Origin of the sequence: Vibrio sp. 1F279, assembly GCF_041439815.1 — a bacterium.
Lineage (GTDB): Bacteria > Pseudomonadota > Gammaproteobacteria > Enterobacterales > Vibrionaceae > Vibrio > Vibrio tasmaniensis_A.
Genome location: NZ_JBGOOU010000021.1, coordinates 1 through 92,868, shown reverse-complemented (window position 1 = coordinate 92,868; position 92,868 = coordinate 1). Strand labels below are relative to the sequence as shown.

The following is a 92,868-nucleotide window of genomic DNA, read 5'->3' as shown; positions in this document are numbered from 1 at the left end:
GTTATCGGCTTCTCATGTAGGCTAGCTACACATCAAAGCCTCTGCCTTGTATAAATACCCAGCAACTCGCTGCAAAAACCAGCTCGAAAGATCAACACGCCCTAATTTCAAACCAAAAACTTTTTGTAATGACTGATGGCGTGATAAATAACGGTGTAATAGATGGATGATCGTGTAATAACAACAGAAACTTTACCTCTAAGACTTGGGTTAACAATGTGGTCTCATTCCGAGTGGCAAAGTCAGTTTTATGGTAAAGGAACAAAACCCGCTGAGCGCTTAGAAAAATACTCCCAAGTTTTTCATACCGTTGAAGGCAACACGACTTTCTATGCGACACCCAGTGTCTCAACGGTCAATAACTGGAAAGCCGCGAGTCACGATGATTTCAAGTTTACTTTTAAGCTGCCTAAGTTCATCACCCACCAGCAGCACTTAAAACATTGCCAAGCCGAACTCAAAGAATTTCTGCTCACCATGTCGCCCCTACATAGGCGCATTGGTCAGTGGACGATTCAATTGCCCCATAGCTTCGAACCCAGCATGCTTCCTGCCCTGCAAAAGTTTTGTACCTTGTTTCCAAAAGACATGCAGCTCGGCGTTGAAGTTCGTCACCTTGGTTTCTTTGATAAAGGCGATGCCGAAAAACGTTTCAATCATTGGTTAATAGAAGAAGGGATCAACCGCATCATTATGGATAGCCGTCCTGTTTTCTCCGCACCACCAACCACAGAAGCGGTGATCGACGCGCATCAAAAAAAACCACGTGTTCCGGTTCATGCCATTGCGACGGCAAACAATCCGATGGTTCGCTTTATTGGTCATCCAGATCAGGAACCCAATCTGGCTTTCTTTAAACCTTGGTTCGCGAAATTACCGACTTGGTTAAACGAAGGAAAACAACCTTATTTAATGATCCACACCCCAGACAATAATCACGCCCCTGAGTTGGCGATTGCTATCTATAAGCAATTACAGACGCAAGTTGCTGAACACACAAAGATAACCTTGCCTAATTTGGCGGAGTTTCCTGCTCAAAAAGGCGACCATCAAATCTCGATGTTTTGATAGTAAACAACTACTAACACACGTTCACTTTCATCAATCTCAGTTTTCGTGACACAAGCCATTTTTTTACGTAAAATACGTCCCCTTTTATTTGGTATGAATTTTGTGCCAATTACGCTGACTGTCGAGAGAAAATGCCATGAGCAACACAGACAATATCTTTTCCGCTCCTATTGATAAAATTGGAGACTTCACCTTTGATGCAAGGGTTGCTGAAGTATTTCCGGATATGATTCAACGCTCGGTGCCTGGTTATAGCAATATCATCTCTGCAATCGGCATGCTGGCTGAACGCTTTGTAAAGCCACATTCAAATATTTACGATCTTGGCTGCTCGCTTGGTGCTGCGACACTTTCTATGCGTCGTCACATTCAGCAAGAAGGCTGCACGATTTTCGCTATCGATAATTCAGAAGCCATGGTTGAACGCTGTAAGCTGCATGTAAACGCCTACCGCAGTGACACACCGGTAGAAGTGATTGAAGCCGACATCCGTGAAGTGGAAATCAAAGACGCCTCTGTTGTGGTGCTTAACTTTACACTGCAATTTCTGTCTCCTGACGACCGATACGCTCTGCTTGAAAAAATTCATGCAGGCTTACGCCCGGGCGGAATCTTAATCCTTTCTGAAAAGTACGTATTCGAAGACGAAAGTTCAAATGAACTGCTTATCGACCTGCACCATGACTTCAAGCGTGCAAACGGATACAGCGAGCTTGAAGTCAGCCAGAAACGCAGCGCAATTGAAAACGTGATGCGTCCTGACTCGATTACAGTTCACAAGCAACGTTTTGAAAAGATTGGCTTCTCAAGTAGCGAAGTGTGGTTCCAATGCTTCAACTTCGGTTCAATGTTCGCGATTAAATAGCGCACATACCCAGTCAGCTCGTACTAAAATGTCATCCTCAAGAGCGAGGAAGGAGCGTGTTGGGGGTCTCTATCAAGTACGATAAACCGAGACTCCCTATCATGTTCGTCCCTCACTGTAGGGAATGACAAATTTAATTTCTATTTTAGGGTTTATTGACCCTATTAACTCAGTGAAAAACTATGTTTAATTTTGCCAATTTTTATCAACTCATTGCCCAAGACACTCGCCTTCAGCCGTGGCTTAATGTTCTTCCTCAACAGCTGACGGATTGGCAAAATGCAGAACACGGCGACTTCGACCGTTGGTTGCGTGCACTGAATAAAATCCCGCAAGGTGTGCCTGACCAAGTTGATCTGAAAAACTCAGTGACGATTGGCAGCTCTACACCGTTCCACACGGGTGAACTTAAAAAGTTAGAAAGCTTACTGAAGACTTTCCACCCTTGGAGAAAAGGCCCTTACACAGTTCACGACATTCATATCGATACAGAATGGCGCAGTGACTGGAAATGGGATCGTGTGCTTCCACATATCTCTCCATTGAAAAACCGTTCGGTTCTCGATGTAGGTTGTGGCAACGGCTACCACATGTGGCGCATGCTAGGTGAAGGCGCTCGCTTGACGGTGGGTATCGACCCTTCTCACTTATTCTTGGTTCAGTTTGAAGCCATTCGTAAATTGATGGGCGACGACCAACGTGCTCACCTATTACCTCTAGGTATTGAGCAACTGCCAAAACTGGAAGCTTACGACACTGTATTCAGCATGGGCGTGCTTTACCACCGCCGTTCACCACTTGATCATTTGATTCAACTAAAAGACCAATTGGTATCTGGTGGCGAACTGGTACTTGAAACGTTAGTGATTGAAGGTGACGAAAACGCTGTTCTTGTGCCTGTGGATCGCTACGCTCAAATGAGAAACGTTTACTTCTTCCCATCTGCACGCGCACTGAAACGCTGGCTTGAACAGGTAGGCTTTGAAGACGTGCGTATCGTTGATGAAAATGTTACAACGATTGGCGAACAACGCACAACGGAGTGGATGACACACAACTCTCTACCGGATTACTTAGACCCTAATGATCCAAGTAAAACCGTAGAAGGTCACCCAGCACCAAGGCGTGCGATTCTAGTAGCGACAAAACCTTAAGCTCTGTTACACAAAACCATAAGCTCTGTCGTCATACAGCCACCGTTATTTATATGTGGGGATTTTGATAAAAAAGAGAACTAATTGTACAAAAGTTGCGCTCATGTTTAATAAGTGAGCGCCCTTAAGTGACAATAATTTTCGTAGCGCTCACATTGCGATTCAATATGACCAGACTCTTACAATAGGATGCTTCACGCATCCTTTTTTGTGGGATAAACTTCTAAATAGTCTGAACTATTCTCTAATTTCCAAAGGTTTTTATATGTTTAAGCGATTATCGCCTATCGTGGCGGTTGGTTTGCTCTCTGGTTGCACCCTCACGAGCGGTGCTACCTACCATCAAGAAACTCTCGACGCTATTTCCCGCTCAGAGACAAACATCGCAAACAAGGTTCAAAATCTTGAACTGCAGCTAAGTAATCAAAGTGATTATATTGAAAGCTTGGAAGACGAAATTACCACTCTTTCTAGTCAATTAGATGTTCACCTGACCAGTATGGAACACAGGGTCATTGAAGAGCTAAAAGAAGCCGAGCCTGTTGCCGTTGCAGCTGCACCTACCGCTCCTACATCACAGCCGACTATTCTAGGCGGTATTGAAAAAGTATCGATCGACTCTATCAAACAAAGCTTCGATGCTCGTGTTGATACTGGCGCAACCACCTCTTCTTTAAATGCCGTCGACATCAAAGAATTCGAACGCAACGGTAAAGATTGGGTTAAGTTCCATTTGGCAGATAAAGCACAAGCAAAAGAAGACCAAAAATGGATCGAAGCGCCCGTTGTACGTTATGTGAAAATCCGTCAGTCAACCAATGATCAGACAGAACGTCGAGCTGTGATCGAATTATGGGTAAAAGTCGGAAAAATCCATGAAAAAGCGCAATTTACATTGGCGGATCGCTCTCAAATGAGTCACCCTGTATTACTAGGGCGCGAATTTATCAAAGACATAGCGCTAGTAGATGTAAGTAAAAAGTACGTACAAACGGAAGTTAAATAACAATAGTAGGGTAAGCTATGACGTCAAGAATTCCATTTTATATCTCTATTTTCCTGCTCATCGTGGCAGGTATAACCCTGAGTATGTTCAGACATACAACCTACGGTGTACCCTGGACTCCAGGCGAGACTAATCAGGTTTGGGACATTGAAGCTCGTATCGAATTCAATGCAGTGGGCAAAGAAGCAAAAGTTTCACTAGCCGCACCTCACACACAGTCTAACTTTACACTTATCGGCGAGTCAGCTTCATCACCAGGCTATGGCATTTCGTACTTGAATACAGATTCAGGTCGCCGTGCTGAGTGGTCAATTCGTCACGCAGATGGTCCGCAGACTATCTACTACAAAACACAGTTCTTAGTCGATAGCCAAGCGAACGTTACCTCAACACCTCCTGAAGGTGATGTGGCTCAACCAAGCTTTGATGGTCCTGAAGAAGCCGCGGCCCTTGCTTTGATTGACAGAGCAACCAAGCGCTCAGCAGACAACATCACCTTTACTCGTGAGTTAATCAAAACGCTTAACGATCCAGACAGCCAAAACTCAGCGCTGATTCTGAATAACATGACCAAAGTGGAAGCGACACACAAGCTACTTTCTGCCGCTAAAATCCACAACAAAGTCGTCGGTGTTATTGAACTGGAAGACGGACGTCGTCGCCAATCAATCCAACACATGAACCAAATTTGGGATAATAACCAGTGGGTTCTATTCTCTCCTGAATCGAGCGAGCAGCAAGTTCAACCAAACCTGTTAATTTGGGATGAATCAAATGTATCTCTATTAGACGTGGTTGGCGGTCAGAACAGTAAAGTTCACTTCTCTATGATTGCTCAGGAAGTTACTCCAACTGAAGCAACCAACAGTAAAGTATCAGCGGATCAACTGTTAAACCTTTCCATTCATAGTCTACCGCTAGAAGAGCAAGCGATGTTTAAAACCATCATGCTGATTCCTATCGGTGCTCTGATTGTTGTGTTCCTACGTGTCATCATAGGTCTTAAGACTTCTGGTACGTTCATGCCCGTTCTGATTGCTGTGGCATTCGTTCAAACACAGTTGGTTACCGGTATTGTTGGCTTCCTACTGATTGTCGGTACCGGTCTTGTAATACGAAGTTACTTATCCAAACTCAACCTATTGCTCGTGGCCAGGATATCCGCTGTAATTATTACAGTAATTATGATTATTTCGATATTTACTGTAGTCGCGTTTAAAATCGGACTTACAGAAGGCCTATCAATTACGTTCTTCCCAATGATTATCTTGTCTTGGACTATCGAACGTATGTCTATCCTTTGGGAAGAAGAAGGCGCGAAAGAAGTTGTACTTCAAGGTGGCGGCTCTCTATTTACCGCGGTGCTTGTTTACTTAGGTATGACTAACCCGTTCATTCAGCACTTAACGTTTAACTTTATTGGTTTACAGCTTGTTATTCTAGCGACCATCTTGTTACTAGGTAACTACACAGGCTACCGTCTAACCGAGCTTCGTCGCTTTAAACCGCTAGCGGAGGACTAAGTTATGTTTGATCAATTTACTTCACCGTTTAAGTTGAAAGACAAAGGCATAATGGGAATGAACAAGCGTAACCATAGTTATATTGGCCGCTACAATGATCGTTCCAAGTACCCACTCGTTGATGACAAGCTTAAGACTAAAATCATTGCTGAACAGGCTGGCGCCACCGTGCCAAAGCTTATTGGCGTTATTAGTCACCAAGCTGAAGTAAAAACAATCCACAAGATGGTTAAAGAGTGGCCGGGCTTTGTAATCAAGCCCGCTCAAGGCAGTGGTGGTAAAGGCATCCTTGTTGTGATCTCTCATAAAGATGGGGTTTACACCAAACCATCGGGTTCTACTATCAATGAAGAAGATGTAGAGCGCCATATCAGTAACGCGCTCGCGGGCCTTTTCTCGCTGGGTGGCAAGAACGATGTGGCCGTAGTTGAAAACCTCATCAAGTTTGATGAGTGTTTTGAAGGCTTCAGCTACGAAGGTGTGCCAGACGTACGAATCATCGTATTCAAAGGCTACCCTGTGATGGCGATGATGCGTCTGTCCACTTCAGATTCAGATGGTAAGGCTAACTTGCACCAAGGTGCTGTTGGTGTGGGTATAGACATTGCGACAGGTAAAGCGGTTCGAGCGGTTCAGTTCGATCAGCCTGTTACACACCATCCAGATACGGGTAAAGAACTCGCGTTATTACAAGTTCCTCACTGGGAAAAGCTGTTAACTCTAGCATCAAGTGCTTGGGAAATGACGGGCTTAGGCTATATGGGTACTGACATGGTATTAGACCAAGAAGAAGGCCCTATGGTACTAGAACTTAATGCTCGACCTGGTTTAGCTATCCAAATCGCGAACGGCGCGGGGCTACTTCCTAGACTGCATCATATTGAAAACCTTGGCACGCCTGCTGAATATCCAAAACCTGCGGAGCGTGTTGCTTACGCTGCAAAACAGTTCGGTCACAACTAGTCAAAATTTTGTCACTTAAATTTTAGGCCAAAATTTGGGGTGTTTGGGGTTATCTCCCCTTGCATCCCAATCCTTTCTATACGCTTACTTCAGCAACACATTCACACCAAAAATAGATTAAAAGGTACTTATTTGTGCTAATTCCGCCTAGGAAGTAGAAAAATACGCACCATCAAAATCAATTAAAACCCATCAAATTTGTGTAGATACCCTATTCACTGTAAATCCCACGCATAAGTATTCACACTGCTTGTTTGTAACGACGTTCCCTTACAAAACGACCAACAAATAAATTGTAACCCTATGTTAGCATACAGATAATTTAGTCAATAAAATAAGCAACAACTGTTAAGGAAATGCTATGATGACCGTCAAAAATAAGATTATGCTAACAATTAGCGGCCTAATCTGTTTAACGATTTTAGTTATATCTACGATAGGATATTTCGAATTTAAGTCTGCCACCACGGATGACTACCGTCATAACTTGTCTACGAAATCGTTTCTTGTAGCCAAAGCTGTCGAAGGGAAAATGGAAGCGTATTTCGGCGCTTTGGAAAGCATTTCAACCAGTATCCATACTGATAGATCCGGTAACATCATGATCAACCCGATGCTGTTGAAAATGATGACGAACAGTAAAGAATCTCTTGGTGTTCTTAATATTTACATCGGTCTTCCTGATGGCAAAACTTACGACGTTAAAAATCAAGGTATCATTCCTAATTTTAATGCTAAGCAAAAACAACGCGAATGGTTCAACCTTGGGTTTTCAGGTGCAAAACGATACAGTAACTAACCCTTACCTAGCAACAACAGGGCATTTAACTATGTCAGTTGTTATTCCATTTAAAGCCAGGGGCGAAACGAAAGCAGTGATTGGCCTTAGTCTTAAAATGAGTGATATTACAGACTATATAAACGAGCTATCTGAAGAGCCAAACTTATTTGTCTCTCGCCAAGATGGTTTCCTTGTTGCCGCTAGCTATGAAGATTTTATTGGTAAAAATATCTACGATCTTCGACCATCATACCGTGAACACGGTAGTAAGATGACCAGTGAGCACTCTTACAATGTTCCAGATAAAGGCGACTTTTATGTCGTTTCATCTCAAATTGAGTCATTAGGTTGGAATACCTGGGCTTGGGCAAGTTGGGACGACATTGAAGCGCCTTCAAATGCGATGGTGAAAATAAATACTGTAGTTGGTCTAATTTTCGCGGTTATGGCAACCGGAATAACATTCTTATTAGTCACCCGATTAATGTATCGTCCTATTGGCGGAGAGCCACAATACATCGAAGCTCTTGTGAGTCGAATCTCGGCAGGAGACCTGACCAATATCCCTAAATTAAATGGTGACGAAACAGGGATCTATCGTTCAACTCTTGAAATGGCAGGTAACCTCCAAGGCATTATTGGCAATATTGAGCAGTCTTCAAACTCTCTCTCATCACAATCTTCATCTCTTGAGACCTCTTCAAATCAGTTAAGCACCTCATCAGAAGAACAAATGATGCAGCTAGAGCAAGTTGCAACCGCGATGAATCAGATGACCGCGACTGTTGCGGAAGTGGCTCAAAATGCGATGCAGGCATCATCATCATCCAATGAGGCAAGCCTTTCATCTCAGTCAGGTCTTGAGACTGTGGGTGACATGAACCAGCAAATCAGCTTACTTGTAACGAATATTGAGCAGGTTCAAGATTCGATTCTTGGTGTAGAAAAAGAAACTCAAAATGTAGGTAGCATACTTGATGTTATCCGAGGTATTGCTGAGCAAACAAACTTGCTGGCACTAAACGCAGCAATTGAAGCAGCTCGAGCGGGTGAGCAAGGTCGCGGCTTCGCCGTCGTGGCTGACGAGGTGCGTAACCTCGCTAACAAGACACAAGAAAGCACGAACGAAATACAAACCATGATTTCATCACTTCAAACTCAAGCAAAACAATCTGTTGAGCTTATGGTTGAAAATGCAGAAACAGCTAAAGTAACTCGTGAAAAGTCAGATCAAGCGAGTCAAATGCTGAATACTATTCAGCATGAGATTGGGACAATTCAAGACATGAACAACCAGATTGCAGCGGAAGAACAATCGCAAGTAGCCGTTGAAATCAACGAAAATGTAGTGAATGTAAATGATTTGGCGCGAGCGACTGTCGATGACGTCCAGCAAAATGTTCAAACAGCGCAAAATGTTAATAATGTTTCGGACGAACTGCATCAAACGATAAAGATGTTTAAGATCTAATCTTAGATAAGCTAAACGTACCGACAACCTATACGTTAAAGCCTAAGTATCAAAATCTTCGGCTTAAAAAAAGATAACGTAATTAAAACCGCCTTCTCTTCTGAGAAGGCGGTTTTTTATATGGTAATAAGTTCAGGCTGAGTCATGCCAATCACAGTCAGTCATTATAAATAGCTCAGGAATACCACCCTCACCCTCACCCTCACCCTCACCCTCACCCTCACCCTCACCCTCACCCTCACCAAAAGAATACGAGACCCGTGAAGCTGCCAAACAAAAAAAGCCCCGAAGTGTATACTTCGAGGCCATTAATTTACGGTAGATAGATTACGCTTCTAAGGTAGTTCGATAAGCTCTTGAACAGGAGATACCGGTTTATTTTGAGCAAAACCACGCAGACCAACAACGTGTACGTGTTCGTGATCTTTGAAAACCTTACGAACCAGTTTGTAGGTTGTACCTTTCTCTGGGCTAATGTTCTCTGGCGCAGCAATCAGGAGTTGCATACCTAAACGGTCACACAGTTCAAACAGCGTAGAGATCGACTTAGAATCCAGACGAGCGGCTTCATCAAGGAACAACAAACGACATGGAACGATGTCTTTACTACGAAGTCGACGTGACTCTTCTTCCCAGCTCTGAATAACCATCAATAGGATTGACTGACCCGTACCGATCGCCTCACCCGTAGACAATGCACCCGATTCCGCTTGTAACCAACCGTCTGAACCACGGTTAACTTCAACACTTAACTCTAGATAGTTACGGTAATCCAGTAACTCTTCACCAAGAACTTGTGGAGAACGTTGACCCATATCGATATGCGGATTGACACGTTGGAACAACTTCGCCATTGCTTCTGAGAAGGTAAAGCGCGTTGATTCAAACAAGTCTTTGTGTTGCTCTTGTTGAGTCGCTAGCCCTGATAGCAAAATCTCGTGGCTTTCACGGATCTTAACGTTCAGACGCACGCCCTTAACCTGACCAAAATAGATATTCGACAGACCTTGGTTGAGCATACGAATACGGTTCTGCTCGCGCTGAATCGTTTTCTTTATGATACTTGCTACCGACTCAGAGCTGATCGCTAAGCGGTTTTCACGCTGCGTCAGTTCTTCTGTTAGTCGAGCTAGCTCTACTTCCATCTCTTCGATTGCTTCAACCGGATCATCGGTATGAATGATGTCTTGACGAATGCGCTCTCGAAGGTGTTGGTAAACCGCAATGTAAAACAGAACCTTACGCTCTGGATGTGCGTTGTCTTCAGAGAGACGCAGCGAATCACGCAGGTCGTCATTGTCGGCTACAGCCAGACGTAGCGCACCCAGTGATTTATCCGACATAGAGCGAAGTTCGCCCGCCGTTAAATAAGCCAGTTCACGCTTATGGAGACGACGTTCAACATCATTTTCACGAGCTAAGCGAAGTACTGAACACCAGCCGGCTTTTGCTGCAACAACGAAGGTACGAAGCTCGGTGTACTCTTTCTGAACTTTCTTAAGACGCTTAGCCAGCGCTTTCATCTCAAGTTCAGTTGAGGTAATCGTGCGTTCGTATTCACTCTTACGGCTACGAGAAGTATGCAAACGCTCTTGAAGCTCGTCACGACGACGAACCGCGCGCTCTTCAGCACCTTCATCAGCGTTAACACCGAACTCTTGTAGCTCTTGCTTGAACTCTTGAACCGTCTCTTGCTTCGCTTGGTGCGAGCTCTTCAGTGCTGCCAATACTTGGTTGTACTGGTTCATCTGTTCGCGAGCTTGCTTCAAGCCATCGCGGCCTTTAGCTCGTGCTTGTTCTGCTTGAACCAACTTCGCTTTCAGTTGTTCGCTCAGTTCGCTGCTCTTGTTAAGCAGGTCAACAGAATCTGCGTAAGCAAAGTAGTGACGACGTTCGATTAAGTCAGAAAGAGCAAACACTTTACCTTTTAGAGTTTGTAACGCGCTGTCTGCCTGACGATACTCGGCTTCCAAAGCTTCGAATTGCTCAGGGTCAGCATCGAGTGCAGAAACGATTTGCTCTAATGAAGTAAGCGCTTTGCCATGAGTGTTCAAGTAAGACTTAGCTTCGCTTAGACGCTCTAGTTGTGCTTCTAATTCAGCGAGACGCTCAGCTAATGTTTCGTCTTCAAGAATACGAACCATTGGTGCCAATTTGTCCAGTGCACCAAGTGCTTGCTTGCTTTGTAGAAGCTGACTGCGTTGTTGTTGCTCTTTAGAGTCAAGCTCAGCCAGAGAACGAACAATTTGATGACGCTTATCACGAATAGACGCGAGCGCCTGTTCGGGATCTGCGTTGAACGCAACGTGCAGATGCTTAGCAACAAAGCTGTTAAATGCTTGGTATAGGCGATTCAGTTTCTGAGAGTCAAACGCAGCTTTGGCATGGTTTTCTACCACAACGTCACGCTCTTCACGCAATTTCTCTAGGCGTTGCTCACGAGCCGCACGGCCAAACAATGGAATCTCAGGGAAGCGCGAGTAACGCATTTGGCGATCGTTCAGCTGAACACACACCGCACCTTCAAGCTCATCGGCATTGAACGAGCTGTCATCAAACGCGTCTACATCGCCTTCTAGGATGTAAAGATCTTCTGGACAATCATCAAGATCCACCAGCTTCTCTTTAATGCCATCAAGGTCCGAAACCACAATTGCGTGACGAGCCGGGCCGTACATCGCACTGAAGTACGGTGCATCGCCAATCGTGATGTCATCGTAGATCTCAGAAAGCAGCACGCCACCAAGCGTATCCGCCAGACCTTTCAGGCGAGGATCGTTAGAGCCACCCGGAGAAGCTAAACGCTCTATCTCTTGTTCAAGTTCAGAACGGCGCGTCGCCAATTGATCTTTCGCTACCGCTTGAGATTTTTCGTCTTCAAGCACTTGCTGCATTTGAGTCATTACTGCTTGGCTATCTTCTAGCTCAGCTTCTGTTTGATCTCTTAGGGCTTCAAGTGCGTCGTTCGCCGTGATCCACGTTGGAGCAATAGACTCAAGTTTTTGAATCTCTTGGTCGTGGTTTTGTTGCACACGACGTTGCTCACTCTTCGCTTCACGCAGCTCTTCTTGAGCGTACTCAAGAGAATCGATCTGCATTGCATGGCGTTCACGTTCTTCATCGAAAACCGCTTCGTCAGTCAGTGAGATGTTGTGTTGCTTTTGGTATTCAGTCGCAAGCTCTTTTGCTTGACGCTGCTGCGCCACATCACGAGCCATGTCACGGTGCTGAGCACGCCACTGTTGTTCGTTTTCAACAACGTGTTTTGCGTTACGGCCTTTTTCTAACGCTTGCTTAGCACTGTTAGACGCTTCTTTACGCTCAACGTCACCAACGATGCTTTTAACAAGAGCGAGCGCTTTGTCGAACTGCGCAGACGCAGCAGAAGACATGTCTAGTTTATGCTTAGTCGACAGTAACGTTTGAGTGCTTGATTCTTCTTGTGCTTTTAGCTCAGAAACCAGAGTTAATGCGCTTTCTGCCGTAATAGACTCATCATCAAGTAGCTGCTTAGTTTTCTCTAATGCTTGAACCGCTTGTTGGTATTGAAGCGCACGAGTCTGCTGAACATCCAACGCTTGTTGGTAGTCAGCAAGCTGAGTTTTCAGGCTATCCACTTCTTCTTCAGTAATGGTTGCCTGTTCTTCAGCAAGAAGTACTCGTTCTTGAGCTTCTTCAACTACCATCATCTGTTCTTCTAGACGCTCATTAAGCTCTTCTAGATCTTCACTGTAGCGAGCAATTTTCTCTTGCTGACGAAGTGCAGTTTGAACCAATTGAAGATGATCCGAAGCCGCTTGATAATCTTGTTCTAGTGCCGATTCTTGATCGACCAACAGCTCAAGCTCTTCTTGAACGCGGTTCAACAAGTTGTTTTGATCAAGCAAGGTTTCACGAGAACCAAACAGTTCACCACGGAACTTCATAGTTTGATCAAGCTTGTTGCGACGATCGTTGGCATGGCGCATGTAATCTGCTGCCACGTAGTTCGTAGATTCAGTGATCAAGTGCTTGAACAAGTCACGATCCGACTGAGTCGTTTTGATCGCTTCTAGCGTCATGCGGTTTTCGCGTAGTGCTGATTCCATGTCTTGGAATGCTTTCTTCACACCGCCATTTTGCGGTAGAAGGTAATCACGCAGAGAACGCGTAATCGCACTTGAGATACCGCCGTAAAGTGATGCTTCAATCAAACGGTAGAACTTAGAACGGTCACTGCTGTTACGCAGTTTCTTAGGAACAACACCGTACTCAAACATCTGTGAGTGGTAATCAACAATAGAAGAGAAAGCTTTAAAGTGCGCCCCTTCATATTGCGCTACCGCTGCTTTCACGTCGTTCAGTTGACACACACGAGCGTGGCTGTCTGAAACGTTCTGGATCAATACATCCGTTGGCTTCACATTGCTTGGAAGGCCTTGGATTACAAACGGTTTGATGTCGACCTTCTTATCACGACCCGCAACTTGCTGCAGTTTTACTGCAAACAATAGGCGTTGATTACGTGAGTTCACGACATCTAGCGCGGCATAACATGCGCCAGGCTGAAGCTTACCGTAAAGACCTTTATCGCGTGACGACTGTGAGCTACCCGCTTCCGTTGTGTTACGGAAATGCAGAAGGCTTTGGTCAGGGATCAGTGCAGTGATGAATGCCGCCATCGTGGTCGACTTACCCGCACCGTTACCGCCAGAAAGCGTTGTAACCAATCCATCAATATCAAAAGTACGCGCAAAGAAGCCGTTCCAGTTGATCATGGTTAATGATTGATACTTACCTCTTTCAATCATGCTTCACCTTCTACTTTTGTTTGTTCGCCATCGTTTGACTCAAGGTCAAAGTCAGCTTGATCGTTAAAAATGTCTTGTTGACCGTTTTCGTCCACGTTTAGTTCAACTTCTGATACGGCTTCCGTTTGCTCTTCATTCAACAAGCTACCTTGGTTAGGTTCTTGAGTATGAACAACAGCTTCACCATCACGAATAAGTCGTAATTGCGCTTCTTTCATATCATCGCCAACACGAACATCCGCACCAAAACGGAACACCGCTTCGCTGATACGGAATTTACCTGTTTCACCAATCACGATCAGCATGCCGATACGACGTAAACGGCGTAAAGAAGTACGTACTTTTTCAAACAGCTTTTCTTTGTCTAAGTCAGAACCAGACGCACGGTTGGTTGCTAGCTTCATGAGTTTTTTCTCATCCGCTAACGACATCAGTTCATCAAACAACTCTTGATTGGTGAAGATGCCTTCATGAGCCAAACGCTCTGGGCTTAGGTATAAGAAACACAATACTTTGCCAACCAGCATGTCGAGCTCAGACAACACACTACGACCAATTAAAGACGTAGAACGCGGGCGCAGATAGAAGAAACCTTCAGGCGCTTTTACCAGTTCCGTATTGTAGCGTTGATAAAAATGCTGAAGCTCAACTTCAAAATCAGAAAGCAACGCATGGTTATCGAGGTCTTCTGTTGAAACATGCTTGCCTGAACGCAACATGCTATCTAGCGCAGGAAACAACGGGTTCGCTATCGCTTTTACCAGTTTCTCTGGCATGTAATCATCAGTACTTGTTAATGACATTTGCTTGTACCTTTGCACCGAAATCGTTGATTGCCTGCCAATCCGGCTGAATAGCCTGATAGTCAGACTCTGAGTAACCTAAGCGCACGGCTTGGTCGACAACAATTCTGGCTAAATCAAAATGGTGTGTGCGAGGGTGCGCTGCGAGGTAATCACGCAGCACAAGGCCAAGATCAATTGGCGCACCTTGCTGTTTGTGAGCTTTCAACATATCTGCGATTCGTTCTGAAAGTAGATCGTTCACTTGCTCAAATTCTTCGTATTCTACGTCGATTGGGGCTTGCCCCATCACTTCGTCATCACGGATCACAAGTGCTTCATCGCGAAGATCCGTGAGTTTTTCTGCGTCTGCGTAGGTCAATAACCAAGGCGCATCAAAGTAGTCAGTGACTGACTGACGCAAGCGTTGGCTAAAGGCACGGTTTTTATCCATATCGATCGCGGTACGGATAAATTTATGCACGTGGCGATCGTAGCCGATCCACAAATCAATCGCTTGTTGGCCCCAACTGGTGATTCGGTCTAGCTTCATTTGCAAACCAAATAGGGTTTCGCCAACGAACTCGAGCTCATCGTCACCATAAACAATTTCTTGAATATCAAGAATCTGGGTTTGCAGTTCATCACCCGCCGCTTGCAAGGTGTCTTGCAACTCTTTTAGCGTGGCTGAGGTTTCTGATAGCAAAGACTCACAGTTGTTGATTGCTTCTCGCCAATCTTTATTTAACAGATCCGCAATTTGCTGCTTGACGGTTTGTTGCTGTTCATCCATAACCCGCTGGTTGAGATCGATCTGATCAAAAATTTCGCCAACAGAATACTTGAGCACGCCGTACACATTCCTTCTCCAATGTCCCGGAGTTCCACCTTTCTGGGCGGCTTCAATGGCTTTTGCCATCTCATCGGCAACCATAGAAAGCTGGATAGACAGTTTTAATTTAGAAAACTGGCGGTGACGTAAGTAATAATCTGAGATACCAATCGCCAATGGCGATAAGCGATAAATGCTTGCACCATCTGTGATTTCGCTGGTAAAGCGGCTGATCAACTTCTGTTTAACCAACTCATTGATAGCGTTGTTGGCACGAAACGCAGACGCTTCGCCAGTATCTTCAAACAGTCGAGTGACAATAGTGAATGCATCGTGCAGTTCACCCTCGCCCAACTCTTCATCGAACCTTTCATTGCTTAATACGGCGATAGCAATCAAAAATGCTAAGCGCTCTGGTGGCAAGTTTAATGAAAAATCATGCTGCTTGACCCAGCCCACCAACTCATCAATTGGCTGCTCTTCGGCAGTTTGAGTCATTTCACTCATTGTGGTTCCTGTTACTGTTGTTCGTCATATCGAACGTATTAGATATGACGCCTATTTCTTTATGACGCGGCTTCTTACGATGGCATAGCGCATGTTGTGGCTTCTTTTACCACATTCACCGCTGTTATTGCGCAGGTTTTTGAGCCCAAACGTGAATATAACGGCCTAGCGACAGATATGGCTCTTGGCGACATAGCTGTTTCTCTAGTTCCAACACATCTTCAAATTGGTAATCACCCATGTACTCCATATTACCTATGTAGTCACTGAAAGAGCGAATGCCTGATTTACCACAGATATCTAGACCAGCGTCTTCTATCCATTGATAAACCTCTTCAGGCTTCAAGCCTTTTTGTGGTTGCAGCTTAAACCTTTTTCGATGTGGCATCCCATTCAATACATGAGGAATGTTGCCACAAATCACATTTTTCAGGACTAAACCATGGTGGTTGTAAAACATTATCGAGGCAATACCACCGGGTTTTACTTGTTCCAACAATAAATCAAGTGCCTGTTTGGGGTCTGCTAGCCATTCCATTACGGCATGAAACATCACAAAATCGACTTTCTCTTCGAGATGCTCTGCCACTTTTTGTACCGGAGAATGAATAAATCGATATTGCTCGAGCAAACCCGCTTCGCTGATACTTTCTTCTGCGAGCTTCAACATTTCAGAGGAGAGGTCGCACAGAGAAACGTTGTGGCCTAGTGTCGCAATTTTTTGTGACATCTGTGCAAGTCCACCGCCTGCATCAAGGACATGCAGCGGCGAAGCGGATTGATCAAACTTGCTCAAAGCTTGTTCTAAATCTTCCCATACGATGCACTGACGGATCTCTCCTTTGTCAGAGCCGTATATGTTTTTTGCAAATTTGTGGGCAATATCGTCGAAATTACGGTCTTCAGTCACGGCTACTTGAGTTATTATGTCCTATCGTGCCTGCTATTCTGTCACAGGAATTTCAGGAATAAAGAGGCGATGTCTCTTTTTACTACTAAGTGATGTTTTTTCGGACTATTCGGATATGTTTGAGCTGAAAAAAGTAGTGTCTTCGTTACTGATGCCACTGCCAGCAATGTTAATTCTCGCTTTTCTGGGTTTAGCCCTAGTGATGTTTACTGCAAAAAGGAAGACAGGTTGCCTAATTACCCTTTCAGCCCTCTGTGGTATTTTCCTAATCGCTTTCCAGCCTGTTTCTAGTCAACTTTTAATGCCAATGGAAAGGCAACACACCGCTTTTTTACCTATCGATGATACCGTCGATTACATTATGGTTCTTGGAAGTGGTCACGTTGTTGATGACCAAATCCCACCAACATCAGAACTTAGCCGCACCGGTCTGATGCGCTTAAGTGAAGGGATTCGTATCTTACGTCTTTACCCTGGAGCTAAACTCATTTTGTCTGGTTATGGCGCAGGCACTGAGGTGAGCAACGCCAAAATGATGGCTAAAGTAGCGCTAGCACTCGGCGTGGCAAAACCCGATATCATTCTGCTTGAAACTGCGAAAGATACGTGGGAAGAAGCTCGCCAAGCCGCTGCATTCGTTAAGAATAAGAAAATGGTGCTCGTGACATCAGCTAGCCATATGACTCGCGCACTTAATGAATTCAATGCCGCGGGCATGAAACCATTACCAGCTCCAACCAACTACCTTGCACAAGAAGGGATTGTTGAACCATGGAATAAGTATATGCCTAAGGCTATCTATCTCGAGCAGACTGAGCGCTATTGGCATGAGACGATGGGATTAGTTTGGCAAAGCTTGCGAGATTGGCTAGACACAAGTAATGACCCTGTCGAGAGCAGTACTCCGACGGTAAACAATTAAAAAGTTCAGTAACAAAAAAACCGAGGCATCATCGATGTCTCGGTTTTTTTACGTTCAAGTATCGTTACTGAAATCAGCTTTCCACGGAAATTAGTCACCAGCAAACATGTAACCTTCACCGTGAACCGTCACAAAAATTTGTGGATTCTTAGGGTCAAACTCCATTTTTGCACGCATACGACGGATTAACACGTCGATAGTGCGGTCATTCGGCGCGTCTACTCGATGGCTGATCATATTCAAAATACGTTCACGGCTTAATACTTGGTTAGGGTAAGAAGAGAGTGCAACCAATAGTTCATATTCAGCTTTGGTCAATTTCACCGGCTCGCTGTTCTTGCTTAGCGCACGGCGAGGTATATCAAACGTCCATTCACCAAAACGAACCACAGATTCGTCTTCTGTTTGTTCTACCGCAACCGCTGCAGTTTTACGAGCAGCCGAAATACGCCACAAGAGGTTTTTAACTCGAACCAACAACTCGCGAAGTTCGAAGGGTTTAGTAACGTAATCGTCTGCGCCCATTTCAAGGCCAACGATCTTGTCAATGCTATCCGTGCGTCCAGTAACTAAAATTATTCCAATGTCTGATTGACTGCGTAATTCGCGAGTTAGCATCAATCCATCTTCGCCTGGCAAGTTGATGTCTAACATAATGAGGTCAACGTTATTTTCTTCTAACATTTTTCTCATTTGAGCCCCGCTTTCAGCTTCGCTCACTGTGTAACCTTCATTCTGGAAATATCCAACCAGTTTACTTCGGGTTACCACATCATCTTCTACGACTAATACGTGATAGCTCATCTACACCACTTTTCTTATTTAATAGTTTCAGTGACCATTCTATTCATAACTCGTAACAATTCTAGTACTACAGAAGATAAAAGCCAGAAACATGATTTTTTTTTGATACAAGACAATCTTAAACCTTGCTATTTGTCCCCCATCGCAATTCAATATAGGCATTACTACTAACGAGTAACTTTGCGTTTCGCAAATAACCTTGTTATTCAGCCTTGGTGTGTCTATACATAAATCACTCGACGATGCTAGGTACACACACACCACAAGACTAAATCAGGATCTAAGAAATGAAAGATACGAAAGCATTCAACGAACAACGAGCAGAAATATACTGGTGGCTATCAAGCTTGTTCGCTAAAGAGCTCACTCAAGAAGAACTCGATCACTACCACTCTGTTGAAATTCGTTCTTTCCTAACTGGTTTAGGTGAAAATGAAACACTAAAGCCGGCGATTGATAGCTTAGTGGATGCGCTAAACCGTCTACAAACACGTGAAGATGCTCAATTAGAATTGTCTGCTGACTTCTGTGACTTATTCTTAAAGACTGATAAACATGGCGCACTTCCTTACGCTTCTATGTATATCGGCCAGACTGGCCTTTTGAACGATAAGCCAGCAAAAGATATGGAAGAGATCATGGCTAAACACAACTTGGTGGTTAACCAAGACCTAAAAGAGCCAGCTGACCACATTGCTATCGAACTCGATTTCCTAGGTAATCTAATCATTCGTTCGAACGAAACTGAACTTGAAGAAGAACTAGAGAAATCCTTCGCTGTTCAACAGCAATTTATCGAACAGCAACTGCTTACTTGGGTACCAAAGTTCAACGTTAAATGTCATGACATTGACACATTCGGTTTCTACGCTTCAGTCTCATCCCTGCTATTGGCATTCTGCAAATTAGACACTCAATACCTAGCTGGCGAATAAGCTTTTTTTGACGACTCGATAAATAAATTCAATAGAATTGTGACCATTCACCCGGATTTCTGGGTGAATTTTATTGCGAGTAATTTCTAGTCAGTCTAAAATTGTGACCGCAAACGATAAAATATGAAACATTCACGAAATGCTACACTTATTGAAGTTCAGAGCATTTCGGTGTTAAGACAAGCCGCTCAATAGCGGTTTTTTGTTTTTTAGCACTTTAGTACCCAAAGAGCCCTACAAATTTAAGCTCTTAGTTAGGTAGCTTAACGGCTACTTCATTCCGTACTTTGGGAAAGTAGCTTCTAATAGGATAAAAACATGGCCACTATAAAAGATGTCGCACGCTTAGCCGGCGTATCAACAACAACCGTTTCTCACGTAATCAACAAAACTCGCTTTGTTGCTGAAGCGACTCAAGAAAAAGTAAACAAAGCCGTAGACGAACTGAACTATGCGCCAAGTGCCGTTGCTCGTAGTTTGAAGTGCAATACAACCCGCACCATCGGTATGCTAGTGACTCAATCAACTAACCTATTCTTCTCTGAAGTTATCGATGGTGTTGAGAGCTACTGCTACCGTCAAGGTTACACTTTGATCCTATGTAATACGGGCGGTATCTACGAAAAGCAACGTGACTACATTCGAATGCTTGCTGAGAAACGTGTAGATGGCATCTTAGTTATGTGTTCTGACCTGACTGAAGAACTAAGAGAGATGTTAGACCGTCACGCAGACATCCCTAAAGTTATCATGGACTGGGGCCCTGAAAGCTCTCAGGCTGATAAGATCATCGATAACTCTGAAGAAGGTGGCTACCTAGCAACCAAATATCTCATTGAGCGCGGTCACTCCAAGATTGCATGTTTAAGTGGCCACTTAGACAAAGCAGCGTGTGTTGAACGTATTGCCGGTTACAAGCGCGCACTTAACGAAGCAAAGATTTCTGCCGATGAAAATATGATCATCGAAGGCAACTTTGAATGTGACACAGCTGTGATTGCTGCTGACCAAATCATTGAGATGGAAGAGCGCCCAACCGCAGTATTCTGTTTTAACGACACGATGGCATTAGGACTGATGAGCCGATTACAAGAAAAAGGCATTCGTATTCCTGAAGATATCTCAGTGATCGGTTACGACAACATAGAATTGGCTGAATACTTCTCTCCACCGTTAACGACGGTTCACCAACCTAAGCGCCGTGTTGGTAAAAATGCATTCGAAATACTACTAGAGCGTATAAAAGACAAAGACCACGAAAAACGCGTCTTCGAAATGCACCCTGAAATTGTTGAGCGAAGTACAGTTAAAACGTTAAATTAATTGATGTAATGAGTTTAGTTTAATCAAGCGCACCTTTAGGTGCGTTTTTTTTTTAACAAACAAGGTGCACTTGAGTGCATAATTCAAAGATCATTAATTGAAGCAATATCACATTTTGAAATAAGAAGTGTGAGCCTAATTCAACAAAAACTTTATTCTAATAACCCAGTCACGCACAGGGCAAACCACTTGAAAAAGTGGGACGCAAAGCTTCCGGCCTAAACCACTCGTTGGTATGGTAGCGGGGTTACCGATGGCAAAATGCAGTAACTGCTAATACTTTAGTAATTTACAGCCTATTGACAATTTAATTGCAACATTTTGCTAATCTCTCGGACCTGCTTATTTGGTGGCGTAGTTCAAATACACCGAGATAAATAACATGGATAAACCGATACTAAAGGACTCAATGAAATTATTTGAGCCCCTAGGAAAAATTAAGTCACGCTCAATGTTTGGTGGATTCGGGCTTTTTGCTGATGACACTATGTTTGCCCTGGTTGTGAATGACCAGTTGCATATACGAGCTGACAAATGCACAACACAACAATTCGAACAACAAGGATTTCAACCATACGTCTACAAAAAACGTGGTTTTCCTGTCGTTACTAAATATTTCGCTTTACCTGAAGGCTTATGGCAAGACCAAGAGAAAATCTTGCAGCTTGCGACTACGTCTCTAGGTTTTGCTAAAGAAGAGAAAGCTGAACAATCTTCTGCTAAACCAACTAGACTCAAAGATCTGCCTAACCTTCGACTCGCCACCGAGCGGATGTTGAAAAAGGCAGGGATCGATTCTGTAGAACGTTTATATGAATCTGGCTCTGTAAACGCATTTAACGCCATCAAAGAATCGCATGCGTCTTCTGTCAGTATTGAACTGTTATGGGCGCTAGAAGGCGCGATCAATGGTACACATTGGTCTGTTATACCGCAGCAACGTCGTGAAGAGCTTATCAATCACGTCAATTAACATTGTCAGTTCAAACTATATAGATAACTAAGCCGCATTTTTGCGGCTTTTTTTATATCTGGTGAAAGTTATTCTATGCTTTGCCTGTCTATCTATACTAATGGTATACATTGAAAAACTAATGGTATGCATTGAAAATTTAGAGGAAGTATCAATGAGTAAAAAAATGATATTGGGTATTGTGTTGGTCATAACCATCGTCTTGTTAGGCGTCAATTTCGGCCAGTACTTAACGCTTGAAAATGCAAAAGCCCAGCAAGCTGTTTTGAATGACTACATTGAGAGCAATTTCATTGCCGCTGCCGCTATCTACTTTGTCGCGTATGTCATGATTACGGCTTTCTCAATTCCTGGCGCTGCCGTTGTTACGCTGTTAGGCGCTGCGCTGTTTGGGTTTTGGAACAGTTTACTGCTGGTGTCTTTCGCGAGCGCTATTGGTGCAACCCTCGCCTTCTTAAGTAGTCGTTACTTGTTACGTGACTGGATCCAAACCAAGTTTGGCGACAAGTTAGCTACCATAAATAAGGGCGTTGAAAAAGACGGTGCATTTTACTTATTCTCGCTACGTCTAATTCCTGTTTTCCCGTTTTTCCTTATCAATCTATTGATGGGTCTAACACCGATGTCGGTGAGTCGTTACTATATTACTAGCCAAATCGGTATGTTGCCGGGTACCGCCGTTTTCTTGAATGCCGGAACTCAACTCGCAGAAATTGATTCACTTTCGGGCATCGTGTCTCCCTCAGTACTGTTGTCATTTGCCTTACTGGGTGTATTCCCAATTATTGCTAAATGGTTAATGAACAAATTTCGCTCAGCACCTGTCGCTGAGTAACGTATATAGCTAAATAGCTAAATAGCTAAATAGCTAAATAGCTTAGTAACGCATGCAGCCAAATAAGGTTCTATTTCAATGAAAATCTTCAGTGCATCGAATCCAACAGAAGCTCATATCATCTGTGGATTGTTAGAAAGTGAGAATATTGCGTGTGAAGTCCGTGGTGAGGGTTTGTTTGGTTTAAAAGGTGAAACCCCATTTACCGAAGATACAGACCCTTACGTATGGTTACATGAGCCAGAACTCGCTAGTAAAGCCCGCACGATCGTCAATGACTACCAAAAACAGCAAGATTCGATCATCTATGAAGAGTGGCGTTGTGGTGAGTGTCATGAAATCAATGAAGCACAATTCGGGTCTTGTTGGCAGTGCGGCGCTGCTTCGCCTGAATAGCAGAGTTTCAGTTGTTATCAAATACCTCCTCCAAATAAAAACGGGAAGCTAAATTAGCTTCCCGTTTTTATTTTAATTCTATTGGATCATCGAGTCTGATAACCAACCCAGAGAATCACTGAATTTGCTTTTGGATAAAAGCGATAGATTGTTGATTGAATTCTTCAGGATTTTCTACATTACATACATGCCCACAGTTGGCAATTTCTACCAACTCGCTCGACTCGTGCGCTTCGACCATTTCTTTAACGGGTTTGATGAACATGTAATCGCGCTCGCCCATCAAATACAAAGTCGGAATCGGCAACTCCCTGTCTTTAAAGTATTTCATCAATGGGTTCACATCAGCCGTGAGGATAAACCAGCGCTTGAACTCTTTTTGGCACAGCTTTTTCGCTTCGCGGATAAACAGGTGACGTGATTCTTTCTGACTTTTTTGCGGCATCACAACATAAGCAAAAAGGCTGTATAGCCACATATAAGGAATGATGTGCTTACTCAGGTTTCCTAATTTGATTAAGACTTGAGATCGAGTGTTGAGTTTAGTGACAGCACCACCAAGCACCATCGAACGTACTCTGCTTGCCGCCAGTTCGGCCACGTTACGAACGATAATTGTACCCAAAGACATACCAACAAAGTGTGCGGATCGGATTTTTAGATGATCTAACACTTTAAGAATATCGAGCGTTACTGATTTGAACGTATAACGGTTCGAAATCAGATCTTTAAGTATGTTGTCTGATTTACCGTGCCCTCTCAAGTCAATGAGAAGCAAGTTGAAATGCTGTTTATACGCTTTGATCTGCTTAAACCAAATGGAGGAACTGCCCCCTGCGCCATGCACAAACACAACCCACTCATCACTCGTAGGGTGAGTAAATGTTTTATGAAATAATAAACTCTCAGACATACCTATCGCTTAATTTATTTATGGAGCTAAGCCTCATCACAAGGCGATGACTAAAGATATCACGCAATTAAGAATTTTAAGTGATAATAGTGTCAAACCCAACACTAGTCATGTGAATACCTGACCACCTTTTCTACCTGACTAAAATGAGTTTGCAAGCTTTGTCTTTGGAAACGTGATGTGATCTGACCAGAAAAAAAAAGGCACTCTATCAGCAGAGCGCCTTCTTTTATTATGAACAGTTGTTATTCAACAACTGTATTTTAAAGCTAAGTCAACAAGTTAAAATGCAGAATGGTACATCGCAAGATATTCTTCTGCCGCATCTTCCCAACTAAAATCTTGTTGCATCGCGTAAAGTTGAACGCGCTTAATTTCAGATGGATTTTGAGCATAAAGTAGTAATGAGCGATGTAATACCGCTAGTAATGCTTGCGGTGTTGGTTCTTCAAAAGCAAAGCCTGTTGCTATCTCGGGATCCTGATCGTAATCATTCACACTGTCCTTTAAACCACCAACAGAGCGCACAATAGGCAAAGTGCCGTAAGCCATGCTGTAGATTTGGTTCAAGCCACAAGGCTCAAATTCAGAAGGCATCAAGAAAAAATCAGAGCCCGCTTCAACCAAATGCGCTAGTTCATTATTGTAGGCTTCTACGAATGAGAACTTGTCTGAATGAAGTGCTGATAACTCTTTCAATTGACTCGCCAAAACCGGATCACCAGTACCGACAATCACGATCTGCAATTCGTTTTTCAAGAACTGCTCGATGACAGGCAGTAAGTAATGAACGCCTTTTTGGTTGGTCAGACGACAAACCATACCATAAACCGCACAATCGGTAACGGGTAAACCAACATCTTGTTGCAGTTTTTGCTTACAAGCAGATTTTCCACGAGTCATGCTGTGTTTCGTTGCTTTGAATTTACGAGGAAGGGAAGCGTCTGTTTCCGGGTTCCAAGCTCCATAATCACAACCGTTGAGAATACCAAATAAGTCGGCCGAACGATGTTGGAACTCTGCTGCCATGCCATGGCTACCTAACTCCGTTTTCAGCTCTTCCGCATACGTTGGGCTTACTGCATTGACCTTATCGGCACACATCACCCCTGCTTTTAGCATGGTGACATGCGTGTCACTTACAGATGCTTCAGGCACATTGTAACTGTGCATCTCTGGCAGACATTGCAGTTCATCGTATGCGAACACCCCTTTGAAAACTGCATTGTGAATCGAGATAACACTGCGCGTATTTTCAAAGAATTCGTGTTGTTGATAACGTGATTTAAGCAAGAAAGGCACAAAGCCTGTGTGCCAGTCATTTGCATGAATGATATCAGGTTGGAACGCGAGCTTAGGAAGCATATCCAAACAAGCCGTACTGAAGAACGAAAAGCGCTCTCCGTTATCAGCATACGCTTGATTGTTCTCTGCGTACATTTCAGGACGGTCAAAATACTTGTCACATTCAATAGCGAAGATTTGAACACCTTCGACACTCAACTTTTTGACTTGATAAGCAGTATGAGGCCAATGATCGAGCTCGGTCGACAAAATCACTTCAGCTGAATCAATGTTTGGAATGTTTCTATAAGCAGGGATGGTCACTCGAACATCTTGTTCGAGTGTTTGTAACGCTTTTGGCAGTGCCTTGGCTACATCAGCCAAGCCACCACTTTTAATCAAGCCTTCAACTTCAGACGCTACAAAAAGTACCGAGAGAGTCTTAGTAACCAACTCGAGCTCCTTTGGAAATAACTACTACACCATCGTCAGAGACATGGTAATGCTTTTTATCTTCTTTCAGATTTACGCCAATCTGTGTTCCAGGTGCGATATCTGCATCTTTATCGACGATGACACGACGAAGTACGCAACCTTCACCCACTTTCACATCACCGAGTAAGATACTCTCACTAATATCACACGCTGATGCGATATTACTGCGGAAACCCAATACACACTTCTCAATGCGAGAGCCACGTACATAGCTGCCGTTACACACTAAGCTATCGATGATCTGAACACGGCCGTTTGCCGAATCAGTAAACGTAGCCGGCGGTAGTGGCGGATAGTATGTATGTAGTGGCCACTTGCGGTTGTATAGCGAGAATGGCGCATCTTTCTCAAGAAGATCCATATGAGCTTGCCAGTACGCGTCAATCGTACCTACATCGCGCCAATAAACTTCTTCTTTCTCACCAGTAATACGGTTAGTACTGAAGTCATAAACAAACACATCACCACGCGGAACCAGGTTTGGAATGATGTCTTTTCCGAAATCATGTGTCGAGTCTTCTCTATCTGCATCTTCAACAAGTTCTGCGAACAACTCGTTAGCTTCAAATACGTAGTTACCCATAGACACAAGCGCAGACTCCGGGTCACCTGGAATTGGTTTCGGGTTAGCCGGTTTCTCTTCAAAACCAATCATACGTCCTTCAGCATCCACTTCGATAACGCCGAATTCAGATGCTTCAGCAAGCGGCATACGCAATGCAGAAACGGTTAAAGCCGCTTTCTTCTCTTTATGGAAATCAAGCATCTGCTTAATGTCCATTTTGTAAATATGATCTGATCCAAAAATACAAACTTGATCAGGTTCTTCCAACTGCATGAAGCGAAGGTTTTGATAAATAGCATCTGCAGTACCTTCATACCAACGCTTACCTGTACGCATTTGCGCAGGGATTGGGTCGATAAAACGGTCGGTTATACCACTGATATTCCAACCTTTTTTCATGTGATGGAACAGTGATTGTGACTTAAACTGTGTTAATACGTAGATCTTCATTAGATCAGCATTAACGAAGTTATTCAGAGCAAAATCAATTAAGCGGTAACTACCACCGAAAGGAACCGAGGGTTTGCTGCGAGATTCAGTTAAAGGTCTTAAGCGAGAGCCTTCACCACCAGCAAGAATCATTCCTAATACACCAGCCATTTTATTCTCCATATATTTATAGCTTGTCGATGTTAGTGCTCTAAGAGGTATCTTCCTCTGGGGGATGAGCACCAACACTTATTTCGGTACTTAACGAATATCCATTCACATGCAGTGAAAATATCCTAAGCCAAACGTTGTTAAGTGTGCACTATTGTTTGCACTTGGTTTTATATACGTTATCGACTTTCCGGTCGATTTCAATTTTTAATACGCCATTCTGTGTTATGTAAGCCGATTGCTTTCCTAAGACTTAAAGCAGCTCACATTACACTGTTTTTATGAAACATTAAGTTAACACTCGGAATACATCAGGTATACAACTAAAACCTGATCTGTGACTTACAATATTTTAATTAAGTTACAATCACGTTAAGGTTGCATAATTAAAGATTATTATCCATTTCATTTATTTCATGACCTGAATTTAACAAATAGACACAGGTAAGGCCGACGATCGAGAGACAGCATAATTAGTCATATTCAGATCAAAAAAAAAGCAGCCTAATGGCTGCTTTTTTCATCAATAAAATGTCAACCCATATCAGATCGGGTCACACATTCAGTTACTTCTCTTTAGGCTTTTTACGTTTATCCGTAACTTCCCACTTACCGTCGATGTACAAAGCGGTCCAACCTGAAGGTTTACCGTCCACTTCGGTACGAACGTAGTTTTCTTTTGTCTTACGACTAAAACGAACTACTGTCGGCTTGCCATCAGGATCAGCAACCGGTGCTGATGCCAGATACTGGAATTTAGGTGAGATACGGTCTTTAAAACGAACCAGCTCTTCCACTAATGGTGCACGTGTTTCACGTGATTTAGGGAAATTACTCGCGGCCATAAACAAACCAGAAGCCCCATCACGAAGTACGAAGTATGCATCTGAATTTTCACATGGGAGTTCAGGGAAATGCACTGGGTCTTCTTTAGGTGGCGCTACTTCGCCATTCTTCAGAATCTTACGAGTGTTCTTACAATCTTCACTCGTACAGTCCATGTATTTACCGAAACGACCATTCTTCAAAACCATGTCAGAACTACATTTGTCACACTCAACAAGCGGACCATCATAGCCTTTCACTTTGAATTCGCCGTGTTCAACCACATAACCTTCACAGTTAGGGTTGTTACCACACACATGCATCTTACGCTTATCATCGATCAGATAAGCATCCATTGCCGTTTCACAAATCGGACAACGCTTTTTCGCTCGAAGTGCTGCGGTTTCAACGTCTTCTTCAAGAACGTTGATAATACCGTCTTCATCACCAAGGTTAATGGTTGTCTTACAGCGCTCTTTTGGTGGAAGTGCATAACCAGAACAACCTAGGAATACGCCAGTCGAAGCTGTACGAATACCCATTTTACGGCTACAAGTTGGACACTCAATATCGGTTTCAACGATATGATTTGGCTTCATGCCACCAGCGTCTTCATCTAAATCGGCTTTTTCCAAATCGCCTGTAAAGTCTTCGAAGAAGTTATCTAGCACGCCTTTCCAGCTTGCTTCGCCTTCTGCAATTTGGTCTAACTTCTGCTCCATACGAGCCGTAAAGTCATAGTTCATTAGGTCATTGAAACTGCCATCTAGACGGTCAGTAACAATTTCACCCATCTTCTCAGCATAGAAACGACGCTGTTCAACTTTTACATAACCACGGTCTTGAATCGTAGAGATGATTGATGCGTACGTTGAAGGACGACCAATACCACGCTTCTCAAGCTCTTTAACTAGCGCCGCTTCAGTAAAACGGGCTGGCGGCTTAGTGAAATGCTGTTTAGGGTCTAATGCGATTAGGTCTAGCTTTTCACCAACCTGTACAGCAGGAAGAATCGTATCTTCATTTTTACCCATTGGACGTTGAACGCGAGTCCAACCATCAAACTTAAGAATACGGCCTTTCGCTTTTAACGTGTACTCATCAGCTTTAACGCTTACCGTCGTTGAATCGTATTGCGCAGGTGTCATTTGACATGCAACAAATTGATTCCAAATCAGCGAGTAAAGCTTGTGTGCGTCCGCGTCTACGCCGTTTAGGTCTTCAGACTTAACATCGACACTCGAAGGACGAATCGCTTCGTGAGCCTCTTGTGCGCCCTCTTTGCTGCCGTATACAAGCGCTTTCGGTGGAAGATATTGTGCACCAAACTCAGAACCAATGTATTCACGTGCGGCTTCTACAGCTTCTGAACTCAAGTTGGTCGAGTCAGTACGCATATAAGTGATGTAACCCGCTTCATACAAACGTTGAGCCAACATCATGGTTTTCTTTACGCCGTAACCAAGACGTGTGCTCGCCGCTTGTTGCAGAGTCGACGTGATGTAAGGTGCAGACGGCTTACTCTTAGTTGGGCGGTCTTCACGTTTACATACTTCGTATTGCGCTTTTTCTAAAACGCTTACTGCAGCTTGTGTTTGCGCTTCATTATCAGGTTTAAACGCAACACCGTCTTTTTGAGCGACTTGCAGTCTGAAATCTGTTTTCTCTGCCGTTTTGGTATCAGCATGCACATCCCAGAACTCTTCAGGGATAAAAGCGTTGATCTCGCGCTCACGTTCAACCAGTAGTTTTACAGCTACAGATTGAACACGGCCAGCGGATAGGCCTCGTGCTACTTTTTTCCAAAGCAGTGGTGACACCATAAAGCCAACAACACGGTCCATAAAACGTCGTGCTTGTTGTGCGTTTACGCCGTCGATATTTAGCTCGCCTGGAGTTTCGAAAGCTTGCTGAATAGCATTTTTAGTGATTTCGTTAAAAACCACTCGTTTGTATCGCGTTTCATCACCACCGATGATCTCACGAAGGTGCCATGCGATAGCTTCTCCTTCGCGGTCCAAATCGGTTGCGAGATAAACATGGTCTGCGTTCTCAGCCAGTTTTTGCAATTCAGCAACGACTTTTTCTTTGCCCGGTAAGATTTGGTAATTCGCTTCCCACTCTTGATAAGGGTTGATACCCATCTTTTTAATAAGCGCTTTGCGATCTTTTTCTTTCTTGATACGAGCTTTATCTTCTGGGCTCATACCCTTGGTTGAAACTGCAGCAGCCTTTTGACCTGTACTTTGACCCGCCGTTGGTAAATCACGAACGTGACCTACACTCGACTTAACGACAAAGTCTTTGCCAAGATATTTATTGATAGTTTTAGCCTTGGCTGGCGACTCCACTATAACGAGCGATTTACCCATATTGACTCTAACGTCCTTAATCACGATGCTTCAACACCAACAATTTTACTTGTGGGCTTTTACGCATGATATTCTAAATTCATTGCTTCTTTTTTTACTATTGTGCGAGATTACTAGAAGATCAACCGCTTTTTTCAAAATTGGATCTGATCGCTCGACAATTCGACGACTCATAGAGAAAAGAGTCACAATACAAAGAAGCTATAAAGTACTCACTAAGAATACTTGCAAGAGCCTATTCATCAGGCATTACGTCTAAACGCGCTCATACTAAGCTTGTCGGCGAATCTAACGCGAGCCCCATTCAATTATTTTTGTCATAAATCACAAAATAAATTGTGGATGTTTGAAAAGACTCTCTTAATCGGTTGTGAAATCATTGAATTTCTAGTTCGACACCATAAACTCAACGTTATATTCAGTTATCAGAGATAAACTCATGACAAAGAAAGTAATAGCAGAATTTGATTTACTGCTTATCGCAAACCAAATTATCCAATCACATGATGACTACATTGAAGGCATGCGCGCAAACAGCGTAGTAGAAAAAGACGATGTACTCATTTTCAAAGGTGAATACTTCTTAGACAACAACGGAATGCCGACAGAAAATACAACCGCGGTATTTAACATGTTTAAGTACTTGGCGCATCACCTTTCGAAAGAATTTACAATTCAGCAATAATTAAAAAGCTTGCCATCTAGGCAAGCTTTTTTGTTCCTGGACCTTTATATACTTATCATTTTTATAGACTTAGTATTTTTATAGACTCAGCATTTTCAGCTTATCGAAGTAGTCAGGGAATGTCTTGGATGTACAACCTGGATCATTGATCGTCACCGGGGTGTCACTCAAAGCAACCAATGAGAAACACATCGCCATGCGGTGATCATCGTAAGTATCAATCGCCGCGTGCGTCAGTTCAGCCACAGGGTTAACAATGATGTAGTCTTCACCCTCTTCCACCTCAGCGCCTACTTTACGTAGTTCTGTTGCCATTGCCGCTAAGCGATCCGTCTCTTTCACACGCCAGTTGTAAACATTGCGGATTGCGGTTGTTCCTTTAGCAAACAGAGCCGTTGTCGCAATTGTCATCGCCGCATCTGGAATATGGTTATAGTCCATATCAATGCCTTTTAGCTCACCACAACGAGAGATAACGTAGTCATCACCCCACTCGATTTCAGCACCCATTTTCTCAAGTGCATCAGCGAATTGGATATCACCTTGGATACTGTTTTTGCCAATACCTGTCACTTTAATCTCGCCACCTTTGATAGCAGCGGCTGCAAGGAAATATGACGCAGATGATGCATCACCTTCAACCAAGAAATCACCGGGTGCTATGTAAGATTGCCCAGTTGGAATCACAAATTCTTGGTAGTCATTGTTGATAACATCCACACCAAATTGCTTCATGATATGCAGCGTAATATCGATGTAAGGCTTAGAAACCAATTCACCTTCGATTTTGATGGTCACTTCGCCTTCAGCTAAAGGTGCAGCCATCAAAAATGCCGTCAAGAATTGACTAGAGATAGAACCATCGATAGAAACTGTACCACTCTTTAGCCCAGTACCCGTGATCTTCAGCGGTGGGTAATTTTCGTTCTCTAAGTATTCGACGTTGGCGCCGGCCTCTTGCAGAGCAGTCACTAAGTGACCAATTGGACGCTCTTTCATACGTGGCTCACCAGTAAGAACGTATTCACCGCGACCTAAACAAAGTGCAGCAGCCAATGGACGCATTGCTGTACCCGCGTTACCTAAGAAAAGCTCTAGGGCTTTGTCACTTGAGAATGCACCACCAACACCTGTCACTTCACAAACTGTTTTGTCTGCAGACAACTGATAATCAACACCTAACTGTGTTAATGCATTCAACATATGACGAATGTCATCACTGTCTAGTAAGTTTGTTAGGCGAGTTGTTCCCGTTGAAAGTGCAGCCAAAAGAAGCGCACGATTAGAAACACTTTTTGAGCCAGGTAGGTTAACTTCCCCGCTCACTTTCTGAATTGGTTGTAACGTAAGGCTTTCCATTAGTTCTTATAGTCCTTGTACCACCCGAAGTCACTGGCGCGTATTTATTTTCGGGTGATGAATAATTCTTCGTACTTGCAGACTAACGAACTTTTCCGACGAACTCCAGAGCTAATCCCCTCAATAAAGGCGATTAATTAGCCAACCAAACACATTTGTATACTAGTACACTAGATCAACTCGAACGCCATCTGAAAAATAGAGAATCCGCACATCATCACCTCTATTGAACAACATCGAATTGTCAACGTCTTGAATGATGTTAACCAGATTGTCATCCTTGGTTTTAACCAATAATTCAACGAGTTTATATTCCACCCGATATTGCGTATTGCCGCGATTACGAGCGATCCCCGCCCCCGCTACAGCACCAACCGCCGTTGCGACTTCTTTACCTGTGCCGCCACCAAACTGATTACCAACCAAACCACCAATTGCCGCACCCAACAAGGTTTCCCAACCATTCGCTTTCGACTCTACGATCTCCTGTTGGGTAATGTACCTGACCGTATCAACCTCACCGTAAACGACCTCATTCACTGGTCTGGCTTGGTTTCTGTTGTAAGCTGCATTTGCCAACATGGGCAAAACAAGTAAAATCCAAAGCAACTTCTTCATGGTAAAACTCCTAAAGACCTCTTGGTCAGTGATTAATCTGTAATGCGGTACTTATGACTATATACCTAACCGAACTTGATACTACTAGTATAGAGTTTCCTTCGCCCTTCGACGCGCTTGATGAACCCAACGGTCTACTCGCGTTCGGTGGTGATTTGTCACCCATACGAATTCTGAACGCTTATAGCCAAGGTATATTTCCATGGTATGGCCCAGGTGAGCCTATACTTTGGTGGAGCCCTGCACCGCGAGCGGTATTTAATCCTAAGACATTCGAACCGTCAAAAAGTCTTAAAAAGTTTCAAAGAAAGCACAATTACCGAGTCAGCATCAACCAAGCGACGGACAAAGTAATTGGTTATTGCTCTTCACTAAGGCCCAAAGAAGAAACCTGGCTAAACAGCGACATGCAGTCAGCCTACCGCAAACTCGCTTCATTAGGTTTCTGCCACTCGGTTGAGGTTTGGCAAGATGATGAACTGATCGGCGGACTTTACGGCTTACAAAGAGGCCAAGTCTTTTGCGGTGAATCGATGTTCAGCCTGAAGACTAATGCCTCTAAAATTGCGCTATGGTACTTTTGCGAGCACTTTACACAATTCGGCGGACAACTCATTGATTGCCAAGTCATGAACCCACACTTGGAATCCTTGGGCGCTATCGAGGTTGATAGGGATGAATTCCTGAGTTCTCTTCGATTACTCAAAGAAACGTCCGTTAACGATGCATGTTTTAAAAAACAATGGCTAAAGGAAATGCCTTAATGAATCCAGATTTACAACAAATCAGAATTGGATTAACAGACAATCACGCTTGCAGTTACTTACCCCACCTCGAAGAAAGAGTGGCAGTCACGCTTGATGAACACATGCACACCGCAGATAACTATGAAGTTCTGCTTGCGAATGGATTTCGCCGCAGTGGAACAACCATTTATAAACCACATTGCGATAATTGCTCATCGTGCCAAGCGATTCGACTGTCGATTCCCGAGGTCAAGTTTTCCAAGAGCCAACGACGAATACTCAACAAGGCCAAAGCGCTGCGTTGGGAGCTGAAAGATGAAATGGATGACAACTGGTTTGACTTGTATAGCCGCTATATAACCGCTCGCCACCGTTCGGGAACCATGTATCCACCGAAGAAAGAAGAGTTTCTGCATTTCTCTAAAAATGAATGGCTTGCTACAAAGTTCATGCACATCTATGATGAGGGGCAGTTAGTCGGCATTGCCGTTACAGACATCATGTCTCACTGTACGAGCGCGTTTTATACCTTCTTCGACCCTGATATCGACATTTCCATGGGAACTCTTGGCGTTCTATTCCAGATCCAACATGCCCAGAAAGAACAAAAACAATGGTTATATTTGGGTTATCAAATCGATGAATGCCCTGCGATGAACTATAAAGTACGATTTCAACGTCATCAAAGGCTAGTAAATCAGCGGTGGCGAGGGTAGAATACGCGACAACTTTACATATTTTGATTTTAACGGCACAATCAAGCCGTTGAAAACCGCCAAATTTCGAAAGAGGATTAGATGGCTAAAGAAGACGTAATCGAGATGCAAGGCACTGTCCTTGATACTCTACCAAACACAATGTTCCGTGTTGAGCTTGAAAACGGTCACGTAGTGACAGCACACATCTCTGGTAAAATGCGTAAGAACTACATCCGTATTCTTACTGGTGATAAAGTAACTGTTGAGATGACTCCATACGACCTTTCTAAAGGCCGCATCGTCTTCCGTGCTCGTTAATTTTTAATTACCGAATACGATAAGAAGCGGAGCCCTCAAGGCTCCGTTTTTTATCGCCTGAACTTTTTACCACTCCAACAACACCAACCTAGCATCTAGCATCTAGCATCTAGCATCTAGCATCTAGCATCTAGCAAGCATAAAAAAACGCACAACCAAAGTCATGCGTTTAATATCGTGATTAACTGTACTCAGTGCTCTTTATAAGCCGTTAGTGTTTAAGAAGTATGCCTAATGCATAACCTCTTCTTTCGCACCAACATAGATGAAATCCAGTTCGTCTTTTTTCAGAGATACTTTAACCGTACCGCCGTCAACCAAACTTCCGAACAGCAACTCATTAGCAAGAGGCTTTTTAAGCTTCTCTTGAATCACACGTCCCATCGGACGAGCGCCCATGGTCTTGTCATAGCCTCTTTCAGCTAACCAATGACGAGCATCCTCAGAAACCTCTAAAGATACACCACGAGCGTCCAGTTGGACCTGAAGCTCAACAATGAACTTATCAACAACTTGACTGATCACACTTGGATCAAGGCTGTTGAACCAGATGATATTATCAAGACGGTTACGGAACTCAGGAGTAAATACCTTCTTGATTTCACTCATTGCGTCTGGCGCATGATCTTGTTGGATCAAACCGATCGATTTCTTCTCGGTTTCTGCAACACCAGCGTTGGTCGTCATCACTAGGATCACATTGCGGAAATCTGCTTTGCGACCGTTGTTGTCGGTTAGCGTACCGTTGTCCATCACCTGTAATAACAAGTTAAAGATATCTGGGTGTGCCTTCTCGATCTCATCAAGTAGCACAACAGAGTGTGGGTTCTTGATAACAGCATCGGTTAGCAGACCACCTTGATCATAACCAACATAACCAGGAGGCGCACCGATCAAGCGGCTTACCGAGTGACGCTCGCCGTACTCAGACATATCAAAGCGCAGAAGCTCAATACCCATCAATTTAGACAGTTGAACAGTCACCTCTGTTTTACCGACACCAGTAGGGCCAGCAAACAAGAATGAACCAACAGGTTTATTGTCTGCTCCCAACCCTGCACGAGTTAGCTTGATCGCTTCGCTCAATACATCGATCGCTGGGTCTTGTCCGAATACCAACATTTTCATGCGGTCATCCAGTTTCTGCAGCGTATCTTTGTCTGAAGACGATACTGACTTCTCAGGAATACGCGCCATTTTCGCAACCATTGACTCAATATCAGCCACGCTTACCGTTTTCTTACGACGACTTGCAGGCGCCAAACGACTACGAGCACCCGCTTCATCAATAACGTCAATCGCCTTATCTGGAAGGTGACGTTCATTAATATACTTAGCAGACAACTCCACAGCGGCACGTAACGCTTTGTTGGTGTAACGTACTTCGTGGTGAGCTTCGTATTTTGGCTTCAAGCCAATCAGAATTTTGGTTGTATCATCTAGCGATGGTTCAACAATATCGATTTTCTGGAAGCGACGAGATAAAGCACGCTCCTTCTCAAAAATACTGCTGTACTCTTGGTAAGTGGTTGAGCCAATACAACGTAATTTACCGCTGCTTAATAGCGGTTTAATTAGGTTTGCCGCATCCACCTGACCACCCGATGCTGCACCCGCACCAATAATGGTATGGATCTCATCGATGAACAGGATAGCGTCTTCTTCTTTCTCGAGTTGCTTCAGAATCGCTTTAAAGCGCTTCTCAAAGTCACCACGATATTTCGTTCCCGCAAGCAATGAACCAATATCCAAAGAGTAAATCACGCTGCTCTGAATGATTTCAGGGACTTGGCCTTCAACGATGCGCCATGCAAGACCTTCAGCGATAGCAGTTTTACCCACACCCGCCTCTCCCACTAATAGAGGGTTGTTCTTACGACGACGACACAGAACTTGAACGGTACGTTCTAGCTCTTTGTCACGACCGATGAGTGGGTCAATGTTACCTTGCTTCGCTACTTCGTTAAGGTTGGTCGCAAAATTTTCTAGACGATCTTCTGAGTTAGCTTCTTCGGCATTCTCTGCACCACCAAATGAATCAGGAGATGAACCGCTATCGCCTTCATTGCTGCCTTTGGTAATACCGTGTGAAATAAAATTCACTATGTCTAAGCGGCTGATGTCGTTTTTCTTAAGAAGATATGCCGCGTGAGATTCTTGCTCACTAAAAATAGCCACAAGTACATTTGCACCTGTTACTTCGCTGCGACCTGAAGATTGAACATGAAAAACAGCGCGCTGAAGTACTCGTTGAAAGCTCAGCGTGGGCTGGGTTTCACGAGTCTCGTCGCTTTCAGGGATGAGTGGGGTCGTTTGGTCGATAAAAATATCGAGCTCATTGCGAAGAGCATCGAGATCAGCCTGACAAGCTTGGAGCGCTTCCTTGGCCGCATCATTTTCTAATAATGCTAGTAGGAGGTGTTCGACAGTCATGAATTCATGTCGCTTGTCTCGCGCACGAGAAAATGCGCCATTTAAACTCGTCTCTAATTCTTTATTTAGCATAAGTACCTCCTAAGGGAACAACAGTGTTGTTCGAGCAATTTACACTTGCTCCATTGTACATAGTAGCGGATGCTCATTTTCCTTTGAGTACATCGTTACCTGCGCTACCTTTGTTTCCGCTATTTCAGCACTGTATGTGCCACAAATAGCTTTACCTTCATAATGAACCTTGAGCATCACTTCCGTTGCTTTTTCGATATCTAGTGAGAAAAATCGCTCTAGGATCTCGATTACAAAGTCCATGGGCGTGTAGTCATCGTTATGTAATACAACGTTATACATTGCCGGTGGCTTTACTTTCGTTCTCTCTTTCTCCAGTAAATCTGAGCCTGGAGATGCCCATTCAAAGTTTCTGCTCATATTAGCTTTGCTAAGGGTTATTTTTCGGAAGTAGTGAATGTTTAGTTAACTCAAATTTACCACATTCACGCATTACGGTGTACTAAGAAACTGCACCAAGAAACAGTACCAAAAAATATTCCTCTATACTGAGCCTAATCCACCATTTCCATCGCTGCAAATAAAAGATCTCGATTAACAGGATTAACATATGTGATTGATTAAAAAGACACCACAACTATTGATGGTGACGATAAGATCGTCGTTAAGTTACTATTTAGTTAATAGTATGCAGCCAATCTCGAATGTGATTTGTTATTAAAATTGATCATTTTTATACCAATTTGCTATTGACTGTACTCAATCATTAGCTACATTGGAGCTAAAAGGTTTTTCTGATACAACTTCGTAACACGATTCTAAACCTAGTAATAAGCGTTAAAAATTTATAATAAGGAATAATTACGCAGGGTAGCGTTAATTTCCGTAAGCAATGTATGAGATTCAAGCTATCAGCTGAAATTGTTTAGTTGATAGGAATAATATCAATCGAACTTACATTGATTTGATATAACAACGTTAGTAACAAAATGCATGAGGGATGTATAGCATGGCTACAGGTACAGTAAAATGGTTTAACAATGCCAAAGGGTTTGGTTTTATTTGTCCAGAAGGTGAAGATGGCGATATTTTCGCGCACTACTCCACAATACAAATGGAAGGTTATCGAACCTTAAAGGCAGGTCAACAGGTCGATTATGAAGTAGAAAGTGGACCTAAAGGCTCCCATGCTAGCTCCGTTGTTCCTGTAGAAGGCAGCGCCGTAAAATAGGCGATTGCCAAACATGTAGACCTCTATCAGTCTTAATAAACGACTGTCAGGTAAGCAGAACATTGAAACCGCTCATTTCATACCTGTAATACAGGCTTAAATGGGCGGTTTTTCGATCTGAGAGCTAAAAGCTATTCACCAGTACAAATCGTCCGAGAGATCCCTTTAGCAGGTCTAGGTCTAGGTCTAGGTCTAGGTCTAGGTCTAGGAAGCATTATGAATAAAAAAAGACGCTTTAACGTTATCATTAAAGCGTCTTTCGTTTTGACTTTATCTGTGACTTAACTGCCAGACCAAGCAACTCGTTAGTAAATCATGTTCATGACTTACTAACGATGAGTCCAATCACTATGCGTCAATAAATGCGTTTAGCGTTGAGCTTGGGCGCATTAGTGATGAAACCAATGCATCATCAAGTAGGTAATAACCGCCTAAGTCGCCAGCTGGACCTTGAGCGTTATTCAGCTCAGCAACAATAGCTTCTTCACTTTCAGCCAATTGAGTTGCAACACCTGCGAACTCAGCAGCAAGGTCAGCGTCAACCGTTTGCTCAGCCAGCGCTTTCGCCCAGTATGCTGCAAGGTAGTAGTGGCTACCACGGTTATCAAGCTCACCCACTCGACGTGAAGGAGACTTGTTGTTATCTAGGAATTCACCCGTCGCTTTATCAAGCGCGTCAGCGAGAACTTGTGCCTTAGCATTCCCCGTTACTACGCTTAGGTGCTCTAGAGATGCCGCTAGTGCCAAGAACTCACCAAGAGAGTCCCAACGCAGGTGGTTTTCTTTCTCTACTTGTTGAACATGCTTAGGCGCAGAACCGCCAGCACCTGTTTCAAACAGGCCGCCACCGTTCATAAGTGGAACAATCGATAGCATTTTAGCTGACGTACCAAGCTCTAGAATCGGGAACAAATCCGTTAGGTAATCACGTAATACGTTACCTGTAACCGAAATAGTATCTAGGCCTTCTTTGATACGAACCAGTGAGTACTGAGTTGCTTCTAAAGGAGCAAGGATCTTAATTTCAAGACCATCGGTATCATATTCAGGAAGGTAAGCGTCAACTTTCTTAATAAGCTGAGCATCATGCGCGCGAGACGCGTCTAGCCAGAATACTGCAGGAACACCCGAAGCACGAGCACGAGTTACCGCTAGCTTAACCCAGTCTTGAATCGGTGCATCTTTAACCTGACACATACGGAAGATATCACCTTCCTCTACGTCTTGCTCTAGAAGCACAACGCCTGAAGCGTCAACAACTTGAACCTGACCAGCAGCTTCAAGGATAAAAGTCTTATCGTGAGAACCGTACTCTTCGGCTTTTTGAGCCATCAAGCCAACGTTTGGTACACTACCCATTGTTGTTGGATCGAAAGCACCATTCTCTTTGCAGAAATCAATAACTGCTTGGTAGATGCTTGCGTAGCTGCGATCAGGAATCATAGCTTTCGTGTCTTTTTGCTTACCTTCTGGATCCCACATTTGACCTGAAGAACGCAGCATTGCAGGCATAGATGCATCAACAATGATGTCGCTTGGAACGTGTAGGTTAGTAATGCCGCGATCCGAATCAACCATCGCTAGTGGTGGTTGAGTCTCGTATACCGCTTGTAGGTCAGCTTCAATCGCTTCTTTCTGCTCTTGAGGAAGCGCAGCAATTTTTGCGTATACATCGCCGATGCCGTTGTTTACATCAACACCAAGCTCTTCAAACAGTTGACCGTGCTTAGCGAATACGTCTTTGTAGTAAACCTTAACTGCATGACCAAAGATCACAGGGTCAGATACTTTCATCATCGTCGCTTTCATGTGAAGAGAAAGCAGTACACCTTGCTCTTTAGCTGATGCGATCTCTTTCTCGAAGAACGCAACCAAAGCGGCCTTGTTCATCACTGACGCATCAATGATCTCTTTATCTTGCAATGCAAAAGCGGGCTTCAGAGTTTTCTTCGCACCATCTTTACCAACGAATTCAATGCTAACTTCTGTAGCACCTTCAATTGTTACTGACTTTTCGCTGCCGAAGAAGTCTTTGTCGTCCATACTTGAAACGTGCGACTTAGAATCCGCAGACCAAGCACCCATTGAGTGTGGGTTCTTCTTCGCGTAGTTTTTAACAGAAAGTGGAGCACGGCGATCCGAGTTACCTTCACGTAACACAGGGTTTACAGCACTGCCTTTGATTTTATCGTAAGTCGCTTTAACGGCTTTCTCTTCGTCAGTGTTTGCTTCTTCTGGGTAATTAGGAAGTGCGTAACCTTTTGACTGAAGCTCTTTGATTGTTGCTTGAAGTTGAGGAACAGATGCAGAGATATTTGGAAGCTTGATGATGTTCGCTTCAGGTGTCTTAGCTAACTCACCTAATTCTGCTAATGCATCACCAATACGTTGCTCTTCGTTCAGGTAGTCAGGGAAGTTGGCAATAATGCGCCCTGCAAGTGAAATGTCGCGAGTATCAACGTTAATACCAGAAGAAGCCGTAAAAGATTGAATGATAGGCAGCAGAGAGTAAGTTGCTAGCGCCGGAGCTTCATCAGTAATGGTATAGATGATCGTTGGTTTTTCAGTAGGCATGAAATTTCCCTATAGTTCTTACAAGCTCACTTAAAGCAGTGAGAGTGTTATAAATTGACCAGTAAGCCACTCTGAGAGTGAAAACTGCTTACTCGATAGTCGTACTCTATCTTATTTTTCATGCAATCTTGATGACAGCATGAGCCAAATCCGTGAGTGCATTGTTTTAATAAAAGAGCCAGTTATAATAAAACACGAAGGTATAATTAAACAAATCAGGCTTAAGAGTCCATCAACTTGTTCTATTTTGTGTCTTTTAGGCGCGCAAATGATAGCTCAATTCCGTTTCTATGAAAACTTTTCGGCACACTTCGTTTACATTTTTGCAAGGTAGTTAACATGTCTACTCGCTCACGCAGCGCATCTCGTTCAGACAAACCGGCTCGTTCTGGTACCACATTAAAACAAAGCGGTAATAGACAGAATCAACACAGTGGCAAAAATGACACTGGCAGTTCACACAAAAAACCGCACTCCAGCAAACACCGATATAAAGGCAAACCTACCAACGCAAAGCCTAAGGTAGCGCCCGAAGATCGCAAAGTGATTCTATTCAACAAACCTTTTGATACTCTCAGCCAGTTCACTGATGGCGAAGGTAGAAAAACGCTAGCGGATTTTATTCCCGTAAAAGATGTTTATGCTGCTGGTCGCTTAGATCGAGATAGTGAAGGTTTATTGGTCTTGACCAATGATGGCATCTTTCAAGCTAAGTTGACTCAGCCGAACTCAAAATCGACCAAGACTTACTGGGTACAGGTTGAAGGTGCGCCTTCTGAGAAAGATTTAGATAAATTGAGAAAAGGTGTTGAGCTAAAAGATGGTATGACATTGCCTGCAGAAGTAGAAGTGATGCAAGAACCTCAGGTTTGGGAAAGAACTCCTCCTGTGCGCTTCAGAGCGGCGATACCAACAACATGGTTAGCGATTACCATCATCGAAGGACGTAACCGTCAGGTAAGACGAATGACGGCAAACATAGGCTTCCCTACCCTGCGTCTAATCCGCTACTCAATGGGCAATATGGATGTGGGTCAGCTTCAGCCAGGTGAATGGAAAGAGATTTAGCTGTTACTGATACAGAAAAAGTATCGATACAGAAAAAGTACTAATATAGCAAAAGCGAGACTCTTATTAGTCTCGCTTTTTTTGTAGATGAAGATTGATTACTCTTGGTCAATCATCCATTTACGGAATTCTTTACGTTCTTGCTTAGAAGCTTTGATGTACCAAGCCTGCAATTGCTCAATATTCTGAGTCTCAGCCAGTTTCACTGGTTTCTGAGCTTTGCCGCTTGTCTGTGCTGTCGTATTATCTACCACAGAAGTTAATACTACCGCTTCAGCTGGCTTATCAAGTAACACGCCATCTTTAAAATAGACTGCCTTACTTGCATTGTACTCAGCCAGTCGAGACTCTAGCCCGCCAAATGGCGCAAAACCGGGTTTGCGTTCAATAACATCTTGCTGATATTTAACAGTCACATCATCCTGAAAAACTACCCATGATGGATTCACAGCTTCAAAGGTCTTCTCCGCTTCCATATAGCTACGTACTTTTGGAGCCTTAATTTCAACCTCTTCACCAGTAACATCAAAATTCAATACATAAGGTGCCGAAGAGTAAACACCGCTGTTACCAAATTTTTTATCAAAGCGAACTAAAACCTGGTTAAAACCTTCATTAATCTGATTTTCACTGATTTTATTCGGAGCTGCTTGACCATTAATGTATAGGATAGATACGCCTTTCTGAGGCGTTAGGGTTGCCGCACTTACACTGCCAATAACAGTTGTAAATAAACCTAAAACTAGTAATGCTTTCTTCATCATGTCTCTCTTTCAAATCGAATAAACTACTCTTTATACTAACAAAAAAGCCACCCTAAGGTGGCTTTTTTTCTAAAACTCGATTACGAGGTCATTAGAATGATGCTTCAACACCAATTGCTAGACCGTTATCAGCTTTGTATGTAGCTTTATCATCTGAATCGATACCACCAACTTCCGCGTACACTTTAGTGTTAGGTGCGATTGCGTAAGTAGAGTTAACGAACCAACGATCTTCGTCTTTAAGATCTACATCGTGGTCACCGATTGAGTAACCAGTGTTGAAGCCCCAAAGACCCATAGTGTAACCCGCAGCAAATGCGATTGTTGCGTTGTCATCGTTCGCTGTATCAGAGTTTACACCGTAGTATGCTGTAGATAGGTAAACGTTCTCGATACCAGAGAATACTAGTTCAGCACCGTAACCTTGGTGATCGCCTTTTGCCACGTTTGTGTCGAAATCAGCAACGAAAGCAGAAATATCAAAATCAGCAAAACGGTAACCCATACGAGCGTCGAAGTACTCAGTATCTTTACCTTTCTCTTCTTTGTTGTTTGCGCCACTTACTTTGTCTTGTACGTAACCTAGAGTTGCGTAAAGAGCACCATTGTCGTAGTCGTAACGAACAGCTTCGTCAGCACACTCGTTAGTTGCATTATCTAGAAGTGTAGAGATGCCGTAAGCTTCATCTTTACCAATGCCTAGATCATCAACAGCAGTACATAGGCGACCAAACTTAATTGAACCTAGAGTATCGTTGTATGCTGCTACGTATGTATCACCGTTACGAGTTTTTTCAGCATTTGCGTTCTCAGAACCGTTGAATTCCCAGTAAGCGCCTACTTTCCACTCTTCGTTTACCATGTACTTGATATCAAAACCGAAGTCAGCATCTTCGATTTTTTGTTCCATTGAAGAACCTTTTTTGTACTCGTTGCTGTATACAACTTCGATGTCGCCTTTAAGGTCAACAGAAACGCCGTCTTGGTTGTAAATTTCGATTGCTGCGTTTGCAGAACCAGCTGCTGTCATAACTGCTAGAGCTAATAGAGTCTTTTTCATAATAAATCCACTGCCTTTTCTAAGAATGGGAGATCCTTGCCCGGTTCCCTTTTATTTTTTATGACTGGTCATTACTACTCTTTGGTAGTTAATCACCGCCACTAAATTTCGTGGTCTAGATTGCAAAAGATTATCCTGCGTGTCAAATAAACTAAAAACAAACCTAAAAAAAACAAAAATACATAAAAATCATAGGTTTACATTTTTTTTCATCATTTTACGAGCAACTTACCCTTAAATTTAAAGGGAAATATAATAGCCCAAATAAAGAACAATTCAGTATAATACTCCACTCACTTAGGTTTAAATCGCCATTCACAGAACTTAACGCCTGCATCGTGCGATTTTTTAATATATATATTTCGTAACATAAATAAAATCGTTAAGTTCCTGAAGGTTCAGTTTTTTTTTGTGAACGAGATCTACCTTTGATTCAAAAGCAAGCTATTTTGCGGTAAATGTACCGACTAGTGATATGTGCTACTATCCTCGCTCCGTTACGTAGGTCACAGTATGCTAACTACTAAAATTCAAAATTCTATACGCACCAGTTATCAAAACCTCCAAGATCAGTTGGATAACTTTGTACCTCGACGTGCTCAAAATTACCTTGTTGCAGAAATAGCGAAGACACTTTGTGGTCAATATCACAAAAGTAATCGCATGATTGTTGCTGAAGCTGGTACCGGGATCGGGAAGTCACTGGCTTATTTAATGGCAACAATTCCTGTCGCCGTGCTCAATAATCGAAAAATCGTCATTTCAACAGCGACCGTTGCGCTACAAGAACAGCTCGTCAATAAAGATCTCCCTCTATATAGACGACTTACTGATAGAGAGTTTTCTTTCATCTTAGCGAAAGGAAGGCAGCGTTATTGTTGTACAGAGAAGTTGGCCGCTGCGTGTGGGGTTGATGGTGGTCAAATGGCCATGTTCGAGTCCAAACCAAAAAAGAAAGACATCGAACAACTCCAAACCATGTACCGCAGCCTAACCCAAGGTAAATGGGATGGCGACCGTGATTCGTGGCCAAAACCTATCGACAACATGATTTGGCAGATGATCGTCAGTGATAAGCACAGCTGTAACAACAGTATGCCTACGCACAGAGACTGCCCTTTCCAAAAAGCGCGCTCAGAGCTAGATAAAGCAGACGTTATTATCGCCAATCACAGTTTGGTTATGGCTGATGCGGACCTAGGCGGCGGTGTGATACTGCCAGAACCAGAAAATAGCATCTATATATTTGATGAAGCTCACCACTTGCCACACGTAGCAAGAGATCACTCCTCTGCTGCCGCAAGCTTAAAAGGTGCGGCCTCTTGGTTAGAGCGTTTGAATCAATCGATCACTAAGCTTTCAGGGCTAGCAGACGAGAAACGTGTTCATAGATTTAGAAATGAGTTGCAAGACTCAGTACAACAACTGATCCCGACTCTGACTCAAATGAGCAAACAGTTTGACGCTAACCACTTTGAAGATGGCTTGTATCGCTTCGAGCATGGCGACTTACCTGAATGGTTAGAAAGTGAATCGAAAGATCTCAAACAATTAACGCAAAAGGCGAGCCAAGCCGTAGCAAAAATTGCAGACTTGATTGCAGAACGAGTTAAAGACGGAGAGCTTTCAGCAAAGCTTGCAGAGCCTGCGCTTGCCGAAATTGGCTTTTATATACAAAGAACAGAAAACCTTGCTCAAGTTTGGCGATTAATGGCTGAACCTAAGAGAGAAAAAGGGGCGCCTTTGGCTCGCTGGCTTGAATTAAGCAAAGAAAGCGAGGGGGACTTTGTTGTTAATGTCTCACCATTAGAAGTCGGTTGGCAACTGGACCAACAGATTTGGAGTCGTTGTGTTGGTGCAGTGTTAGTATCTGCGACCATGAGAGCACTCAACTCTTTCAGCTTTTTTTGTCATCAATCAGGTATCAGCCAAAAAGCAGAAGATGGCGTACAATTTCTTGCTTTGGCATCGCCGTTTGATTATCAGAACCAAGCTGAATTAGTGGTACCTGCAATGAAGTACGAACCACAAGCACCTCAGTTTACCGAATATCTTATTGAAATTTTGCCTAAGGTAATAGAAGACAACAAAGCCAATCTCATTCTATTCTCTTCTTATTGGCAAATGAACCAAGTGGCAGAAGCTTTGGCAACAGATTTCGTTAAAAAGTCGTGGGCGTTACAGGTTCAGGGGGATACCTCACGAACTGAAATCCTAAAAAAACATAAAAAGCTCATAGACCAAGGTAAAACAAGCGTTCTTTTTGGAACGGGTAGCTTTTCTGAAGGTCTTGATCTACCTGGCGAGCTGCTTGAAAACCTTGTTATTACCAAGATTCCTTTTGGTGTTCCTACCTCACCTGTAGAGCGGGCACATTCAGAATATATTGAATCTCGTGGCGGTAATCCGTTTATGCAGATTACTGTTCCAGAAGCGAGTAAAAAGCTTATTCAATCTGTGGGTAGATTACTGCGTAAAGAACGAGATTCTGGTAAAGTCACGATCCTTGATAGACGCATAGTCACGAAGCGATACGGAAAGTCCCTACTCGATTCGCTACCGCCTTTTAAAAGAACAATAAAATACTAATTTTTCTACCCTCGTGGTAGTTATGGGCCTGCCATCGCTAGGCCCTTGCATTCACAACCCAGCATGACTAATCCCTCGATTCTTCATGTGGCTGCCCGAACAGCCGATAACGAGAACACTAGCTATTTATGGAAATGATTGAGCCAACCATGTTGGTCATACTTGCCTTGGTTGCATTTGCTGCAGGCTTTATTGATGCTGTCGCCGGTGGCGGAGGAATGTTAACTGTACCAGCTTTGCTATCGCTTGGTTTACCACCACACATTGCACTCGGTACTAATAAGCTGGCCGCAACATTCGCCTCATCAACAGCCGCTTTTACTTACTATCGCAAGAAGCTGTTCAAACCTGAATGTTGGGTCAATGCTTTCATATCTACTTTAATAGGTGCAACAATCGGCACCCTGACTGTTGATGCCATAAGCACAGAGTGGTTAGAGAAGGTATTACCGCTAGTCATTCTTGCAGCAGCGGTCTATACCATTTTTCATAAGACTCCAGATGTGAGCCATAATGTGTCTCCTAAACCGTGCCCGGTACTCAAGAGAAAGCAAAAGTACCAAGGATTCATTCTCGGCTTTTATGATGGTGTTGCAGGCCCAGGAACCGGCGCTTTTTGGACTGTGAGCTCGATGGCGCTTTATCGTCTCAATATCTTACTTGCTTCAGGTCTATCTAAAGCCATGAACTTTACCAGTAACTTTACGTCTTTGGTTACCTTCGCAATTCTTGGTCATATTGATTGGGTTCTTGGTTTAACTATGGGTCTTTGTTTGATGGCTGGAGCATTTGTTGGGGCACATTCTGCTATTCGTTTCGGTGCTACATTTATACGACCTGTTTTTGTTACTGTTGTAAGCGTACTTGCGATTAAGCTGGCTTACGAAGCGTGGTTTGTAACCTTATAGCCCAGTCGCCCAAGGTAAGTAAAATGAATCATTTCTCTAAATTAAAAAGCGTCATTGATACCTTAATTGGCCATTGCTCGCAGGTTGATAAATCTCGAGGGGCTTATCATCAAGCCTTGTTCGATAGAACCTTGTTTAAGTGCAGCTCTTCTATTTTACTGCCCTACGCACTCGAAACTCAGGCAACGTACAACACTATTGTTCGAGAACAAGCGACAAACCAACTTACTGCTTCTCGGGCCAACTACCTGACAGAAAAACTCACTAATCAGATAGCTGCAATCCAAAGAGAACTAGCCAACCATGATTTAAGGTTAGATCGAAAAAGTAAGTCAGGAAAAAACCTTAACGACCTATACAACGAACTCGCTCAGCACCAGGATTGGCAAAAGCGACTGGTCGATTTAGTACGAGTACGCAAGTTAGCGTTTGATTCTGCGCCTCGCCACAGTAAGAAAAAAGCGGACGAGGCTTGGCAATTAGCAAAAGAACGATTAGAACGCTGCGAAGACTCAATGAAAAATATTGAAAGACTGATTAACTTAGAGAACCCCAAGCGAAATGAACACTGATAACCCATCATCACCACTGGATAACGCCCCAGAAGAAGTTAAGTTAGCTGTCGACCTGATCTATCTGCTCGAAAGCAACGAAATCGACCCAAAGGTTGCGTTAGAAGCAATTAAGATTGTCCAACAAGATTTACAAGCCAAACTAGCATCTAGCATCTAGCATCTAGCATCTAGCATCTAGCATCTAGCATAAAAACATACAGGATTCACATGTACCAACTTAGCTTTTCTATGCCCGAATTTCTTGAAAACTACTGGCATAAAAAACCAACCATCTTGAAAGGTGGCTTCCAAAACTTCGTCGACCCAATTTCGCCGGAAGAACTTGCTGGTTTATCGATGGAAGAAGAAGTGGATTCTCGCTTTGTCTCTAACCTCGACAATCAATGGACTGCAGAACATGGTCCATTCTCAGAAGAGAAATTTGGCGAACTCACTGAAACACATTGGCAATTGATCGTTCAAGCGGCTAACCACTGGCATCAGGGTGCCAATCAGCTGACTGAAGCGTTCCAAGCGTTACCAAACTGGTTATTCGACGATCTAATGATCTGCTATTCAGCACCAGAAGGTGGCGTAGGCCCCCATATTGATCAATACGATGTATTCATCATTCAAGGCCAAGGTAAACGCCAGTGGAAAGTCGGCGCAAAAGATATTGGCCAATACAAAGAGACCGTTCAAGCTTCTGCACTTCGTCAAATCAAAGGTTTTGACCCGATCATTGATGAAACTTTAGAGCCAGGCGATATCCTTTATATCCCACCAGGTTTCCCGCATGAAGGGAACACTTTAGAGCCGTCAATGAGCTACTCTATTGGCTACCGCTCCCCTAAAGAACAAGAGCTGATCAGCAACTTTGCCGACTTTGTACTTGCTCATGATATGGGTGATGTTCACCTGCATGATCCAGAGTTCAAAACGCAAGAAGGCTACGGCAAAATTCGTTCATCGGATTTAAGCAATCTCACTGACATGTTGAAATCTGCACTAGAGCAACCTGAAACCATCAGTGAATTCATGGGGTGTCTGCTAAGCCAATCACGCCACCAGCTAGATATCGTCGCTCCTGATCCATTATGGACAGAAGAAGAGATCGCCCAACACTTAGAGTCAGAAGGCGAGATCTGTCGAGTATCGGGATTAAAGGCGCTATACCATGAGAATGAAAGCAACACAGCTTACATCAATGGAGAAGTCGTTAAAGTTGAACAGGCTGATTCTTCGCTACTAAACGTACTGTGTGATAATTCGGTAATTAACTCAACAACTAATCTTTCTCCTTCAGGTGTAACCGTCGTGACGGAATTGGTGAATAAAGGTTACTGGTTTATCGAAGACTAACTTCGTTAATCGGTTTCGCGGATATCGCCAAGCCCTAGAGCGTTAGAACCCAAGAAAAATAAAAGGGACAAATGAAATTTTCATTTGTCCCTTTTTCTATTCAATTGTTAACTAAGCTTAAAAGCTATACAGTGAACAACTAGACTAAACCTTGAACTGATTAACCAATTTCTGCTGCTGTTGGGACAGTTGGTCAATTTCGCTACCCACTTGTTCAGAAGCTGCGGCTTGATCCAAGATCTTCGCACTCAAATCACGGATATTAACGACACTTTGGTTCACTTCACCGGAAACCGATTGTTGCTCTTCTGCCGCTCTCACGATCTGGTTGTTCATATCACTGATCGCTTCTATAGAAGTAAAGATCGAACCCAGATCTTCGACCGCTTTTTGAACATGTAATGCCGTGTCGTTAGCGAGAATATTACCTTCTTGTATCGCTTCAACGACATCTTGAGTGCCCGCGTGGACTTTGTCGATCACCGCTCTGATTTCACCAACCGATGACTGTGTGCGGCTTGCGAGATTTCTTACCTCATCAGCAACGACGGCAAAACCTCGACCTTGCTCACCTGCACGAGCCGCTTCAATCGCGGCATTCAATGCCAGTAAGTTGGTTTGCTCAGAGATCCCTTCAATCACACTTAAGATCTCAGTGATGTTACCGTTATTTTTAGCCAACTCTTCAACAATAGGCACGGCACTCGACATACGATCCACCAGCTTTCTCATTTCACCGGCAGAAAGCTCGATAACCTGTTGGCCTTGCTGAGCAGAACGATTTGCCTCGCAAGCCGCATCAACAGCTATTTCAGCATTTTGTACCACTAAGCCCGAAGTCTGAGTCATCTCTTCTGCCGCGGTCGCCACAAGATCTACTTCTTTAAACTGAGACTCACTACTTTCACGAGTGCTTGATGCAGAGGCCTTCGCTTGACTTGTCGTGCTCGCCACTTGCTCAGTGGTCTGAATCACCTCTTTAATAGTGTGTTGAAGCTTGTCTAAGAACAGGTTAAACCCTTGTGACAACTGACCAATTTCGTCTTGAGATTTCACTTCCAAGCGTTGCGTTAAATCACCTTCACCAGAAGCAATATCGTTCAGTCTCTCAACCACCTGTCGAATAGGCTTAACAATGGACAGTGAAGCAAAAGCGATGATCGCTAGACCGAAAAGAATAAAGCTAATACCCGCAATCACTTCAGTCTTAATACCTTCACTTAGCTTAGTACTAATAATGGCATCCAATTGATTCGCGTCAGCAACCACACTCTCTCTTGGAATCTCAAACAGCACACCCCAAGTTTGGTTGGCGGCAACAACAGGTGCAAATGCGAGTAACCACTCACCATTCTCACTCCATTGAGTCGTGACTTCACCACCAAAGATAAAGTCCGTCATTAGATCGCTACTTGTATTGTTGCTTTGAAAACTCGAACCAACCGCAATACTTTGATCATCAGAAGCGATAACGGAACCATCTAAACTCACGACGTAAACCGCGCCTGCACCTTCAAACAAGCTTTGATCCGATTGAGTGACAACATTGGTCAAACCATCGAGCCTTAAGTCGATGCCCAAGAAACCAATCGCCACATCATCAACGATGATAGGCACCGAAATCGAAGACGTAAGCAGTTCTTGACCACCGCTACTCACAACTCTTGGCGTACTAATACACGTTTGGCCAGATGACAAAGGACAGAAAAAGCGTTCGCTATTGCTGTTATCACTCAATGTTGATTCTGATAACACGTTTGGAAGAACGTTCTCGCCATTATCTGCGACCTTCCAATAAGGAGCAAAACGCCCTCTTTCATTCGAGCCGACATAATCCGCATCGACATAATTCGCATCTTCAGCATCAAGTAAATCGGGCTTGAAGACTAGGTAAGCTCCTTGAATAGAATCAAAGTTCAAAACAGAACGACGAACCATTTCATCTAACGCAGTACGAAGCTCTTCACTTGGGGTAAAGTTTTCGTCTGCGTTGTTCTTTAGAAACTGAGCACTAGAAGCCAACATTTCTGCTCGATAAATAGCTTCATCGACATAACGTTGAGTTTCCTGAGCATTAAGCTGAGAAACGGATGCCAACAACTGTTGAGTTTTGTTAATCACCGATTCTGAGCTTTGAGATTTTATGACCTGTTGATTGCTCGTCGCGTTGTAGATCGAGAAACCAATGAGAGACAGTGACGTAATGATTAAACAACAACCTGCTAAGAGGGTTATTTTCCACTGTACTGATAGAGAGCGCATTTAATATCCTTATTTAAGCCAAAAGACTTCCATAACCGTAACCATCACATTAGTAACAAACTGCTATGCACAATGTGAATGAGTTAGACGAATAGCTTAGCGGATAATTACAGCACAAATTACGTGCATATAAAACGAAAGTTTATAGAAATGTTAATAAATCGTGTACTTTGTCTGTTATTGCTTTGATTTCAAGAGCTTTCAGCTTGTCAGACTTAGGCTTCTTTGTGCCTACGCTTCCGGTCATGAATAACGCAAATTGATTCAGAGTAATGCAACATTTTAAGGAAGCCAATGACTCCTTATTATTTTATAACCCCAATAAAATCGGATTAGTTTTTATAATCCAAGCTATAGATTTTTATCTTGATCAACTTCACACTTTTTGGTTGCTAAGTAGACGCTCAATCTCTAATATCTCGCGCCTAGATTCCCAGGTTACTTTACTTATTTGGCTCTCCTTAATGGAACGCCAAGGCTTTTTACGTCCTAATTTTTGGAGAGATACGCAAATGTCCGCCACGTTTCCATTAGCGAAACTTACCTTTTTAATCGCTATTCTGACTGCCGTGGGTCAAATGACTCAAACGATGTACGTGCCTTCTATCGGTCATATGGCGGGTGAGTTCTTGGTTTCAGCATCTTCGCTTCAAGCTGTGATGGCGTGCTACCTGATCCCTTATGGTCTGTCGCAATTTGCATACGGTCCACTTTCTGATCGCCTAGGTCGCAAACCAATCATCGTTGTCGGTTTGATCATCTACATCATCGGTACTTTGGTGGCATTGTTTGCTCACGAATATGAATGGTTCTTAGCAGGTAGCTTTATACAAGGTTTGGGCATCGGTTGTGGTGGTGCGATGTCTCGTACATTGACTCGCGACTGTTTTGAAGGCGCAGAACTGCACCGCGCAAACAGCTTAATTAGCATGTGTGTGATTTTCTCACCATTGATGGCTCCTGTATTAGGTGGGTACTTAACAGAAGCTTTCGGTTGGCGTTCTAGCTACTTGTTCCTGGCGCTGTTTGGTATCGCAGTGGTGCTCACCATGATGACGAGCATGATGGAAACTCTGCCAAAAGAACGACGCAAACATGAATCGGTTGCCAACAGCTACAAGTTCGTTCTATCTGACAAACGTTTCCAAGGTTTCTTATTGGTATTGGTCGCAACATTTGCAGGTGTAGCGGTATTTGAAGCTGCGGCAGGTGTATTACTTGGCGGAGTACTTGGCTTGCCAGCAACCACAGTAAGCTTGTTGTTTGTATTACCCATTCCAGGTTACTTAGTCGGTGCTGGCCTATCCAGTTACATCGCACAACGTAGCAGTGAGCGCCGCGCTCTGAATGTTGGACTAGTTGCTATCTTGGTAGGGTCTACCGTGGTGTTGATACCAGGTCTATTTAGTCAAACAACAGCATTAACTTTGATCGGTGGTGCTACGATTTACTTTTTGGGCGCTGGTCTCTTATTCCCGGCGGCAACAACAGGGGCGCTTTCGCCATTCCCGTACCACGCAGGTACTGGAGGTGCAATTTTGGGTGGTATGCAAAATCTAGGTGCTGGCATCGCAACACTACTGGCCTCGTTCTTCCCAGCTCAAGACCAACTTCCGCTCGGTTGCTTGATGATTGCAATGTCATTCATCGCCATGCTTGGTTTACGTTGGGTTAATCGTAAACCTGACCATTCAAACGAAATGCCATTGGCTATCTAAAGTAAACTCTACCTCAGCTCAAACAACGAAGAGGGACAGACTGAAAAGTGTGTCCCTTTTTCATTGCACGTTTCCCCCAGCTCACATCTACCATCGATTCCATTAAACATTACTTTGATTTATTGAAAACAATAACAGACACTTACGCTGAAAGTACCAATCCAGAATCCCATTATAAATAACATCACTGGAAGAAAACTAACCACTAAAGGATGCTGGCATTAAAACGAGTAAGGTACACAATAGGATATACAGATGCGTTTCGCTTTAACCACATTAGCCGTATCGGCCGCACTTGTCGCCGGATGCAGCAATCAAGGAATAACAACCATGGACCACAACTCTCCATCGCAACTCATCGCACATCAAACCCAAGCTCCCGTAGCTAAGAAAGTCCCTCATGCAATGACGATTCATAGTGATACCCGAATCGATGGTTATTACTGGATGCGTGATGATGAGCGCCAAGACCCAGAGATCTTGCAGCATCTTGAGCAAGAAAACCAGTACGCAGAGGCCGTGCTGAAACACACTGAAGCATCACAAGAACAGTTATTTGAAGAGATCAAAGGCCGAATCGCAAAAGACGACCATTCGGTTCCAGTTCGCAAAGGCAGCTACTACTACTCGAATGAAGTCACAGGTGACAACGAATACCCAGTTCACTTGCGTGAAAATGACTTTTTAGGTACAGACAAGCAAGTCATCTTAGATGTTAACGAACTAGCAAAAGACCATGAATTTTTCAGTATTGGTGGCTTAACGATCAGCCCAAGCGAAAACTTGTTGGCCTATGGCGAAGACACGCTGAGCCGCCGTATTTACACCATCAAGATTAAAGACCTCACGACAGGTGAATACCTAACAGATGAAATTGAAGGAGCTTCGAGCGCTATTGCATGGCAAAACGACAACCAAGCCTTTTACTACATCAAAAAAGATCCACAAACATTACTTGGTTATCAAGTTTACCGCCATGTGTTAGGCACACCTCAAACAAGCGATGAGCTAATCTACGAAGAAGCCGATAGCGCTTATTACACCTCTTTAAGTAAAAGCAAAGATGGTGAACAGGTCTACATTTGGCACTCGAGTACAGAAACCAGCGGTGTTTCAGTCATAGATGCCAACAACCCAAACGCTAAAGCTGAAGCTTTCTACCCACGAGAAACGGGTATCGAGTACAGCATCGCTAAGCTAGGTGATTGTTACTACATCTACACCAACTACCAAGCGGTCAACTTCCGTTTAATGAAAGTCACTGCTGAAGAGATGCATGACCGCTCTAAATGGGTCGATGTCATTCCTGCTGACGAGAATACTCAGCTTGTTGACTTCGAGCTGTTTGATGACCATCTGGTTTACGAGCAACGTGCGAATGGCTTGTCTACAGTGAAAGTTCGTCAACTCTCAACAGGGAAAGAGTTCCCACTTGAATTTAACGACACTGCTTTTGCTGCTTACCTAACAAGTAACTATGAATTAGATAACTCAAAAGTTCGCGTCTATTGCAGCAGCTTAACCACACCAGGTACTTACTATGATTTCGACCTAAGTTCAGGAGAATCCGAAGTCATGAAACAAACACCTGTATTGGGTGATTTCGAAGCGGATAACTACCAATCAGAGCGAATTATGGTAACGGCTCGCGATGGTAAGCAAGTACCTGTCTCTCTGGTTTATCGCAAAGATTTATTCAAGAAAGACGGCACTAACCCAATCTACCAATACGGCTATGGCTCTTACGGATCTACGATCGAACCTACCTTCAGCTCAACTCGCCTAAGCCTACTGGATAGAGGTTTTGTTTTTGCGATCGCTCACATCCGCGGTTCAGAGATGCTCGGGCGCCCTTGGTATGAGGACGGCAAAAAGCTAACCAAGCAAAACACGTTCAACGACTTTATCGATGTAACCAAAGGGCTAGTTGAAGAAGGCTACGGCGCACAAGATAAAGTGTTCGCCGTTGGTGGTTCTGCTGGCGGTCTATTGATGGGCGCAATCATCAACCAAGCACCAGAACTGTACTGTGGCATCGGAGCACATGTTCCGTTTGTGGACGTTGTCACAACCATGCTTGACGAATCGATTCCTCTTACCACCAACGAGTATGACGAATGGGGCAACCCGAACGATAAAACCTATTACGATTACATGCTAGGTTACTCACCATATGACAATGTGAAGGCTCAAAGCTACCCGAACATGTTGGTAACAACAGGCTTGCATGACTCACAAGTACAATACTTTGAACCCATGAAGTGGGTGGCGAAGCTGCGTGAGATGAAAACAAACAACAACGTGCTGCTGTTCAAAACCGATATGGAAGCCGGTCACGGTGGCGCTTCTGGTCGATTTAAGCGATTAAAAGAAGACGCACTTGAATACGCGTTCTTTTTAGACTTGCTAAAGACTCAGTAGATTCTGCGTAAAAGTGAGTATTCACACCATTTTGTCGCCATTTAGGGGCGACAAAATGGCGACAGAAATTATTAAGCATGCTTAAATACGATTAATCATGAAACCCACCAAATCAGCAAGCCCTTGAAAAGCAAGCAATCACAAGGGTTTACGAGAGGTATAAAAACAAATGAAAGTAATTAGCTTCAACATCAATGGCCTTAGAGCCCGTCTTCATCAGCTTCAAGCTATTATCGATAAGCACCAACCTGATGTGATTGGTCTACAAGAGATCAAAGTGCACGATGAAGCCTTCCCACTAGCCGATGTTGAAGCTATGGGTTACAAGGTCTACTTCCACGGTCAAAAGGCTCACTACGGTGTGGCGATGCTTTGTAAGCAAGAGCCAATTTCGGTACAAAAAGGCTTTCCTACAGACAACGAAGACCATCAAAAACGCATGATCATGGCGACGTTTGAAGACGACAATGGTGAGAAGATCACTGTGCTAAATGGTTACTTCCCTCAAGGCGACAACATTAAGCATGAAACCAAATACCCGTACAAGCGCCAGTTCTACAAAGACTTAATGACGTACCTGAACGATTACCACAACAAAGATGAACAAGTGATTGTGATGGGCGACATTAATATCAGCCCTACCGATATTGATATCGGTATTGGTGAACCTAATGCAAAACGTTGGTTGAAAACAGGTAAATGTTCTTTCCAGCCAGAAGAGCGCGAATGGTTGAAAATATTGATGGACTGGGGCTTTGTGGACAGCTTCCGTTTGCTACACCCTGAAGTGAACGATCAATACTCATGGTTTGATTACCGCTCAAAAGGCTTCGTGGACAACCGCGGCCTGCGCATTGATGTGGTACTTGCGACTCAGAAGCTTGCTGACAAGTGTACTGAAGCGGGCATCGACTACGAACTACGCGGCATCGAAAAACCGTCAGATCACGCGCCAATTTGGTCGACGTTTAAGTAGTTACTTTTAGGTAACAGAACTTAGCCATATCAAGTAGCTGGTAAATCGTGTTCACTAGGCTAACCAGAAGCGAATAACGAAAGAGAGGAGTTAATATCTCCTCTCTTTTTTCTTCGTGACTCTATCTGCCATATACCTAATTAAGCGGCCAAGCGGTCGTGCCGTCAACATCTAACGGCGTCTTAGCAAATTCATCTAAGCAATAGCCTTGATTAGACGATGCAAAATATGTCAAAGGCATGTTACTTAGACTAAGAGCTGTGACTTGTTGCTTCGCTTTATCACTGAAACTGAATCCCCACATATCTAAGTATTGCTTCATATCCCTTTCTGCTACGTAGCTTAATGCGATAAGCATCCAGTCATTGTTGGTGATGCCTTCGGCTTCTTGTTTGGTGTAATCAGAAAAACCAATAGAGCCTTTACCGTTGTTCCAAAGAGTATCACTGGCTTTCAAGCGATTAAACTCGCGTTCAATCAAGTGTAAGCGCCCTAGTAAATGCCAACCTGAATTCAATACACCTTGCTGCTCAGTCAACATCATCATTTGAATGAACATACGAGCCCCCCAACTCCAACCCGTTTGATTTTGAGCCGCCATAAAAGCGTTTGGATCTGGCTGAGTTCGGCTCTGCTGTAAAAGTTGATACTGCCCTTTAAAGTCTAGGCTTTGGCAAGACGATACCTTTGCCGTATCTTTGTAATACTTTGATTTACTGAAATACGAATAGTAGTTGGTTGTTGAGTGGCCTTCCCACCCAGAGAATCTAAAACGCCCTCTTTCCAGTCCATGACCAAGCTCGTGCAAATCACCATGCCCTAGAGGATGAAAAGACCAATAAGCATCGTAAGGGTTTCCTGAACAACCGTAACCACAAGTCGCTTGATCGGCATTCATGTGCTTTACAATATCAATGTTCGCAATTTCCCAGCCCTTTGCCTCTCCGTATTGGTGTATTTCAGCAATTTCATCAATTCCTGGCCCTTTGAAACCCGCAAGTGCATGAGGAAGGTTGTGTACGTAACGCTCTGTGGCGAGAGCCATATCATGCGGCTGTGCCCAATCAGAAGCTCCGATAGACTCTTTCATCTTGTCTAGTTTAGAGTGAACTTCAAATCCGGGAGTCACCAACTCAGCCCAGTCAAAGTTACCTTCTTCGAGCTGCGCGACAAAGCTATCGTTGTCCGCTTGACTTCGCCAAACAGGGTGTTGGGCAACATTTTCAAAACGCAGCTCTACATCGATATCGTTGGTATCAAAATGAACTTGTAATGTCCCGCCATAGGCAGAGGTCAGGTATATCGTTTCTCCATGTTTTACGGGGTAAGTTACCGAAGTCAAAAACTTCGGCCTTGCATAGCCGTCTTTACCCGAAAACTCATGAGTCGCACCGCTACGTAGTGTGTTAAGGGCAATCGACGTTGCCACTTTGTTATTATCTAATCGCGTCACTTTGATCGTCTTACCCGGTAAGGCATATACACCCGCCGCACGGAAGTTTTTCTTTGACTCTAAAGTAATAATCTTGGTGATGAGAGGGACATTCTTAAAGTTCTTGGTGCTGAAGTTCCCTAAACTCGGCTGTGCTGCGTTATGTTGTCGAGTGTTGTATGTCGCGTAATCACTGTAATACGACCGAAGAAAGTCGATTCTATCTGTTACGTCTTTACCCATTGGGTACTTAACGTCTTGTCGGTAGCGATCAGCAAGTAGCAGTAACAGCTTTTCATATTCGTAGTTCTTGGATGCAAAGAGATCAATTTTTTTGCTATCAAGCGTCGTTAGGTGTGAACGAATACTGTTCGCGGCCTTATAGAACTCTTCATCCATGTTGGACTCATCTGGGCAAGATTTGTCATCACATAAATTCAAGTCAACAGTGAAACTATCGAGTTTCAGGCGCTGTAAAAGTGCTTGTTGTTTGACGATATTATCTGGCATTCGATCAATCAGTTGCGTTGAATCCCAATTTGACAGCCCTAGCCTGCGCCAATAGTTATCACCAACATACGTCATATGCATTTCTGCAAATAGTGCGTTGCCTAAGTCCGTCATACCGCCATCAAGATGCAAATACAGTACGGGAATCTTTTTGTTGAACGCCAAACGTAACCCCGTCATTACATCGTTAATTTCGTCACCATCATTTAACTTTTGAGACAAAATCAATAAATCAGGGTTGTTCGTTTCAATACATTGGCTTAATTTGCTGCCGTCACAGGCGTTATCATCATTGATAACCATCGAAGGATTGATGTTGCTCGTTAGCCAGTTTCGCGTTGCTTTGTCATCAGGAAAATAATAAGACTGATCCATCTGAGCCAAGACAACATTCTTAGGTGAACTTGTGCCTGATGCCCAACCCACCAAGTTTTTCAACCACACTTCCATTTCTGCGTTGACTGAATCCGTTGAACGTTGCTTAGTTCGAAATGGGTTACTTGTTAACGCAGCGTAACGACTACCGCTCGATGTATAACCTGCAATACCAATCGCAAGCTCTTGGTCAGTATATCCACTCTGCATCGCTTTATTGGTTTGCAGGATGACATCGTTGAAGCCGTAAGTTGGTAAGATTATCGCGGCATCGTGTGTTGGATCCCAATGAAGATTGCGCAGCGGCGTGCCGTCTGAATTTTTAGACAGAGACTGTTTAATTTGACTGTAATCAGATTTGTATTGGGCAACGAGCGTTTGGCTGGCGTCAATAAACTCATTGGCATTAGATACAAGGGATGCATCTCCGGATTCAAGTGCTTTTTGTACCGCCGTTTTACTCGGAGGTTGAGCGGAATCACTAGAACCACCACATGCAGAAAGTAGTAGAGACGACGGCAGAATTAGACACAAAGATAAAATGTTTTTTTTCATTGTTATACGACACTCAAAAAAATTGGAGCAAGTGTATCTATGGGTTTACTTAAGTCAATTGATTCGACTAATGGGTTCGTAATTTATGGAGTGAATTTAACAAATACCACTTAAACTTATTAGAACCCGAACAATTGAATTGAAATTAAAAACGGCGCTACAAGAGCGCCGTTTATCTAAGAAAATCTGTATCGTAGAGTTAACTTAACGGCCTTAAGTAAGCAAGGAAACGCTTCTCTGCAAATTTAAAAATCGCAATGATGATAAACGTTAGCGCCATGTAGAATAGACCTGCAGTTAGGAAAGACTCGAATGGAGCGTAGTAGCGAGAGTTGACCAAACGTGCAGCACCAGTTAGATCCATAATGGTTACGATACCTGCTACCGCTGAACCATGAAGCATAAAGATAACTTCGTTACTGTAAGCCGGTAATGCACGACGTAGAGCACTTGGTAAAATGATGCGGCGGTATGTCTTGGGTGTACTCATACCATACGCTTTTGCTGCTTCAACTTCACCTTTCGGTAAGCCATTAATAGCACCACGAATGATCTCTGCTGTATATGCTGATGTGTTAAGAATGAATGCTACTAGAGCACAGAACCAAGCGTTTTCCCAAAGCGTGTCTTTTACTGGGAAAAACTGGTCCATACCGTAGTAAATCAGATACAACTGCACCAATAACGGCGTACCACGGAAGAAATAAATGAACGACCAAGCTGGTGCATTAATCATCATATTTGGACTGTTACGAGCGATAGCTAATGGTATGGCTACGAATAAGCCAACAATCAAAGCGACACAAACCATCCAAGCCGTTGTCCACAAACCACCAAGGTAAATCGGCAGGCTTTCAATTATCAATGAAAAGTCCATAACTACCTCGCGTGGATACTGAATTTACGTTCAACCAGCTTAAGTAAGCCCGTCGAAACACTGGTGAAGAATAAGAAGATGATTGCTACCGTCATATAGAAGGTAAATGGCATTTTGGTTGAACCCGCCGCCAGAGCGCTAACACGTACCATGTCTTCAAGGCCAATAATAGAAACCAGCGCGGTAGTTTTTAGTAAAACCAACCAGTTATTACCAAACCCCGGCAGTGCGTGACGAATCATTTGCGGTAATAGAATACGACGGAACGCTAAAACAGGGCCCATGCCATAAGCCTTTGCCGCTTCCATCTCACCGCTGTCGACAGCCATTATTGCACCACGGAAGGTTTCTGCCATGTACGCGCCAAAGATGAAGCCAATAGTTAAGACACCAGCAATAAATGGACTAACATCGATATAATCAGGTAGGTAAGCGGTCCATTCGTGGTTAGGGTCACTTGATGTGAACCACTCATTGAGCCACTCATTGATGGAATACAAACTGTTGTTTAAAAGGATTTGTCCACCAAAGAAAATCAGCATCATCAATACCAGATCGGGTATGCCGCGAATAACGGTTGTGTAGAGGGTTGCAATAGCACGAGCCCAGCGATAAGGCGCGAGTTTAGCTAAGGCACCTAGCATACCAAGAACCATAGCTAAAATTAGCGACAGCAAGGCAACTTCAATTGTAAGCACCGCCCCTTTCAGGATCGACGCTTCATATCCTTGTAAATCAAACATAATGAATTCCAACAGAACTGCGAAAAAGTTGGTAAGACAGGGAGAGGTGATCCTCTCCCTTAAGAAGTGACGCTAAAGATTACTTACCGTATACGTCGTAGTTGAAGTATTTAGCAGCGATATCTTGGTAGATGCCTTTTTCACGTAGTGAAAGGATTGCAGCATCTAATTGCTTAGTCAGATCTTTGTCTTGCTTACGTAGAGCAATACCAAAACCTTCACCGAACCACTTAGGATCAGTTAGTGATGGACCAACAAACTCGTAGTCTTCACCACCCGCTTTGTTTAGTACACCTTCTTCTAGAGCAGATGCATCACCCAGTACAGCAGCAACACGACCGTTAGCTAGATCAAGGTAAGCTTCGTCAAATGAACCGTAACGAACGATTTCTACTGTGTCGCCGTAGTTATCTGTTAGGTACTTGTCGTGAGTTGTTGCACGTTGAACGGCAATTTTTTGACCACTTAGATCATCAAAGTTAAGGCCTGCACCTTTTTTAGCGATGAACTTGTTCGGGATAAGTGCGTATTTACCTGTGAAATCGATCTTTTTCTTACGCTCTTCCGTGATAGACATTGCCGCAATGATCGCATCATATTTACGAGCAAGCAGAGAAGGAATAATACCATCCCAATCTTGTGCAACGATCTTACACTTCACCTGCATTTCAGTACAAAGCGCGTTAGCCATATCGACATCGAAGCCTTTCAGCGAACCGTCAGCTTCTGTCCAGCTAAATGGAGGGTAAGCACCTTCAATACCGAAACGTACTGTTTTCCATTCTTTTGCTTGAGCTACGCCCGTTGCAGCAGTTGCAGCAAGTGCCGCGACTAATAACCACTTTTTCATATCCCTACTCCTGTGATTTAGGTTTTTATGTTTTGCTAATTTTAATATTGTGTTTGTTGTTACTTATTAACTTACTTGTTGTGTTTCATTGTTAACACTGTCGCCATTTACCTTAGCAACATCATTTCAATTCTGATTAGTAAATCGATGATATAAATTGTTGTAATCGCTCAGATTCAGGCTCAGTAAACAGTTTAGCTGGATCGCCCTGTTCTTCCACCAAGCCTTGATGTAAGAACATCACATGATTTGATACGTCACGAGCAAAAGCCATTTCATGTGTTACCACAAGCATGGTTCTTCCTTCTTCTGCTAGATCGCGCATTACACCAAGTACTTCCCCTACTAACTCAGGATCAAGTGCCGATGTTGGTTCATCAAATAGCATTACTTCAGGATCAACCGCTAACGCTCTTGCAATCGCAGCACGCTGTTGTTGCCCGCCAGATAAATGACCCGGGTAGTAATCTTTGCGTTCATATAGCCCTACTTTCTTCAGTAGCAGCTCAGCATTTTCAATCGCTTGTGCTTTAGGTACACCTAAGACGTGAACAGGCGCTTCGATAACATTTTCGAGAACGGTCAGATGAGACCACAGGTTGAAACCCTGAAAAACCATTGCTAAGCGAGAACGGATTCGCTGTACTTGTTTTTCATTGGCAGGAACAGAAACACCTTGGCGGTTGTTTTTCATTTGAATTAATTCACCATTAACCCAAATCTCGCCAGCAGTAGGTGTCTCTAAAAGGTTGATACATCTAAGGAAAGTACTTTTACCCGACCCTGAAGATCCGATAATCGATACTACATCGCCTTTATGCGCAGAAAGTGAAATTCCCTTTAAAACTTCATTTTGACCAAACGTTTTGTGTAAATCCTTTATGTCCAGCGCTGGTACATCTTTCATGCGCTTTCTCTCCCAAGTTTGTGAAAATGCAAGGTACTCCGACCTTTTCATGCGATACAAATTAGCACCACACGAAACAACATGCAACAAATTATTAACCTAATAATTGAGAATAAATAGCGATTAACTCTGACTTATTATGCAATGAATAGCGTTTTAGTCTCAATTTACTGAATGAAATGTATCAACAAGCTGTAATTGCGACTCTGACATTGTTTAAATAAAGTTAATCAAAATGAGATTCTCGTAGCTTGATGCCTCACAAGAAAAACACGTTTTGTGAACTTAAAAACTGCGCTTCCGACAAAATCTAACACCCGCAGTAGTACACCAAACTCACTATACGAGAACGTCATTTAAAGGCCGTTGAGTGGTTAAAACTTCATAGGCAACTAAGAGACCAGTTGCTAATAGTGAAACCACTCAGTAAGTCAGAGGTATCCAGCTGATGCTATGTAGAGCAAGGCATGAAGAAGATAGCTAACGTCAATTTGTGAAAACTAATTACACAATTCATCAACGGTACGTTAATGAATCGCTTCGTTTTGTAGCTTTCTTTCACATAAACTCATAAAGTGATCAAGATCAATCACCCTAAAGGGTAAGCTTGTTAGACTCAGCAGCAAAGAATAAGGCATTAAAAATGCCAAACATTTCTTTTAACTTAGCTGCATAAAGCACATCAAATCCGTGCAACATAATATTAATAAGTTATAACTAAGAAATAACGCAATTACGCGAAATTTTATAATTCAATTTTAGAATTACTAACATAAAAATATGAGGAATCTATGTCAGACGTTGTGAATAATGCGAACTCTGAAGTAGAAGAGAAAAGCTATAAAGAGCTACACCGCCCTGCTTCTGAATTTGAGAGCCGCTCAGATTACTTAGATCACGAACTTCAAATCATGAAGCCTCGTCGTTTTGGCCTAAACCTTCCAGGCCGTGATTTCCGTTTTGAACTTGAAGATCTTGTTCCTGCACTTGCTGGTACCATCGGTATCATCGCGATGTACTCTGCAGTAATGATGTCTTGGGCTGATGGCCTAACTCAAGCTTGGGATCACGTAAACCTAGGTAAAGACTTCGCGATTGAAGTTGCTCGTGTAGAAATGCTGATTCCTGCACTGCTGTTCTGTATCCTTGCTTCTGGTTTCTTCAACCCTAAAGCAAACCTTGCCGGTAACCACGGCCCAATGATTCCTCTTATTGGTACCATCGCTCTCGCTGGTGCTCACCCTCTTGCATTGGCTATCCTTATCGGTGTCTTCGGTCTAATCCTAAGTTTCCTAAAAGGCGGCTCCAAGCTGGTTAACCTGACTTCGGAAGGTACCGCTGGTGGCTTGCTCATTTTCTTAGGCCTAACGGGTACCATGAGCCAAATTAACTCGATTCAAGCATGGGCGGTTGGTCTTCAATCTTCTACTGTTGAAGCGGGTAGCATGGGTTACGTTGGTTTAATCGTTCTTGCTATTACTATTGCTATCTATGCTTTCTTAGCAAAAGTGAACAAGCGTTGGTTAGCTATCCCAGTTTGTGCATTCACAGGCCTTGCTATTGCATTAGCATTGGGCGCTGGTTTCGATATCGTATTCGAAACTGAAATGGGTATCCCAAACCTAAACCCAGTTTACTGGTGGGGTTCGACTTCTGAAGGTTGGATGCTTGGCTTGCCAAACGTTGAACACTTCATCGCTTCTCTACCATTTGCAATCCTAGCGGTAGCGATGTGGTCACCAGATTTCCTAGGTCACCGTATCTTCCAAGAACTAAACTACCCTAAACGTTCTGAAAAAGTTCTGATGGACGTTGATGACACTATGACTATGTGTTCTGTGCGTCAAATGGTAGGTACAGCGGTTGGTGGTGGTAACATCACTTCTTCTTGGGGTACTTACATGATCCCAGCAGCAATCGCGAAACGTCCAATTCCTGGCGGCGCAATCTTGCTTGGTTCTCTATGTATTATTGTTGCGATTCTTGGTTTCCCAATGGACGTTGCAGTCTGGCCACCAGTGATGCGTGTTGCGCTACTTGTAGGTGTATCTCTACCTCTACTTGAAGCGGGTATGCAAATGGTTAAGGATTCAAAGGATTCTCAAGCAGCTGGTATCTGTATCTTCGGTTCAGCGGTTGTTAACCCTGTATTAGCATGGGCTCTGACTATGCTTCTTGATAACAACGGTCTAATTGGTGATAAAGAGCGTGCGAAGCGTCTATCATTTGTAGACAAGATTGTAATCCCAGTTGGCGTTTTAGTTATCTGTTTAGTAGCAATGCTTGCAGTTGGTATGCTAGAAAGTCAATATGGCCTAAAAGCTTGGCTATAATGCTCATTACTACACAAAAGTAGTATTGGGATTAAAAAAAAGTTTGGGTGGCAACCCCTGTCACTCAAATTTTTTCAACTTTTTTTGGCATTTATTGATTCAGTTTAAGGTTTGCAGAAATTTTTTAGCGTAGTCTTGAATACATAGAGTAAAGACAACATATAAAAGGTAGTGACAATATATATAACCATATGACGCTCATATGCTCATATATATTGTTATTAATAAGAGTGTACTACCCTTACGAGGGGCGCTGGCTCAACAGTGTTAATGTACGTATTTTTTCTACTAAAAAGGTAGGTATGTCATGGCAGAGCAATTTGCTAAAGCTTGGGAAGATTTTGCTGCAGGTGAGTGGCAAAGCGAAGTAAACGTTCGTGATTTCATTCAAAAGAACTACACGCCATATGAAGGCGACGAGTCTTTCCTAGTTTCTGAGGGTACTGAAGCAACTAACAAGCTTTGGTCTTCGGTAATGGAAGGTATCAAACAGGAAAACGCAACTAAAGCACCTGTAGATTTCGATACTTCTGTTATCTCTACCATTACTGCTCACGATGCAGGTTACATTGAGAAAGATCTTGAGACTATCGTTGGTCTACAAACTGAGAAGCCACTAAAACGTGCAATCATCCCTAACGGTGGTGTACGTATGGTTGAAGGTTCTTGTAAAGCATACGGTGAAACTCTTGACCCAATGGTTTCAAAAATCTACTCAGAATACCGCAAAACACACAATGCTGGCGTTTTCGATATCTACACTCCTGATATCCTAAAATGTCGTAAGTCTGGTGTTCTGACTGGTCTTCCTGATGCTTACGGCCGTGGTCGTATCATTGGTGACTACCGTCGTGTTGCACTTTACGGTATCAACTTCCTAATGAAAGACAAAGCTGCTCAATTCGCTTCTCTACAAGAGCGTTTCGAGAACGGCGAAGATCTTGCTGCTACAATGCAATTGCGTGAAGAGATCTCTGAGCAACATCGTGCTCTAGGTCAAATCAAGCAAATGGCTGAGAAATACGGTTTCGATATCTCTGAGCCAGCTCAAACTGCTCAAGAAGCTATTCAGTGGACTTACTTCGGCTACCTAGCTGCAGTTAAATCTCAAAACGGTGCTGCAATGTCTCTAGGTCGTACTTCGACTTTCCTAGACATCTACATCGAGCGTGATATCGCTGCTGGCAAAATCACAGAAGACCAAGCACAAGAGATGATCGACCACTTCGTAATGAAGCTGCGTATGGTTCGTTTCCTACGTACTCCTGAGTACGATGAGCTATTCTCTGGCGACCCAATCTGGGCTACAGAATCTATGGGTGGTATGGGTGTTGATGGTCGTACGCTAGTAACGCGTTCGAACTTCCGTTTCCTTAACTCTCTATACACTATGGGTCCTTCTCCAGAGCCAAACATCACAGTTCTTTGGTCTGAGCAACTACCTGACGGCTTCAAGCGTTTCTGTGCGAAGGTATCTATCGATACTTCTTCTATCCAGTACGAAAATGATGACCTAATGCGTCCTGACCTTGGTTCTGATGATTACGCAATCGCTTGTTGTGTATCACCAATGATCGTTGGTAAGCAAATGCAGTTCTTCGGCGCTCGTGCTAACCTTGCAAAAACTATGCTTTACGCAATCAACGGCGGCGTTGATGAGAAGCTTAAAATGCAAGTTGGCCCAGTTGGCGACAAGATCACTGACGAAGTACTTAACTACGATGACGTAATGGGTCGCCTAGACACATTCATGGATTGGTTAGCTAAGCAATACGTGACTGCGCTAAACAGCATCCACTTCATGCACGACAAGTACAGCTACGAAGCGTCTCTAATGGCTCTTCATGACCGTGACGTTCGTCGTACTATGGCTTGTGGTATCGCTGGTCTGTCTGTTGCTGCTGACTCACTGTCTGCAATCAAATTCGCGACTGTTAAACCAATCCGCGACGAAGATGGCATTGCAACTGACTTCGAAATCGAAGGCGATTACCCTAAATACGGTAACAACGACTCTCGTGTAGATGACATTGCTTGTGAACTAGTTTCTACGTTCATGAACAAGATCCGTAAGCTTAAGACTTACCGTGATTCAATCCCTACACAGTCAGTTCTTACTATCACGTCTAACGTGGTATACGGTAAGAAAACAGGTAACACTCCAGACGGTCGTCGTGCTGGTGCTCCTTTCGCTCCTGGTGCAAACCCAATGCACGGTCGTGATGAGAAAGGCGCTGTAGCTTCACTAACGTCTGTAGGTAAACTACCGTTTGCTGATGCTCAAGATGGTATCTCTTACACTTTCTCTATCGTGCCAAACGCGCTAGGTAAAGAAGAAGATAGCCAACGTGCTAACCTTGCAGGCCTAATGGATGGTTACTTCCACCACGAAGCTGGCATTGAAGGTGGTCAACACCTTAACGTGAACGTTCTTAACCGTGAAACTCTAGAAGACGCAGTTAAGCACCCTGAGAAATACCCTCAGCTAACGATTCGTGTTTCTGGTTACGCTGTACGCTTTAACTCTCTGACTACAGAGCAGCAAGCTGACGTAATCGCACGTACATTTACTGAGTCTCTATAAGCTCACGCTCAATAGACAGTAAAAACTATTAGCCTCGCCAATGTGCGGGGCTTTTTTATATCTACCCTAAATCTCATCAATAACCCTCCCCTAAGAAAGATTAGATTGGCCACAAAAAGCACACTCGCATTCACTTTTTTTCTACAAATCCACTCAAACTACGGTACTATTTCTGTTCATCATTTTAGAGTAACCGCTACATGAAATACCTTCGTTATTTACCACTGATTCTCCTCTCTTGTTCATCACTGGCATCTGAACGCTCTACGTTAACTTTTGCGTTAGACAACGATGGTATCTTTGGTGTCGACCAAGACTATACCAACGGTTTATTTCTGGGTTACACATCGTCAAGTATTACGCCATACGCTTGGGTAAAACCATTAAGCCTTTCCTATTGGGGCGCAAGCTCTTTAGATAAATGGGAAATCACCATTGGTCACAAGATGTACACGCCTTCTGACATTGAATTAGAAAAGCCATCAACCAATGATCGTCCATACGCAGGTTACCTACATACAGAATTCAACTACATCAGCTTGAACCCACAACAAGCCCAGCGTTTTAACATCACGTTTGGTACTACAGGCGAGCGCGCACTTTCCGAAGACGCTCAAAAACTGGTTCACTCAATCACTAAATCAGACGAACCTATGGGTTGGAAGTATCAAGTTGATGATGAGTACGCAGGTAGCCTTGGTTACTTAAGTCATTTCAACCTAATGCGTAATCAAGCATTAGCGAATACTGACTTCGAGATATCTAACGTATCAGAGATCAACGTTGGTAATTTTAGAAGCGACATTTCTACTGGATTTATGTTCCGTTGGGGTACTGACTTGGGCGGCAACTTTGGCGCAGCGAACATCAGCACAGAAAACCCATTCAAAGCAGGCATGATAGGTGCTTCAAATACAGGTTGGTTTACTTACGCAGGTCTTGAAGGGCGTTACCGATTTAATGACCTGACTGTCGAAGGGGATCGCTCAGGTGTTAATGATTACGCAAAGAAAAATGACAAAGATCCTGCGATCTACGATGTCACTTTAGAAAACATTCAAGCGACAGCCGTACTTGGTGTTGCTTGGTATAACCGATACGTTGGTGCTTCTTTCGCACTTACCGCAAAAACACCCGATTACCAAGAAGCAACAAAGTCAGTGTACGGTACTGGTGGCATCACTATGTTTGCTTTCTTCTAGCCATAGAAAAGGCTTTCACCGCCTGCTTTTCAAGTTAAATAAAGGCAATCATCTTCACAGGTGATTGCCTTTATTTTTAAAGACCTAGTTACTATTTGACCCTATTTTATGTACCGTTTTTGTAATAAAATAAACGGTATAAATTCCTATACGAGAATAGCTCATGTCTACAACTGGTCGCATTCACTCATTCGAATCTTGTGGTACTGTCGATGGCCCTGGTATCCGCTTTATTGTGTTTCTTCAAGGCTGCTTAATGCGTTGTATGTACTGCCATAATCGCGATACATGGGATCTTCATGACGGAAAGGAAGTAACGGTCGAAGAGATCATTAACGAAGCAAAATCATACCGTCATTTCATGAAAGCCTCTGGCGGTGGTATCACCTGTTCAGGTGGCGAAGCGATGCTACAACCTGAGTTTGTTCGTGATTTTTTCCGCGCGGCTCAAGCTGAAGGCATCCACACTTGTCTTGATACTAATGGCTATATTCGTAAACACACTGAAGTGGTCGATGAAGTACTAGAAGCCTCTGATCTGGTAATGCTGGATCTTAAACATATGCGAGATGAAATTCACCACGATTTCATTGGTGTATCAAACCGACGTACTCTGGATTTTGCACGCTACCTACACAAAATAGGTAAGAAGACGTGGATTCGTTATGTGATTGTTCCTGGCTACACAGATACGCCAGAAGATGCGCATCTTCTGGGTGAATTCATTAAGGACATGGATAACATCGAAAAAGTAGAACTGCTTCCATACCACAAGCTAGGTGCTCATAAGTGGGAAGCATTGGGTCACGACTATCCTCTTGAAGGTACAAATCCGCCAAGCAAAGAAAAAATGGACGAGATTGTTGCTATCCTCAGTCAATACCATTCAAGCGTAAAATACTAATTTAGACTTACGTTAATAGTGATTTCAAACGCCTCAATTTCGATTGGGGCGTTTTCTTTTTTGGTTAAAACAATCCTTTCACTTTTCTTTACAACTTTTGTTTATCAATTCAAAAAATCATATTAAATCCGTGTTGAGATCATGTTTCCACTCTTAGGAATGCTGTTACTCTTACTGCAACAAAATAATATAACATTTAGTTTTTTAGTGAGGTTCCTCCCATGGAAATGACCAATGCTCAGCGTCTAATTCTATCAAATCAATACTACCTAATGTCTCAAATGGATCCTGAGAACTCAGCTAAATACCAGCGTCTACAAACGATTGTAGAACGTGGTTACGAACTCCAAATGCGTGAGCTTAACAAAGAATTTGGTTGTTTAACTGAAGCAGAATGTCGCGAAATTATCGACATTATGGAGATGTACCATGCGATGCAAGAGTCGAATAAAATGCTTGCAGATCAAGAGCGTGCGGAAGTCGACCAACGTCGTCTACAATTCCTAGGTTTCGATATCGCTTCTGAAGCACAAATCGTACATTACGTGCGTTTCCTTGTTGATTCTGAAGGACTTTACCCTCAATTTGACAAAGCAGATCACCACTTCAATAGCCAAATGCCAATGTTAGAAAAGTACCGTCGCATGCTAACAACGTGGCGTAACTGCCCTCGTCAGTACCACCTATGTGCGACAGAGCTATCTCAAATTTTTAGTGCTTAGTGCTTAGAAGATTAGCTTTAAGTGGGCTTATAAAATTTCAAAAAAGGGTTACTCATCATGAGTAACCCTTTTTTAATATTCATATATGAAGCGATAAGCCAAAGCACCTAGAATACATAAGCGACACCGACGTTAGCGGCCATGTTAATGCCACTTTCAAGTATTGGGCTATTTTCAATATCACCTTCAAGGTTGGTATATCGCACACCGCCGGTTACTCGAACATTTGGCGTCACATGCAGATAACCACCTAAACCGATAAAGTATTGGCCATCCCAGTCAGCGTCAAATTCATCTAAATTGGTTCTCGCCGCTTCCGATGAACTCACTCCGTACAGGTGATTATTCAAACGCTTACTGTTATACGAGTAACCAATAGATGGTGTAATCGCCCAGCCATTGCGACGAATTGGTAGGCGCCATGCCGCTTCTGCATAGATGCCATTGTGCCTAAACCCTAAGTCTGAGCCCGCTGTCGCTTCAAACATACCGACCAATGTAATCACTTGATAGCTTACACCTCCCAACACCGACGCTTTACGCTCATCTAACTTCTGGATATCAGCATTATCAGAGTCACTTGGCTTTAATGTTCTTGGATCATAAACCGCTCTAAACACAATATTCTGTGGTGAACCTGCAGGTAGCAAGCGATAACCAGCACTGAATCCACGCATGAAAAAATGCTCACCTTCATAACCAATCATGGGGATCACCGTACGATTTGACGGCGTCTCTTTATAGACAGCAGGAGAATAAGAGGCGGCAACGCCCAATGACCACTGCGATATTTTTGCATGCGTTACTGTCGAAGCCAGTAACGCCACACTGATAGCCACTATTTTTAACCCATTATTCTTCACTATATTTACCTATTTATTGAGCAACATTGGATAACGCAGCGCATTATATGGTACTTCATTCCAAAAAATCAATAGAGCTCAGTTATACATCTAATACACATAAATCCAGTGTGAGTATTGTTAAGCGACCTAAAATCACAAAACAAACGGTTAGATCCGCTCGAATGTAAAATAATTCGATTCCACACGCCTCAAGTTGCCTATTGCGCTCGCTACGTTTTTCACACGCAAAATTGTAAATAAATACATAATTGTTAAGCAAAATTGTCGAAGCGGGTCTAACCTTAAAATGTAGGGAGAGCCTATTTTTCAATCGCTCGTCAGTTTTGACTGGTTAACAAGGGGAATGTGACTATGAGTATTTTTGACCACTATCAATCACGTTATGAAGCAGCCAAGGAAGAAGAGCTGACATTGCAAGAGTTCTTAGGGCTGTGTAAAGACGATAAAAGTGCTTACGCGAATGCTGCCGAGCGCTTATTACTCGCCATTGGCGAACCGGAGGTCATTGACACTGCTCAAGATCCTCAACTAAGTCGTATTTTCTCGAACCGTGTCATCTCACGCTACAGTGAATTTAAAGATTTCTACGGCATGGAAGACGCGATTGAACAGATTGTTTCTTATCTAAAACATGCAGCGCAAGGTTTAGAAGAACGTAAGCAAATCCTTTATCTACTTGGCCCTGTGGGCGGTGGTAAATCTTCCCTTGCTGAAAAACTCAAAGCACTGATGCAAAAGCTACCAATCTATGTGCTGTCTGCCGATGGTGAGCGAAGCCCAGTGAATGATCACCCCTTCTGTCTATTTGACGTAAACGAAGATGGCGAGCTTTTGAAACAAGAGTACGGAATAGAGAAACGTTACATACGCTCTATCATGTCTCCTTGGGCAGCGAAACGCCTCCATGATTTCGGTGGTGATATCTCTAGATTCAAAGTCATCAAACTACGCCCTTCGATTCTCGACCAAGTTGCGATCGCGAAGACAGAACCTGGTGATGAAAACAACCAAGATATCTCTTCACTTGTAGGTAAAGTCGATATTCGTAAACTTGAGCACTTTTCTCAAGATGCCCCTGATGCCTACAGTTACTCTGGTGCACTGTGTAAAGCAAACCAAGGTGTGATGGAATTTGTAGAGATGTTCAAGGCGCCAATCAAAGTCTTGCACCCACTCCTAACGGCAACACAAGAAGGTAACTTCAACGGTACCGAAGGGCTTTCTGCACTGCCATTTGACGGTATGATTCTGGCTCACTCTAATGAATCTGAGTGGCAGACCTTCCGTAACAACAAAAACAACGAAGCCTTCCTCGACCGTGTGTACATTGTAAAAGTCCCTTACTGTCTGCGCGTCTCTGAAGAAGTTAAGATCTACCAAAAACTGCTTGAGCACAGTGAGCTGTCCAAAGCCCCTTGTTCGCCAAGCACACTCGATCTGCTATCGCAATTCAGCATCCTATCGAGACTGAAAGAGCCAGAAAACTCTTCTCTGTTCTCAAAAATGCGGGTTTACGATGGTGAAACTCTAAAAGACACCGATCCAAAAGCGAAGAGCTACCAAGAGTACCGAGATTATGCGGGTGTTGACGAAGGCATGTCTGGGCTATCAACGCGTTTCGCCTTTAAGATCCTGTCTCGTGTGTTTAACTTCGACCAAGCCGAAGTAGCCGCAAACCCAGTGCACCTGTTCTATGTGATTGAACAGCAAATCGAACGTGAGCAATTCCCTCAAGAGACCGCCGAGAAGTATCTAGAGTTTTTGAAAGGATACCTAGTGCCACGCTACGTAGAGTTCATCGGTAAAGAAATTCAAACCGCTTACCTAGAGTCTTACTCTGAGTACGGTCAGAATATCTTCGACCGCTATGTCACCTACGCAGACTTCTGGATTCAAGACCAAGAGTACCGCGATCCAGAAACAGGCCAGCTATTTGACCGTGCTTCTCTGAATGGTGAACTAGAGAAAATCGAGAAAACAGCCGGTATCAGTAATCCTAAAGACTTCCGAAATGAGATTGTGAACTTTGTGCTTCGTGCCAAAGCCAACAATAACGGTCAAAACCCAGTTTGGACAAGCTACGAGAAACTGCGCACTGTGATTGAGAAGAAAATGTTCTCTAACACAGAAGAACTGCTTCCTGTTATTTCGTTCAATGCTAAGACCTCAACGGATGATCAGAAAAAACATGACGACTTCGTTGCTCGTATGATGGAAAAAGGCTACACCGAGAAACAAGTGAGACTGCTATCTGAGTGGTACCTAAGAGTTCGTAAATCCTCATAACCAAACTGTATTGAGCTGCTCAATTGGGCAGCTCGTACAAACCAATAACTTTATACCCTAACGAACGAATAGCTTTAGTAAACTAATAACTCTTATACCCGAATAAAAAGTAGGATCGCAACATCAGCTGAGAGGGAGTTCTTATGGCACAATTTATCGATCGGAGGCTCAATGGCAAGAATAAGAGTGCTGTGAACAGACAGCGTTTCTTACGACGCCATAAAGAGCAAATCAAAGAATCTGTGGCCGATGCAGTCAACCGACGCTCAATCACCAATACTGAAACCGGTGAAGACGTCACTATTCCTCATAAAGACATCAAAGAGCCAAGCTTTCACCAAGGTCAAGGCGGCGTAAGAGAACGAGTTCACCCAGGTAATGACCAGTTCATCACGGGTGACAAGATCGAGCGCCCTAAAGGTGGTGGTCAAGGCGGCGGTTCAGGTCAAGGTGATGCAAGCCCTGATGGCGAAGGCCAAGACGAATTTACTTTCCAAATATCAAAGGATGAGTACCTAGACATTCTCTTTGAGGATTTGGCACTCCCTAATCTTGAAAAAAATCAGGTCAACAAAATCACTGAGTGGAAGATACACCGCTCCGGTTACCAAAGTGCGGGGATTCCATCCAACATCGCTATTGTCCGCTCTCTACAACAATCTCTCGCTCGAAGAACGGCGATGACGGCGGGCAGAAAGCGTGAATTAAATACTCTAATGGAGCAGCTCGACCAAGTTAAAATGACTGAGCCTGCACAACCCTTTGAAGAAACACGTCTAAAAGAAGAGATCGCCGAACTGCGTAAACGCATTGAGAGCGTGCCATTCATTGACACCTTCGATTTACGTTACAAAAATTACGAGAAGCGCCCTATTCCATCCAGCCAAGCGGTAATGTTCTGTCTAATGGATGTGTCTGGATCAATGGATCAAGCAACCAAAGACATCGCTAAGCGCTTTTATGTGCTGCTCTACCTGTTCTTAAACCGTACTTATGAAAACGTCGATGTAGTGTTTATTCGTCACCATACTCAGGCTAAAGAAGTTGATGAACATGAGTTCTTCTACTCGCAAGAGACGGGCGGCACCATCGTTTCTAGTGCACTAAAACTAATGAAAGAAATTGTCGCAGATCGTTATCCTGCTAATGAGTGGAATATCTACGCAGCACAAGCTTCTGATGGAGATAACTGGGCTGATGACTCGCCTCGCTGTAAAGAACTGCTGGTCAATACGCTATTGCCGACTTGCCAATATTACTCTTACATCGAGATTACGCGCCGTTCACACCAAACGCTTTGGCACGAGTACGAGAAGCTAGAAGCGAGCTTCGATAACTTCGCCATGAAGAACATTAAAACGGTGGATGATATTTTTCCTGTGTTTAGAGAACTGTTCCAGAAAGAGACAGCGTAAGGGGGCTTGCCATGACAGCGAAATCAAACGTTGCAGAAAAAGACAAAGCGACACAGAAGAGAAACGACAAGATGCTGCCTGATGGTCCAGATTGGACGTTCAACCTCTTAGAGCAATATCACGTAGAAATTAAGCGTGTAGCGCAGCATTACCGTTTAGACACTTACCCGAACCAGATTGAAGTGATTACCTCTGAGCAGATGATGGATGCTTACTCCAGTATTGGTATGCCCATCAATTACAACCACTGGTCTTTTGGTAAGAAATTCATCCAAACCGAACAAAACTACAAACACGGCCAAATGGGCTTAGCGTACGAAATCGTGATCAACTCAGATCCGTGTATCGCTTACTTAATGGAAGAGAACACGGTCACCATGCAAGCGTTGGTAATGGCGCACGCCTGTTACGGTCATAACTCGTTCTTTAAGGGTAATTACCTGTTCCAAACCTGGACTGATGCAAGCTCGATTATCGACTATCTATTGTTCGCGAAAAAATACATTACCGATTGCGAAGAAAAATACGGTGTGGCTGAAGTCGAGAAACTTCTCGATTCTTGTCATGCTCTCATGAACTACGGCGTAGACAGATACAAACGCCCAGAGAAGATTTCCATTGCGGAAGAAACCGCAAGACAAGAAGAACGTGAAGCTTACCTGCAATCTCAAGTGAATGAACTTTGGAGAACGGTTCCTCAGAACAAAAGTAAGGAAGAAGAAACCAAGATACGTTTCCCTAGTGAGCCTCAAGAAAACATTCTCTATTTTATTGAGAAGAACGCCCCACTGCTTGAACCTTGGCAGCGAGAGTGTGTTCGTATTGTTCGTAAGGTAAGCCAATACTTCTATCCTCAGAAACAAACTCAAGTAATGAATGAGGGTTGGGCAACCTTCTGGCATTACACCATTCTTAACCACCTTTACGACGAAGGCTTGGTGAGTGATAAGTTTATCTTAGAATTCCTACACAGCCACACCAGTGTGGTTGCTCAACCCGCCTACAATAGCCCTTATTTCAGCGGAATAAACCCTTATGCGCTTGGCTTTGCGATGTTTAGAGACATTCGACGTATCTGTGAAGAACCAACTGATGAAGACAAAGAATGGTTCCCTGAGTTAGCCGGAAGTGATTGGTTAGAGGCGGTGCACTTTGCCATGCACAATTTCAAAGATGAAAGCTTTATCAGCCAATACCTTTCACCAAAAATCATTCGAGACTTTAAGTTGTTCTCTGTGCTCGACGACGACCGCAAAAACACCATTGAGATAAGCGCTATTCACGATGACCCAGGCTATCGCTTGATTCGTGAAAAGCTTGCGGCGCAATACAACCTAAGCAATCTTGAGCCGAATATTCAGGTGTTTAATGTCGCTGTTCGCGGTGACCGCTCGATGACACTGCAGTATGTGCCTCACGGCCGTATCCCGCTTGATAAAGGCTACGACGAAGTGATGAAACATCTCTATCGCTTATGGGGCTTTGATGTGATTCTGGAAGAGCTCAAAGACACAGGTCATCGAGAGATTCTGACTACTTGTCCAAAGCGTAATGACTATGGAGCCAAGATTTAATATCAATCACAGTAAGTCAGTGCTTGGTATAAAACTCCGCTCCCCCTACAACATAGTGGTCACCCGCTCGGAAGTGGAGCAATAAAAAAGCGCATAAGTCTGATGACTTATGCGCTTTCTTTTTAAGGCTCAAACGTCTGCAAATGAACGTAAGGCACTAAACCTAGAACTAGAACTCAATAAGCTTAAACAATCGGCTTTTGGCCGCGTTCAATCAGCTTCATCAGCACACTGTCTGCAGATTTACCTGCCACGCCCGCTAGTTTGTCTGACAGCTTTTTCTTCTGTACGTAGTGAATCGCTAGAACTGTTTTGTCCTTACATGCCGCTACGACTAAATCATCAGAAGTGCTAATCTCATCCACCAGCCCAAGTTCATGCGCTTGTGTACCAAACCAGTGCTCACCCGTTGCTACTTTTTCAAGATCTAGCGCAGGTCTGTGGTCACGGATGAAATCTTTAAACAAACCATGAGTTTCCTCTAGCTCTTCTTTAAACTTCTCGCGTGCTTTATCACTGTTCTCACCAAACATAGTAAGCGTGCGTTTGTACTCACCTGCCGTTAGCTGTTCGAATTCAATGTCGTGCTTTTTAAGCAGTTTGTTGAAGTTTGGCAGTTGAGCGATAACACCAATAGAACCAACAATAGCAAACGGTGCAGATACGATTTTGTCTGCGATACATGCCATCATGTAACCGCCACTTGCTGCGACTTTATCTACCGAGATAGTCAGAGGCAGACCTGCCGCTTTGATACGGTCAAGTTGAGAAGACGCCAGACCATAGCCGTGAACCATGCCACCGCCAGACTCAAGCTTAAGCAAGACTTCGTCACCTTCGCGAGCAACAGCCAAAACCGCCGTTACCTCTTCACGTAGAGAAGCCACTTCTTTCGCATCAATGCTGCCATTAAAGTCGAGAACGAATAGGTGTGGTTCACGCTTGCTATCAAGCTCACCCTCTTTCGCTGCTTTCTTCACTTCTTTGCCACGTGATTTTACTTTTTCTTTTTCCGCTTTCTTTTCTGCTTTATCACGTGCTTTGATGAAAGCATCATCATGCAAATGGTGCTCTAGCTGTTCAATCGTTTGTTTGTGGTGCTCAGATAGGTTCGTGATTTCCAGCTCACCTTTAATTGCGCTTGATTTTCCACCCACAGATTTAGCTATCACTAAAATTGCAATGATGGCGATTACAACGGTCGCAATCTTGGCTAAAAACAAGCCGTAGTCCAACAAAAATTCCAATGTCATATCCCCTATTGTATGAATTAGTGTATTGTAACCATCTTGTCACGATTACCAAGAATTTCTCATCATTCCTGCGGTTATCTGTGTGATTAAACATCAATGGAATGACGAACATAATAAAAGAAAGAAGGATAAGCACAGTGGATTACCCAATCTCTACAGATGCCCTCAAAGATAAAGTAATTTTGGTTACAGGTGCCGGTGCTGGCATTGGTCGCCAAGCCGCGCTAAGTTTCGCTCAACATGGTGCAACTGTTATTCTGTTAGGCCGCAATGTCAAAAACCTTGAATTGATTTACGACGAAATCGAAAGCGCTGGTTACCCACAGCCTGCGATTATCCCATTGGATTTAAAAGGCGCGACAAAACAGAACTACATCGACATGGCTGAAACCATTGAATCACAGTTCGGTCGTTTAGATGGTCTACTGCATAACGCAGGTGTGCTTGGCACGTTAAGTCCATTAGATCAAATCGATGAAGAAACGTTTGATGGCGTAATGCAAATCAACGTTAAAGCTGAATTTCTAATGACTCAAGCGTTACTGCCAGTAATTAAGAAAGCGGAAGCGGGTCGTATTGTCTTTACCTCTTCAACGGTTGGTCACTCTGGCCGAGCATTCTGGGGCACTTACGCAATTTCAAAGTTTGCAACAGAAGGCATGATGCAGATCTTAGCCGATGAGCTTGAAGGTACCGATATCCGTGTTAATGCGATTAACCCAGGCGGTACTCAAACACGCATGCGTGCAAAAGCGTACCCAGGTGAAGATGCGAACAAATTAAAAACGCCACTCGACATCATCCCGCTGTATCTACACTTAATGAACCCAAGTGTGACAGACATTAATGGCCAATGTATCGATGCTCAACCTAAGTAGCTGATATTATGAGCAATAACAAAAAGTCGCTTTAATAGCGGCTTTTTTTGTATCTAAATCAACCATCTAATAGTTAGTTCACCTGATTTTCGTCATTTTGCTTTGCATCTTTTTCATTGTTAAATATACTGTATAGATATACAGGTATTTAATTATGCATGAACTAATAAAAAACTTACAAGACCGCCAGCTAATCTGGAAAGGGTTACAATCAACAACGCAAGGAAGTACCACTTCAACAGGCTATCCTCAACTGGATAAACAGCTTGATGGCGGCTTCCCGACGCACGGCGTTATTGAAGTTGAATCACAGCAAGGGATCGGCGAGCTTCGCCTACTTACGCCCTATTTAGCTCAACAAAAATCGCAGAAGTTGGCCATTTTCATCAACCCTCCAGGGAAGATCTGTGCCGAGTTTTTTAGCAACCAAGGCATTGAATTAGAGAACATTCTCGTTATTCAACCTCAACGTGATCTCGATGCGTTATGGGCCGCAGAGCAGTGCCTCAAGAGTGGTGCCTGTCATTCTGTTTTGCTATGGGGAGCGGATCTAGAAATTCACCAAACCAAGCGCCTACAAGCGGCAAGCGAAACGGGCAAGTGTCTGCAATTTCATTTTAAAACCACCAGCCATAATCAGTTATCCCTACCCGTTTCTTTAAGCATGAAGCTGTCTTCTCACGTCCAAGGGTTAAAGGTTGAAGTCACGAAAAGAAAAGGCAGCTGGTCGTATGGCAGTTTTATTCTGGACATGAACCAGAACTGGCCGTTACTCACAGAAAAAGTCATCGATGAAAGCAGCTCAATTCACGCATTGTCTGGTAACACTGTGCTGGCTTTTCCTATTGCGAAGCAAGGCTAACGTATGCTGTGGTTGTATCTGCATTTCTCATCCCTACAATTGGACACCTTGTTTAACTCTAATGAATTGGGTTCGAACGAAGATTCACGCAATCAGCCTCTTATCATCGTCGATGAGAAAGATCATCGTGTGCTGCAAGCTAACCAAGCCGCGTTGCAATCAGGTACCACACTCGGCATGGGGCTAGGGTCTGCGGCCGCGCTTTGCCATAACTTGCACGTCCACCCTTACAGTATTGAGCTAGAAAAAAGTAAACTGAAAGAGATTGCTCAATGGGCCTATCTGGTCACATCCGACATGGCGTTACTGCCACCCAATGGATTATTGATTAAAGCCTCTAACATGCTGTCGCTTTACGATGGGCTAGATAACTACTGGCATGAACTAAAAAGCCATTTAGAAACGCTCAATATCCAGTTTAGCTTTGCTACAGGTTATTCGCCGCTTTCTGCAATCCTTTTAGGCAAACAATCCATCAACCAAGCGACGAACAATGTTGAACAAATGAAAGCTTGGGTTAATCAACAAGCACTGAGTTCAAGCGAACTGCCTACTAAACAAGTTGAGCGCCTGAATCGTGTTGGTATCAATGTCGTTGAAGACTTATTAAAACTGCCTTTGCAAGATGTCGCGCGCCGCTTTGATATCGACTTGGTGAACTATGTTGGTCGTCTTAATGGGCAGTTCAAGCACCCGATTGATTTCTATCACCCACCAGAGAGTTTCCAGCAATATTTGGAGCTGCTGTTTGATATTGAAAACATCCTATTCATCGAAAAGCCTTTGCTGAAATTGTTGAATCAGCTCGAGTGCTTTTTGAGGTTACGTGACCGTGTGGCTTTCGAGTTAACGCTGACTTTGCACCTAAGGGATAAAGACGACCATCATGTCTCTTTTTATTCCGCGCAGGGCGATTACCTTGCAAGTAAATGGGCGAACCTTACCCATCTGACCTTAGAGTCACTCAAGATCACAGCACCAGTTCAAGGGCTGACCCTCAGCTTGATTCGTCATGGGGAACCCCAAATGGCCTACCATGATCTTTTTGATGGTAATACCGGAACACTTGCCGCGTTAGATTTGCTCTCATTACTGCAAGCAAAGCTTGGGCAAGCCTGTATTCAAACACCGAAAATACAGCATGATCCAAGGCCAGAAAAGGCCAATCAGTATTCGCTCCCAACACTGAGTAAGTCTGTGGCAAAAAAGCAAACGCCCCCAGAGAGCGAGCAACAAACCATAGATCTCAACGTCCATCAACAACGACTCCGGCCCAGTATTTTACTGCCCGAGCCCGAAGCCTTAACCGAAAGCGTCACCTTATCTCAAGGCCCTGAGCGCATTGTGTCTGGTTGGTGGGACGGAGAGAAGATCATTCGTGACTACTTTATTGCTCACAGTGAAAACGGTCGATGGTTATGGGTATTTAGAACACCAGATAAACAGTGGTTCTTACACGGCTTATTCAGCTAACCAACACTTATTTAGCTAACCAACAAAAGTTGAATCGCCAACCCGCACCATTTACTCAATTTAAACGCCCTTTTCAATCATGTTCACTCGCAATGGTTAAGTGAGATTACGTTATGTCTCAGCAATACTCAGAGCTTTTCTGTCAAAGTAATTACTCCTTCCTTGAGGGAGCTTCGCACGCGGAAGAGTTGGTTTTACAGGCCGACTTCTTACGTTACAAAGCACTCGCAGTTACTGATGAGTGCTCAGTCGCGGGCATCGTTAAGGTTCACTCAGCAATCAAGCAACATAAACTGTCGCTCAAGCAAATTGTCGGGAGCATGTTTTGGTTAAATGAAGAGTGCCAAGTGGTTTTGCTATGCCCAAATAGAGAGGCCTATGCCGAGCTGTGTCGTATTATTACCAACGCGAGACGTCGTAGTAGCAAAGGACATTATCAGCTCTCTGAGTGGGATATCATGTCGGCTAAACACTGCTTCATTCTTTGGTTTCCTCAACAGAAAAATGAAGACGCGCACTGGGGGCAATGGCTCTCCCAGCACCATTCAGGTCGGCTTTGGATCGGCTTACAACGACACCTAAAGCAAACCGACCAGCAATACACAGATTACTGCGTTGAGCTCTCACAACATCACCAACTGCCGATAACAGCGTGTGGTGGCGTGCTGATGCACAACGCGAACCGCTTACCCTTACAGCACTCACTCACTGCAATAAAGTACCAACAATCCATTACCGAAGTGGGCAGTCACTTACTCGCCAATGCCGAGCGCTGTTTACGCAGCATCAATAAGATCTCTCATATATTCAAAGCTGAATGGCTAGAAGAAAGCAACCGAATCTCTGGACTATGCGAATTTGATTTAGACAGCTTGCGCTACGAATACCCAAGCGAGCTGATTCCTCAAGGTGAGACACCCATGAGTTATCTACGCATGTTAGTCGAGAAAGGAAAACGAGCTCGCTTCCCGCAAGGCGTGCCTAACAACATTCAACAAATCATAGAGAAAGAGTTGGGGCTAATTGACGAGCTTGACTACCCTTTCTTTTTTCTCACCATCCACGACATCGTCATGTTTGCCAAAAGCCAAGGAATTCTTTACCAAGGTCGAGGTTCAGCGGCCAATTCCGTGGTCTGTTACTGCCTAGAGATCACCTCTGTCGACCCAAGACAGATCTCAGTGCTATTTGAACGCTTCATCAGTAAAGAGCGCGATGAGCCGCCCGATATTGATGTCGATTTTGAGCATGAGCGTCGTGAAGAAGTCATCCAATACATCTATAAAAAATACGGTAGAGAACGCGCAGCACTTGCCGCCACTGTCATTTCATATCGCTTTAAAAGCGCAGTCAGAGATGTCGGCAAAGCATTAGGGCTACAGGAAACCCAGCTTGATTACTTTATTAAGAACACCAATCGCAGAGACAAAAGCTTAGGTTGGCAAGCACAATTGACTCAATTAGGACTGCAACCGGACTCTTTGAAAGGTCAGCAGTTTATCCACTTAGTGAATGAAATCATTGGCTTTCCACGTCACCTGTCTCAGCACGTTGGTGGCTTTGTGATCTCTTCTGGGCCTTTGTATGAATTGGTTCCCGTCGAGAATGCGGCTATGCACGATCGAACGATTATTCAATGGGATAAAGATGATCTTGAAGTCTTGGGGCTGCTTAAGGTCGATGTACTCGCGCTTGGTATGCTTTCTGCGATTCGTAAGTGCTTCGACCTTATCAAACACTTCCATGGACGTTCCCTGTCTATCGCTGAGATCACTCGTCTTAAGGACGATCCTCAGGTTTACGGCATGATTCAACGAGCAGACACGGTCGGGATATTCCAAATTGAGTCACGCGCGCAAATGAGCATGCTGCCAAGGCTCAAACCAAAGACTTATTACGATCTAGTGATCCAAATTGCTATCGTACGTCCTGGGCCTATTCAAGGCGATATGGTTCACCCATTCTTAAAGCGTCGAGATGGTATTGAGCCAATCAGTTACCCATCGAAGGATGTTGAATCGGTACTGTCACGCACCTTGGGTGTACCTATCTTCCAAGAACAAGTGATTAAGCTCGCGATGGTGGCCGCAGGGTTCACAGGTGGTGAAGCGGATCAGCTCAGACGCGCAATGGCGGCTTGGAAGAAAAATGGCAACGTCTTTAAGTTTAAAAACAAGCTCATCGAAGGCATGCAAAAACGCGGTTATGAGACAGAGTTTGCCGAGCAGATCTTTAAACAGATATGCGGTTTTGGTGAATATGGTTTTCCAGAAAGCCATTCCGCCTCGTTTGCCGTTTTAGCCTATTGCTCAGCTTGGTTGAAATGTTACTACCCAGAATGTTTCTACGCGTCTTTGCTCAATAGCCAACCTATGGGGTTTTATAGCCCATCACAGTTGGTACAAGACGCACAACGACACAATGTGGTAGTTCTTCCGGTATGTGTGAACGCCTCACAAGACAACCACACTGTCATCGCTCATCAGAATGGTTTAGCGATTCGCTTAGGGCTGCGACAAATCAAAGGATTCAGCGAACATGGGATTCAAAGCGTGCTCGCCAATCGTCCACAATCCGGTTATCGCCACCCTAGCCAGGTGAAACAGTTATCGATGAATAAGAAAGATATCGAGCTACTGGCATCGGCCAATGCGCTACATAACGTATCGGGAGACCGCTTCCAGACTCGCTGGACAATCATGGACTCCGCTTCTGATTTACCTCTGTTTAGCCAAGTCTATGACGATGTTGGGGATGGACATGACGAACATGCACTGCACAAACCCAATGAGATGCAAGATCTACTCGAAGACTTCACCAGTGTCGGAATTTCATTGAACAAACACCCAATCACTTTGCTAGAAGAAGCGGGACGATTAGGTCGATTCACACACATGAAGGATTTAATACAGCAAAGACACAAATCTATGGTCACGGTTGTTGGATTAGTCACAGGAAAACAAGCTCCCGGAACCGCGGCAGGTGTTACCTTTGTTACATTAGAAGATAACACGGGCAATATTAATGTCGTGGTATGGGGAGCAACCGCGCGCTCTCAACAGCAAGCTTATCTGACAGCCAAAGCGTTAAAAGTACAAGGAATATTAGAAAAGGAAGGCGAAGTTGTGCATGTTATAGCGGGTAAACTCATCGATATTACCGATGACATTATTGGTTTGAACACCAAATCCCGAGATTTTCATTAACGAATCAAGTTGCCCTCCAAGAAACGCTAGAAACGAAAAAGGGAAGCATCCGCTTCCCTTAAATTCAAGTTGTTGAGTTATACCTCAACGTCCGCTTCCGTACGTCTTTTCTTAAATTCCCTATACAGTAATAAGCTCAAAGTCATGACGACTTTAGACGTTAACCATATCATTCAGAGGAACTACCTTAGATTGTGCATGAAAAGTTACGTTAGTAGTTGAGCATATTTTGTTAAAAAACATGCTGTATCAAATACTAGCAAACGTTTTCGCCAAGGTCATTCGAAACAAACCGTACAGCTGCATTAATTACAAAATCTGACGCATTCGCTCTTGAGTTACTTCAACTAAGAGGTCTGGTTGGAATTTAGAAATAAAGCGATTACACCCTACTTTCTCAACCATGGCTTCATTGAAACTACCACTTAATGAAGTATTTAGCGTAATAAACAAGTCATGCATTCGAGGATCAGTTCGAACTTCATGAGTCAGTTTGTAGCCATCCATTTCTGGCATTTCAGCATCGGTGATCATCAACAGTATTTCTTGATTGATGTCTTTGCCTTCATCACACCACTTCTTAAGTAAAGTCAGTGCTTCTAAGCCGTCACAACATTCGATAATGTTCAAACCAAGTTGCGACAAGGTGCCTTTGATCTGGTTGCGTGCTGTTGAAGAATCATCCACGATAAGCACATTACGGCCAACCATTTCATTCGCTAACTGCTGATCTAGAACACCGTCAGAAATCGACACATCATAGTCGATGATCTCCGCTAACACCTTTTCAACATCGATGATCTCAACGATTTTGTGCTGCTCTTCTTCTTGGATATGCGTGATAGCAGTTAGGTAGTTTGCTCGACCCGTAGTCTTTGGTGGCGGTTGGATTTCTGTCCATGTCGTATTCACGATATTACGAACTTGTCCAACCAAGAAGCCTTGTACGGTTCGGTTGTATTCGGTAATGATCAAGTTGTTTTCTTGAGTCTCATCACGTGATGGTGGGAAACCAATCGCACTGCGTAAGTCAATCACAGGTACAGATTCACCACGTAAAGAAGCAACACCCGTAATATGATGGTGAGAGCCTGGCAAGCGAGTGAGTACAGGCACTTTTAAGACTTCTTTCACTTTAAATACGTTAATCGCAAATAGTTGGCGACTATTTAAGCTAAATAACAAGAGTTCCAGACGGTTTTCACCGACGAGTTTAGTTCTCTGATCAACAGAATTTAAAACGCCAGACATACAACACCTTAGTGACAAATAATAACTGTGGCTACAATAGCCTAATTCGATAGGTTAAAGCAAAGCGCAAATACACAGATGCTTAAACTAAGTACAACAAATGCTGTTATACATAGTTTAAGTGCATGGAAAGGGTTAAAGGAAGGCTAAAAACGATAAAAAAAGGGTTAGCCTTCAATCACTTTCATTAACAATTGGCCATCATATAAAGCTTGTTTAACAAGCGCAGCACCTGGCATGGTGGCTTGTTTATAGAATCGAGATTCCACCAGTTCTAAATCTTGATGGTAAACCGATAAACTCTGCTCTTCGATACACTTTTGAATCGCAGGATACAACACGCTTTTAGCCTGATTGATAACACCACCTATCAAGATTTTCTCAGGATTGAAAAGGTTGATCACAATCGCTATCGCGGCACCTAAGTAACGACCTAACTGTTCAATCACTTCAACAGCCAGTGGATCACCATCAGCAGCAGCAGCGCAGATCTGTTCAATTGTGACATCTTCAAACGCCGTTAGTGATGATGCCTCGCCATTAGCCAGTCTTTCTTTGACTTGCTCACGGAGAGCCTGTGAACTCGCAACCGTTTCTAAACAGCCATGATTACCACAATGACAAAGCTTGCCTTGTCTATCGATCTGAATATGACCCAGCTCACCGATGTTACCGTGGCGACCTTGCAATACTCGACCGTCGAGAATGATCCCAGCGCCTACACCGTGGTGAATCGAGATAAGAACGGAATTATCGTTATCTTGAGAGTGACCAAACAGCTTCTCTGCTAATGCCCACGCTCGGGTATCATTGGCAATAAAGACAGGTAGACCTGTTTCTTTGTAGATCTCAGGACCCAACGCTAAGTTTTTAACGTTATAGTGTGGCATCTGCAACACAATTCCCTGCTCAGAATTCACAAGCCCCGGTAGCGTAACCGCAATACTTGTTACCCTATCGAGTTGCTCGGCATAAGTTTGGAAAAACTCATCAATTTCATGTAGAAGACGCGCAAGTACATCGTCTTGGTCACGTTCATGAATATCAATCTTGGTATCGATAAGTACATCGCCGCCCAATTCATGAAGCGCGATCGTCAAGTATCCACGACCAAGACGCATCGACAGAAACTGCCAACCTTCGTTATTGGTTTGCAGACCGACAGCAGGACGCCCACGAGTCGTGGCTTCTTGAACCGTCGTTTCATGAATAAGGTGAGCTTCAATGAGTTCACGGGTAATTTTAGTAATACTCGCCGGGGCCAACTCACTTTGCTTGGACAGATCGATACGAGAAATAGGACCTTTAAGGTCAATTAGTTTATATACACGACCAGCATTGACCTGTTTGATATGATCAATATGGCCCGGTTGAGCCATGTACATTTTACGCTCCAGAAATCATCAACGCGGTAATTTTTTTACTTTGCGAAGTAATTGTGAAGTCACTTGGTATATCGCCGTGACCCGTATCACGTATATACATGAATCTTTGTGTATCTAGTCAAATAGTTCGAGAAAAATTAGTACCTACATCGATAAATTGAGACTTAATTTTCTTAATGAAACATCGTTATTGAGTCCTGAATTCAATAATTGGATACAAATAAAGAAATATCCTTCTAGCTCCCAATAAATAATCAATTAATGCATATACTTAATTCAGTCTTTTAAAAGATTACTTGGCCTCACTCTAGGAGTATTCATGACAGCCGAATTAAGAAAAACGAAAATCGTCACAACGCTAGGCCCTTCTACTGATAAAGGTAACGTGCTTGAAGAGATCATCAAAGCTGGTGCCAATGTCGTCCGTATGAACTTCTCTCACGGCACTAGCGACGACCATATACAACGTGCAGAAAATGTCCGAGCAATAGCCAAAAAACTTGGCACTCAGATCGCTATTCTCGGTGACTTACAAGGTCCCAAGATTCGAGTGTCAACATTCAAAGATGGCAAAATCCAACTTGCCGTTGGTGACCAATTTACTCTCGACAGTAGCCTTGGTTTAGGCGAAGGCAACCAACAAGCGGTCGGTCTTGATTATAAAGAATTACCTAACGACGTTTCAGCTAACGACATCCTGTTGCTCGACGATGGTCGTGTGCAGCTAAAAGTAACCGAAGTGGAAGGTTGTCGCGTTCATACCGAAGTCATCATTGGCGGCCCTCTCTCGAATAATAAAGGCATAAACAAGAAAGGCGGCGGCCTTTCCGCAGAAGCGCTGACAGAAAAAGACAAACGCGACATCGTCACCGCCGCACAAATCAAAGTGGATTACCTCGCGGTGTCTTTCCCACGCAATGGCGAAGACATGCACTACGCTCGTCAGCTCGCACGAGAAGCAGGTTTAGAAGCTCACCTTGTAGCAAAAGTAGAGCGAGCAGAGACGGTAGCCACTGTTGAGAACATGGATGACATCATAATGGCCTCAGATGTGGTCATGGTGGCTCGTGGTGACCTCGGAGTCGAAATTGGCGACCCTGAATTGGTCGGAGTACAAAAACAGCTTATACGCCGTGCTAGAGCGCTTAACCGAACGGTGATCACCGCAACCCAAATGATGGAATCGATGATTTCAGCGCCAATGCCAACCCGTGCCGAAGTCATGGACGTTGCCAATGCGGTACTTGATGGAACAGATGCGGTCATGCTTTCAGGTGAAACAGCTGCAGGTGATTACCCGGTCGAAACCGTAAAATCGATGGCTGAAGTGTGTATTGGTGCTGAGAAAATGGCGGGGATTAACAACCAATCCAATTACCGAATTGATCGCACCTTTGTGACCGCCGAAGAAACCGTTTCAATGGCGACTATCTACTCGGCAAACCATATGGAAGGTATTAAAGGCGTAGTCACTCTCACAGAATCAGGCCGTACTGCACTGATGATGTCTCGCCTAAGTGCTGACATGCCTATCTACGCACTATCTCGTAACGAAGGAACACTTAATCGCTGCACCTTGTACCGAGGTGTAACACCTATCTACTTCGAGACAGAAGCCAAAGACAGTTTTGACATTGCCCTATCTACGCTCACCTGCCTAAAAGAGCAAGAGCATCTTAAGTTTGGCGATCTCGTTATCGTCACTCAAGGCGACATTATGGATGTGGCGGGATCAACCAACTGTATGAGAATCTTGCCTGTCACCTAATGTTTGCCCGTAAGGCGAAACGATTTGCCTAATCTCAAGACAAAAAAGGGTTATCGAACCAAGTTCAATAACCCTTTTTCATTTCAGAACACGACTCACTAACGATCGGCTTAAACAGCACGATCAGCTCACAGCATGCTAACTCATCAACTTCAAATATTACTCATCAACCTCAAGCATTACTTCTCAGCAGCAATGGTTGCCAACTGTGGCATGTGTGAACTGCGGGCATTTTTCGTAGAGGTATAAATTTCAACAAATCGGTAACCGGCTTCTAAACCCAATTCATAATCGTGCAGTAAATCTTCTTTATTACTCATTAATGAATTGGATTTCAGCGGCTTACTCGGGGCAATTTGCACTACAAACGCATCGTCTGGTGGGGAGTTCAAAAAATCCTGAGTCAATGAGTAAGTTTGGTAATGCACCATCAGCATATCTGCTAAGCCGGAATCAAACTTATCACCAATTAAATGACTTAATCTATAGATGTCATCCGCCCCGAATAACCATCGACCACCATTCAGTAAATCCAAATGTGACCTGTCGCGCTTCTGTTCTTTTGAGCTGAGAATTTGTTGTTGAAAGAACGAGCTCCAATCGGTTTTCCACTGTTCCACTTTTTGTTGCCAATGGCCTTGAACACTGTCAAAAGATTCGCGGAACCATTCCAGCTCTTCGGCTGATATCGGTTTGGGTGTTTTTAATCGCGTACTGTTAGCTTGAACCTCGACCTCTTCCTCTAACGCTGGCTCAGTTCGGATCACAACAATGGAACGGGCTTGTCTACGCCACGCTTCTTGAACCGGAATGCAAGCTGATACACCACCATCCACATAAGCATTGTCGCCAATAAAGATTTCATCATTGTATAAGCGAGGGATCGCACAGGTTGCAATCATCACTTTGTACCAATCTTCACCCAATACTGGGAAGTAGTGATCTCGTAAGTCTTTAGAATCCGTGACGGCTGCATAGAAATGGCGTTCGCCTAGCGTTTGTCGTCCTAAATCCAAATCAAGCTTATATGGGTAAGCCATGATTTGTTCTAAGGCCCATTCTAATCCAAGGTTCTTTCTGTGTCGTATATAAGAAAAGAGATTGAAGAATTCAGGTGATGTTGTGAGGTCGAGAAGGAAAGAACGGCCAAGGCCTTTATCGCGGCACAGATAAGCACACAAATTAAGAGCACCTGCAGAGGTACCAAAAAACTCGTCGAAGGGATCAAAATTTGAAAGAAGAAAGGCATCCAGCACTCCAGAAGTAAAAATACTTCTCTGTCCGCCACCTTGGGCGACCAGTGCTGTTTTTCCAGCAATAAACTTAGCGTAATAATCTAAGTCTATTGCTATATCAATATTGGTTATAATCCCACTATTCATTATTCCCTGAGTATAAAAACCCAGCCTCGCAATAGATGGTATTAACTACCAATTGCAATAAAGCCAAATGAGAGAATGATTGCGTAGATGACAACCGTTATTTGTAGGGCATTTTTCAGATTATGGTCCATAGACACCTCTGTCTTATTATTAATTTTTCGAGTCTCTATTTAAGTACTATCAGGTGTGTGAAGTATCTTCAAGAATCGTCGAAATTAGTCGCACAATATTGATGTAACCATCACAATTAGTAAGGATAAGGATATACTCATGAATAACAAAGCAAATATATTGGCACTGATTACGCTTCTCTCCGTTTCGAGCGTACATGCCTCGCCGGAGATCATCATTACTCCGATGGTGGGCTATACCGGCGGTGGCAGTGTCGAAGACCAGGACGGTAAAACCTATGATATGAAAGGGTCTGAAAACTACACCTTTGCGATTGAAACGCCATTTGAAAAAGGACGCATCGGCTTTTTCTATTCTAATCAAAGCTCTGAATTAGAAACGCTCAACCTAAGCTCCTCCATCCAATACCTGCACTTTCAAAGTAGCATTTACTACCCAGCTTCTTCTGTGTTGTCTGGTTATTTGGGGTTAGGCCTTGGTGCTTCTTACGTCGATGTAGACTGGGCAAAAGATAAGTATGGGTTCTCAACCTCTATCTTTGGTGGTTTAGAGTACAAATTTAGTGACCGATTAGCGCTAAACACACAACTACGTTGGCTAGGTACCGTTGTCGATAACGACACCTCCGGTGTTTGTAACATCCCAAGTAACGGCCAAGAGTGCATCATCCGCTTTGATACCGACTGGATGAACCAATTCCAAGCCAATGTCGGACTGAGTTTTACTTTCTAAGTATCGATGACCATAAGCATCTCATACCAATAGAACCTCCGAATAGTTGGTCAGTTCAACTATAGAGTGTATGAATTTCAGTCATACGCTCTACTTTTAAATAAAGTCACATAACCTAATAAATACTAAAAAATCAGATACATAAACCAATCAGAAAACCTCAAACCAATTAATACCTCTAAAATAACCACCATTTAACATCTTAAAGACCATAACCCTACAGTTATTAAACATACCTAATCTATTGCTTTAACCATTCTAACTAGGTAGGCTCATTAGCACGCATCAGCTGAATATTTCAGGTTATGCAAACACACATCAAACAATTAAGAATTATCCGCTGAGTTCTCCAATCGCTAACAACATAATAATCTAAACTTTTGCTTAATCACGGAAGATAAAGTAAACAGTCAAACCGTTTGCCTGTTTTAACTATCATCTCCTTACCAAGCACAGCGTGACGAGAAGCTTCATACCTCAGGGAAGTTGTAAAGGAGTTAAATATGAAGCGAGAACAGTGGGGATCCCGAGCAGGATTTATCCTTGCCGCAGTAGGATCTGCTATTGGTTTAGGAAACATTTGGCGTTTTCCATATATGGCTTATGAAAATGGCGGCGGTGCTTTTTTCATTCCATATCTATTTGCCATGCTTACGGCTGGTATCCCATTTATGATCCTAGAGTTCAGTATGGGTCAAAAATATCGTGGCTCTGCACCTGCAACCTTAGCGCGCATCAACTCAAAATTTGAGTGGCTTGGCTGGTTCCAAGTAGGTGTAGCGGCTGTCATCGCGGTCTACTATGTTGCCGTTATCGGTTGGGCAATTTCATACTTCGGTATGTCATTCAATCAAAGCTGGGGAACAGACACTAACGCATTCTTCTTCAGTGAATATCTAGCTCTAGGTGATAACTCACCGACGAACCTAGGTAGCATCCAATGGGGCATCGCTGGCGCAATGTTACTCGCTTGGGCAATCACTTATGCAGCTATCGTGGGTGGTGTTAAAGCTGGTATCGAACGTGCTTCTAAAGTAATGATGCCAGTGTTGTTCATAATGGTGATTTTGCTTATCGGACGCATGGTTTTCCTTCCTGGTGCTCTAGATGGTGTGAACTACATGTTCGAACCTGATTTCAGCAAGATCTGGGACGTAAAAGTATGGGCTGCTGCTTATGGACAAATCTTCTTCACGCTAAGTATCGGTTTTGCGATCATGCTGGCTTACTCAAGCTACCTGCCTGAAAAATCAGATATCACGAACAACGCGTTCATGACGGTTCTTATCAACTGTGGTTTCTCAATTCTTGCGGGTATTATGATTTTCTCTGTTCTTGGCTACATGGCTCAAGAACAAGGTAAACCATTAACTGAAGTTGTATCAGCAGGCGTTGGCCTTGCGTTTGTTACGCTACCTGCTGCGATTAATTTACTTCCAGCACCGTATATTCTGGGTCCACTATTCTTCTTTGCACTTGTTGTGGCTGGTTTAAGCTCTCATATCTCAATTATGGAAGCAGTAACATCTGCAATTATGGACAAGCTGAACTGGAGCCGTAAAAAAGCAGCAAGTATTGTTATTGGCGTTGGTGTTGTGGTGTCTATGGCATTTGCAACTAACGGCGGCCTACTTCTACTAGACCTAGTCGATCACTTCGCTAACAACGTCGGCATCATGGTAGGCGGATTCATTGAAATCCTTCTAATGGCATGGCTACTAAACAAAGTTAGCGATGTACGTGCGTACGTCAATGAGATTTCAGATTTCTCTATTGGCGTATGGTTTAACGTATGTTTACGCTTCGTCACTCCAGTTATGCTTGCAATCATTCTTGCAACTAAACTAAGCGCATTGTTTACAGACGGTTACGGTGGCTACGACCTGACTCTTGGCTGGGCGATGATCGCAGGATTACTAGCAATTGGCATTATCATAAATATGACAAGTAAGAAGGAAGCATAATCATGACAACGAGTGCGATTATTATGATGGTTCTTGGTCTTGGTATCACTTGGGGTGGTGCTGCAATTTGCATAAAGCGTGCAATGGACAAACAGAAATAACCTTATTTAAACCATTCAAAAATGCCAGCTACTAAGCTTAATGCCGTTCGGATAAGCATTATTGCTTGAACCTGAACGGATATTTGGCTGGGA

The 92,868-nt window shown here is 43.6% G+C and carries 70 protein-coding genes, 1 pseudogene and 1 riboswitch; of the genes and pseudogenes, 43 read left to right on the top strand and 28 right to left on the bottom strand.

The features are described from left to right. The first annotated feature begins 162 nt into the window (after nt 1-162). From ACED60_RS15740 to ACED60_RS15710, 7 genes and pseudogenes are all read left to right on the top strand, one after another. A complete protein-coding gene (locus ACED60_RS15740) occupies nt 163-1,068 on the top strand; it encodes a DUF72 domain-containing protein (RefSeq protein WP_371727946.1) in 906 nt (301 codons plus the stop codon). Nucleotides 1,069-1,207: 139 nt separating this feature from the next. Continuing rightward, entirely contained in the window at nt 1,208-1,936 is a 729-nt protein-coding gene (gene cmoA, locus ACED60_RS15735) for a carboxy-S-adenosyl-L-methionine synthase CmoA (RefSeq protein WP_009846366.1), read from the top strand. Between the two features lie 182 nt (nt 1,937-2,118). Then, the gene (gene cmoB / locus ACED60_RS15730; RefSeq protein WP_009846365.1) at nt 2,119-3,090 is read left to right on the top strand and encodes a tRNA 5-methoxyuridine(34)/uridine 5-oxyacetic acid(34) synthase CmoB; all 972 of its coding nucleotides are present in this window, start codon (nt 2,119-2,121) and stop codon (nt 3,088-3,090) included. Nucleotides 3,091-3,355: 265 nt separating this feature from the next. Continuing rightward, the gene (locus tag ACED60_RS15725) at nt 3,356-4,096 is read left to right on the top strand and encodes an ATP-dependent zinc protease (protein ID WP_009846364.1); all 741 of its coding nucleotides are present in this window, start codon (nt 3,356-3,358) and stop codon (nt 4,094-4,096) included. Between the two features lie 17 nt (nt 4,097-4,113). Next, complete coding sequence (locus ACED60_RS15720) at nt 4,114-5,619, top strand: inactive transglutaminase family protein (RefSeq protein ID WP_009846363.1); 1,506 nt, start codon at nt 4,114-4,116, stop codon at nt 5,617-5,619. 3 nt (nt 5,620-5,622) lie between these two features. Next, nucleotides 5,623-6,582: an alpha-L-glutamate ligase-like protein gene (locus ACED60_RS15715; protein WP_012603623.1), complete on the top strand. Its 960-nt coding sequence runs from the start codon at nt 5,623-5,625 to the stop codon at nt 6,580-6,582. A gap of 364 nt (nt 6,583-6,946) precedes the next feature. After that, nucleotides 6,947-8,834: pseudogene (locus tag ACED60_RS15710) on the top strand (methyl-accepting chemotaxis protein). A 335-nt stretch (nt 8,835-9,169) separates the two neighbouring features. Here ACED60_RS15710 and mukB read toward each other — a convergent pair. The 4 genes from mukB to cmoM form a co-directional block, all read right to left on the bottom strand. Then, nucleotides 9,170-13,624, bottom strand: coding sequence for a chromosome partition protein MukB (gene mukB, locus ACED60_RS15705; protein WP_371727945.1), 4,455 nt, complete (start codon nt 13,622-13,624; stop codon nt 9,170-9,172). Next, nucleotides 13,621-14,427, bottom strand: a complete 807-nt coding sequence (gene mukE / locus ACED60_RS15700) for a chromosome partition protein MukE (RefSeq protein WP_135383949.1) — start codon at nt 14,425-14,427, stop codon at nt 13,621-13,623. Before mukE ends, mukB begins: the two co-directional genes overlap by 4 nt. Beyond that, nucleotides 14,408-15,745 (bottom strand): chromosome partition protein MukF, encoded by a 1,338-nt coding sequence (mukF, locus tag ACED60_RS15695; RefSeq protein ID WP_371727944.1) that lies wholly within the window; start codon nt 15,743-15,745, stop codon nt 14,408-14,410. The genes mukE and mukF overlap by 20 nt, the downstream gene beginning before the upstream one ends. A gap of 124 nt (nt 15,746-15,869) precedes the next feature. Continuing rightward, nucleotides 15,870-16,655, bottom strand: a complete 786-nt coding sequence (gene cmoM / locus ACED60_RS15690) for a tRNA uridine 5-oxyacetic acid(34) methyltransferase CmoM (protein WP_009846357.1) — start codon at nt 16,653-16,655, stop codon at nt 15,870-15,872. Nucleotides 16,656-16,770: 115 nt separating this feature from the next. Here cmoM and elyC point away from each other — a divergent pair, with 115 nt between their 5' ends. After that, the gene (gene elyC / locus ACED60_RS15685; protein WP_009846356.1) at nt 16,771-17,577 is read left to right on the top strand and encodes an envelope biogenesis factor ElyC; all 807 of its coding nucleotides are present in this window, start codon (nt 16,771-16,773) and stop codon (nt 17,575-17,577) included. Nucleotides 17,578-17,667: 90 nt separating this feature from the next. Here elyC and torR read toward each other — a convergent pair whose 3' ends face one another. Next, entirely contained in the window at nt 17,668-18,381 is a 714-nt protein-coding gene (gene torR / locus ACED60_RS15680) for a two-component system response regulator TorR (RefSeq protein WP_009846355.1), read from the bottom strand. Between the two features lie 287 nt (nt 18,382-18,668). Between torR and torD the strand changes: the two genes are divergently transcribed. The 5 genes from torD to ACED60_RS15655 all read left to right on the top strand — a co-directional run bounded on the left by torD (nt 18,669) and on the right by ACED60_RS15655 (nt 22,843). Then, on the top strand, nt 18,669-19,316 hold the full coding sequence (gene torD, locus ACED60_RS15675; protein ID WP_012603615.1) for a molecular chaperone TorD: 648 nt from the start codon (nt 18,669-18,671) through the stop codon (nt 19,314-19,316). Nucleotides 19,317-19,634: 318 nt separating this feature from the next. Then, a complete protein-coding gene (gene purR / locus ACED60_RS15670; protein ID WP_371727943.1) occupies nt 19,635-20,639 on the top strand; it encodes an HTH-type transcriptional repressor PurR in 1,005 nt (334 codons plus the stop codon). A 169-nt stretch (nt 20,640-20,808) separates the two neighbouring features. Next, nucleotides 20,809-20,894: riboswitch (cyclic di-GMP riboswitch) on the top strand. A gap of 127 nt (nt 20,895-21,021) precedes the next feature. Beyond that, on the top strand, nt 21,022-21,612 hold the full coding sequence (locus ACED60_RS15665; protein WP_009846352.1) for a TfoX/Sxy family DNA transformation protein: 591 nt from the start codon (nt 21,022-21,024) through the stop codon (nt 21,610-21,612). A 154-nt stretch (nt 21,613-21,766) separates the two neighbouring features. Further along, a complete protein-coding gene (locus ACED60_RS15660) occupies nt 21,767-22,447 on the top strand; it encodes a TVP38/TMEM64 family protein (protein ID WP_009846351.1) in 681 nt (226 codons plus the stop codon). 78 nt (nt 22,448-22,525) lie between these two features. Beyond that, nucleotides 22,526-22,843 (top strand): DUF2007 domain-containing protein, encoded by a 318-nt coding sequence (locus ACED60_RS15655; protein ID WP_371727942.1) that lies wholly within the window; start codon nt 22,526-22,528, stop codon nt 22,841-22,843. Nucleotides 22,844-22,958: 115 nt separating this feature from the next. On the opposite strand, the gene ACED60_RS15650 is transcribed toward ACED60_RS15655, so the two are convergent. The 4 genes from ACED60_RS15650 to topA form a co-directional block, all read right to left on the bottom strand. Further along, nucleotides 22,959-23,756, bottom strand: a complete 798-nt coding sequence (locus ACED60_RS15650; RefSeq protein WP_009846349.1) for an alpha/beta fold hydrolase — start codon at nt 23,754-23,756, stop codon at nt 22,959-22,961. Nucleotides 23,757-24,038: 282 nt separating this feature from the next. Further along, a complete protein-coding gene (glgA, locus tag ACED60_RS15645; protein WP_102248918.1) occupies nt 24,039-25,493 on the bottom strand; it encodes a glycogen synthase GlgA in 1,455 nt (484 codons plus the stop codon). Further along, a complete protein-coding gene (gene glgC / locus ACED60_RS15640; RefSeq protein WP_371727940.1) occupies nt 25,483-26,712 on the bottom strand; it encodes a glucose-1-phosphate adenylyltransferase in 1,230 nt (409 codons plus the stop codon). Before glgC ends, glgA begins: the two co-directional genes overlap by 11 nt. A 554-nt stretch (nt 26,713-27,266) precedes the next feature. Next, nucleotides 27,267-29,897, bottom strand: a complete 2,631-nt coding sequence (topA, locus tag ACED60_RS15635) for a type I DNA topoisomerase (protein WP_012603610.1) — start codon at nt 29,895-29,897, stop codon at nt 27,267-27,269. A gap of 439 nt (nt 29,898-30,336) precedes the next feature. Here topA and ACED60_RS15630 point away from each other — a divergent pair, with 439 nt between their 5' ends. Beyond that, complete coding sequence (locus ACED60_RS15630; RefSeq protein WP_009846345.1) at nt 30,337-30,582, top strand: YciN family protein; 246 nt, start codon at nt 30,337-30,339, stop codon at nt 30,580-30,582. A 78-nt stretch (nt 30,583-30,660) separates the two neighbouring features. Here the strand turns inward: ACED60_RS15630 and aroA are convergent, their stop codons facing one another. Together aroA and ACED60_RS15620 are read right to left on the bottom strand one after the other, a co-directional pair. After that, a complete protein-coding gene (gene aroA / locus ACED60_RS15625) occupies nt 30,661-31,941 on the bottom strand; it encodes a 3-phosphoshikimate 1-carboxyvinyltransferase (protein ID WP_017097711.1) in 1,281 nt (426 codons plus the stop codon). Nucleotides 31,942-32,103: 162 nt separating this feature from the next. Further along, on the bottom strand, nt 32,104-32,559 hold the full coding sequence (locus ACED60_RS15620; RefSeq protein ID WP_009846343.1) for a glycine zipper 2TM domain-containing protein: 456 nt from the start codon (nt 32,557-32,559) through the stop codon (nt 32,104-32,106). Between the two features lie 53 nt (nt 32,560-32,612). On the opposite strand from ACED60_RS15620, the gene aat reads away from it, so the two are divergent. The 3 genes from aat to infA all read left to right on the top strand — a co-directional run bounded on the left by aat (nt 32,613) and on the right by infA (nt 34,321). Beyond that, entirely contained in the window at nt 32,613-33,323 is a 711-nt protein-coding gene (aat, locus tag ACED60_RS15615; RefSeq protein ID WP_009846342.1) for a leucyl/phenylalanyl-tRNA--protein transferase, read from the top strand. Beyond that, nucleotides 33,323-34,021, top strand: a complete 699-nt coding sequence (locus tag ACED60_RS15610; protein WP_029223914.1) for an arginyltransferase — start codon at nt 33,323-33,325, stop codon at nt 34,019-34,021. The genes aat and ACED60_RS15610 overlap by 1 nt, the downstream gene beginning before the upstream one ends. Before the next feature lie 81 nt (nt 34,022-34,102). Beyond that, the gene (gene infA, locus ACED60_RS15605) at nt 34,103-34,321 is read left to right on the top strand and encodes a translation initiation factor IF-1 (RefSeq protein ID WP_001040192.1); all 219 of its coding nucleotides are present in this window, start codon (nt 34,103-34,105) and stop codon (nt 34,319-34,321) included. Between the two features lie 231 nt (nt 34,322-34,552). Here the strand turns inward: infA and clpA are convergent, their stop codons facing one another. Beyond that, a complete protein-coding gene (gene clpA / locus ACED60_RS15600) occupies nt 34,553-36,826 on the bottom strand; it encodes an ATP-dependent Clp protease ATP-binding subunit ClpA (RefSeq protein ID WP_012603605.1) in 2,274 nt (757 codons plus the stop codon). Between the two features lie 39 nt (nt 36,827-36,865). Next, nucleotides 36,866-37,186: an ATP-dependent Clp protease adapter ClpS gene (clpS, locus tag ACED60_RS15595; protein ID WP_009846337.1), complete on the bottom strand. Its 321-nt coding sequence runs from the start codon at nt 37,184-37,186 to the stop codon at nt 36,866-36,868. 589 nt (nt 37,187-37,775) lie between these two features. On the opposite strand from clpS, the gene cspD reads away from it, so the two are divergent. Continuing rightward, nucleotides 37,776-37,997: a cold shock domain-containing protein CspD gene (gene cspD / locus ACED60_RS15590; protein WP_009846336.1), complete on the top strand. Its 222-nt coding sequence runs from the start codon at nt 37,776-37,778 to the stop codon at nt 37,995-37,997. A gap of 348 nt (nt 37,998-38,345) precedes the next feature. Here cspD and ACED60_RS15585 read toward each other — a convergent pair whose 3' ends face one another. After that, a complete protein-coding gene (locus ACED60_RS15585; protein ID WP_009846335.1) occupies nt 38,346-40,571 on the bottom strand; it encodes an NADP-dependent isocitrate dehydrogenase in 2,226 nt (741 codons plus the stop codon). 339 nt (nt 40,572-40,910) lie between these two features. Between ACED60_RS15585 and ACED60_RS15580 the strand changes: the two genes are divergently transcribed. Further along, entirely contained in the window at nt 40,911-41,639 is a 729-nt protein-coding gene (locus ACED60_RS15580) for a pseudouridine synthase (protein ID WP_280603841.1), read from the top strand. Nucleotides 41,640-41,737: 98 nt separating this feature from the next. On the opposite strand, the gene ACED60_RS15575 is transcribed toward ACED60_RS15580, so the two are convergent. Both ACED60_RS15575 and ACED60_RS15570 read right to left on the bottom strand, forming a co-directional pair. Next, a complete protein-coding gene (locus ACED60_RS15575) occupies nt 41,738-42,400 on the bottom strand; it encodes a DUF2057 domain-containing protein (RefSeq protein ID WP_009846333.1) in 663 nt (220 codons plus the stop codon). A gap of 94 nt (nt 42,401-42,494) precedes the next feature. Beyond that, a complete protein-coding gene (locus ACED60_RS15570; protein WP_371727939.1) occupies nt 42,495-43,463 on the bottom strand; it encodes a porin in 969 nt (322 codons plus the stop codon). A 513-nt stretch (nt 43,464-43,976) separates the two neighbouring features. Here ACED60_RS15570 and dinG point away from each other — a divergent pair. From dinG to ACED60_RS15545, 5 genes are all read left to right on the top strand, one after another. After that, a complete protein-coding gene (dinG, locus tag ACED60_RS15565; protein WP_122053536.1) occupies nt 43,977-46,052 on the top strand; it encodes an ATP-dependent DNA helicase DinG in 2,076 nt (691 codons plus the stop codon). 128 nt (nt 46,053-46,180) lie between these two features. Beyond that, a complete protein-coding gene (locus tag ACED60_RS15560) occupies nt 46,181-46,960 on the top strand; it encodes a TSUP family transporter (protein ID WP_009846330.1) in 780 nt (259 codons plus the stop codon). A gap of 23 nt (nt 46,961-46,983) precedes the next feature. Next, complete coding sequence (locus ACED60_RS15555) at nt 46,984-47,532, top strand: primosomal replication protein (protein ID WP_009846329.1); 549 nt, start codon at nt 46,984-46,986, stop codon at nt 47,530-47,532. Further along, the gene (gene rsmS / locus ACED60_RS15550) at nt 47,522-47,692 is read left to right on the top strand and encodes a pleiotropic regulatory protein RsmS (protein WP_009846328.1); all 171 of its coding nucleotides are present in this window, start codon (nt 47,522-47,524) and stop codon (nt 47,690-47,692) included. The genes ACED60_RS15555 and rsmS overlap by 11 nt, the downstream gene beginning before the upstream one ends. 50 nt (nt 47,693-47,742) lie before the next feature. Further along, nucleotides 47,743-48,876, top strand: a complete 1,134-nt coding sequence (locus ACED60_RS15545; RefSeq protein WP_371727938.1) for a JmjC domain-containing protein — start codon at nt 47,743-47,745, stop codon at nt 48,874-48,876. A 144-nt stretch (nt 48,877-49,020) separates the two neighbouring features. Here ACED60_RS15545 and ACED60_RS15540 read toward each other — a convergent pair whose 3' ends face one another. Further along, nucleotides 49,021-51,138, bottom strand: coding sequence for a methyl-accepting chemotaxis protein (locus ACED60_RS15540; protein WP_017097702.1), 2,118 nt, complete (start codon nt 51,136-51,138; stop codon nt 49,021-49,023). Between the two features lie 512 nt (nt 51,139-51,650). Between ACED60_RS15540 and emrD the strand changes: the two genes are divergently transcribed. From emrD to xthA, 3 genes are all read left to right on the top strand, one after another. Then, complete coding sequence (gene emrD / locus ACED60_RS15535) at nt 51,651-52,856, top strand: multidrug efflux MFS transporter EmrD (protein WP_371727937.1); 1,206 nt, start codon at nt 51,651-51,653, stop codon at nt 52,854-52,856. A 330-nt stretch (nt 52,857-53,186) separates the two neighbouring features. Then, on the top strand, nt 53,187-55,277 hold the full coding sequence (locus ACED60_RS15530) for a S9 family peptidase (RefSeq protein WP_371727947.1): 2,091 nt from the start codon (nt 53,187-53,189) through the stop codon (nt 55,275-55,277). 169 nt (nt 55,278-55,446) lie between these two features. Continuing rightward, entirely contained in the window at nt 55,447-56,253 is an 807-nt protein-coding gene (xthA, locus tag ACED60_RS15525) for an exodeoxyribonuclease III (protein ID WP_017097699.1), read from the top strand. Between the two features lie 136 nt (nt 56,254-56,389). On the opposite strand, the gene ACED60_RS15520 is transcribed toward xthA, so the two are convergent. The 5 genes from ACED60_RS15520 to ACED60_RS15500 form a co-directional block, all read right to left on the bottom strand. Continuing rightward, the gene (locus ACED60_RS15520) at nt 56,390-59,125 is read right to left on the bottom strand and encodes an ImpA family metalloprotease (RefSeq protein ID WP_371727936.1); all 2,736 of its coding nucleotides are present in this window, start codon (nt 59,123-59,125) and stop codon (nt 56,390-56,392) included. 199 nt (nt 59,126-59,324) lie between these two features. Further along, a complete protein-coding gene (locus ACED60_RS15515; RefSeq protein ID WP_009846321.1) occupies nt 59,325-60,002 on the bottom strand; it encodes an ABC transporter permease in 678 nt (225 codons plus the stop codon). Between the two features lie 2 nt (nt 60,003-60,004). Then, nucleotides 60,005-60,745 (bottom strand): ABC transporter permease, encoded by a 741-nt coding sequence (locus ACED60_RS15510; RefSeq protein ID WP_012603591.1) that lies wholly within the window; start codon nt 60,743-60,745, stop codon nt 60,005-60,007. 79 nt (nt 60,746-60,824) lie between these two features. Next, nucleotides 60,825-61,595 (bottom strand): ABC transporter substrate-binding protein, encoded by a 771-nt coding sequence (locus ACED60_RS15505; RefSeq protein ID WP_009846319.1) that lies wholly within the window; start codon nt 61,593-61,595, stop codon nt 60,825-60,827. A gap of 136 nt (nt 61,596-61,731) precedes the next feature. Next, nucleotides 61,732-62,502 (bottom strand): ABC transporter ATP-binding protein, encoded by a 771-nt coding sequence (locus ACED60_RS15500; RefSeq protein WP_004736532.1) that lies wholly within the window; start codon nt 62,500-62,502, stop codon nt 61,732-61,734. 791 nt (nt 62,503-63,293) lie between these two features. Here ACED60_RS15500 and ACED60_RS15495 point away from each other — a divergent pair. The 5 genes from ACED60_RS15495 (at nt 63,294) to ACED60_RS15475 (ending at nt 70,247) form a co-directional block, all read left to right on the top strand. Then, nucleotides 63,294-64,835: a DUF3360 family protein gene (locus ACED60_RS15495; RefSeq protein WP_016767646.1), complete on the top strand. Its 1,542-nt coding sequence runs from the start codon at nt 63,294-63,296 to the stop codon at nt 64,833-64,835. A 307-nt stretch (nt 64,836-65,142) separates the two neighbouring features. Beyond that, nucleotides 65,143-67,419, top strand: a complete 2,277-nt coding sequence (gene pflB / locus ACED60_RS15490; protein ID WP_012603590.1) for a formate C-acetyltransferase — start codon at nt 65,143-65,145, stop codon at nt 67,417-67,419. A gap of 200 nt (nt 67,420-67,619) precedes the next feature. Beyond that, the gene (locus tag ACED60_RS15485; protein ID WP_371727935.1) at nt 67,620-68,621 is read left to right on the top strand and encodes a lipid A deacylase LpxR family protein; all 1,002 of its coding nucleotides are present in this window, start codon (nt 67,620-67,622) and stop codon (nt 68,619-68,621) included. 163 nt (nt 68,622-68,784) lie between these two features. Beyond that, nucleotides 68,785-69,525 carry a pyruvate formate lyase 1-activating protein gene (gene pflA / locus ACED60_RS15480; protein ID WP_371727934.1) on the top strand — a complete coding sequence of 247 codons (741 nt, stop codon included), beginning with the start codon at nt 68,785-68,787 and terminating at the stop codon, nt 69,523-69,525. 221 nt (nt 69,526-69,746) lie between these two features. After that, on the top strand, nt 69,747-70,247 hold the full coding sequence (locus tag ACED60_RS15475) for a YfbU family protein (protein ID WP_009846313.1): 501 nt from the start codon (nt 69,747-69,749) through the stop codon (nt 70,245-70,247). Nucleotides 70,248-70,354: 107 nt separating this feature from the next. On the opposite strand, the gene ACED60_RS15470 is transcribed toward ACED60_RS15475, so the two are convergent. Then, entirely contained in the window at nt 70,355-71,110 is a 756-nt protein-coding gene (locus tag ACED60_RS15470; RefSeq protein WP_012603587.1) for a MipA/OmpV family protein, read from the bottom strand. Nucleotides 71,111-71,464: 354 nt separating this feature from the next. Here ACED60_RS15470 and ACED60_RS15465 point away from each other — a divergent pair, with 354 nt between their 5' ends. From ACED60_RS15465 to ACED60_RS15455, 3 genes are all read left to right on the top strand, one after another. Beyond that, entirely contained in the window at nt 71,465-73,399 is a 1,935-nt protein-coding gene (locus tag ACED60_RS15465; protein ID WP_371727932.1) for a PrkA family serine protein kinase, read from the top strand. A gap of 143 nt (nt 73,400-73,542) precedes the next feature. Continuing rightward, nucleotides 73,543-74,814, top strand: coding sequence for a YeaH/YhbH family protein (locus ACED60_RS15460; RefSeq protein WP_017107264.1), 1,272 nt, complete (start codon nt 73,543-73,545; stop codon nt 74,812-74,814). Between the two features lie 11 nt (nt 74,815-74,825). Further along, nucleotides 74,826-76,388: a SpoVR family protein gene (locus ACED60_RS15455; RefSeq protein WP_371727930.1), complete on the top strand. Its 1,563-nt coding sequence runs from the start codon at nt 74,826-74,828 to the stop codon at nt 76,386-76,388. A 185-nt stretch (nt 76,389-76,573) separates the two neighbouring features. Here the strand turns inward: ACED60_RS15455 and sohB are convergent, their stop codons facing one another. After that, the gene (gene sohB / locus ACED60_RS15450; RefSeq protein WP_009849001.1) at nt 76,574-77,635 is read right to left on the bottom strand and encodes a protease SohB; all 1,062 of its coding nucleotides are present in this window, start codon (nt 77,633-77,635) and stop codon (nt 76,574-76,576) included. A 143-nt stretch (nt 77,636-77,778) separates the two neighbouring features. Here sohB and ACED60_RS15445 point away from each other — a divergent pair, with 143 nt between their 5' ends. The 4 genes from ACED60_RS15445 (at nt 77,779) to ACED60_RS15430 (ending at nt 84,060) form a co-directional block, all read left to right on the top strand. Further along, a complete protein-coding gene (locus ACED60_RS15445; protein WP_371727929.1) occupies nt 77,779-78,519 on the top strand; it encodes a YciK family oxidoreductase in 741 nt (246 codons plus the stop codon). A 154-nt stretch (nt 78,520-78,673) separates the two neighbouring features. Beyond that, nucleotides 78,674-79,381, top strand: a complete 708-nt coding sequence (imuA, locus tag ACED60_RS15440; RefSeq protein WP_371727928.1) for a translesion DNA synthesis-associated protein ImuA — start codon at nt 78,674-78,676, stop codon at nt 79,379-79,381. Between the two features lie 3 nt (nt 79,382-79,384). Further along, nucleotides 79,385-80,854: a DNA polymerase Y family protein gene (locus ACED60_RS15435; protein ID WP_371727927.1), complete on the top strand. Its 1,470-nt coding sequence runs from the start codon at nt 79,385-79,387 to the stop codon at nt 80,852-80,854. A 113-nt stretch (nt 80,855-80,967) separates the two neighbouring features. Beyond that, nucleotides 80,968-84,060, top strand: a complete 3,093-nt coding sequence (locus ACED60_RS15430; protein WP_371727925.1) for an error-prone DNA polymerase — start codon at nt 80,968-80,970, stop codon at nt 84,058-84,060. 309 nt (nt 84,061-84,369) lie between these two features. Here the strand turns inward: ACED60_RS15430 and ACED60_RS15425 are convergent, their stop codons facing one another. Together ACED60_RS15425 and ACED60_RS15420 are read right to left on the bottom strand one after the other, a co-directional pair. After that, nucleotides 84,370-85,311: a chemotaxis protein CheV gene (locus ACED60_RS15425; RefSeq protein ID WP_009848992.1), complete on the bottom strand. Its 942-nt coding sequence runs from the start codon at nt 85,309-85,311 to the stop codon at nt 84,370-84,372. A 167-nt stretch (nt 85,312-85,478) separates the two neighbouring features. Further along, nucleotides 85,479-86,696, bottom strand: coding sequence for an ROK family protein (locus ACED60_RS15420; protein WP_017097686.1), 1,218 nt, complete (start codon nt 86,694-86,696; stop codon nt 85,479-85,481). A gap of 319 nt (nt 86,697-87,015) precedes the next feature. Between ACED60_RS15420 and pyk the strand changes: the two genes are divergently transcribed. Beyond that, on the top strand, nt 87,016-88,464 hold the full coding sequence (gene pyk / locus ACED60_RS15415; protein ID WP_012603578.1) for a pyruvate kinase: 1,449 nt from the start codon (nt 87,016-87,018) through the stop codon (nt 88,462-88,464). Between the two features lie 179 nt (nt 88,465-88,643). On the opposite strand, the gene ACED60_RS15410 is transcribed toward pyk, so the two are convergent. Both ACED60_RS15410 and ACED60_RS15405 read right to left on the bottom strand, forming a co-directional pair. Further along, the gene (locus ACED60_RS15410; RefSeq protein WP_371727924.1) at nt 88,644-89,846 is read right to left on the bottom strand and encodes a patatin family protein; all 1,203 of its coding nucleotides are present in this window, start codon (nt 89,844-89,846) and stop codon (nt 88,644-88,646) included. A gap of 41 nt (nt 89,847-89,887) precedes the next feature. Next, a complete protein-coding gene (locus ACED60_RS15405; protein ID WP_102248935.1) occupies nt 89,888-89,977 on the bottom strand; it encodes a YnhF family membrane protein in 90 nt (29 codons plus the stop codon). Between the two features lie 139 nt (nt 89,978-90,116). Here ACED60_RS15405 and ACED60_RS15400 point away from each other — a divergent pair, with 139 nt between their 5' ends. From ACED60_RS15400 to ACED60_RS15390, 3 genes are all read left to right on the top strand, one after another. After that, nucleotides 90,117-90,710, top strand: a complete 594-nt coding sequence (locus tag ACED60_RS15400) for a porin family protein (RefSeq protein WP_135383971.1) — start codon at nt 90,117-90,119, stop codon at nt 90,708-90,710. Nucleotides 90,711-91,213: 503 nt separating this feature from the next. Continuing rightward, nucleotides 91,214-92,674 carry a sodium-dependent transporter gene (locus tag ACED60_RS15395; protein WP_009848987.1) on the top strand — a complete coding sequence of 487 codons (1,461 nt, stop codon included), beginning with the start codon at nt 91,214-91,216 and terminating at the stop codon, nt 92,672-92,674. A gap of 2 nt (nt 92,675-92,676) precedes the next feature. Then, a complete protein-coding gene (locus ACED60_RS15390) occupies nt 92,677-92,775 on the top strand; it encodes a methionine/alanine import family NSS transporter small subunit (protein ID WP_009848986.1) in 99 nt (32 codons plus the stop codon). The last annotated feature ends 93 nt before the right edge of the window (nt 92,776-92,868 follow it).

Coding starts and splice junctions, on each gene's coding strand:
- ACED60_RS15570 (WP_371727939.1), bottom strand. CDS start 43,463: ATGAAAAAGACTCTATTAGCTCTAGCAGTTATGACAGCAGCTGGTTCT.
- ACED60_RS15505 (WP_009846319.1), bottom strand. CDS start 61,595: ATGAAAAAGTGGTTATTAGTCGCGGCACTTGCTGCAACTGCTGCAACG.
- ACED60_RS15495 (WP_016767646.1), top strand. CDS start 63,294: ATGTCAGACGTTGTGAATAATGCGAACTCTGAAGTAGAAGAGAAAAGC.
- ACED60_RS15455 (WP_371727930.1), top strand. CDS start 74,826: ATGACAGCGAAATCAAACGTTGCAGAAAAAGACAAAGCGACACAGAAG.
- cspD (WP_009846336.1), top strand. CDS start 37,776: ATGGCTACAGGTACAGTAAAATGGTTTAACAATGCCAAAGGGTTTGGT.
- cmoB (WP_009846365.1), top strand. CDS start 2,119: ATGTTTAATTTTGCCAATTTTTATCAACTCATTGCCCAAGACACTCGC.
- mukF (WP_371727944.1), bottom strand. CDS start 15,745: ATGAGTGAAATGACTCAAACTGCCGAAGAGCAGCCAATTGATGAGTTG.
- ACED60_RS15580 (WP_280603841.1), top strand. CDS start 40,911: ATGTCTACTCGCTCACGCAGCGCATCTCGTTCAGACAAACCGGCTCGT.
- emrD (WP_371727937.1), top strand. CDS start 51,651: ATGTCCGCCACGTTTCCATTAGCGAAACTTACCTTTTTAATCGCTATT.
- ACED60_RS15460 (WP_017107264.1), top strand. CDS start 73,543: ATGGCACAATTTATCGATCGGAGGCTCAATGGCAAGAATAAGAGTGCT.
- imuA (WP_371727928.1), top strand. CDS start 78,674: ATGCATGAACTAATAAAAAACTTACAAGACCGCCAGCTAATCTGGAAA.
- ACED60_RS15620 (WP_009846343.1), bottom strand. CDS start 32,559: ATGAAGAAGTTGCTTTGGATTTTACTTGTTTTGCCCATGTTGGCAAAT.
- ACED60_RS15585 (WP_009846335.1), bottom strand. CDS start 40,571: ATGCCTACTGAAAAACCAACGATCATCTATACCATTACTGATGAAGCT.
- ACED60_RS15425 (WP_009848992.1), bottom strand. CDS start 85,311: ATGTCTGGCGTTTTAAATTCTGTTGATCAGAGAACTAAACTCGTCGGT.
- mukB (WP_371727945.1), bottom strand. CDS start 13,624: ATGATTGAAAGAGGTAAGTATCAATCATTAACCATGATCAACTGGAAC.
- ACED60_RS15715 (WP_012603623.1), top strand. CDS start 5,623: ATGTTTGATCAATTTACTTCACCGTTTAAGTTGAAAGACAAAGGCATA.
- ACED60_RS15655 (WP_371727942.1), top strand. CDS start 22,526: ATGAAAATCTTCAGTGCATCGAATCCAACAGAAGCTCATATCATCTGT.
- clpA (WP_012603605.1), bottom strand. CDS start 36,826: ATGCTAAATAAAGAATTAGAGACGAGTTTAAATGGCGCATTTTCTCGT.
- ACED60_RS15555 (WP_009846329.1), top strand. CDS start 46,984: ATGAATCATTTCTCTAAATTAAAAAGCGTCATTGATACCTTAATTGGC.
- ACED60_RS15390 (WP_009848986.1), top strand. CDS start 92,677: ATGACAACGAGTGCGATTATTATGATGGTTCTTGGTCTTGGTATCACT.
- ACED60_RS15630 (WP_009846345.1), top strand. CDS start 30,337: ATGACAAAGAAAGTAATAGCAGAATTTGATTTACTGCTTATCGCAAAC.
- glgC (WP_371727940.1), bottom strand. CDS start 26,712: ATGGAGAATAAAATGGCTGGTGTATTAGGAATGATTCTTGCTGGTGGT.
- ACED60_RS15510 (WP_012603591.1), bottom strand. CDS start 60,745: ATGTTTGATTTACAAGGATATGAAGCGTCGATCCTGAAAGGGGCGGTG.
- ACED60_RS15430 (WP_371727925.1), top strand. CDS start 80,968: ATGTCTCAGCAATACTCAGAGCTTTTCTGTCAAAGTAATTACTCCTTC.
- ACED60_RS15720 (WP_009846363.1), top strand. CDS start 4,114: ATGACGTCAAGAATTCCATTTTATATCTCTATTTTCCTGCTCATCGTG.
- ACED60_RS15465 (WP_371727932.1), top strand. CDS start 71,465: ATGAGTATTTTTGACCACTATCAATCACGTTATGAAGCAGCCAAGGAA.
- ACED60_RS15410 (WP_371727924.1), bottom strand. CDS start 89,846: ATGAATAGTGGGATTATAACCAATATTGATATAGCAATAGACTTAGAT.
- ACED60_RS15560 (WP_009846330.1), top strand. CDS start 46,181: ATGGAAATGATTGAGCCAACCATGTTGGTCATACTTGCCTTGGTTGCA.
- ACED60_RS15660 (WP_009846351.1), top strand. CDS start 21,767: ATGAGTAAAAAAATGATATTGGGTATTGTGTTGGTCATAACCATCGTC.
- ACED60_RS15520 (WP_371727936.1), bottom strand. CDS start 59,125: ATGAAAAAAAACATTTTATCTTTGTGTCTAATTCTGCCGTCGTCTCTA.
- ACED60_RS15530 (WP_371727947.1), top strand. CDS start 53,187: ATGGACCACAACTCTCCATCGCAACTCATCGCACATCAAACCCAAGCT.
- xthA (WP_017097699.1), top strand. CDS start 55,447: ATGAAAGTAATTAGCTTCAACATCAATGGCCTTAGAGCCCGTCTTCAT.
- ACED60_RS15420 (WP_017097686.1), bottom strand. CDS start 86,696: ATGTACATGGCTCAACCGGGCCATATTGATCATATCAAACAGGTCAAT.
- infA (WP_001040192.1), top strand. CDS start 34,103: ATGGCTAAAGAAGACGTAATCGAGATGCAAGGCACTGTCCTTGATACT.
- dinG (WP_122053536.1), top strand. CDS start 43,977: ATGCTAACTACTAAAATTCAAAATTCTATACGCACCAGTTATCAAAAC.
- aroA (WP_017097711.1), bottom strand. CDS start 31,941: ATGGAAAGCCTTACGTTACAACCAATTCAGAAAGTGAGCGGGGAAGTT.
- mukE (WP_135383949.1), bottom strand. CDS start 14,427: ATGTCATTAACAAGTACTGATGATTACATGCCAGAGAAACTGGTAAAA.
- topA (WP_012603610.1), bottom strand. CDS start 29,897: ATGGGTAAATCGCTCGTTATAGTGGAGTCGCCAGCCAAGGCTAAAACT.
- ACED60_RS15515 (WP_009846321.1), bottom strand. CDS start 60,002: ATGGACTTTTCATTGATAATTGAAAGCCTGCCGATTTACCTTGGTGGT.
- cmoA (WP_009846366.1), top strand. CDS start 1,208: ATGAGCAACACAGACAATATCTTTTCCGCTCCTATTGATAAAATTGGA.
- pflA (WP_371727934.1), top strand. CDS start 68,785: ATGTCTACAACTGGTCGCATTCACTCATTCGAATCTTGTGGTACTGTC.
- ACED60_RS15610 (WP_029223914.1), top strand. CDS start 33,323: ATGAATCCAGATTTACAACAAATCAGAATTGGATTAACAGACAATCAC.
- ACED60_RS15395 (WP_009848987.1), top strand. CDS start 91,214: ATGAAGCGAGAACAGTGGGGATCCCGAGCAGGATTTATCCTTGCCGCA.
- aat (WP_009846342.1), top strand. CDS start 32,613: ATGACTATATACCTAACCGAACTTGATACTACTAGTATAGAGTTTCCT.
- rsmS (WP_009846328.1), top strand. CDS start 47,522: ATGAACACTGATAACCCATCATCACCACTGGATAACGCCCCAGAAGAA.
- torR (WP_009846355.1), bottom strand. CDS start 18,381: ATGAGCTATCACGTATTAGTCGTAGAAGATGATGTGGTAACCCGAAGT.
- ACED60_RS15405 (WP_102248935.1), bottom strand. CDS start 89,977: ATGGACCATAATCTGAAAAATGCCCTACAAATAACGGTTGTCATCTAC.
- ACED60_RS15545 (WP_371727938.1), top strand. CDS start 47,743: ATGTACCAACTTAGCTTTTCTATGCCCGAATTTCTTGAAAACTACTGG.
- ACED60_RS15400 (WP_135383971.1), top strand. CDS start 90,117: ATGAATAACAAAGCAAATATATTGGCACTGATTACGCTTCTCTCCGTT.
- ACED60_RS15740 (WP_371727946.1), top strand. CDS start 163: ATGGATGATCGTGTAATAACAACAGAAACTTTACCTCTAAGACTTGGG.
- purR (WP_371727943.1), top strand. CDS start 19,635: ATGGCCACTATAAAAGATGTCGCACGCTTAGCCGGCGTATCAACAACA.
- ACED60_RS15650 (WP_009846349.1), bottom strand. CDS start 23,756: ATGTCTGAGAGTTTATTATTTCATAAAACATTTACTCACCCTACGAGT.
- ACED60_RS15500 (WP_004736532.1), bottom strand. CDS start 62,502: ATGAAAGATGTACCAGCGCTGGACATAAAGGATTTACACAAAACGTTT.
- ACED60_RS15725 (WP_009846364.1), top strand. CDS start 3,356: ATGTTTAAGCGATTATCGCCTATCGTGGCGGTTGGTTTGCTCTCTGGT.
- ACED60_RS15435 (WP_371727927.1), top strand. CDS start 79,385: ATGCTGTGGTTGTATCTGCATTTCTCATCCCTACAATTGGACACCTTG.
- ACED60_RS15485 (WP_371727935.1), top strand. CDS start 67,620: ATGAAATACCTTCGTTATTTACCACTGATTCTCCTCTCTTGTTCATCA.
- torD (WP_012603615.1), top strand. CDS start 18,669: ATGAAAGATACGAAAGCATTCAACGAACAACGAGCAGAAATATACTGG.
- ACED60_RS15665 (WP_009846352.1), top strand. CDS start 21,022: ATGGATAAACCGATACTAAAGGACTCAATGAAATTATTTGAGCCCCTA.
- elyC (WP_009846356.1), top strand. CDS start 16,771: ATGTTTGAGCTGAAAAAAGTAGTGTCTTCGTTACTGATGCCACTGCCA.
- pyk (WP_012603578.1), top strand. CDS start 87,016: ATGACAGCCGAATTAAGAAAAACGAAAATCGTCACAACGCTAGGCCCT.
- ACED60_RS15475 (WP_009846313.1), top strand. CDS start 69,747: ATGGAAATGACCAATGCTCAGCGTCTAATTCTATCAAATCAATACTAC.
- pflB (WP_012603590.1), top strand. CDS start 65,143: ATGGCAGAGCAATTTGCTAAAGCTTGGGAAGATTTTGCTGCAGGTGAG.
- ACED60_RS15540 (WP_017097702.1), bottom strand. CDS start 51,138: ATGCGCTCTCTATCAGTACAGTGGAAAATAACCCTCTTAGCAGGTTGT.
- ACED60_RS15575 (WP_009846333.1), bottom strand. CDS start 42,400: ATGAAGAAAGCATTACTAGTTTTAGGTTTATTTACAACTGTTATTGGC.
- clpS (WP_009846337.1), bottom strand. CDS start 37,186: ATGAGCAGAAACTTTGAATGGGCATCTCCAGGCTCAGATTTACTGGAG.